Source organism: Sphingobium sp. AP49 (genome assembly GCF_000281715.2).
GTDB lineage: Bacteria > Pseudomonadota > Alphaproteobacteria > Sphingomonadales > Sphingomonadaceae > Sphingobium.
The window spans coordinates 3,755,001-3,870,343 of the sequence record NZ_CP124576.1; the positions used below are offsets into that span (position 1 = coordinate 3,755,001).

Annotated in this window: 90 protein-coding genes (2 of these 90 cut by a window edge); 44 read left to right on the forward strand and 46 right to left on the reverse strand. The window is 64.5% G+C overall.

What is annotated here, in order from left to right:
- The 12 genes from PMI04_RS17930 to PMI04_RS17985 form a co-directional block, all read right to left on the reverse strand.
- On the reverse strand, positions 1 to 222 hold the 5' portion of the coding sequence (locus PMI04_RS17930) for an FAD-dependent oxidoreductase (RefSeq protein WP_007707587.1). The gene continues 1,431 nt to the left of window position 1, outside the view; 222 of the gene's 1,653 nt are visible here — the first part of the coding sequence; the start codon lies at positions 220 to 222; its stop codon lies beyond the left edge, outside the window.
- A 39-nt stretch (positions 223 to 261) separates the two neighbouring features.
- Complete coding sequence (rutA, locus tag PMI04_RS17935) at positions 262 to 1,335, reverse strand: pyrimidine utilization protein A (RefSeq protein ID WP_007707590.1); 1,074 nt, start codon at positions 1,333 to 1,335, stop codon at positions 262 to 264.
- A 5-nt stretch (positions 1,336 to 1,340) separates the two neighbouring features.
- Complete coding sequence (gene rutD / locus PMI04_RS17940; RefSeq protein ID WP_007707594.1) at positions 1,341 to 2,120, reverse strand: pyrimidine utilization protein D; 780 nt, start codon at positions 2,118 to 2,120, stop codon at positions 1,341 to 1,343.
- Positions 2,120 to 2,503 (reverse strand): Rid family hydrolase, encoded by a 384-nt coding sequence (locus tag PMI04_RS17945; protein WP_007707597.1) that lies wholly within the window; start codon positions 2,501 to 2,503, stop codon positions 2,120 to 2,122. The genes rutD and PMI04_RS17945 overlap by 1 nt, the downstream gene beginning before the upstream one ends.
- On the reverse strand, positions 2,503 to 3,231 hold the full coding sequence (gene rutB, locus PMI04_RS17950; protein ID WP_007707600.1) for a pyrimidine utilization protein B: 729 nt from the start codon (positions 3,229 to 3,231) through the stop codon (positions 2,503 to 2,505). Before rutB ends, PMI04_RS17945 begins: the two co-directional genes overlap by 1 nt.
- 127 nt (positions 3,232 to 3,358) lie before the next feature.
- Entirely contained in the window at positions 3,359 to 4,549 is a 1,191-nt protein-coding gene (locus PMI04_RS17955; protein ID WP_007707604.1) for a dipeptidase, read from the reverse strand.
- Entirely contained in the window at positions 4,546 to 6,126 is a 1,581-nt protein-coding gene (locus tag PMI04_RS17960; protein WP_007707607.1) for a serine hydrolase, read from the reverse strand. The genes PMI04_RS17955 and PMI04_RS17960 overlap by 4 nt, the downstream gene beginning before the upstream one ends.
- Entirely contained in the window at positions 6,123 to 7,256 is a 1,134-nt protein-coding gene (locus PMI04_RS17965; RefSeq protein ID WP_007707611.1) for a hypothetical protein, read from the reverse strand. The genes PMI04_RS17960 and PMI04_RS17965 overlap by 4 nt, the downstream gene beginning before the upstream one ends.
- Positions 7,253 to 8,296, reverse strand: a complete 1,044-nt coding sequence (locus tag PMI04_RS17970; protein ID WP_007707614.1) for a DUF1611 domain-containing protein — start codon at positions 8,294 to 8,296, stop codon at positions 7,253 to 7,255. Before PMI04_RS17970 ends, PMI04_RS17965 begins: the two co-directional genes overlap by 4 nt.
- A 14-nt stretch (positions 8,297 to 8,310) precedes the next feature.
- A complete protein-coding gene (locus PMI04_RS17975) occupies positions 8,311 to 10,485 on the reverse strand; it encodes a TonB-dependent receptor (RefSeq protein WP_007707616.1) in 2,175 nt (724 codons plus the stop codon).
- Between the two features lie 173 nt (positions 10,486 to 10,658).
- Entirely contained in the window at positions 10,659 to 11,666 is a 1,008-nt protein-coding gene (locus PMI04_RS17980; RefSeq protein ID WP_007707619.1) for a dipeptide epimerase, read from the reverse strand.
- Positions 11,667 to 11,668: 2 nt separating this feature from the next.
- Entirely contained in the window at positions 11,669 to 13,651 is a 1,983-nt protein-coding gene (locus PMI04_RS17985; RefSeq protein ID WP_007707621.1) for a serine hydrolase domain-containing protein, read from the reverse strand.
- A gap of 172 nt (positions 13,652 to 13,823) precedes the next feature.
- Here PMI04_RS17985 and PMI04_RS17990 point away from each other — a divergent pair, with 172 nt between their 5' ends.
- Positions 13,824 to 14,471, forward strand: a complete 648-nt coding sequence (locus tag PMI04_RS17990) for an XRE family transcriptional regulator (protein WP_007707624.1) — start codon at positions 13,824 to 13,826, stop codon at positions 14,469 to 14,471.
- Positions 14,472 to 14,544: 73 nt separating this feature from the next.
- Here the strand turns inward: PMI04_RS17990 and PMI04_RS17995 are convergent, their stop codons facing one another.
- The 11 genes from PMI04_RS17995 to PMI04_RS18045 all read right to left on the reverse strand — a co-directional run bounded on the left by PMI04_RS17995 (position 14,545) and on the right by PMI04_RS18045 (position 29,108).
- Entirely contained in the window at positions 14,545 to 14,838 is a 294-nt protein-coding gene (locus tag PMI04_RS17995) for a DUF3325 domain-containing protein (RefSeq protein WP_007707627.1), read from the reverse strand.
- Positions 14,835 to 16,412 (reverse strand): PepSY-associated TM helix domain-containing protein, encoded by a 1,578-nt coding sequence (locus PMI04_RS18000; protein ID WP_007707631.1) that lies wholly within the window; start codon positions 16,410 to 16,412, stop codon positions 14,835 to 14,837. Before PMI04_RS18000 ends, PMI04_RS17995 begins: the two co-directional genes overlap by 4 nt.
- Entirely contained in the window at positions 16,409 to 16,717 is a 309-nt protein-coding gene (locus tag PMI04_RS18005) for a hypothetical protein (protein ID WP_007707634.1), read from the reverse strand. The genes PMI04_RS18000 and PMI04_RS18005 overlap by 4 nt, the downstream gene beginning before the upstream one ends.
- A gap of 232 nt (positions 16,718 to 16,949) precedes the next feature.
- A complete protein-coding gene (locus PMI04_RS18010) occupies positions 16,950 to 20,192 on the reverse strand; it encodes an amidohydrolase family protein (protein ID WP_283184815.1) in 3,243 nt (1,080 codons plus the stop codon).
- A 79-nt stretch (positions 20,193 to 20,271) separates the two neighbouring features.
- Complete coding sequence (locus tag PMI04_RS18015; protein ID WP_283184816.1) at positions 20,272 to 22,317, reverse strand: TonB-dependent receptor; 2,046 nt, start codon at positions 22,315 to 22,317, stop codon at positions 20,272 to 20,274.
- 261 nt (positions 22,318 to 22,578) lie between these two features.
- On the reverse strand, positions 22,579 to 24,264 hold the full coding sequence (locus tag PMI04_RS18020) for an amidohydrolase (protein ID WP_007705075.1): 1,686 nt from the start codon (positions 24,262 to 24,264) through the stop codon (positions 22,579 to 22,581).
- The gene (locus PMI04_RS18025; RefSeq protein WP_007705072.1) at positions 24,261 to 24,887 is read right to left on the reverse strand and encodes an FMN-binding negative transcriptional regulator; all 627 of its coding nucleotides are present in this window, start codon (positions 24,885 to 24,887) and stop codon (positions 24,261 to 24,263) included. Before PMI04_RS18025 ends, PMI04_RS18020 begins: the two co-directional genes overlap by 4 nt.
- A gap of 75 nt (positions 24,888 to 24,962) precedes the next feature.
- Positions 24,963 to 26,462 carry a PLP-dependent aminotransferase family protein gene (locus PMI04_RS18030; protein ID WP_007705068.1) on the reverse strand — a complete coding sequence of 500 codons (1,500 nt, stop codon included), beginning with the start codon at positions 26,460 to 26,462 and terminating at the stop codon, positions 24,963 to 24,965.
- A 38-nt stretch (positions 26,463 to 26,500) separates the two neighbouring features.
- A complete protein-coding gene (locus tag PMI04_RS18035; protein ID WP_037485242.1) occupies positions 26,501 to 27,268 on the reverse strand; it encodes a Crp/Fnr family transcriptional regulator in 768 nt (255 codons plus the stop codon).
- A 65-nt stretch (positions 27,269 to 27,333) separates the two neighbouring features.
- Positions 27,334 to 27,945 (reverse strand): response regulator, encoded by a 612-nt coding sequence (locus PMI04_RS18040; protein WP_007705060.1) that lies wholly within the window; start codon positions 27,943 to 27,945, stop codon positions 27,334 to 27,336.
- Complete coding sequence (locus PMI04_RS18045) at positions 27,942 to 29,108, reverse strand: PAS domain-containing sensor histidine kinase (RefSeq protein ID WP_007705057.1); 1,167 nt, start codon at positions 29,106 to 29,108, stop codon at positions 27,942 to 27,944. Before PMI04_RS18045 ends, PMI04_RS18040 begins: the two co-directional genes overlap by 4 nt.
- A gap of 155 nt (positions 29,109 to 29,263) precedes the next feature.
- On the opposite strand from PMI04_RS18045, the gene PMI04_RS18050 reads away from it, so the two are divergent.
- Complete coding sequence (locus tag PMI04_RS18050) at positions 29,264 to 29,626, forward strand: hypothetical protein (protein WP_007705054.1); 363 nt, start codon at positions 29,264 to 29,266, stop codon at positions 29,624 to 29,626.
- 16 nt (positions 29,627 to 29,642) lie between these two features.
- Positions 29,643 to 30,140 carry a GNAT family N-acetyltransferase gene (locus PMI04_RS18055; protein ID WP_007705053.1) on the forward strand — a complete coding sequence of 166 codons (498 nt, stop codon included), beginning with the start codon at positions 29,643 to 29,645 and terminating at the stop codon, positions 30,138 to 30,140.
- Positions 30,141 to 30,215: 75 nt separating this feature from the next.
- Here the strand turns inward: PMI04_RS18055 and PMI04_RS18060 are convergent, their stop codons facing one another.
- Complete coding sequence (locus PMI04_RS18060) at positions 30,216 to 30,878, reverse strand: OmpW family protein (RefSeq protein WP_007705052.1); 663 nt, start codon at positions 30,876 to 30,878, stop codon at positions 30,216 to 30,218.
- Between the two features lie 159 nt (positions 30,879 to 31,037).
- On the opposite strand from PMI04_RS18060, the gene hemN reads away from it, so the two are divergent.
- Positions 31,038 to 32,345 carry an oxygen-independent coproporphyrinogen III oxidase gene (gene hemN, locus PMI04_RS18065; RefSeq protein WP_007705050.1) on the forward strand — a complete coding sequence of 436 codons (1,308 nt, stop codon included), beginning with the start codon at positions 31,038 to 31,040 and terminating at the stop codon, positions 32,343 to 32,345.
- Here the strand turns inward: hemN and PMI04_RS18070 are convergent.
- Both PMI04_RS18070 and PMI04_RS18075 read right to left on the reverse strand, forming a co-directional pair.
- Positions 32,342 to 33,739, reverse strand: coding sequence for a sensor histidine kinase (locus tag PMI04_RS18070; RefSeq protein ID WP_007705047.1), 1,398 nt, complete (start codon positions 33,737 to 33,739; stop codon positions 32,342 to 32,344). The genes hemN and PMI04_RS18070 overlap by 4 nt on opposite strands.
- Entirely contained in the window at positions 33,729 to 34,394 is a 666-nt protein-coding gene (locus PMI04_RS18075) for a response regulator transcription factor (RefSeq protein ID WP_202947597.1), read from the reverse strand. Before PMI04_RS18075 ends, PMI04_RS18070 begins: the two co-directional genes overlap by 11 nt.
- A gap of 94 nt (positions 34,395 to 34,488) precedes the next feature.
- On the opposite strand from PMI04_RS18075, the gene PMI04_RS18080 reads away from it, so the two are divergent.
- Genes PMI04_RS18080 through PMI04_RS18095 form a run of 4 tightly spaced genes read left to right on the forward strand, consistent with a single transcriptional unit; the run spans position 34,489 to position 39,442 of the window.
- Entirely contained in the window at positions 34,489 to 35,562 is a 1,074-nt protein-coding gene (locus PMI04_RS18080; RefSeq protein ID WP_007705041.1) for an ABC transporter substrate-binding protein, read from the forward strand.
- 2 nt (positions 35,563 to 35,564) lie between these two features.
- The gene (locus tag PMI04_RS18085; RefSeq protein WP_007705038.1) at positions 35,565 to 37,058 is read left to right on the forward strand and encodes a porin; all 1,494 of its coding nucleotides are present in this window, start codon (positions 35,565 to 35,567) and stop codon (positions 37,056 to 37,058) included.
- Positions 37,059 to 37,092: 34 nt separating this feature from the next.
- The gene (locus PMI04_RS18090; RefSeq protein WP_007705035.1) at positions 37,093 to 38,394 is read left to right on the forward strand and encodes a CitMHS family transporter; all 1,302 of its coding nucleotides are present in this window, start codon (positions 37,093 to 37,095) and stop codon (positions 38,392 to 38,394) included.
- Positions 38,395 to 38,398: 4 nt separating this feature from the next.
- Positions 38,399 to 39,442, forward strand: a complete 1,044-nt coding sequence (locus PMI04_RS18095) for an AbrB family transcriptional regulator (RefSeq protein ID WP_007705033.1) — start codon at positions 38,399 to 38,401, stop codon at positions 39,440 to 39,442.
- Positions 39,443 to 39,463: 21 nt separating this feature from the next.
- On the opposite strand, the gene PMI04_RS18100 is transcribed toward PMI04_RS18095, so the two are convergent.
- Positions 39,464 to 40,117, reverse strand: a complete 654-nt coding sequence (locus PMI04_RS18100; RefSeq protein WP_007705030.1) for a YjbE family putative metal transport protein — start codon at positions 40,115 to 40,117, stop codon at positions 39,464 to 39,466.
- A 481-nt stretch (positions 40,118 to 40,598) separates the two neighbouring features.
- On the opposite strand from PMI04_RS18100, the gene PMI04_RS18105 reads away from it, so the two are divergent.
- From PMI04_RS18105 to PMI04_RS18125, 5 genes are all read left to right on the forward strand, one after another.
- On the forward strand, positions 40,599 to 41,543 hold the full coding sequence (locus tag PMI04_RS18105) for a PAS domain-containing protein (RefSeq protein ID WP_162129634.1): 945 nt from the start codon (positions 40,599 to 40,601) through the stop codon (positions 41,541 to 41,543).
- A 227-nt stretch (positions 41,544 to 41,770) separates the two neighbouring features.
- Positions 41,771 to 41,911: a hypothetical protein gene (locus PMI04_RS18110; RefSeq protein ID WP_007705026.1), complete on the forward strand. Its 141-nt coding sequence runs from the start codon at positions 41,771 to 41,773 to the stop codon at positions 41,909 to 41,911.
- An 84-nt stretch (positions 41,912 to 41,995) separates the two neighbouring features.
- The gene (locus tag PMI04_RS18115) at positions 41,996 to 43,234 is read left to right on the forward strand and encodes an HlyD family efflux transporter periplasmic adaptor subunit (RefSeq protein WP_007705024.1); all 1,239 of its coding nucleotides are present in this window, start codon (positions 41,996 to 41,998) and stop codon (positions 43,232 to 43,234) included.
- Positions 43,231 to 45,429, forward strand: coding sequence for a peptidase domain-containing ABC transporter (locus tag PMI04_RS18120; RefSeq protein WP_007705021.1), 2,199 nt, complete (start codon positions 43,231 to 43,233; stop codon positions 45,427 to 45,429). The genes PMI04_RS18115 and PMI04_RS18120 overlap by 4 nt, the downstream gene beginning before the upstream one ends.
- On the forward strand, positions 45,429 to 46,832 hold the full coding sequence (locus PMI04_RS18125) for an efflux transporter outer membrane subunit (protein ID WP_007705018.1): 1,404 nt from the start codon (positions 45,429 to 45,431) through the stop codon (positions 46,830 to 46,832). The genes PMI04_RS18120 and PMI04_RS18125 overlap by 1 nt, the downstream gene beginning before the upstream one ends.
- A gap of 103 nt (positions 46,833 to 46,935) precedes the next feature.
- On the opposite strand, the gene PMI04_RS18130 is transcribed toward PMI04_RS18125, so the two are convergent.
- Together PMI04_RS18130 and PMI04_RS18135 are read right to left on the reverse strand one after the other, a co-directional pair.
- A complete protein-coding gene (locus PMI04_RS18130; protein ID WP_007705013.1) occupies positions 46,936 to 49,629 on the reverse strand; it encodes a TonB-dependent receptor in 2,694 nt (897 codons plus the stop codon).
- A gap of 72 nt (positions 49,630 to 49,701) precedes the next feature.
- Complete coding sequence (locus PMI04_RS18135; protein WP_007705010.1) at positions 49,702 to 51,336, reverse strand: serine hydrolase domain-containing protein; 1,635 nt, start codon at positions 51,334 to 51,336, stop codon at positions 49,702 to 49,704.
- A gap of 293 nt (positions 51,337 to 51,629) precedes the next feature.
- Here PMI04_RS18135 and PMI04_RS18140 point away from each other — a divergent pair, with 293 nt between their 5' ends.
- The 4 genes from PMI04_RS18140 to PMI04_RS18155 all read left to right on the forward strand — a co-directional run bounded on the left by PMI04_RS18140 (position 51,630) and on the right by PMI04_RS18155 (position 57,030).
- Positions 51,630 to 52,295, forward strand: a complete 666-nt coding sequence (locus PMI04_RS18140) for a response regulator transcription factor (protein WP_007705006.1) — start codon at positions 51,630 to 51,632, stop codon at positions 52,293 to 52,295.
- 15 nt (positions 52,296 to 52,310) lie between these two features.
- The gene (locus PMI04_RS18145) at positions 52,311 to 53,801 is read left to right on the forward strand and encodes a HAMP domain-containing sensor histidine kinase (RefSeq protein ID WP_007705002.1); all 1,491 of its coding nucleotides are present in this window, start codon (positions 52,311 to 52,313) and stop codon (positions 53,799 to 53,801) included.
- A 92-nt stretch (positions 53,802 to 53,893) separates the two neighbouring features.
- Positions 53,894 to 55,315 (forward strand): CapA family protein, encoded by a 1,422-nt coding sequence (locus tag PMI04_RS18150; protein WP_007704999.1) that lies wholly within the window; start codon positions 53,894 to 53,896, stop codon positions 55,313 to 55,315.
- A 38-nt stretch (positions 55,316 to 55,353) separates the two neighbouring features.
- Positions 55,354 to 57,030 carry a M28 family metallopeptidase gene (locus tag PMI04_RS18155; protein WP_007704995.1) on the forward strand — a complete coding sequence of 559 codons (1,677 nt, stop codon included), beginning with the start codon at positions 55,354 to 55,356 and terminating at the stop codon, positions 57,028 to 57,030.
- Between the two features lie 44 nt (positions 57,031 to 57,074).
- Here the strand turns inward: PMI04_RS18155 and PMI04_RS18160 are convergent, their stop codons facing one another.
- On the reverse strand, positions 57,075 to 57,536 hold the full coding sequence (locus PMI04_RS18160) for an Lrp/AsnC family transcriptional regulator (RefSeq protein WP_037485251.1): 462 nt from the start codon (positions 57,534 to 57,536) through the stop codon (positions 57,075 to 57,077).
- A gap of 124 nt (positions 57,537 to 57,660) precedes the next feature.
- Between PMI04_RS18160 and PMI04_RS18165 the strand changes: the two genes are divergently transcribed.
- The 3 genes from PMI04_RS18165 to PMI04_RS18175 all read left to right on the forward strand — a co-directional run bounded on the left by PMI04_RS18165 (position 57,661) and on the right by PMI04_RS18175 (position 60,555).
- Positions 57,661 to 58,713 carry a Glu/Leu/Phe/Val dehydrogenase dimerization domain-containing protein gene (locus PMI04_RS18165; protein ID WP_007704988.1) on the forward strand — a complete coding sequence of 351 codons (1,053 nt, stop codon included), beginning with the start codon at positions 57,661 to 57,663 and terminating at the stop codon, positions 58,711 to 58,713.
- On the forward strand, positions 58,710 to 58,970 hold the full coding sequence (locus PMI04_RS18170) for a hypothetical protein (protein WP_007704985.1): 261 nt from the start codon (positions 58,710 to 58,712) through the stop codon (positions 58,968 to 58,970). Before PMI04_RS18165 ends, PMI04_RS18170 begins: the two co-directional genes overlap by 4 nt.
- Positions 58,971 to 59,040: 70 nt before the next feature.
- The gene (locus PMI04_RS18175; protein WP_007704981.1) at positions 59,041 to 60,555 is read left to right on the forward strand and encodes an oligopeptide:H+ symporter; all 1,515 of its coding nucleotides are present in this window, start codon (positions 59,041 to 59,043) and stop codon (positions 60,553 to 60,555) included.
- A gap of 4 nt (positions 60,556 to 60,559) precedes the next feature.
- Here the strand turns inward: PMI04_RS18175 and PMI04_RS18180 are convergent, their stop codons facing one another.
- Positions 60,560 to 61,642, reverse strand: a complete 1,083-nt coding sequence (locus PMI04_RS18180) for an alpha/beta fold hydrolase (RefSeq protein WP_007704979.1) — start codon at positions 61,640 to 61,642, stop codon at positions 60,560 to 60,562.
- 106 nt (positions 61,643 to 61,748) lie between these two features.
- Here PMI04_RS18180 and PMI04_RS18185 point away from each other — a divergent pair, with 106 nt between their 5' ends.
- Positions 61,749 to 63,302, forward strand: coding sequence for a peptidase S10 (locus PMI04_RS18185; RefSeq protein WP_283184817.1), 1,554 nt, complete (start codon positions 61,749 to 61,751; stop codon positions 63,300 to 63,302).
- 42 nt (positions 63,303 to 63,344) lie between these two features.
- Here PMI04_RS18185 and PMI04_RS18190 read toward each other — a convergent pair whose 3' ends face one another.
- A complete protein-coding gene (locus tag PMI04_RS18190; protein ID WP_238535925.1) occupies positions 63,345 to 64,709 on the reverse strand; it encodes an amidohydrolase family protein in 1,365 nt (454 codons plus the stop codon).
- Positions 64,710 to 65,115: 406 nt separating this feature from the next.
- Here PMI04_RS18190 and PMI04_RS18195 point away from each other — a divergent pair, with 406 nt between their 5' ends.
- Positions 65,116 to 68,034, forward strand: coding sequence for a TonB-dependent receptor (locus PMI04_RS18195; protein WP_007710865.1), 2,919 nt, complete (start codon positions 65,116 to 65,118; stop codon positions 68,032 to 68,034).
- Between the two features lie 74 nt (positions 68,035 to 68,108).
- Complete coding sequence (locus PMI04_RS18200) at positions 68,109 to 69,755, forward strand: amidohydrolase family protein (RefSeq protein ID WP_007710864.1); 1,647 nt, start codon at positions 68,109 to 68,111, stop codon at positions 69,753 to 69,755.
- Positions 69,756 to 70,100: 345 nt separating this feature from the next.
- Here PMI04_RS18200 and PMI04_RS18205 read toward each other — a convergent pair whose 3' ends face one another.
- The 4 genes from PMI04_RS18205 to PMI04_RS18220 all read right to left on the reverse strand — a co-directional run bounded on the left by PMI04_RS18205 (position 70,101) and on the right by PMI04_RS18220 (position 74,255).
- A complete protein-coding gene (locus PMI04_RS18205) occupies positions 70,101 to 71,546 on the reverse strand; it encodes an amino acid permease (RefSeq protein ID WP_007710863.1) in 1,446 nt (481 codons plus the stop codon).
- Between the two features lie 51 nt (positions 71,547 to 71,597).
- The gene (locus tag PMI04_RS18210; RefSeq protein ID WP_007710854.1) at positions 71,598 to 72,248 is read right to left on the reverse strand and encodes a GntR family transcriptional regulator; all 651 of its coding nucleotides are present in this window, start codon (positions 72,246 to 72,248) and stop codon (positions 71,598 to 71,600) included.
- 85 nt (positions 72,249 to 72,333) lie between these two features.
- The gene (locus PMI04_RS18215; RefSeq protein ID WP_007710852.1) at positions 72,334 to 73,341 is read right to left on the reverse strand and encodes a 4-hydroxyproline epimerase; all 1,008 of its coding nucleotides are present in this window, start codon (positions 73,339 to 73,341) and stop codon (positions 72,334 to 72,336) included.
- The gene (locus tag PMI04_RS18220; protein ID WP_007710850.1) at positions 73,341 to 74,255 is read right to left on the reverse strand and encodes a dihydrodipicolinate synthase family protein; all 915 of its coding nucleotides are present in this window, start codon (positions 74,253 to 74,255) and stop codon (positions 73,341 to 73,343) included. The genes PMI04_RS18215 and PMI04_RS18220 overlap by 1 nt, the downstream gene beginning before the upstream one ends.
- 69 nt (positions 74,256 to 74,324) lie before the next feature.
- Between PMI04_RS18220 and PMI04_RS18225 the strand changes: the two genes are divergently transcribed.
- Positions 74,325 to 75,575 (forward strand): FAD-dependent oxidoreductase, encoded by a 1,251-nt coding sequence (locus PMI04_RS18225; RefSeq protein WP_238535924.1) that lies wholly within the window; start codon positions 74,325 to 74,327, stop codon positions 75,573 to 75,575.
- Positions 75,576 to 75,579: 4 nt separating this feature from the next.
- Positions 75,580 to 76,782 (forward strand): Xaa-Pro peptidase family protein, encoded by a 1,203-nt coding sequence (locus tag PMI04_RS18230; protein WP_007710846.1) that lies wholly within the window; start codon positions 75,580 to 75,582, stop codon positions 76,780 to 76,782.
- Positions 76,783 to 76,797: 15 nt separating this feature from the next.
- Here the strand turns inward: PMI04_RS18230 and PMI04_RS18235 are convergent, their stop codons facing one another.
- Complete coding sequence (locus PMI04_RS18235; protein ID WP_007710844.1) at positions 76,798 to 77,814, reverse strand: Ldh family oxidoreductase; 1,017 nt, start codon at positions 77,812 to 77,814, stop codon at positions 76,798 to 76,800.
- 115 nt (positions 77,815 to 77,929) lie between these two features.
- Between PMI04_RS18235 and PMI04_RS18240 the strand changes: the two genes are divergently transcribed.
- The 4 genes from PMI04_RS18240 to PMI04_RS18255 all read left to right on the forward strand — a co-directional run bounded on the left by PMI04_RS18240 (position 77,930) and on the right by PMI04_RS18255 (position 85,655).
- Positions 77,930 to 80,338, forward strand: coding sequence for a glycoside hydrolase family 127 protein (locus tag PMI04_RS18240; RefSeq protein ID WP_007710840.1), 2,409 nt, complete (start codon positions 77,930 to 77,932; stop codon positions 80,336 to 80,338).
- Between the two features lie 84 nt (positions 80,339 to 80,422).
- The gene (locus tag PMI04_RS18245; protein WP_007710838.1) at positions 80,423 to 82,225 is read left to right on the forward strand and encodes a DUF885 family protein; all 1,803 of its coding nucleotides are present in this window, start codon (positions 80,423 to 80,425) and stop codon (positions 82,223 to 82,225) included.
- Positions 82,226 to 82,262: 37 nt separating this feature from the next.
- Positions 82,263 to 82,712: a nuclear transport factor 2 family protein gene (locus tag PMI04_RS18250; RefSeq protein ID WP_037486547.1), complete on the forward strand. Its 450-nt coding sequence runs from the start codon at positions 82,263 to 82,265 to the stop codon at positions 82,710 to 82,712.
- 165 nt (positions 82,713 to 82,877) lie between these two features.
- The gene (locus tag PMI04_RS18255) at positions 82,878 to 85,655 is read left to right on the forward strand and encodes a TonB-dependent receptor (protein ID WP_007710836.1); all 2,778 of its coding nucleotides are present in this window, start codon (positions 82,878 to 82,880) and stop codon (positions 85,653 to 85,655) included.
- 186 nt (positions 85,656 to 85,841) lie between these two features.
- Here the strand turns inward: PMI04_RS18255 and PMI04_RS18260 are convergent, their stop codons facing one another.
- Entirely contained in the window at positions 85,842 to 86,864 is a 1,023-nt protein-coding gene (locus tag PMI04_RS18260) for a LacI family DNA-binding transcriptional regulator (protein WP_007710833.1), read from the reverse strand.
- 147 nt (positions 86,865 to 87,011) lie between these two features.
- Between PMI04_RS18260 and PMI04_RS18265 the strand changes: the two genes are divergently transcribed.
- From PMI04_RS18265 to PMI04_RS18280, 4 genes are all read left to right on the forward strand, one after another.
- Positions 87,012 to 88,835, forward strand: a complete 1,824-nt coding sequence (locus tag PMI04_RS18265) for an alpha-amylase family glycosyl hydrolase (RefSeq protein ID WP_007710831.1) — start codon at positions 87,012 to 87,014, stop codon at positions 88,833 to 88,835.
- Positions 88,836 to 88,843: 8 nt separating this feature from the next.
- Complete coding sequence (locus tag PMI04_RS18270; protein WP_037486574.1) at positions 88,844 to 90,442, forward strand: alpha-glucosidase; 1,599 nt, start codon at positions 88,844 to 88,846, stop codon at positions 90,440 to 90,442.
- 10 nt (positions 90,443 to 90,452) lie between these two features.
- The gene (locus PMI04_RS18275; RefSeq protein WP_007710829.1) at positions 90,453 to 92,510 is read left to right on the forward strand and encodes a glycoside hydrolase family 97 protein; all 2,058 of its coding nucleotides are present in this window, start codon (positions 90,453 to 90,455) and stop codon (positions 92,508 to 92,510) included.
- 251 nt (positions 92,511 to 92,761) lie between these two features.
- Positions 92,762 to 94,282, forward strand: coding sequence for an MFS transporter (locus PMI04_RS18280; RefSeq protein ID WP_037486545.1), 1,521 nt, complete (start codon positions 92,762 to 92,764; stop codon positions 94,280 to 94,282).
- Between the two features lie 17 nt (positions 94,283 to 94,299).
- Here the strand turns inward: PMI04_RS18280 and PMI04_RS18285 are convergent, their stop codons facing one another.
- Positions 94,300 to 95,892, reverse strand: a complete 1,593-nt coding sequence (locus PMI04_RS18285; RefSeq protein WP_007710826.1) for a cytochrome P450 — start codon at positions 95,890 to 95,892, stop codon at positions 94,300 to 94,302.
- A gap of 94 nt (positions 95,893 to 95,986) precedes the next feature.
- Between PMI04_RS18285 and PMI04_RS18290 the strand changes: the two genes are divergently transcribed.
- Positions 95,987 to 96,772 carry a DUF4198 domain-containing protein gene (locus PMI04_RS18290; RefSeq protein ID WP_238535923.1) on the forward strand — a complete coding sequence of 262 codons (786 nt, stop codon included), beginning with the start codon at positions 95,987 to 95,989 and terminating at the stop codon, positions 96,770 to 96,772.
- Positions 96,773 to 96,793: 21 nt separating this feature from the next.
- Here the strand turns inward: PMI04_RS18290 and PMI04_RS18295 are convergent, their stop codons facing one another.
- The gene (locus tag PMI04_RS18295; protein ID WP_007710821.1) at positions 96,794 to 97,591 is read right to left on the reverse strand and encodes a YciC family protein; all 798 of its coding nucleotides are present in this window, start codon (positions 97,589 to 97,591) and stop codon (positions 96,794 to 96,796) included.
- A gap of 123 nt (positions 97,592 to 97,714) precedes the next feature.
- Between PMI04_RS18295 and PMI04_RS18300 the strand changes: the two genes are divergently transcribed.
- From PMI04_RS18300 to PMI04_RS18325, 6 genes are read left to right on the forward strand one after another with little or no spacing between them, the layout of a single operon-like run.
- Positions 97,715 to 98,410 carry a DUF4129 domain-containing protein gene (locus PMI04_RS18300; protein ID WP_007710819.1) on the forward strand — a complete coding sequence of 232 codons (696 nt, stop codon included), beginning with the start codon at positions 97,715 to 97,717 and terminating at the stop codon, positions 98,408 to 98,410.
- Entirely contained in the window at positions 98,407 to 99,648 is a 1,242-nt protein-coding gene (locus PMI04_RS18305; protein WP_007710818.1) for a DUF4350 domain-containing protein, read from the forward strand. The genes PMI04_RS18300 and PMI04_RS18305 overlap by 4 nt, the downstream gene beginning before the upstream one ends.
- Complete coding sequence (locus PMI04_RS18310; RefSeq protein WP_007710817.1) at positions 99,645 to 100,601, forward strand: MoxR family ATPase; 957 nt, start codon at positions 99,645 to 99,647, stop codon at positions 100,599 to 100,601. The genes PMI04_RS18305 and PMI04_RS18310 overlap by 4 nt, the downstream gene beginning before the upstream one ends.
- Positions 100,602 to 100,611: 10 nt before the next feature.
- The gene (locus PMI04_RS18315; RefSeq protein WP_007710816.1) at positions 100,612 to 101,922 is read left to right on the forward strand and encodes a DUF58 domain-containing protein; all 1,311 of its coding nucleotides are present in this window, start codon (positions 100,612 to 100,614) and stop codon (positions 101,920 to 101,922) included.
- Positions 101,919 to 102,953: a stage II sporulation protein M gene (locus PMI04_RS18320; RefSeq protein WP_007710815.1), complete on the forward strand. Its 1,035-nt coding sequence runs from the start codon at positions 101,919 to 101,921 to the stop codon at positions 102,951 to 102,953. Before PMI04_RS18315 ends, PMI04_RS18320 begins: the two co-directional genes overlap by 4 nt.
- Complete coding sequence (locus tag PMI04_RS18325; protein ID WP_007710814.1) at positions 102,937 to 103,812, forward strand: RDD family protein; 876 nt, start codon at positions 102,937 to 102,939, stop codon at positions 103,810 to 103,812. Before PMI04_RS18320 ends, PMI04_RS18325 begins: the two co-directional genes overlap by 17 nt.
- 125 nt (positions 103,813 to 103,937) lie before the next feature.
- Here PMI04_RS18325 and mmsB read toward each other — a convergent pair whose 3' ends face one another.
- The 4 genes from mmsB to PMI04_RS18345 all read right to left on the reverse strand — a co-directional run bounded on the left by mmsB (position 103,938) and on the right by PMI04_RS18345 (position 108,846).
- Positions 103,938 to 104,825, reverse strand: a complete 888-nt coding sequence (mmsB, locus tag PMI04_RS18330) for a 3-hydroxyisobutyrate dehydrogenase (protein ID WP_007710813.1) — start codon at positions 104,823 to 104,825, stop codon at positions 103,938 to 103,940.
- Between the two features lie 179 nt (positions 104,826 to 105,004).
- On the reverse strand, positions 105,005 to 106,069 hold the full coding sequence (locus PMI04_RS18335) for an enoyl-CoA hydratase/isomerase family protein (protein WP_193378303.1): 1,065 nt from the start codon (positions 106,067 to 106,069) through the stop codon (positions 105,005 to 105,007).
- A gap of 11 nt (positions 106,070 to 106,080) precedes the next feature.
- Entirely contained in the window at positions 106,081 to 107,223 is a 1,143-nt protein-coding gene (locus PMI04_RS18340; protein WP_007710809.1) for an acyl-CoA dehydrogenase family protein, read from the reverse strand.
- A gap of 126 nt (positions 107,224 to 107,349) precedes the next feature.
- Complete coding sequence (locus tag PMI04_RS18345; RefSeq protein WP_007710808.1) at positions 107,350 to 108,846, reverse strand: CoA-acylating methylmalonate-semialdehyde dehydrogenase; 1,497 nt, start codon at positions 108,844 to 108,846, stop codon at positions 107,350 to 107,352.
- A 203-nt stretch (positions 108,847 to 109,049) separates the two neighbouring features.
- Between PMI04_RS18345 and PMI04_RS18350 the strand changes: the two genes are divergently transcribed.
- From PMI04_RS18350 to PMI04_RS18365, 4 genes are all read left to right on the forward strand, one after another.
- Positions 109,050 to 109,952 carry a LysR family transcriptional regulator gene (locus tag PMI04_RS18350; protein WP_007710807.1) on the forward strand — a complete coding sequence of 301 codons (903 nt, stop codon included), beginning with the start codon at positions 109,050 to 109,052 and terminating at the stop codon, positions 109,950 to 109,952.
- Positions 109,953 to 110,212: 260 nt separating this feature from the next.
- Positions 110,213 to 112,264, forward strand: a complete 2,052-nt coding sequence (locus PMI04_RS18355; RefSeq protein WP_007710806.1) for a glycosyltransferase — start codon at positions 110,213 to 110,215, stop codon at positions 112,262 to 112,264.
- Positions 112,265 to 112,303: 39 nt separating this feature from the next.
- Positions 112,304 to 113,959, forward strand: coding sequence for a GMC family oxidoreductase (locus tag PMI04_RS18360; RefSeq protein ID WP_007710804.1), 1,656 nt, complete (start codon positions 112,304 to 112,306; stop codon positions 113,957 to 113,959).
- Positions 113,946 to 114,344, forward strand: a complete 399-nt coding sequence (locus PMI04_RS18365; protein WP_007710802.1) for a hypothetical protein — start codon at positions 113,946 to 113,948, stop codon at positions 114,342 to 114,344. The genes PMI04_RS18360 and PMI04_RS18365 overlap by 14 nt, the downstream gene beginning before the upstream one ends.
- Positions 114,345 to 114,489: 145 nt before the next feature.
- On the opposite strand, the gene PMI04_RS18370 is transcribed toward PMI04_RS18365, so the two are convergent.
- Together PMI04_RS18370 and PMI04_RS18375 are read right to left on the reverse strand one after the other, a co-directional pair.
- A complete protein-coding gene (locus PMI04_RS18370; protein WP_238535922.1) occupies positions 114,490 to 114,657 on the reverse strand; it encodes a LysR family transcriptional regulator in 168 nt (55 codons plus the stop codon).
- Between the two features lie 11 nt (positions 114,658 to 114,668).
- Positions 114,669 to 115,343, reverse strand: partial view of an FAD-dependent oxidoreductase gene (locus PMI04_RS18375; protein WP_037486540.1) — the 3' portion only. Its footprint extends 552 nt past the window's final position; 675 of the gene's 1,227 nt are visible here — the last part of the coding sequence; its start codon lies beyond the right edge, outside the window — the gene reads right to left on this strand; it ends in the stop codon at positions 114,669 to 114,671.

Here is a 115,343-nt window from a genome sequence, read left to right on the forward strand (position 1 = left end):
GGTGGTGACCGGTGCCTCATGATTGAGCCCATCGCGCCGCACGACATCGATCGCGCCTTCCAGCACCAGCCAGGCCGGGGCATCCCGTTCGCCGATCGCATATACCGTCTCGCCGGCCCCGAAATCCCGCACCGGCCCACTCGCGAAACGACGCGCCGTCGCTATCTGGGTCGTGGTCAGGACGGGAAACATCTGATGTTCGCGGGTGCTGGCGATGCTCATCGGCTACTCCGGTCTGTCGGTCGGGACATCTCAATCGCGTCAGCGGGCCGTAATGCCCTTCCGGCTCTGCATCAGTGGCTGGATCCGGGTACCGAAGGCATCCACGCCGGCGATGAAATCATCGAACGTCAGCAGCACGCCACCCGTATTGGGCACCTGCGCCATCTCGTCCAGCATCCGTGCGACACTGGCATAGGACCCTACCAGCGTCCCCATATTGATGTTGACGGCCCCCTCCGGCGCGGCAAGCTGACGGACATTGGTATCGCTGTTGACCTGGTCCTTAGCCCCCTGCGCAGCCAGCCACGCGATCGCCTCCAGATCGACCCCGGCATTGTAGTTCTGCCACCTCGCCATGGCTTCCTCGTCCGTTTCCGCCGCAATGATCATGACCAGCACGAAAATCTGCACATCGCGCCCGGTCTTCGCCGTCGCCAGGGCGAGGCGTTCATTATTGAAGGCAAAAGCGGTTGGCGTGTTGACGCCCTTGCCCAGGCAGAAGGCATAGTCCGCCCATTTGGCCGAAAAGGCGAGCCCGGCGTCGGACGAACCGGCGCAGATGATCTTCATGTCGCCGGTCGGCTGCGGCCAGACCCGGCAATCGTCCATCTGATAATAGCGGCCCTTGAAGTCGGACGTCCCGCTATCCCATAATTCGCGCAGGATGCGGGCATATTCGTCGAGCACATCATAGCGGTTGCGGAAATGCTCGTCGCCGGGCCACAGCCCCATCTGGGTATATTCCGGCGGCTGCCAGCCGGTGATCAGGTTCAGGCCAAAGCGGCCATGGCTGATCGAATCGATGGTGTTGCACATGCGCGCGGCAAAGGCGGGCGGAATGACCAGCGTCGGACAGGTGGCGAAGATCTTTATCCTCTCGGTAACCGCCGCCAGACCCGCCATCAGGGTAAAGCTTTCCAGCCCATAGTCCCAGAACTGGGTCTTGCCGCCGAACCCGCGCAGCTTGATCATCGACAGCAGGAAATCCAAGCCATGTTTCTCGGCCCGCAATGCAACCTCCTTATTGAGGTCGAAGCTGGGCATATATTGGGGGGCCGTCTCCGAAATCAGCCAGCCATTATTGTTGATGGGGATGAAAACGCCGACCTGCATGGCTGCTAGCTCCTGAGGAAGTCGAGGACGAGGGTGTCGAAGGTTTCGGGATCGGTCACATTGCAGGCATGGCCGCCCGCCATTTCCACCATCTTGACGCCGGCAACCGCGCGAAAGGCGTACGACGCGCTGGCAGGGACCAGCATATCGTCCCGGGCGGCGAGCACCAGGATGCGGGGCGGCAGTTCAGCCAGACGATCGGCAATATCGAAACCGGCCAGCGCCGCGATCCGCTTCTCCATCGTCGCGATGCCAGGAAAGCTCGCCAGTTGATGTGGCAATTCCGCGTCCAGCTCGCCGCTGTGCTGGCTGATCCAGTCCGCCGGGTAGAGGAAAATCGGCTGGGCACGCAAAAAGGCGTCCACGCCGGCATGGCGCAACAGGGCCAGACGCGCCGCGAAACAGCGCAGGAAATGGGGATCGGCGCGCGCCCAGCCATTGACCACGACCAGCCGGTCCAGCCGTTCGGGTGCCTTGAGCGCCAGCGCCAGCCCGGCGACACCGCCGGCCGCATGCCCCACGACATGCGCCCGTTCGATATCCAGCGCGTCCATCAGCATGATGATGTCATCGGCCAGATCCTCGACCCGGACATCGTCCGGCAGCAGCCGGTCGCTGCGCCCGGTGCCGCGATGATCATAGGCAATGACGCGATGCCGTGCGGACAGGGCAGACAGATTGGGCGACCAGTAGCTTGCCGATCCGCCAAGGCCCGACGAGAGGATCAAGGGCACGCCGGCCCGATATCCATGGTCTTCATAATAGAGGCCAGCGGCGACCGGCATCAGGCGAGATGCGCGACGCTGGCGATTTCCACCAGGCAATCGGGCTTCACCAGTTCCGCCTTGATGCAATAGCGCGCCGGCTTGGCGCCCGGGAAATATTCGGCATAGACCTGATTGAAGGCCGCATAGTCGCCCAGATCCTTCAGAAAAATATGGTTCATCGCGATGTCCGCCATGGTCGCGCCCGCAGCGTCCAGCGTTAGCCGGATCACGTCCAATATGTGCCGGGTCTGTGCGGCCGCGTCGCCGACATGCAGCACGACGCCGCCCTCGCCCAGCGCCAGGACACCCGAAACATAGATGATATTGCCAGCCCTGGCCGCCGCCGAATAGGGGGCGATCGGGGTCGGGAATTGCGGCGGGTTGATGGGGTCAAAGGGCATTATCGGCCTCCTTCGGGCGCTTGGCCGACACTGCCGCAGAAATCCGCGACGCAGCTGACCCAGCCAAAGAATTTCTCGACATTGTAGACCGTCGCCTGGCGGACGAAATCGGGACCCAGATGATGGGTGGCATCCTCCAGCATCACACTGAAATATTCGAGATGGAAAGCATCGCGGAGTGTCGATTCGACGCAGACATTGCTGGCGATGCCGACGAAGATCAGGGTCCGGATGCCCCGCGCGCGCAGGATGCTGTCGAGCTGACTGTTGAAGAAGGCGCTGTACCGCGTCTTGTGCACGCGAATGTCGCCGGGCTGGGGCGCAAGCGCATCGACCAGTTCATAATCCCATCCCCCGCGCGCCAATAGCTGGCCTGCCAGGTCGGGCCGCGCCCGCATTGTCTTGAGGGCGTTCGACTTGTGCCAGTTGGGCGAACCCGGGCCACCTGCCTCGACATAATCGGCATCCCAGCCATTTTGCAGCAATATGACCGGCATTCCTGCGGCCCGTGCGGTGTCCAGCACCCGGCCGATTCGACCGATCACCCCGGCCGCACCAGCAATGTCGAAGCCGGCCAGATCGACATAGCCCCCCTGGGAGGCATAGGCGTTTTGCATGTCGACAACGATGATCGCACTGCTCGCCGGATCAATCCCGATCGGCTCGGGACGGGCGGGCAATATGACCGACATGGGGCCGATCGAAGGCGGATGAACGACGCTCGCCATGGTGCGGCCCTTTCTCCAAAGGCCAAGCTTCCTCGAACCGCATGACAGATGCAAGCGGGCTGAATAGGGAACGGCAGGAGCGCGCCGTTCAAGGCCCGCCCCCGCCGTCGCGCCCTATCGCGTCGCCCTATCGCGTCGCCCTGTCGGCGGCGATGCGAACCAGGCGCAGCACATTGCCGCCCCACATCTTCCCCAGGTCCTGGTCGGAATAGCCGGCCTGCTTCAGCCGCTGGGTAATGCGGGGGAGCTGGGAAATATCGTTGAAGCCGGTGAAGCCGCCGCCGCCATCCCAATCGCCCGCAAAACAGACATGATCGACACCGGCAACCTCGATCACATGCAGGATCATCGCCATGTAACGCTCGAAATCGGTGTTCCAGAGCGGCTGGGTGCGGTCCAGTTCACGCCATTGCCGGGTCAGTTCGACCTGCTCGGCCGGGCTGAGATCCGAAATATGCTCATAACGCGCGAACAGCGCTGCCCGTGCGCCGGCCAGGTTCAGGTCCGAAAGGAAGATGGTGCTAATGCACATCGCCCCGCCGCTCGCCGCGAGCTTGCGGATACGGTCGTCGTCCAGGTTACGCGGATGGTCATAGGCCCAACGCGCGCTGGAATGGGACAGCAGGATCGGGGTCTTCGATTCCGCCAGCATCTGATCGAAGGCGGCGTCCGACGCATGGCTGGCATCGATCACCATTCCGAGCCGGTTCATTTCCTTTACCCAGCGATGGCCAAGCGGGCTGAGACCATCCCATTTCGGCTTGTCGGTAGCGGAATCGGCGAACTGGTTGTTGGCGCCATGGACTGGACCCGCGAGCCGCACGCCGCGCCGGTAAAATTCGTCGAGCAGGCCGATATCCTCGCCCAGCTCATAACTATTCTCCATGCTCTTGAAGGCGATCAGCTTGCCTTCGCGATGGAGCCGCTCGGCATCGTCGGCCGTGAGCGCCGGGGCGATCCGCCCCGGAAAGGTGGCGACGGTGCGGTCGATCAGGTCCGACCGGCCACGCGCATAGGCGAGCGCGGCGGCATAGCCCTCCGCCGTCAAAGGTCCCTGCTCGGTATAGATGGCGAAGAAGCCGCCGCTGAGCGCACCATCCTCCATCCGCTTCATGTCGACCTGGACCAGATCGGTGGCCGGATCATGCGGCTCGCCAAAGCTCCAGCCCGGTCGCGCAAAATGCATCGGCGTGTCGATATGGGTATCGAGCGAGAGCAGCCGGGCATGAAGCGCGGCGACATCATCCGGCCTGCGGTCCGGTCCGGTGGTCGCACAGGCGGTGAGCAGCAGCAGGGACAGGAGGGATGCGCGTTTCACTTGCCGGTCTCCACAGGCCGCAGGTCGAGATCCTGATAATCATAGCTGAAATCGGCGATCGGGCTTTCCGCCTTCATCGAGACGCGGGCGACCTTGCCGTCCGCGTCGAGCGCGAAGGTCACATAGGCCGGCTCGATCCCCTTGTCGTCGAAGCGGGTGACGAAGCTGTCATATTGCCAATGATCCAGCCGCCCCGCCATGCGCGGGGTGGTGGTGAAATTGATGCGCAGCCCCTTGCCCTCGCGGGTGACGACGACATCGCCATACCAGGGATCACGATAGGTCCCGACATAGCGGTCGAGCGGCAGCGACGGCCCGACCCTGGCCGGGGCCGCGCGCGCGCCGGCCAGCGCCGCCTTGCCGCCGGCGATGCGCTGTTCCATGAACTGGCCGAAGCGCGCCGGCCAGTCCTGATCGGGAAGCCCCAGATAATGGTCGACCAGCATATGGGCGACGCCGCGCAGCAGTGCCACATCCTCCGAATTGACGACGACGGCGATACCGACATCCTGGTCGGGCAGCAGGATGATATGGGTGATCGATCCGAACACCCCGCCGCCATGGGACAGGATGCGGGCGCCATGATAATCCGACACTTCCCAGCCGAGCGCATAGGTGGTGACATGGGAGGCAAGCGGCGCCAGACTGGGCGGATAGGCTTTGGCGGGCTCGATCGTCGCCGGCTTCCACATCTCGGCCGCCTGCGCTTCGCTAAACAACCGCCCGCCACCGGGCAGCGCGCCCCGGCCAAGCTGGATCTTGAGCCATTGGGCGAGATCGTTGGCGCTGAGCGCCAGACCACCGGCCGGCATCGCCGCCCGGCCCAGTTCCTCCCGCTCGTCGAGCAGGGAATTGGCGCCGTCGCCGCGCACCGCGCCACCGATCCGGGCATGGGGGAAGGCGCGATCGGGCGTCGCCCAACGCGCTTCATAGGTTGCCGTCGCGCTGGCCATGCCACCGCGTTTCAGCACCTCCTGCGTCATGAAATCTTCCCAGCTCCGCCCGCTGACCTCCTCGATCAACTGGCCGGCGACCATGTAGAGGATATTGTCATAGGCATAGCCTGAGCGAAAGCTGGTGGTCGGCTTGATATAGGCCAGGCGCTTGACCGTTTCCTTGCGCGACAGGCTGCCGCGCGGAACGAACAGCAGGTCGCCCGCTCCCAGGCCCAGGCCGCTGCGATGGACCAGCAGGTCGCGCACCGTAATCTCGCGCGTGACCCAGGGGTCATACATGCGGAACCAGGGCATGTGATCGATCACCCGGTCATCCCAGCCAAGCTGGCCCTGGTCGACCAGGATGGCAAGGGCAGCGGCGGTGAAAGCCTTGCCCGTGGAGCCGGTCTGGAAAATGGTATCGGCATCCACCTTTGCCGGGTCGCCCAATTTGCGCATGCCCCAGCCCTGGGCCAGGGTCGTCTGGCCCTTTTCCACAATGGCCACGGCAATCCCGGGTGCACCGACCTGCGCGCGCAACGCCTCGACCCGTTCGACCAGGCCTTTGGGCGGTTCGGCCAGGGCGGGACCGGCGAGGACGAGCAGCAGCGCAGGCAGGCCGCGAAGCAGACGCTGGGTCATGACAGCATTTCTCCGGCAAGCGGGGTGGACGGGCGCCGCAGCAGCCGGGCAAGCCCGATCGTCAGCAACGGCGCGACGAAGACGAGGAGGAACAGCCAGGCGAGGAAGCGATAGCCGCTGGCGATCAGGTCGATGAGGCCGATGCGGTTGGCAACGGCCATGCAGAGGGTCAGCAAAAGAATGCCGATAAGCGCGCGGGCACCCGGCCCCAGATCATGGCCGCGCCGCGCCTGGACGACGCCTGCGATACGCTCGTTGATGGCATGGACCGCGCCCGCGCCGCTTTCGAGCAGGGCGCCAAAGATCATCAGCTGGAACAGCCAGTGGAAGGCGGGAATGTCGAGCTGGCGCAGCAGGAAGTCGGACGGCAGCGTCTCCACGCCAATCGCCGGATAAAAGGCGACCATGCAGATGAAGAAAAGGATCGCGGGCAACATGGTGAGCGGGCCGGCGATGAGGCCAGCGATCACCGCATCGCGCTGGCTGGTGAGGTGGCGCAGGACCGGCAGGATCACCACGGCGCCGACGATATTATAGCTGGCATAGGTGGCGCCGCCGAGCAGCCAGCCGGTGGTCGGCACCGTCGTCGAAAAGCCGACGGCGATGCGGTCGCCAAACGTCCAGAGGCCGAGCAGCAGGAACAGCGCATAGACGGCGTAGAGCAGCAGCGAGACATATTTGAACATGCGCTCGACCGCGCCGGTGCCAAGCGCCGTGATGACGATGATGCCGATGGCGAGCAGCAGCGTGCCGACAAATGCAGGCATGCCGATCAGCGCATGGCCGATCGCCCCGGCGGTGGCGCCGAACACCGCCAATATGAGGACGACGAAGATGACATAGGCCGCCTCGAACGCGATCCAGCCGGGACCGAGCAGCGCGACGAAGAAGGCGCGATAATCATAGGCCTGGACCAGCCGTGCATAGGCAAAGGTGACGGCCGCGATCAGGCTCCAGAGCAGCGCGGCGAAAATCATGCCGAACAGGCCGCCCCACGGCCCGCTGGCCAGGAAATATTCGGCCAGCTCGCGGCCGGTGGCATAGCCGCCGCCAATGATCACCGCCTTGAGCGCGAACCCTGGCAGCAGGAAGCGCTGAAACCAGCTGGATCCTGCCGCCGCGCCGCTCATGCTGCTGCCAGACAATAATCGACCAGCGCGTCGAACGCCGGGCCGCCGCGCATCGGGTCGGCGACCGGCAGACCCAGCCGGGCGCTTTCGCTGGCAATCAGCGCATCGGCCTCCGCCGCGCTCAGCGCCGCGGTGTTGAGGCTGATGCCGCCGCAGCGGATCGCCGGGTTGGTGCGCTGGCCAAGCAGGGTCGTCAGCTCGACAATATGTTCGATGCTGGTCAGCATGTAGCCCGCTGTGCCCAGCATCTCGGTACGGCCCGGCTCATGGCAGACGACGAAGACATCCGGCTGGCTGCCGTGCAACAGGCCGAGCGACACGGCGGCATAGGCGGGATGGGTCAAGGCGCCCTGCCCTTCGATCACATCCCAATGATCGGGCGCGGCATCGGGCGACAGCAATTCCGCCGCGCCGGCCTCGAAATCGGAAACGACCGCGTCCATCGGGATGCCGCGCCCGGCGATCATGATGCCGGTCTGGCCGCTGGCACGGAAATCGCTGTCGATACCCCGCGCGGCGAAAGCCCGCGCGAACGCGAGCGCGGTATATTTCTTGCCCAACGCGCAGTCGGTGCCGACCGTCAGCAGCCGCTTGCCGCTGCGCCTGCGCCCGGTCGCCACCGGGATCTGCGCCGGCGGTACGCGCACGTCGATCAGGCGGCGGCCAAGCCGCTCGGCCACCTGCGCCAGTTCGGGAATGTCGGCGAGCTTCATGTGCATGCCGGCGATGATGTCGAGTCCGGCCTCCAGCGCTTCCACCAGCGACGCGCGCCACAGCGGCGGGATGACGCCGCCGGGATTGGCGACGCCAATCACCAACCCCCGCGCGCCCCTGGCCACGGCCTCCGCAGGGGTCAGGCTGGGCAGGCCGGTGCTGACGCTCGCGCCGCAGGCCAGTTCGCCCACGCATTTGTCCGCCGCCCAGTCGCGCAGGCCAAAGGCGGTCTTGGCAAAGCCCGCCTCGGTCGTGTCGCCCAGGAAGAGCAGATAGGGCTGGGGCAAGGCCAGCGCATCTGGGCGCAGGTCGAAGGGCGCGTTCATGATTGGGGCTCCGTTCAGAATGCCACGTCGATCGCCAGGCCCAGCGTGCGGGGCTGGAGCGGCACGGTCGACAGATAGCCAGGATTGGTGGTGGCGACGCTGGTGGTTATCCGCCCCTCCTCGTCCGTGAGGTTGCGGGCATAGAGGCGCAGCGTCCATTTGCTGTCAAAGGTGATGCCGGCGTTGAGGTCGAGCGTGGCATAGCCATCGACCGGCACCGACAAAGGCGAGCTTTCCACCGCCGAGACGCGATCCCCGACGATGCGCAAGGCACCGCCTAGCCGTGCCTGGACAGAGCTGCCGACCGCAAAGCGGTAATCGGCCGTCATCGCAGCCGACAGTTTGGGCACGTTGGGCAACCGATCGCCATCGGTGCAATTGTCGGTCGTCTGCGTGCAGCGCGCGTCGGTATAGGCGAAGTTGGCGCCGACGCTGAGGCCCCGGACCGGTTCGATCAGCAGCGAGGCCTCGGCCCCCTTGCTGCGCGCCTTGCCGGCGTTGACCAGGCCATTGATGCCGGCCGCGAAGGCGGCGGACACCTGCAGATCCTTCCAGTCGAGCAGGAATGCGGCCGCGTCGAAGGTCACCGCGCCGTCCAGGAACCGCGCCTTGATGCCGGCTTCGTAGCTGGTCACCCGTTCGGAATCGACGGTCGAGGGAAAACCGGGGAGTGCGATGTTCGGTCCGCCGGGACGATAGCCGCTGGCGACGCGAGCATAGAGCATCATGTCACGACCAAGATTGAGCTGGGGACTGATGCTATAGGTCAGGATCTCCTCGTGCGACTTGCCATCGCCGCTGCTGTCCAGCCCGGCCAACGGGATCTGCGTCACCTGGGTGAAGGTCTGATCGTTGCGCGCCCAGCGCAGACCGCCCGTCAGGTGAAACAGGTCGCTGAGCTTCCAGGTCGCATTTCCGAAAAAGGCATATTCCTTATAGGTGTTGGGCAGTGCGACCACCGCGAAAGGATCGATCCCCGGAATCGGATTGCCGTCGAGGTCGAGCGCGTTCACGAGCTGGTCGTGATGATTGTCCTCATCGGTGTAGAAGAAGCCCAGCATCCACTCCAACGTGTCGCTGGAGGCAGAGGTCAGCCGCAGTTCCTCGGTCCATTTCTTCTGGTGCAGCCGCGCCGGATAGATCGCATAGCCACCCCAGAGCACGCCATAGATGCGCGACGCATCGCTGGTCTCCAGAATCTTGAGCGCACTATAGGCGGTGGTGGAACTCAGCTCGGCAAAACCGAAATCATAGGCGATGCTGCCGGAATAATATTGGAAGTCGCTGCTGAAGGGTTCGTCGAGCTGGCTGTTGGTGCTGAGGAACTGGGCGCCCGGTGCCAGCGCACTATTGTTCATCCCTTCATAGACGATGCCGAAATTATCGGAATCGACCGACTGCCACAGGCCGCTGAGCTTGATCGTCAGCGCCGGGTCCGGCTGCCACAGCAGGGCGACACGGCCGCCCTCCTGCACCGCCTTGTTCACATCCTTCTTTCCGGTCAGGATATTGTCGATATAGCCAGGCGTCTCGCGCCGCGAATAGCTGCCGCTGATCGCGAGCTGGTCGGTGACGATCGGCACACTGATCATCGCGCCGCCCGCCCAGCCCATATCGCTGGCATGGGCAATGTCGAACAGCTCGGCACCACCCCGCACCGACAATTTCTGCAGGTCTGGCTGGACCGTCACATATTTGAGCAGGCCGCCGATCGAACTGGCACCATAGAGCGTGCCCTGCGGTCCGCGCAGCACTTCCAGCCGCTCGACATCATAGGGCAACAGATCAAGCGAGAAGCTCTGACCGCGATTATAGATGCCGCTCGACCCGATCGGTGCATCGTCGAGATAGACGCCGACCGTGGCGCTCGGCCCGATCGGCGCGACGCCGCGCAGCGACAGGGTCGACCGGCCCGGCGAACCGCCATTGTCGACCTGAAGGCCCGGCACATAAGCGGCATAGTCGAGCAGTTGGGAACCGCCGCTCTGCAGCATCTGCTCGCCGCCCACGACGCTAATCGAGATCGGGACGTCCTGCACCCTTTCGGCGCGCTTCTGCGCGGTGACGATGATCGCATCATCGCCGGCCATCGCCGCCTGCGGCGCGGCATCCTGCGCCAGCGCCAGCCCCGGCAGCAGAGCGCTGGCGGCTGCGGTCATCATCAGTGTCTGCATGATCCTGTGCGTCATCGTGGGTCTCCCCCCTGGAGGTCGATGGTCCCCGGCAGTCCGCGTGCATCGCGATCCCGTCCGGTCGTCACATTAATTTTCTAATTGGGATGATTTATCCTAATTAGAAAATTGTCAATCCTGATTTGAAAAATAACTGTCACACATCGGGCCAGCCGAAATCAGACCCGGCTTCAGGCAGCGAGATGGCCCCAGACGGCGTCGCTGCATTCGATGTCCCCGTCGCGATAGGCGATGCCGGGCTGGCGATCGGCGGCGAGGAAGGTCGGGCCGTCAAGATCGACGACGTCGCAATATTGGCCGACCAGATAGGCGGGCGCCGTGGCCAGGCTGGTGCCCATCATGTTGCCGACCATCACCCCCAGACCCAGCGCGCGGGCGCGTCGGGCCATGGCCAGCGCCTCGGTCAGGCCACCGCATTTGTCGAGCTTGATGTTCACCACGTCGAAGCGGCCGGGCATCGCCTCGATATCAGCGAGGCTCAATATGCTTTCGTCGGCGGCGATCGGGATCGGTGAGGCGAAGCCGTCCAGATCCGCCTCCCGCCCGCGCGCCAGCGGCTGCTCTATCAGGCGAATGTCCCATCGCTCCATCGCCCGGACCAACGCGGCCAGGTCGGCGATGGCATAGCCCTGATTGGCGTCCACGCCGATCCAGCAATCCGGCCGCGCCGCGCGTACCGCCTCCACACGGACGATGTCGAGATCGAGATCGCCGGTCAGCTTAAGCTTGAGCGCACGGGCATCGGGGAAGGTCTCGACCGCGCCGCGCGCCATCACCGCCGGGTCATCCGCACCCAGGGTGAAGGTGGTGCGCAGCGGTCGGGGCGGCGACAGACCGGCCAGTTTCCAGACCGGCACGCCGCTTGCCTTGGATTCCAATTCCCACAGCGCACAGTCGAGGGCGTTGCGGCCGCCGCCCGGCGGCAGGGCCTCTTGCAGGGCCGCGCGTGACAGGCCGCCCTCGATCGCCGCGCGCGCATGCTCGATCGCCGCCGTCATCGCGGCGACATCGTCGTTCAGATAGAAGACGCCGCCGCCCTCTCCTCGTCCGACATGGAGGCCGTCGGACAGACGGACCTCCACCACCGGGCTTTGCAGGAAGACATGGCCGGCAATGCGGAACGGCTTGGCATAGGCGAAATTTTCCGCCCGCACGTCTAGGGTAAGCCGGTGCACCATCGTCAGAAGGCCGTGCCAAAGCTGATCAGCTTGAACACCACAGCCACCCAGAGGATGAAGAAGGCGCCCAGCAGCAGCAACAGGCTCCACAACTTGCCGAACCAGCCGCGTTTGCCCTTCCATACCCGCCACATACTCCAGGCAGCGAGCGCAAACAGGCCGATGAAGCCGATCGTGCCGAGGATCTGGAGCAGCAGGATCGGCAGGTCGAGTGCGGCATGGGCATCGAAATTCTCGACGCTCATCACCACGGCGGCCCAGCCAACCAGCACGGCCATGACCAGCCAGGCAAAGCCGCGCACCAGTCGATAGGCGTGCCGATCCTGCCCTGTCAGCGCCAGCACCGCGCCATAACGCCGCCGCGCGAACCAGCCCACCGGCCAGGACAGCGCCGTCAGCAACACCACGCCGATGCCGAACAACAGGCCCGGGATCAGCCAGGCGCCGGTGGCGTACCAAGGCGTCCGGTCAAACACCATGAAGGGCGAGACCATGTTGAAGCTCCAGCGAACGACCTTGCCGTCGACCACCTGCGCCGCGACCCTTTCATGGCCATAGGCATCCTGCCAGACGAATGGCGCAACCTCGATCCATTTGCGCGGCGCCCCGCCCAGCGACGGTACGCTGGGAATCGACGGGCGGCCATCGGCATCCAGGCCGATCTTCGCCTCACCCAAAAGATAGACGATCGAGGCGAAGCTCGATTCCACCCGGCGACTGTTGCTCCAATTGCCGACCAGCAGCTTGGCATGCGCCTTGGCGGTCGACAGTTCGACCGGCACCGGACGCGGTCCAGGGCTGAGATAGCGATCCACAAATTCATCCATCAGCGTACCGCGGATCGCGCCTGCCGCCCCTTCCTTGCCGGGGCTGTTCATCGAGATGAAAATGCCGACCTTTTCCACCGGGAAGATCAGCAGATCGCTGTGAAAATAGACCGTGTCGCCACCATGGGCGAGCGCGCGATGCCCGTCGATCCACTGTTCGTAGAAGCCCAGCGCCATCTGGTTGAGGCCGGGCACGCTCTTGTTCTGCGCGGCCTGCATCAGCCTTTCGGTCTCGGGCTTGAGCAGCGGCGCGCCGCCATTGAGATGTGCGATCATGAATTTGGCCATGTCGGCGCCGCTCGCGGCCATGGCGCCGGCGGGTGCGAGACCGATCTCCTCATAGCGTTCGGCCTTGCCCGAGCCCAGTTCATAGCCCTGCGACATATAGGGCTTCAGATTGGCCGGCAGCGGCTGGCGGAAGCTGGCATGGCGCATGCCGATCCGCTGGAAGATGTTGCGCTCGACATAGTCATCGAACGGCACGCCCGACACCCGCTCGACGATATAGCCGGCCAGTGCCGTAGCATAATTGGAATAGGCCGGGGTCGATCCGGGCTCGAAAATCCGCTCGGGAATCCGATCCTTGAGCGTATCGCCCAAGGACTTCAACGGCTTGTCAAAGGTCAGGAGATTCTTGATGATCTCCTCGAAGCCGGCAGTGTGCGTCATGATCTGGCGCATCGTGATCGGCTTGCCCTTGTAGGGCGGCATCTTGAAGTCGAGATAGTTGTTCACATCGGCGTCGAGATCGATTTTGCCGGCCTCCACCTGCTGCATCACGGCGGTCCAGGTGAACAGCTTGGACGTCGAGCCGGGCCGGAACAGGGTCGTGGCGGGATCGACCGGCTTGCGCTTGGCGACATCGGCGTAGCCGAAGCCACGCTGGGTCAGCACCTGGCCATCCTTGACGACGACCACGACGGCGCCGGCGACGTCGCCGCGTCCCAAAGCATAGGGCATATAGCCATCAAGCCAGGTGTCGACGTCCGCCTTGGTCAGCACCCCGTCCCCGGCCTGAACCGGCGGGGTCGCGGATGCCTGCTCGGTCCTGGTCGCGGGCTGCGGCAGGAACGAGGATGTCTGTTGGGTCAATGCCGGGGCGGCGGCGGCAAGGCCGAGCAGCGTCGCCAGTCCCCATTTGAACGAGTGCTTCCACATGCGATTGCGAGCCCCTTTCCTACTTGGCCTCCCTGGCCATCGACCGATTGCGTCCCTTGGCGGATCAGTTTATTCTGTTGCCTGATATGAAACGAAACCGTCCTGATTGAGACATAATGATCCTAATAAGAGAATTGTCAAATTTGTTGCGCAATCGATCAGGAGACGCGGCATGACGCAGACGCAACCGACGCTTGGCACCCTGCTCAAGGCCATGCGGGCGCGTAACAACTGGACGCTCAAGGAAATGAGCGACCGCAGCGGCATTCCGGTGTCGACCCTGTCCAAGGTCGAGCATGACCGGCTGACGCTGACCTATGACAAGCTGCTGCAACTCAGCCAGCGCCTGAACATCCGCATGTCGGAACTATTCGCGGAAAATGACCCGACGCCCGAGGTTGCGGTCACTGCGCGCCGCAGCCTTGGCGATCTGGCCCGCGCGGTGCGGGTGAACACCGCCAATTACGATTATTTCTATCTCTGTACCGAATTGCGGCGGAAGCGGATGATCCCGGTGGTCACGCGGGTCCGCGCCAAGTCGGCCGAGGAATTTGGCGACCTCGTTCATCATCCTGGCGAAGAGTTCATCTTCGTGATTCAGGGCCGGATCGTCGTGCATACCGAATTCTACGATCCAGTGACGCTCGAGGAAGGCGAATCAATCTATATCGATTCGAACATGGGTCACGCCTATGTCGCGGGCGATGGCTGCGACGAGGCCGTGATCCTGGGCGTCTGCTCCAGCGCCGACGACGGACTGATGAACTCGCTGCTCAACCTGCACGGGGAAGAGAATGAGCGGGAGGCACTGCCAGGCTGACACCGCCCGCCATTAGGACGACAGCGCGGCAGGAGCGGGCAGCCGACACGCCCATACCTCGCGCTGTCGCCCCTCATTTCCTGGATCGGGGCGCCTGGCGCGATATTTTCAGATTGAGACCGGCCAGCACGCCAGCGGCGGCGACGGTCAGATGGCCGCACCACGCGACCGCGCCATAGCCGGCCCCAAGCCCCGCCAGGTCCATCGCCAACGCCACCAACAGAATGGCGGCGCCGGTCCTGCGCAGCCGTCGGCTCGCCACCGCGTCCAGCGACCGACCGACAAAGTCCTTCTGGTGGCGCGCCATCGCCGCGCACAGGCAGGCGAAGGCCAGGACGCAGGTGCCGATTGCGAGAATATGGATCATGCGGTGACCAGTTCTTCCTGCCGCTTGCGGCCGCGTCTTGGCGCGACGGCCTCCTTGGCTTGCCCAGCCTTGCGCGCGGCAAAACCAAAGCCCGTCGCCAGGACCAGCATGACAAGGTCAAATCCGACGAACAGCCCGTCGCCGGTGACCAGGCCCGCCACCAGATTGCGGGGCACGGTCAGGGCGTTGATGACCGGCACTGCGGCGAACAGCGTCGCGGCGATGCCCAGGCTTTCGGCCCAGGCCCGGCGTTCCGGGCGTGCGATAGCCCAGACCAGCGTCCCGCCCCACAGGATGAACAGGCAGTGGATCTCCCAATCCGCACGGCCTTCCATGCCCAGCGGCAACAGGCGATTGGCCAGGAAATAGGCGGCTATGCCTGCGGGCAGGCCGGCGATGGCGGCGATGTTCAGGCGACTGACGATCCGGAAGCCGGCATGCGGCCTTGCTGGATCAGGCAGCTTCGCCCGGCGCTTGACGGTCCACAGGACCAGCCCGCTGCCAACCATGACCGCTCCGCCTACCCCCGAGAGAAAATAGAGCCAGCGCAGTCCCCAGCCGGCAAAGCGTCCGGCATGCAGGCCGATCATGACGCTCTGCGTCGCCATCGCCGCGCCCTGCGGCGCGCTTGCATCCCGCAGCGCGCCGTCGCTCGCCGCAAAGACCAGGCTCTCTCCCCGCGATCCGATCGCGCCACTGGACGCACGGGTCAGGGTGATGGTCGCATCGCGGTCTCCGGGATGGACGACGCGCACCGATCCCACATCGGCCCCGCCCCAGCGCTGCGACGCGGTCGCCATCAACGGTCCGACGGGCACCAGCGGCGCGCCGAAACCCGTCCGCTCACGCTCGTCGCCGCCCGGGAAAACCTGTTCAAAGAAAGTGTCGGCAGAGGCGTAATTGGCGGCGATGCCCCAGGGCATATATTGGGTGGCGAGCGTGACCAGCCCGGTATAGGTGATCATCAGGTAGAAGGGCAGCGCGAACACCGCCGTCACATTATGCGCGTCCAGCCAGCTACGCTGGCCCTTGCCGAAACGCAGCATGAAGAAGTCGGCAAAAATCTTCTTGTGAGTGACGATGCCAGACAGGATGGCGATCAGCATGAACATCGCGGCGACCCCGACCAGGTAGCGCGCCCACATCACCGGCATATAGTGCAGGTCGAAATGGAAACGATACAGGAAGAAGCCGCCCCGCGTCTCGCGCGCAGTGACCGGCTGCCCCTGCCCGTCCAGCGTGGCACTGGTCTCGCTGCGCTTGCGGCGCTGGGGCGCCTGCCCCTCCACCTTGCGGGGCTGCCAGAATAGCTCGACCGTCGGGCTGCGCGCCGATGGCGGCGAAATGAACCAGCTTTCCGCGTCCGGCTGCGTCGCCTGCAGATAGCCGATCGCCGCCTGGGTCGCGGCGATCCGATCGGTCGTGCCATGAACCTCCGGCTTCATCCAGCGGCTGATCTCCTCCTGGAAATAGGCCGCCGTTCCGGTAACGAACATCGCGAACAACAGCCAGCCGAGCAGCAATCCCGTCCAGGTGTGCAACCAGGCCATCGACTGGCGAAGCCCGTCCTTCACAGCCGCCCTCCGATCGCGATCGACATGGCCAGCGCACCGCCCAGAACGGCGGTCGCACCGGTCATCCACACCCAGACCCGGATCGTCGAGCGCGCATGGAAAATGGTCATGGCGATCAGCGCGAAGATCGCGAAGGATGCCAGGGTCGCGGCGATGCTGGCCTCAGCCGCCGCCATCGGCAGGTGGCGCGCCAACAGGCCGGTGATGATCGCGGTCAGCCCGTAGTTTAGCGGGATCGCGGCCAGGACCCGGCTGGCAACAGCCAACCGGTATCCGGGCAAGGTGGCTACCTTTGCCGCACCCATCAGAACTTGCCCCGCACCGTCGCCAGCCCGGCGCGGTCACGCCCGCTCATTCTCCTGAACACAAATCCCTCGCCCATTAATGATAATGACTTGCAAGAGCGCAATATGAGACAGTGGCGGTGATGTCCATAGCTAAATGGCGATGTCATATCGTCATCACGGCGCCTTTCCGTACGCCGCCCTCCCGCGGCGGCGGCGGGGGATCAGGCGCCCGGATGCGAAACCGATGGCTTTACCGCGGAACCGCTGCGCTTCCCCGTTCGCTTGAAGGCAACAGGTCACCCCCGTCGAACCAGGATCGTTCCAGCTTGGTCGGCGTCGGCCAGATCTCGTCCAGCGTCGCCGGGTCATAGATGCGGCCATTCTTCATCACCGCCGCAATCTTCTGTGCATTGGCGATGTCGGCCAGCGGATCGGCATCCAGGATCAGCAGGTCGGCGAACTTGCCCGGCACCAGGCTGCCGACATCGTCGCTATGGCCGATGACTTCCGCCGACCCGATCGTCGCCGCCTTCAGCGCTTCCATCGGCGTGGCGCCGCCGGCGGCAAAGGCCTGCAATTCCCACTGATAGCCCAGCCCCTGCATCTCGCCATGGCTGCCGATGCCCACCAGCCCGCCCGCGCGCTGGATCGCCACCGCATCCGCCGCGATCAGCTGCCAGCTCTGCGCCTCGGGCGGCAGCCAGTGGCGGTTGCGCAATTTCTCGCTGACGATGCCGCCCGGCACGAAATGGGTCCATTTCGCGTCGTCCTGCGGCCGCTTGTTGATGATGAAGTCGAACAAAGCCGGGGTCGTGCCATAGGCGACCGAGATGGTCGGCGTGTAGCTGGTGCGGCTCTGCGCGAACAGGCGCACCACATCCGCGCGCAGTGGCGACACCGGGATGCTGTGCTCATTGCCCGAAAAGCCGTCGATCGCGTGCGTCAGGTTCAACACCATGTCGCTCGCGCCTTCGGTCGTGGGCATCATCCCCAGCTCGGCCGCCGCCTCGACCATATATTGGCGCTGGGCGCGGTCGCCGATCATATAGCTCTTGATGTTGCGCGTGCGATAATGGTCGCGATAGCGGGTGAGGACGTCGATCGCATCCTGCTTGCTGCGGATCTCGGCATTGACGAACACGCCCGGTCCGGTCGACCAGGCGCGCGGCCCGCGCATCATCCCCGCGTCGATCATGTCCTGATAGGCGAAGACGTCGGTGGTGAAGGGCTGGACGTCGAGCGCGGAGGTCACGCCAAAGGCCAGGTTGGCGGCAAAGTCCCAATGGCCGCGTTCCTGAATGCCGCGCCGGATCTCGAACCAATGGGCATGGGTGTCGACGAAGCCGGGGACGATGAACTTGCCGCCGACATCGCGGATCGTCGCGCCCTGCGGCACGGCGACCGATCCGCTGACGCCGACCGCGACGATGCGATTGTCGGTGATGACGATGTCGGCATTGCGGATCACATCCTGCCCGCCCGCCATCGGCATGACGGTCGCGCCGCGCAGCACGACGCTGCCCTGCGGCACATCGCGCGGCAGTTCGACCGGCAGGACAAAGCTTTGCGCCTGCGCCTCGGCTGCACCTGGCACCGCGCTCAGCGCCTGCGCGGTCGGCAGCCGGCGAAAGGTCGATCCCACCGACCAGCTGACGGTCGCGCCCTTGTCCGCCCAGTCGATGAAATCGGCACCGACCCGCGTCAGCTTCTGCCGCGCGACGGCCGGCATATCCAGATTGACCGTAGCCGGCTCGCTGCCATTGGCGGGCGGGATATCGACCAGATAGGCCTGGCTGAACGACTTGATCAGCGCATGGCGGCCGTCCGGGCTGATCCGCACATCCTCGACCGGCGCGGGGCCGGGGAAATATTGGCCCAGCCCATGGGCCAGCACGCGCAATTCCAGCTGCGGTTCGCCGCCGCCCAGCGGCACCGACGACAGGCCGGCCGGGCTATAGAAATAGAGCCGGCCCGCATCCTTGCCGAACTGCGGCTGGCGCGCACCCATGCCATGGGCGATCAGGCGGGCTGCGCCACCACCGGCGGGCATGGCGATAATGTCGGTCGGGCGCGACGGGTCGATTTCCGATATTGCGCGCAGCCGGTCATAATGGCTCGCGCGCAGCGCCACCACGCCGTTGCCGTCGGGGCTGAAGATCGGCTCGCTGTAGAAGGCGGGAAATTGCGTCAGCCGGCGCGGCGTACCGCCGGTCGCCGGGATGGTCCAGACATGGCCGCCATCCTTGGCGGTCCAGCTGACATAGACGATCGTCTTGCCGTCGGGCGACCAGCTGGGCTGGAACGCATCGGCCGCGACAATGCGTTTGGGTGTCATGTTCGCTGTCAGCTTCTGGACATAGAGGCCGCCCAGCGCGGTGAAGGCGACGCTCTTGCCGTTGGGTGACTGGCGCGGCGCCTGCACCACGCGGACACGGACCGGCCCCTCCTCTTCCTTCTGCCGCACCCGGGTCAGCGGGCCGAGGCCCAGCTGCACATTGGCGGTGAAGGGAATGTCGCTCAGCGTGCCCGATGCGATGTCCAGCCGCTTGATCCCGCCGCCCACGCTGATCAGGATCGCCTTGTCGCCCGGCATGAAGCTGAAGCGCGGCAACAGGTCGGCATAATAGCCGCCATCCTGGCCGTCGCGGTCGATCGGGAAGGCGATCCACTTGTCCTCGCCGGTCTCCAGGTTGCGCAGGCGCAGCCCGTCCTGCTGCCCGCCCCTGGCGGTGCTGCGGCTGGCATAGGCGATCAGCCTGCCGTCATGCGACAGCGCCGGGCGCATCGCCCCGCCGGCCGACTGGATGATCGTCTCGTCCTGCCCGTTCTTTAGGTCGCGGCGCGCGATCGACCAGTTGGGCAGGTCATTCTCGGTCCAGGTATGGCCGCGCTTGGTCGCATAATAGACATAGCGGCCGTCGGGCGCGGCGACCGCGCCCATCGCGTTCATCTTGGCGTCCCAATTGTCGGGCGATCCCGCCTTGGTGATCTGGACGCCGCTGCCGCCATCCTTGTCATACATGAACAGCTCGAACGCCAGAATCGCATGGACCGTGCGCGAGACATAGACATAGCGGCCGTCGGGCGACCAGGCAGGCGAGGCATAGATGGCGACCGACTGGTCCTGCGACAATTGCTTGAGGCCGGTGCCGTCGACATTGGCGATCCACAAATTGGTGACGCCCGACCGGTCGGAGAGGAAGGCGAACTGCTTGCCGTCGGGGGAAAAGACCGGGTTGCGCTCGAACGCCATGCCGGTCAGCAGCGGCCGGGCGGTACCGCCGCCTGCGTCCAGCGCATAGATGTCGCCCAGCAGGTCGAACAATATCGTCCGGCCATCCGGCGAAATATCCGGCTGCATCCAGGTCGCCTCATGCGCGTCATAGCGCAGCGTCCGGGTGGGCGTCAGGCTCAGTCCTTTGCTGTCCTGCGCCTGGGCAGGATAGGCACAGATCAGGGAAGCACCCAGCAACAGGGAGGCAAGAGAACGCATCGCGGCCTTTCGGTCAGGAACTAACGGGGCAGAAATGAAGGGGCCGCACCCTTGCGGATGCGGCCCCGGTCTTCAAGGCTTACAGGCTCCAGTCGGCACGCAGGCCGATGGTACGGGGCCGGATGATCGATCCCTGCGGCGTCGCCGCATCGTTCGCGAACGGGGCGTTCAGCACGCCATATTTGTCGAACACATTGTTGGCGAAGGCCATCAGCCGGACCTTTTCGCCCAGGCCGATCGAGGCGCGCAGGTCGAACACGTTGAAGTCGCCGCGCCGCGACACATCGTCGAAGCTGGTCGGCGCCGACGACAGGTAACGATGCGCGATGTCGAAGGTCGGGGCGCCCGACACATCGGCGAAGGTCAGCGTCAGGTTGTTGGCGATCGACCATTTGGACGAACCGGGCAGGGTCGTGCCCTTGGCATAGCCGCCCAGGCCCGCGACATCGAAGGGATAAGGCAGGAATTCGGTCAGCTTGGCATCCTGATAGGTGATGTTGCTGCTGAACCGGATCATCCGGTTGACATTGACCGTGCCGGAAAATTCCACGCCCTTGATGCGCGCGCCGCCGGCATTGACGACATAGGAATAATAGGACGGGCCGGGGCCGAATAGGCGTGCCTGAATATTGTTCCAGTCGATCTGGAATGCGGTCAGGTCCACGGCGAATCGGCCGTCGCCGGTCTGCGCCTTCACGCCGGCTTCGTAATTCTTGACCTCGTCACTGTCATAGGCCTGCGGAATGCTGGGCAGCAGCCCGGCATTGGGGTTGATGCCGCCGACCCGATAGCCTTCCGAATAGGTGGCATAGACCATCAGATTCTTCGACGGGCGATAGGCGATCGTCGCCTTGGGCAGGAAGCCGTCCTCCTTCTGGTTCACGCTGCCGCTCGCGTCATCGGGGGTGTAGCCGCCCGGATAGCCGCCCAGCGCACCGGCCTGGTTAAGCACGTCGGCCTTGGCAGTGGTGTCATAATAGCGGCCGCCCAGCGTGATCTCGATCTGCTCGATCGGCTTGTAGGACAGTTCGCCGAAGATGCCGAAATCTTCGTTCGTGCTCTTGGTAAGATAGCCATAGAGGCGATCGCCCGGGGTCAGCTGGCTGCCCGAATAGCCACCGAACAGGTCAGGGTTGGCGTCGATATAATTGGCCGCCCCGGCCTGGAATATCTGGTCATAGCTGTTCTTCTTGGCCTGCATGTAGCTGACGCCGATCAGCCATTTGAACGGCCCTTCGCCCGCCGAAGCCAGCCGCGCCTCGACCGTCTTGATGAGGGCGTCGGCGTCTCCCACCGAATAGGCCGCGCCGTCGCCGGTCGTCACCCCGGTGACATAGGCATAGGGGTAGGAGAAGATGGTGGTGTTGGTCTTCTTGGTGATCGATCCCAGCACCGTCAGATTGGCGATGTCGCCCACTTCCTGGTCCAGGCGCAGACTGTTCATCCAGAATTCCGTCTTCTGGGTTTCGGCACGCGGCAGGTCGCGAACATAGGGGTTGCCCAGGTCGAGATAGGTCTGGTCGTCCAGCTTGCTGTCCTGCCAGCTCGACAGATAGGTGACCTTGGTGGTCTCACCCAGATTGGCGACGATCGATCCGCGCAGGCCGCGCGTGCGATAGTCGTTGGAGCCGTTCACGCCGATCCCCGGATTGTCGAGATAGCCCGCGTCGAACCGCTGCAGCGCCATCAGGCGCACCGCCAGCTTGTCGGCCACCAGCGGCACGTTGACCATGCCCTTGACTGCATAGTTCAGCTCGCCCGATGCGTTCTTGGTGGTGCCGACCAGGCCCGATGCTGCGGCGTCAATCTTCGAGGGATCAGCGACATTGGCGACATAATTGACCAGGCCGCCCAGCGTCGAGGAGCCGAACAGCGTGCCCTGCGGCCCGCGCAGCACTTCGACGCGCTGCAGGTCGAACGTGTCGACGTCAGGGATGCCGATCGGGAAACCCGGCTCCACCACCGGCACTTCATTGAGATAATAGCCGACCGTGGTCTGGCCCTGCTCATGATAGGTGGTGGCGGCGACGCCGCGGATGACGACTTCGGAAATGCCGGGCTGATAATCGTTGAACACCACGCCGGGCAGTCGGACGATATAGTCCGACAGGCTGTTGGCGTTCATCTTCTTGAGCTGTTCGCCGGTGACGGCGCTGATCGGCAGCGCGACCTGGCGGATATCCTCGTCACGCTTGCCGGCGGTGACGATGATCGTCTCGCTGTCGCTGGCGGCCGGGCTTGGGCGAAGGCAGTGCCCGACAGCATGGTCGCGGCCGCCATGGCGGCCAGACTTGCCGTCTTGAGATGCGTCAATCTTCTCATTGTCATTCCCCTTTATGTTGCGAAAGGCGGCTGTTTTGAGCCGTTCCTCTCCCTTGCTCTGTTGTTAAATCTCGCTGCCCTCGCCAAAGCGCTGGCGGCCGCCCACGATCGTGCGCAGCACCCTGGTCGCGCCGGTCTTGGCCGGGTCGATCGCGAACAGGTCGGCATCCAACACCGCGAAATCGGCCAGCATGCCCGGTTTCAGCAGGCCCATCCGATCGTCGGAAAAGCCGGCAAAGGCGTTGGTTGCGGTGTAGGCGTGCAGCGCCTGCAGCATCGTCAGCTTCTGCTGCGGCAACCAGCCGCCTGGATTGGCGCCGTCGATCGTCTGGCGCAGCACGGCGGCGGCAACCCCGGTCAGCGGGTCGAGCGGCGCCACCGGCCAGTCCGATCCGAAGGCGACCTTCGCCCCGGCGTCGAGCAGCGAGCGGAAGGCATAGGTGCCCTTCAGTCGCTCCGCGCCGATCCGCTGGATCGCCCAGCGGCCGTCGTCGATCGCATGATAGGGCTGGACCGACGCGATCACCTGCTGCCGGGCAAAGCGCGGGATCGCCGTCTGCGTCAGATGCTGGGCATGTTCGATGCGGAAACGGCGGTCGCGCGCGCCATTTTTCGCGGCGGCGGCGGCGAAGATGTCCAGCGCTTCGTCATTCGCCTTGTCGCCGATGCCGTGGATGGTGATCTGCAGGCCAGCGGCATCCGCATCATTGGTCCATTGCTGCACGTCGGCGCGCTTGTGGATCGGGAAGCCGCTGGTGTCGGGCGCATCGTCATAGGGGCGATAGAACATCGCCGTGCGCGACCCCAGCGACCCGTCATATTGCAGCTTCAGCCCGCCCCAGCGGACCCAGTCGTCGCCGCGCCCTTCGGCCTCGATCAGCGCCTTGAGCTTCGCCCAGTCCTGCAGGGGCACGAAGGAATAGAAGCGCATGTCCGTCTCGCCCTTCGCACGCAGGCGGCGCAGCGTGTCATGGGTGATCCAGTCGAGTTCGGTGGTGTGGACCTGGACCACGCCCTTGGACAGGCCATGGGCGATGCCCTGGCGCGCGGCATCCTCCTTGTCGGCGTCGGTCGGCGCGGGGATGGCGCGCTTGACCAGGTCCATCGCCGCGTCCTTCAGGATTCCGGTCGGGTTGCCGGCCTTGTCGCGCACGATCATGCCGCCGGGCACGTCGGGCGTGTTGCGGTCGATCCCGGCCAGCTTCAGCGCCAGCGAATTGAGCGCCAGCATATGCAGGTCCAGCCGCTGCACCGCGACCGGGGTGTTGGGCGTCACCGGGTCCATCCAGCTGCGGTCGGGCAGGTCACCGCCCCACAATTCCGCGTCCCAGCTGCCGCCCTGCAGCCATTGGCCGGGCTTCAGCGCCTTGGCCGCCTCGCCGACGATGCGGGCAAATTCCTGCGGGCTCTTCGCCTCGCGCAGATTGGGCTGGCTCAGCAGATAGGAGCCGGTCAGGAAATGGGTGTGCGCGTCGGTGAAGCCGGGCATGACGAAGGCGCCGCCCAGATCGACGATGCGCGTGCCCTTGCCCGACTGCGCCTTGACCGCCGCCGCCCCGATCGCCGCGATCCGCCCGCCCACGACACCGATCGCCGATCGCTGCACGGGCATGCCCTCGCCGGTCCAGACCGTCGCGTTGACATAGGCGGTCTCCAGCGTCTGGCCCCTGGCCCACAAGCTGCTGCTCAGTGCCAGTCCGGCGAGGCCGGTCGCGCCCCCGGCCAGCATCTCGCGTCGACTGAACATCATGACTCTGCTCCCTCGTGGCTGGTCTCGTCCAGCCGGTCCTCATTGTAGATCCGCATCCAGTCGCGCAGGCCGCCGGGCGCCAGGCTGCCGACAATCTCGTTGATGCCCTGGCGGCTTTCGTCGCGACCCAGCTTGAACCGCCCGTCGATCGCGCGGACATGCGCGCGAAAGCCGATGATATGCTTCATCATCGGTTCCAGCCGCGCGCCGGCATCCTCGATATGCCAGGGGGCGACGCGGCCCGCCTCCATATGATCGGTCAGCGTCTCGATCGATTCGCGCGTCGCCTCGGGCAGCAGTTCGACATCGACGGTCAGCACCGCCATCGCATAGTTCCAGGTCGGCACCCAGTGCGGGTTCGACTGCATCTCGGGCGAGATATAGGCCTGCGGCCCATTGACCAGCACGGTGGCGCGCGGCGCCGCGCGCAGTTGCGCGACCTGCGGGTTGGACAAGGCGAAATGGCCGAGCAGCGAGACCAGCGCGCCGCCTTCATCGCATTCGGCCAGCAGCGGCAGCGGCGTGGCGCCGAAACCGGCCGCGCTATGGGAGACGATCCAGCACAGCGGATGGTCGCCGATCAGGGTGACAATGTCGTCCGGGGAACGGGGCGCATATTTCATATGCGTGACACTGCGCCGGCATTGGACCCTTCCGAAACATCCAATTCGGGAAAGTGAAGGGGTCCAAGCGACAGGTCAGGGTTCGGCGCAGCGGCGCAGCGCCTGCAACACCTCCTTGGCCTCATCTTCGGTCAGGCTGGCAAAGCCGATCCGCAGGCCCCGCTCGGTCCCTTCCGCCGCCGCATAGCTATGCGAGGAGGCAAAGCTGAGGCCGATCTCGGGCGCGCGCGCTTCCAGCCGGTCGAGCGCCGCCATATCCTTGAACTGCAACCAGAAGGCGAGGCCCCCATCGGGCAGGCGATAGTCGACCAGCCTGTCCATTTCGCTGTCAAGGTTGCGGGCGAAGGCGTCGCGCCGCCGGGCATAGATTTGCGCCGTCTTGCGCACATGGCGACGGACCTCCCCGCTCTCCAGCAGTTCGGCGGCGGCCTCCTCCGTCACGGTGTTGCCCATGCCGTCGATCAGCGAGATTTGATAGGCCAGCGCATCGACCAGCTTGGGCGCGGCGGCGATATAGCCGATGCGCAGCGCCGGCACGAGCAGCTTGGACATCGACCCGGCATAGATCACCCGCGCCGGGGCATAGCTGGCCATCGGCAGCAGCGGCTGGGCGCCGAAATGAAATTCATGGTCATAATCATCCTCGATGATCGCGAAGGCGAATTGCCGCGCCAGTTCCAGCAGGCGCAGCCGCCGCTCGGGCCGCATCGACACGGTGGTCGGGAACTGGTGGTGCGGCGTCACGAAGATGGCACGGACGCGATGCTTGCGACAGGCGCGCTCGACATCGGCGACATCGACCCCGTCCTCGTCCAGCCCGACGGTGACGATCTTCGCGCCGCAGGCGCGGAAGGCGGCGACCGCCGGCTCATAGGTCAGCCGTTCGACCAGCACTGCGTCGCCCGGCCGGATCAGGATGCGGGCGGTCAGGAACACGCCCATCTGGCTGCCCCTTGTGATGCAGATATTCTCCGCACCCACCATCAGCCCGCGCTGGCGCCGCAACATGCTGGCGATCTCCTGCCGCAGCCGGGGCGATCCGCGCGGGTCGCGATAGTGCAGCGCATTGGCGCGCGACGCGCCCTCCGCCGCCTTGCGATAGGCACGGGCCAACAGGTCGGCGGGGAAGAGGCGCCCGTCGGCGACGCCCTCGTCCAGCTTGCGCCATTTGCCCGCCGGAATCGCGATCAGCCGGTCGGGCGCCGCCAGGAACGGATATTCGGTCTCGTCTGCCTGACGTATGTCGGGCGCAATCGGCGGGGCGGGTGCATCATCACTACTGGGCAGGGACGTCGACACGATGGTGCCGCGCGTCCCCGCGCTCACCAGCCAGCCCTGTGCGATCAGTTCCTCATAGGCGGTGACGATGGTCTTGCGGTTGACCTCCAGCGCCACCGCCAGGTCCCGACTGCTCGGCAGGAACTCGCCAGGCAGCAGCCGGCCGCGCTCGATCTCGTGGATCAGCCCGTGGGCGATCTGCATGTAGCGCGGGCTGTCCGGCGCGATGCGTACACGTTCCTTGAGCGGCAGGGTCCAGGGGCGCAGCATCAGGCCCGGTACCAGAAATATCGGCACGGCAAAAGCGTCCCTCGGCCGGGCCAGAAACAGCCAAGCTATTCTCCTTCGGCAATGGCCTCCAGCGCCGCGATGTCGATCATGCGCACGCCACGACGCCCAGGCAGCGCGATCATGCCGAGCCGTTTCAATTCGGTCATCTGTCGCGACACTGTCTCGATTGTCAGCCCCAGAATATCGGCGATCTGCTGGCGCGACAAAGGCAACTCGATCACATTCTGGTCGTCAGCCCGCAGACGACGGCTCATGTCGATCAGGAATGTCGCTACCTTCTGGCGCGCATTCTTGCGGCCCAGCAGCAGCATCCAGGCCCGGGTGCGGTCCAGATCGTCGAGCGTCCGCTGCAGCAGGCGATGCTGCAATTCCCCATGCGCCAGCGCAAAGCTGTCGAAGGCGCGTCGTGGAAAAAGACAGAGCCGCGCATCGGTGAGTGCCGTGACATTATGCGGCGTCAGCGCGCCAAAGGGCCGACCGATAAAGTCGGAGGCGTAGACGACGCCCACGATCTGCTCGCGCCCATCGCCCGTACATGTCGCAAGCTTGAGCGTACCTGCAATGACATTGGCAACGACCATGCTGTCATCGCCTTCCCACATCACCGTCTGTCCGGCATGGACCGACACATGTCGCCCGATGCGATTGAGCGCCGCGCGATCCGCCTCCGAAAGATCGGCACAGATGGCGCGCGACCGCACCGCGCAATCATCGCATGAACGGCTGGGACAGTTGCGCAGCGTAGCAGCGGAAAGCGGCACGGCGCCGTCGTCGGATGACGGATTTTGCGCCAGATCAAATAGCATGTCCATGTGCCCTGCATGGCGCGGGCGTTAGCGCAGACCTATCCGTAAATATCCTTACGCGGCATGACGCGCTAGGCGATGCCGGCCTGAAACGCGATGCGCAACGCATCCGCCAGGCTTTTCACCTTCAGCTTCTCCATCATATGGGCACGGTGAATTTCGACGGTACGGGGGCTGATCCCCATGTCATGGGCCATCGTCTTGTTGGGAAGCCCCCGAACCAGGCCAATCAGCACCTCCCGCTCCCGATCGGTCAGGATGTTCAGCTGTGCCTGTGCATCCACAGCCTTCCCGCTCGCATCCCGATCGGCCAGAGACTGGCGCTTCGCGGCTTCGATACGGGCCAGCAGTGCGCCCTTCTCGAACGGCTTTGCGATGAAATCACTGGCGCCGGCCTTCATCGCCGACACGGCCATGTCGACATCGCCATGACCGGTCATGATGACGACCGGCAACATGATGCCGCGACCGCGCAATTCCCGCTGCACCTCCAGGCCGTCCATGTCCGGCATGCGCACGTCGAGCAGCACGCACCCCGCCGGCAAGCCCGCCGCTTCCTTCAGAAATTCCACGCCCCCCTCGAACAGGCGGACAGCATAGCCGCTGGTCCGCAGCAGGAAGGACAGCGAACGGCGGATCGCCTCGTCATCATCGACGACATAGACGGGATAGGATTGGGTCATGATTGCGTATCCGGTTTCTGGTCTGCACTATCCAGGGTGAAGTGAAACGCCGCGCCACCCCATGGCGAGCGGCCGGCCCAGATACGGCCGCCCTGCCCCTCTACGATGGTCTGGCTGATCGACAGGCCCAGCCCCATGCCCTGCGCCTTGGTCGTGGCAAAGGGCGTGAACAAGGTCCGCGACATGTCGGGGTCCAGGCCCGGCCCGCTGTCGGCGATCACTACCTCCACCCGGCCCGCGTCGTCGGTCGTCGCACTCAGATGCAGGATGCGGGCAGGCTGCGCACGCATCGCCTCGATCGCATTCTTGACCAGATTGATGATGACCTGCTGCAACTGGATGCGGTTGATCAACACCTTGTCGATATTCGGATCGACCCGGATGTCCATGTCGATCCCCCGGCTGTCCACCCCGATGAAGGCCAGCGCAGCGCCCTCCGCCAGCACATCGCGCAAAGTCTCAGGCTCGCGCAGCGCCTCGCCGCGCCGGATGAATTCCCGCAGCGAGCGGATGATCCCGCCCGCGCGCAACGCCTGCGCCGCGCTTTCGCTCATCGCCTCGCGCAGCATCTCGCGGTCGACCGGGCCGTCAGTGTCGAGCAGATCCCGCCCCGCCTCCATATAATTGGCGATCGCGGTCAGCGGCTGGTTCAGTTCGTGTGCCAGCGTCGTGGCCAGCGTCCCCATCGCCGTCACCCGGCTGGCATGGGCCAGTTCGACCTGCAGATCCGCCACCCGGCGCTCAGTCTGCTGCCGTTCGGTGAGATCACGGATGAACCCGGTGAACAATTGCCGCGCCTCATCGTCCACCACCCCGACCGACAATTCGATGGGAAATGTCGATCCGTCACGGCGGCGGGCGCTGGTCAGCCTGCCAGTGCCGATAATCCGCTTTTCCCGGGTTCGCAGATAATGATCGATGTAGCCGTCATGCCGTTCCCGATCCGGCGAGGGCATCAGCATCGAGACATTTTCGCCCAGTACATCGCTTTCGGCATATTGGAACATACGCTGGGCCGCCGCGCCAAAGGACACGATGCGCCCGCGTCCATCGATCACGATCAGGGCATCGGGTACCGTGGCCAGGATCGATCCCAGCAACGCCTGCTCCAGGCTGTGCGCCCGAGCGCTCAGGCCCTCGGTATCATCGTCAGCAACCGCCATGCTGCCTCCCTGCAGATCGTCATGGATCATAGGCCAAAAAAGCGCGCCCTGCCCTTCATGCACCGTGTAAACCAACCCTAGAAAGTCGCCATTGGCCCTCTCTATCAGGAATAGTCCTTATTTCTTCGCGCATCTGAAAAGAGAAGAAGCAAGGGATGAACTGGACAAGGATACGCCTCGAGCTGGCCCGCACCGACGATTTCCCCAGAGGATCGGCGGCGCGCAGCTATGTTCTGCGCCTCCCCCTCAAGGCTGATGGGCTGATCGACGAACAGGAATATCGGCGGCATCCCGAATTGGCGACCGTCGGCCGCTTCTGGTCCAATGAACCGGATCGGCACGGTTGCCTGCTGCACAGACGGGAAGGCTGGATATTCGCCTACCGCCCCGATGGGCAGAACAGCGAACGCATTGCCCATCTGACACAGGATGTCATCCGCGCGGGCCGCTTTCTGACCCTTACCGGGTCTGACGGCACCCAATTCCCATTGCTGATAAAATCCCTCGCCCCCGCCTGAACGAAAGGAATATGCGATGACATCTCTCGAAACCCGCACCGGCTTGCACTTTGATGTGCGTTCCGCAACGCCCGCCGATACCGATGCCGTCATCAGTTTCTTCGCCAGGGTATCGGACGAAGACCGGCGTTTTCGATTTCTCTCTTCGGTTCAGAACCTGAGCAAGGCGCATGCCCAGGTGATCACCGATTTCACCCCGCAGCGTCGCGAAACCTTTCTCGCCTTCCTGCCCGGGACCGATGCGATCATCGCCGCCGCCACGCTGGCCGCGGATTCGCAAGGGGACAGTGCCGAAGTCGCGATCTCGATCGACGCGGACTATAAGGGACGCGGCATCGGCTGGACCCTGCTCGACCATGCCGCCGCCGTCGCCCAACAATGGGGGGTGCGCAAACTGCGGTCGATCGAGAGTCGCGAAAATCATGCCGCGATCGCATTGGAGCGCGAACAGGGTTTTTCCGTCAGCGCGATCGAGGATGATCCCACATTGCTGCTGCTCGAACGCCAGTTCTAAAACCGCCTTCGGCACAGCGGCCCCATCACCATGCGATGGGGATGGCGCCTTTCGGTGCCACCCCCATCGCCCACATCAAAAGCGCATACCGACGCCAACGCCAAAGACCAGCGGATCGAGGTCGATCTTGACCTTCTGCACCCCGGCAGCGCTGGTCGACAGCCGCGCCGTCGTATCGATGTCGATATATTTGACGTCCAGGTTCAGGAACAGCTTGTCGGTCAGATCGATGTCGATGCCGGCCTGCGCCGCCCAACCGAAACTGTCGGACATATGGACTTTGGTCTTGCCGACCGCATCTTCCAGCGCGTTCGACGCATTCTCGTTGTAGAATAGCGTATAGTTGACGCCGGCGCCGACATAGGGACGCACCTTGCCTTCCGGCAGGAAATGATATTGCGCGGTCAGCGTCGGCGGCAGCACCCAGGTCGATGCCAGCTTGCCGATGCTTCCGGTCGTACCGCTCCGTCCGCTGGCGTTATGCTTGGTCGTCGCCGCGATCAGTTCAAACCCGATATGATCGGTTGCCATATAGGTGAAATCGATCTCGGGCATGACGGCATTGTCGACCCCGACCTTCTCGCCCGGAAAACCCGGCAGAACGCTGCCGCTCTTCTCATTGGGCGCAACGAGAATGCTGCGCAGACGGATCAGTACGTCGCCCTGCTTCGCCTGGGCCGGCGAAGCCAGCGCCGCGATCGCCACGGCGCCGCCGAGCAGGATGGTCTTCATGGTCATTGCGTGTCTCCTTCCCTTCCGGATGCCCCCGGGGGCGACGCCCTGGGGACTGGTGACGCGCTTTTGATGCGGGCTGCGGCATACGGCATTGATCCCGCGCAAGGTGGAATTTGACATGGCGCAATGCCACCCGCGATGCCAGCTGCGATCAGGACGGTCATGTGGACCTATTATCCCGATCTGCTCGCCCAGCCGGTGCCCCGCTATACCAGCTATCCCACAGCTGCGCAGTTCACTGCCGATGTCGGCGCGACCGACATGGCCAGCCGGCTTGACACATTGGATGCCGGGGCGTCCCTCTCCCTCTATGTCCACATTCCCTATTGCCATGACATCTGCTGGTATTGTGGCTGCAATACCGGCGCCGCGAACCGCAGCCACCGGCTGTCAGCCTATGTCGAGGCGCTGGAACAGGAGATCGCCCTGGTCGCAACACGGCTGGGCGGGCGTGGTCGGGCAAGACGCATCGCCTTTGGTGGCGGCAGCCCCAATTCGTTGCCGCTCGTGGATTTCATCCGCCTGCTGCAGCAACTGCTTTTGTGCTTCGACGTCCATGACGCGGAGATTTCGGTAGAGCTTGACCCGCGCAGGCTGGATCATCAGTGGATCGCGACTTTGGCGGCTATGGGCGTCGATCGCGTCAATCTGGGCGTGCAGACCTTCAGCCCCCATGTTCAGGCGCGCATCGGCCGCATTCAGCCGTTGGGCATGGTCGAACGCGCTGTCGACGGTCTGGCTCAGGCCGGTATCACGACCGGTTTTGACCTGATGTATGGGCTGCCGGGGCAAGGCATGGACGATCTGGCCGCCACGCTGGACATGGCGATCCGCATGGCGCCCGCCCGGATCGCGCTGTTCGGCTACGCCCATATGCCGCGCTTGCTGTCGCGCCAGCGCAGGATCCCGGCCAATGACCTGCCCGGCCAGGCCGCCCGCTTCGCCATGGCAGCCCATGGCTATCAGCGCCTGACCCGGGCCGGCTATCGCGCAATCGGCTTCGATCATTTCGCGCTGGCCGACGATTCCCTGGCTCAGGCGGCAGGCGAAGGTCGCCTTCATCGCAATTTCCAGGGCTTCACCGACGACGACGCCGATGCGCTGATCGGCCTGGGAGCGAGCGCCATCAGCCAGTTTCCCGACCTCATCGTGCAGAATGAAAAACAGTCCGGCCCCTACCGGACACTGGCAGTCGCCGGACATTTGCCCGCAGCGCGCGGCGCCGTGCGTACCCCACAGGACAGGCAGCGCGCCGATATCATCCAGTCTCTGCTGTGCACCGGCCAGGCTTCGATCGGCGCCACAACGGGCTGGCCGGATCTCGCCATGTTCGAGGCCCGTAATCTGGTGCATGTCGAGTCGGGCCAGATCAGGCTGACGGAACGCGCCTTGCCCTACGCAAGGGTCATCGCCGCTAGGTTCGACGCCTATCTGCAGCCGCAGGAAAAGCGGTTCAGCAATGCGATCTAGACGGCCTGTTTCTGCCGATCCGCGCCCTCGAACCGTACCGATATGCGTGTCCCCGGATTGCCCGGCGCAATGGCCAAGCTGGCGCCCATGCGCGATGCAGCCGACTGGACGATCGCCAGGCCAAGGCCGGTGCCATCCGGCCCGGACAGCCCTGCGGCCCTGAAAAAGCGCTCAAATACCCTGTCCTGATGTTCCGGGGCGATGCCCGGACCATCATCGCTGACGATCAACAACATGGCGTCCCCGTCCCGGGCAAGCGTGACCGCCACGGTACCACCCGGCTGATTGTAGCGAATGCCATTGTCGATCAGATTGGCCAATATCTCGAAGATCAGCGTGCGATGGGCCTCGACCCGATAATTCTCCTCCTCGGCCGCATCCAGAGTCAGTTCGACCTGCGCATGGATCGCCTGATTGATCAGCCGGCCGATCACCGCCCGGCTGACCTCCTTGAGGTCGACCATCTCGGTCGGTGGCGATACGCCGCTTTCCTCGGCCCGGGCGAGCGCCAGCAACTGGGTCACCAGCCGTTCCAGCCGCAGCACCGCGTCGGATATCTCGTCCATCGCCTGGGACGAACCCCGCCGTGCCAGCTCGATCTGGACCTTGAGCACCGACAAGGGCGTACGCATCTGGTGTGACGCATCCGCCGTGAAGCGCCGTACACCACCCGTCGCCCGATCAAGCTGCCCCAGCAACCGGTTGAATGCGCTGGCCAGCGGCTGCAGTTCGCTGGGCAATGGCCCGGTGTCGAGCGCGGAAAAATCGGGGCGTGCGCGGATGTCGCGGACTTCGACCGCGCGGCGCAGACGCACGAGCGGCCGCAGGCTCCATCCAAGCGCCGGGCGCAGCAACAAAATGGCCACGCCCACCAGGGTCAGTTCCCCGATCAACAGGCCGACCATCAACCGGTTGGCAAGCGCCCGACGGTTATCCAGCGTCTCGGCCACCTGCACGATGACCGGCTGGTTGATCCGCGGCAGGCTGCGCCGGACCTCACCGATCCGGATGTCCTGTTCACGATAGCGAGCAAAGCGGAAACGGGGCTGGTCGACCTGCAGCGTCACCGGATCGGGCGCGGGCAGGTCCGCATATCCGGTCAGCAGCGCGCTGCCAACCGCGACCCGATAATAGACATTGTCGCGCTCGCTATTCTCCAGCATGCCAAAGGCAGCGGGCGGAAGGTCGAGCGTCACCTCTCCCCGCTCCACCTGCACGGTTTCCGCGATCGCGCCCAGGGCGCCGCCCAGAACCCGGTCATTCGTCCGGCGGACCACATCGGAAATCAGCGTCGCGCCCCCGATGCCGATGATCGCCGCCGCCCCCAGCAATGGTCCCAGCATGGCCGCCAGCAAGCGGGTGCGCAGGGCAATGGCACGACCTTCACTTGGCATCGAGCATATAGCCCACGCCGCGCACCGTGCGAATGCCCGGACCATCAGGAGCCAGCTTGCCGCGCAGGCGGGTCACATGCACCTCGATCGCATTGCCGCCGACCGGTTCATCAAAGCCGAAGACCTCGCCGATCAACAATTCGCGCGGCACCACCTGCCCCGCCCGCGTGGCCAGCGCCTCCAGCACCGCCAGTTCGCGCCGCCGCAGATCAAGCGACCGCCCGGCCACATCGGCCGTGCCGGTAGAACGGTTGACGGTCAGGGTACCGACGATGATTTCCGGCGTCGGATCACCGCCGCGGCGACGACCAAGTGCCCGCACCCGCGCTTCCAGTTCCTCCGGCTCGAACGGCTTGCGCAGATAATCGTCGGCGCCCAGGTCCAGTCCGCGCACCCGGTCATCCAGCGCGTCGCGCGCCGTCAGCATCAGGACCGGTACCTTTTCCCCCCGCCGGCGCAGTTCCGCCAGCACGGTGAAACCATCGATATCGGGCAGACCGACATCCAGGATCACCAGCGCATAGGGTTCGCTGCCGACGATAGCCAGCGCATCCTCGCCGGTGACGACATGGTCAATCGCATGCCCTCCCGCTCGCAGAAGGGCTGCAATGCTGCGGGCAAGCGCCGCGTCATCCTCGATCATCAAAATCCGAATAGGGCACCCGATGCTGAAAGGTTGATGACAGCTTGGCTTCGTAACTGACGCTCCTAATCCGACGGAAGAACGGAACATGCGAGGAGCAGGGTCGATGCGAAGGGTTATTCAGATAGTGGCGGCGCTGGCAAGCCTGTCCGTCACCAGCGCGACAGCGGTGGCGCAAAGGCCGACCGGCTATCCGCGTTCCTATGACGATCTGGTCGCCGATGCCCGCGCTGAGCGGCAGGTGATCGTCTATGCCAATGCCGACACATCCGAAATGGCACCCGTCATCCTGGCGTTCCAGCGCCGCTATCCTGGTGTCACCGTCAGCTATTCCGATCTCGGGTCAAACGAGATGTTCCGCCGCTTCTCGACCGAGGCGCGCGGCGGCAGGATGTCGGCCGACCTGGTCTGGTCGTCGGCGATGGACCAGCAGGTCAAGCTGATCAACGATGGTTTCGCCCAGGCCTATGCCAGCCCTGAAAAGCCCGCTCTCCCACCATCGGCGGTCTGGAAGAATATGGGTTTCGGCGTCACCGCCGAGCCGATCGCCTATGTCTACAACAAGAAGGCGATACCCCACCCCCCACGCAGCCATGCCGCGCTGGAGGCGATGCTGCGCCAGGATCGCAAGGTGCTGACCGGCAAGGTCGCGACCTTCGATCCTGACAAGTCCAACACCGGCTATCTCTATTTGACCCAGGATTATGCCATTACCCGCGACACCCGCTCGCTGGTGGAGGCGATGGCTGCAACCCGGCCGCAATTGCACATCACCACCGAACCGATGCTGCGTGGTGTGGCCGAGGGCAAATATGCGATCGCTTATAATGTGATCGGTTCCTACGCGGTCGAACGCGCCCGGCGCGATCCGCGCATCGGCGTGGTGTTTCCCGAAGATTATACCATCGTGATGTCGCGCATCGCCTTCATCGCGCGTGAAGCGCGGCATCCTGCCGCCGCCAAGCTGTTTCTCGATTTCCTGCTGTCGCGCGAGGGGCAATCGCTGCTCGCCCAGCATAGCCTCTGGCCGGTGCGCACCGACATCAAGGGACGTCGCCTGCCCGCTGCCCAGGCCCGCGCGATCCGCGTCGGCCCGCAGCTTCTCGTCAATCTCGACCGCCTCACGCGCCAGCGCTTCCTGCGCGAATGGCAGGCGGCGCTTGTTTCAGGAGCCCGATAAGCATGTCCCACCTGATGTTGCGCAGCGGTTGCGCCGCGCTGGCGTTGATCATTGCCACCCCCGCGCTTGCCCAGACGCCCAGTCCCGACGAACTGGCCGCACTGGTCAAGGCCCAGGCCGTGGAGATCGCCACGCTCAAGGCCCGGCTCGACAAGCTGGAGGGCCAACAGGTCGCCGCACAGGCGGCAACGCAACAGGCGGCAACGCAGCAGCCTGCGCCGCAGATGGCGCAGCAGGACGCCACCCAGCCGCTGGTGATCACCCCCTTCGCGCCGCAGATCGTGCCGCCCGGCCCCGCTGACCTCGACGTGGCACAGGCCCGTGCGGTCGCCGCCAACCCGGCCGGGGTCACCACCGAATGGGGGGCGGGCCTGCCTGTCTTCCGTTCGGCCGACGGCGTCTTCACCTACAAGCCGCGTGGCCGCATCCTGGTCGATGTCAGCTCGACCATGGGCTCGAAATATAATGGCCGCAACACCACCACGACCGGCATGCGTGCGCTGCGCCTGGGTCTGGAAGGCGGCGTCGGCCCACATTTCTTCTACCAGTTTGAAAGCGATTTTTCGGAGAATGAGGTCGACATCGTCACCGCTTTTCTGGGCTATCGCAACAAGATCAGCAGCAAGATCGACTATGATGTGCGCGCCGGCCACCTGTTCAACGACCGTTCGTTCGAGGGCAGCACCGGATCTGATTCGACGCCCTTCCTGGAACGTACCGTGGTCGCGACAGCGATCATCCCGCAGCGCGGCTTCTATGGCATCGGCATCATGGGCCGCATGTTCGGACCCAATTGGCACGCCTCGCTCAGCGTGACCGGCGACCGGGTCGATGGCGACCAGACCACCAATGACAGCCGCACGCTGATGGCGCGCGCGCACTGGAACCCGATCAAGACCGATCGATCGCTGCTGCATGTCGGCGGCTGGTTCTTCGACGAGGCACTCTCTTCCGCCGCGACCACGCTGACCCGCAGCACCGTGATCGGTGGTCGCTTCAACGGCGCGGTGCGCGTGACGACCGGCGAACTGCTCGGCGGCAAGTCGGACACCGGCTATGGCGTCGAGTTGGGCGGCTATACCGGCGGCCTGTGGGTGATGGGCGAGGCCGGGCAGCGGATCGCACGGCTCGACGGCGGCCGCTCTGACTTCAAGAGCAAGGCGTGGAGCCTATCAACCGGCCTGTTCCTGACGGGTGAATTGCCGCCCTATAACCCCCGCCTCGGCAGTTTTGGCCAACCCAATGTACTCGACCCCGTTCTGGACGGCGGATCCGGCGCGATCGAACTCACCGCCCGCTACGAGAATCTCGATTATACCGACCTGCTGCTGGGTGGCGAAGGTTGGGCCGCGACGCTGGGCGTCAACTGGTACCTCAACAGCTTCACCCGCATCCAGCTGAACGGCATCCAGTGGCACAGCGACAATCGTACCGGCGCCTATACCGGCAGCGACGATGGCCAGACCATCAGCGCCCGTGTCGGCGTGACATTCTAATCTCTCAACCACCATCTCCTTCAAGGACGCAGCGATGAACCTTGCCCTGCTCGGCTTCCTGATGGTCGCCACCTTCATGACGCTGATCATGACCAAAAAGATGACACCGCTGGTCGCGCTGATCGTCATCCCTTCGCTGTTCGGCGTGATCGCCGGCCAGGCCGCCGGCCTTGGCGACATGATGATCGATGGCATCAAGAATCTGGCGCCCACCGGCGTCATGCTATTGTTTGCCATCCTCTTCTTCTCGACCATGACCGACACCGGCCTGTTCGATCCATTGGTCGGCCGCCTGGTGAAGCTGGTGCATGGCGATCCGCTGCTGATCCTCTTGGGAACGGTCGTGCTCTGCGCGGTCGTCAGCCTCGACGGCGACGGATCGACCACCTACATCATCACCATCGCCGCGCTGCTCCCCCTCTATAAAAGGTTCGACATGAACCGGCTCTATCTCGTCTGCCTGCTGATGGTGACGAGCGGGATCATGAACCTCACCCCCTGGGGCGGCCCCACCGCCCGCGCCGCCAGCGCGCTGAAGCTGGACCCGGCCACCCTTTTCCTGCCGCTCATCCCCGGCATGATCGGCGGCCTTGCCTTCCTGCTCGGCCTCGCCTTCTGGTTCGGCATCAAGGAACGCCGCCGCCTGGGCAAGGTCCATGCCCACCAGTCCGCCGCCCCGTCGGACCTGGGCGTGTCGCAATATCCCGAAGCCCGCCGGCCGCATCTGCGCTGGTTCAACGGCCTGCTGGTGGTAGCGCTGCTGGTGCTGTTGGTCTGGGGTGTGCTGCCGCTGTCGGTGCTGATGATGATCGCCTTCGCCATCGCCATGATCGTCAACTATCCCGGCGTCGCCCAGCAGAAGGAACGGATCGCTGCCCATGCCGGCAATGTCCTTGCCGTCGTGTCGCTGATCTTCGCGGCCGGCATCTTCACCGGTATCCTGGGCGGCACCGGCATGGTCGAGGCGATGAGCAAGGAAGTCGTCGGCGTCATCCCGCCCGCGCTTGGCCCCTATATGGCGCCGATCACCGCCCTGCTCTCCATGCCCTTCACCTTCTTCCTCTCCAACGACGCCTTCTATTTCGGCATGCTGCCGATCCTGGCCGAAGCCGGCGCCCATTATGGCGTCGAACCGATGGCGATCGCTCGTGCCTCGCTGATGGGCCAGCCGGTCCATCTGCTCAGCCCCCTGGTCCCCTCCACCTATCTGCTGGTCAGCCTGGCGGGCGTGGACCTGGCCGATCACCAGCGCTTCACCCTGTTGCCCGCCGCCGCCGTTGGCATCGTCATGACCCTGGTCGGCATGATCGCCCTGGCCTTCCCCTTTGTCGCCTAGGGGATTGGACACGCTCCTCCGCTTCCTGTCGGCGCTTGCCGTCGGGGCGGCCGGCGGCGCGCTTTTCTGGTCGATCCATGCGCCACTGCCCTGGGTGCTCGGATCGATGGCGGCCTGCGCGGTCGCCAGCGTCGCCGGTTTGCCGATCCAGGCCTCCGCCGCCACCCGCCGCCCGATGGCGGCGGTGATCGGCGTGGTGCTGGGCAGTAGCTTCGGCCCGCACCTCCTGCCGCAGGTGCGCGAATGGATCGTCCCGCTCGCCGCCCTGCCCTTCTTCCTCGCCACCGCCGCGCTGCTGTGCGTCACCTATTTCCGCAGGATTGCGAAATTCGATCCGGCCACCGCCTATTTCGCCGGCATGCCCGGCGGCATTGCCGAGATGGTGGTGATGGGGGCCGAACGCGGTGCTGACGAACGCGCCATCGGCCTGATCCACGGCGCGCGCATCTTCCTCGTCGTCTTCATCCTGCCCTTCCTGATCCGGCTCGATCATGTGCCGGTCGCGGCCAGCCGGATCGCCCCCGTGACGGGCGATATAGCCAGTTGGTCATTGCTCTTCTGGGGCCTGGGTTGCGCGGCGATCGGGCTCTTGATCGGCCGCCTGTTGCGCCTGCCGGCCTGGCATCTGGTCGGGCCACTCGCGGTCAGCGCGGCGGTGCATATGAGCGGGCTGGCCGATTTCCGCATTCCCGGCTGGGCGCTGGCGGCGGCACAGGTGGGGCTGGGCGCAACGATCGGCTGCCGCTTCGTCGGGCTGAGCCTGAAGGAATTGCTGCGCACGTTGGCGCTGGCGGCGGGATCGACAGCCATTTTGCTGGCCGTCACCTTCGCCTGGGCGGCGGGGATCGGCACGCTCGCCGGGGTCGATCCGGTGCTGCTGACGCTCGCCTATTCGCCGGGCGGCCTAGCGGAAATGAGCATGGTCGCGCTCAGCCTGGCGCTGGAGCCGGGCGTCGTCATCATCCACCATCTGACCCGCGTGATCCTGGTTCTGATCGGCGCGCCGATCGGCTTTGCCTCCATGGGACGGAAAGGCGGGGCCGACTGACCGGCCCCGCACTTCTTCGTTTTAGAACAGGGTGATAAGACCCGTCGCCGGGTCGATCGCGCCTTCATAGATCATCTTGGCGGCGACATAGAGGATCACGACGAGACCGAAATAGGCGATCGCACGATAGCGTTCGATCACGCGGGCCAACAGGTTCGCCGCCACGCCCATCAGCGCGACCGACAGGACAAGCCCGATCACCAGGATGCCGGGATGCGCGCGCGCCGCACCGGCCACCGCCAGCACATTGTCCAGGCTCATGCTGACATCGGCGATCGCGACCGCCCAGGCGGCCTGGGCGAAACCCTTGGGCGCGGCCTTGCCCGACATATGCTCGGCATTTTCAGGGTGGCCGTGCGCGCGCAGTTCGCGCCACATCTTCCAGGCGACCCAGACCAGCAGCAAGCCACCGGCAAAGACCAGGCCGACCAGTTGCATCAATTGTGTCACCAGCAGCGCGAAGGCGATGCGCAGCACCAGCGCCGCGATCACACCGATCGCGATCACCTTGCGGCGAGATGCAGGCGGCAGGCCGGCCGCCAGGGCGCCGACGACGATCGCATTGTCCGCCGCCAGCATGATGTCGATCAGCACGACCTGGCCAAAGGCGGCCAGCGCGGATGGAGAGCCGAGATTGGAGAAATCGGCGACTATGTGTGTCCAGATATCGTTCATAAATCCTCTCGCCGTCCCGCAAGGCAACGAGGTGAGAACATCACCGTCGCAGCGAGCAGCCTATTGGGTGTGAATTGGGCCGTCGCCGATTAGACCAGCAGCCTGTCATCAACCTTTCAGCACGCCTCCTCCGGACCGACGGCCGTGACCAGGGCTGACACGGTCCATAGGCCAGAAAATATGTAGAACACACGCCCCTTCGGATGCGTGCGGCGTGACAAAACGGGCGCAAACGATACTGGCAATATTCCGACCGCCCTATTCAATCACTTGATAAATTTGAATAATTATATTTCGATAAGCATCATCATTGCGCTCTGCCGCTAGGAAGCGCGTGCGACGGAAGAGGTGCGCAAATCTTGTAAAATGGCCGATTGCCCCATTTCATTCTTAATCGGACATTGTGCTTAATATCGGTCGGGCTGAAGATATGCCGTACCGGCCGAACCGATCGGCATGGCGGCGAGCAGAAGGAATGGCCGTGCCCGACGCCAATACCGATCGCGTATCCGCCGCCGAAATGGTGCGCCATTTCTCGTCCATCCGGAAGCGGGCAGCGCAGGCGCCCGTCTACATCACCCATCATGGCCGTGACACCCATGTCCTGTGTCCAGCACATCATTTCCATGCCCTTCACGATCTGGGGGGACAGGCCGAGCAATCCATCCTGCCGCTCGATGCACTACAATTGTCGGCCTGGATCGACCAGGGCATGATCCTGTTCGACCAGGATGGCATGGTGACCCATGCCAATGGCGCATTGCTGGCCATGATGCCGCACGATCCCAATGGCATGATCGGTACGCCGCTATTCACGGCTCTGCCAGAACTGTCGGGCAGCCTGGCGGAACCCTATGTGCGTCGTGCGATGCGGCATGCCGAACTGGCCTTGTTCGACATGCGCTCGCCCTTTCTGCCCGACCGTTGGCTACAATGCCGGATCGCACCGGTCGGCCGGCAGATCGTGTTGTTGATCCGCGATGTCACGCGCGACATGGATGCCCTGCGCCAGGGAGAGCAGCAGGATGAACTCATGCGGGCGATCGAGGCCAGCGGCCAGGTCGGCTATGTCCGACTGACGGCACGCGGCTATGTGCAGAGCGTCAACGACGCCTTTGCCGCGCTGATCGGCATGGCGGAACGACAGATGATCGACATGCATTTCTGTCGCCTGACTGAACCCAATGCGCGTATCGCACTCAGCGACGAATTGGAAATCGTGCTTGGCCAGGGAAAGGATCGCGCCGTGCGCGCCCGGTTGCTGCACGGGGAAGGTCGCTTGCTCGACGTCCAGATGGGCATGACCTGCATCCGCAGCGCCTATGGCCATGATGGGGCTGCCGTCATTGTCAGTCCCGCAGTCCATGTGCAGCAACCGACCGGCTTCACCGACAACATGAATGGGCACAATCTGCGAATCGCATAAGGTCAGTCAAATTATGTATTATTAGGTACGATAATACATATTACCGACATACTATTGCAGTTCGCTTCACCAAGGCACTAATTCCAATTACATTCTGTCTCCATCAAAGACACATAGCGCCATCGCTGCATATTGGTGAAATTTTTCTCACGCCATATCCATGTCGAGCCGCCTTCCTGTTCCACTCGGATGAAGGCCGGCATCGAGCAAATGAGAAAGGAACTGATATGCGTACTCTCGAAACGAAAGAGGTTGCCCAGGTTTCCGGTGGTCTTCTGGGCCTGAAGCTCAATGTCCTGAACCTCGTCAAGATCAGCGCTCGCGTCGATCTGGACGACAAGAAGGATCGTCGCGGCCGCTACTGCTAAGGCCCCGCCGCCCCGACCCGGACGGGGTGGCACCCGCAGCCGCCCCGTCCCTTTTCCGCCCGCTCTCGTCGCACAGGATCGACCATGCTGTTCCGCTCGGAAGTCGCCGACCAGAAACGCCTGCGATCGCTGGGCCGGACCGTCCCGCTCTACGCCTCGGAAACCCTGCCGGTCCTGACGCTCCTCCTCCTGGTGGTCGGTGCCATCGCCTTGTGGCTGGCGACCGGAAGCTATGCCCGGACCGAGATCGTGTCAGGCTGGGTCGTTCCTGCCGGCCCGACGGCCCGCATCCTGCCGGCGCAGACGGGCGTGTTGACCAGTCTGTCGGTCCATGAGGGGCAAAGCGTGCGGCGGGGCCAACGGCTCGCTACGGTCGAAATCCAGTCCGCCAACGATGCCAGCAATGATCCAGGGGGCCAGTCACTTTCGATCATGCAGCGACAGCGCGCTCGGCTGCTGGAGCAGCAACGCTTGTCGAAGCAGGCCAGTGCACAGGACAGGCAGCGCCTGAACGGAACAGTCGCACAGATGCGCATCCGCCTTGCCGCCATGGACAAGCAGATCGCCATTCAGGGCAAGCGCGTCGGATCGGCGCACGACAGCTTCCGCATTCTGAGCGATGCCAACCAGCGCAACTATATCTCGCGCATCGACTTTGAAGGCCAGCGGCGCCTCTATCTGGACGAACAGGCCCGGCTGCAGTCGCTGATCGCCGATCGCGCAGCGTTGCGCACCCAGTTCGAGGAAGCGCAGGTCCAGGCACTGCAACTGCCGATCGAGCTGGATCGTCGCATGGCCGAACTGGACGGCAGCGCCATGGTATTGGAACAGCAACAGATCGAAATCGAGAAGGGTCGGACCCAAGCCCTGACGGCTCCGATCAGCGGCACCGTCGCCGCGTTGCAACCCCGCGTTGGACAGTCCGTAACTCCTCGTATCCCCGTCCTCTACATTCTGGGCGAAGCGGCCCATCTGGAGGTCGAGCTCTATGCGCCCAGCCGCGCAATCGGCTTCGCGCATGTCGGCCAGGAAGTGCGCCTGATGTACGATGCTTTCCCCTATCAGCAGTTCGGCAGTTTCAGGGGCGTGGTCACGGCGATCGCCCGCAGCGCGCTGGCGCCCGACGAGATCGAAGGGCCGATCAAGCTGGACGAGCCAGCCTATCGCATTCGCGTTCGGCTCGACCGCCAGCGGATCGCCGCGTTCGGGGAGCAATATCCGATCCAGCCGGGAATGACCTTGCGCGCCAATGTCATCCTGGAACGACAGAGTTTCTTTGACTGGCTGCTGGAACCGATCAACGCGGTGAGGCGCCGGACATGAGCGCACAAGATACCGCCACGCCCCCCTTTGGCACGGGCATGAACCTGCTCAATTTCCGTAATCGCCCGATGCTCCCCCTGATCCGCCAGTCGGAAGCGGCCGAATGCGGGCTCGCTTGCCTGGCCATGATTGCCGCCTTCCACGGCCACCGCACGACGCTCAGCCATTTGCGGCGACGCTTCCCGGTATCGCTGCGCGGCCTGACGCTGGCGCAGTTGATGGAAATGGCCGAAGCGATCGGCCTTTCGGCGCGCGCGCTGCGCGGTGAGATGGCCGAACTGCCCGACGTTCGCCTGCCCGCCATATTGCATTGGGATCTCAACCATTTCGTCGTGCTCAAGGCAATTCGGCGCGGCCTGTCGGGCGTGCGCTATATCGTCCATGATCCCGCACGCGGCGCGGTGACGCTCGACATGGCGGAAATGTCTGCCCACTGGACCGGCGTGGTGCTCGAACTCGAGCCTACCGCGCAACTGACGAAGGTCAGTCATGGCGTGCGACTGCGCTTGTCCCGGCTGGGTATCAATCTTGTCGGGTTCAAGGGCGCCCTGGCGCAGGCCCTGCTCCTGTCGATGCTGCTCCAGCTTTTCGCCTTCCTCGCCCCCTTTTATCTGCAGCTTGCGATCGACAAGGCCGTACCGGCCTTCGACACGGCCTTTCTGGGCGCGCTCGCAGGCGGCTTTGCCGGGCTTGCCCTGCTCGGCCTGATCACACGCGCCCTGCGCGAGTTCATACTGCTCAAGCTGTCAAGTGCCGTGGGCTTCTCCATGGTCACCGACCTGTTCCGGCATTTGCTGAAACTGCCGGTCGCCTTCTTCGAGCGCCGCCATACCGGTGATGTGCTGAGCCGGTTCGATTCCACCGAACCGATCACCGACCTGATGAGCCATGGGCTGGTGGGGAGCGTGATCGACGGCTCGATGGCGCTGTTGACCCTCGCTTTCATGTATTTTTATTCCCCGCTGCTCGCCAGCGTGGCGCTCGCGACGCTGTGCCTCTTCGCGGTGATACGCGCCATCACCCTGCGCCAGCTGCACCGCATCACGATCGATGTCATCGCCGCCAAGGCGGAGGAAAGCAGCACGATGATCGAGACGGTGCGCGGCATCGCCACCATCAAGCTGTTCGGGCGGCAGGCGGACCGGCTGCGCCTGTGGCAGAATCGCCGGGCCGACACGATCAATGCCGACATCCGCCTCAACCGCATGCAGATCGGCTTCACCCTGCTCAGCGAAGGCCTGACCCGGCTGGAGCAGATATTGTTCGTCTTCCTGGCTGTCGCCATGGTGATCCGCAACGAGTTCACCATCGGCATGGTCTTCGCCTTCCAGGCCTACAAGTCGCAATTCATGGATGCCGGGCTGCGCTTCGTGGACATGATGAGCCAGTTGAAACTGCTCGACAGCCATGTCGATCGTATCGCCGACATTGCGCTGGAAGCGCCGGAACCGGCGCGCGGGATGACGGCGCGCACGGGCAAGCCGCCCTTTCGCGGCCGGATCGTCCTGGAGGGGCTACGCTTCGCCTATGGCCATGATGATCCCGAAGTGCTGCGGGGCGTCGACCTCGTCATCGAACCGGGCGAATCCCTTGCCATCACCGGCGCATCGGGCAGTGGGAAGTCGACCCTCGCCAAGCTGCTCCTGGGCTTTTATCCCCCATCAGCAGGCCGCATCCTGATCGACGGCGAACCGATGACGCAACTGGGCATCGACAATTTCCGTCGGCATGTCGGCGCGGTGCTGCAGGACGATGTGCTCTATGCCGGCAGCATCGCGGAAAATATCGCCTTCTTCGATCCGCAGCCAGACCTCAACCTCGTCCTCTATTGTGCCCAGCTCGCCTGTGTCCACGATGATATCGCCGCCTTGCCGATGGGCTATGACAGCCTGGTCGGCGACATGGGGTCTTCGCTGTCGGGTGGACAGAAGCAGCGCATCTTCCTGGCGCGCGCCTTGTATCAGCGTCCCCGCATCCTGCTGCTCGACGAAGGCACGGCCAATCTCGACGCCCTTTGCGAAGCGGCGGTCAACCGCAACCTGGCCGACCTGCTGATCACCCGCATCATGATCGCGCACCGGCCCGAAACCATTCGCAGCGCGCGCCGCGTCGTGCATATGACGGATGGACGGATTATCGATCCTGCCGCGGCAAACGATCGGCCACGCCATGGAAATGAAGGACCGGGCGAGTAATGCTCCCGGGTTCGACCAGGGTGGCGACGCTGCCTGCGGCGATCCTCGCCATCGCATCGCCCGCAGTCGCGCAGCCATCCTCTGCAAACCCGCCGATGCTGGCGGCGCAGCGACTCCCCCTGACCTATGCCGACATGCAGCCGTCTGATGGCGCGGCGCCACCGACTGACCTGGCGCGCTGGTGGCAGCGCTTCGACGATCCGGCCGTCACCGCTTTGGCCGAACAGGTCATCATCGCCAACCAGGACATTGCGCAGGCCGCCGCCCGGTTGACCCAGGCCCGCGCCCGCAGCCGGGGCGCTGCCGCAGCCCGGCTGCCGACGCTGGGCGTCACGCTCGACGCATCGCGCGCGGTCGCTCGCCCCAATGGTCTGACGGGTTCGCCTAACAGCTTTGTCGGCGCGGTCGCATTGGGCTGGGATCCCGACCTGTTCGGCGGCCTGGCGGACGGCGCCCGCGGGGCCAGGGCCGACCTGGCGGCGGCGGGCTATGATCTGGCGTCGGTCCAGCGCGCCGTCGTGGCGGAGGCGATCAATGCCCTCATCAGCTATCGCGGCCTGCAACAGCGCATCACCAATGTCCGCAAGGCGCTCGCCACTCAGAGGGAGATATTGGCGGTCATCGAACATCGCCAGCGCAGCGGCATCGCCACCGCCGTCGATGTCGAACAGGCGCGGTTGCAATTGCTTCAGGTCGAGGCGCTGGTGCCCCAACTGGAAAATGCCCGGGACCAGAATGCCAATCGGATTGCCATGCTGACCAATGAAGCGCCTGGCCTGCACCCGACATGGCTCGACGCCCGGGTGGCCATCCCGACTGCACCCGGGGCATCGCTGGGCGTACCCGCCGACCTTCTGCGCCGTCGGCCCGACGTTATGGCGGCGGAACAACGCCTGCTGGCGGCTGGTGCCGGCATCGGCGTCGCCCGCGCAACATTGCTGCCCAGCCTGTCGCTTGGCGGCCTGCTGACCGGGGGGGCGACATCGCTGGCCAGCATCGCCGATGGCCTGATCGCATCGGTGATCGGTCGGATCAGCCAGACCCTGTTCGATGGCGGCCGCAACCGGGCCATCCTCGCGGAGCGCAAGGGCGCCACCCAAGAGGCGCTTGCCGCCTATCGTACCGCGATCCTAACGGCGGTGGAGGATGTCGAAAATGCCCGCGCGGCCTTGCGGGCCAGCCAGGGGCGGGTCCGCATCGGCGAGGAGGCAGAGCGGGTCGCACAGAATAATGCGCGGCTGACCCGTGGCCAATATGATATCGGCCTGGTCGACTTCTTCATCCTGCTGGACGCGGAACAGCAATTGCTCGACCAGCGCGACGATCTTGCCGTTGCCCGCGTCGATCAGGCAACGGCAACGCTGCAACTGGCCGTCGCGCTGGGTGGCGGCTGGGCCGGCTAAAACCCCACCCTTCCCCTGGACGACGAACCGCCTCGGCGCGAAAAAGGGAAAAAGGCGAGCACCCGTGGGGCGCCCGCCTTTCCTGCCAACAATCCGGACGGGATCAGAAGCGGACCTTCGCCCCCATCGTCATGTAGCGGCCGATCGTGTCGTAATGGATCGCGCCATAGGTGGTCAGCGGCGGATCGCGATCGAACAGGTTGTTGACGTTGGCGAACAGGGTGAACTTGTCGATATTCACCTGAGCGCCAAGGTCGACATAGACGCGCGCGGCGATGTCGTTGTTGGCGATGTCCAGCGCGTGGTTGAACTTGCCGCCGCCGACATAGCGGACGCGGGCGTCGACCGAGACGTCCTGGCTGCTGTAGTTGATCGACCCGGTGGCGCGCCAGTGCGGCGTGCCGAAGCTGACATTGTCGCCCACGTCACCGGCGCGGTCGACGCTGGTCATGCCGTCGTTGATCAGCACCTTGTCGACATAGGTGGCGAGGCCCCGGAAACGCATCGTGCCGCCCAGGCCGCCGCTCACCTTGCTCAGCGGCAGGGTGTAGCTGGCCTCGATATCCACGCCGGCGGTCTTGTATTCGGCCAGGTTGATATAGGTGGTATAGATGGTGGTCGGCGCACCCGCACTATCACGCACGATCTGGCTGCAGAGGTCGGTATTGCCGTTGGCGCAACCGCTGATGACGTCCTGAGCGCCCAGCGAGGTGATCGCGTCCTTGAGCTTGATGTTGTAATAGTCGACCGACAGGTTGAAGCCCGGCAGGAAGGTCGGCGTGAAAACCGCGCCGGCGGTCAGCGTGCTGCCGATTTCGGGCTTCAGGTTCGCATTGCCGCCGCCATAGCGCGTGATCGAATAGGTGCTGCCATTTTCCGCGACCGTGGTGAAGCTGGTCGTGGTGGTGGTGTAGAGTTCCGCCAGGCTGCCCGAGCGGATGTCACGCGAACGCGACACGCGCAGCAGCAGATTGTCGAAGATGCGGTCGGTCACACCCAGCTTCCACGACCAGATGCCACCGCTGGTGCTGTAGCGGCTGTAGCGGGCCGCGCCGTTGACATCGAGCTTGCTGAACGGCTGGTCGAGCAGCGGGATGGCGACTTCGCCGAACGCTTCCTGGACGTTGAACCCGCCGTCGAGCGGCGAGAAGTTGAAGCGGCTGAAGCCCTTGGCCGCCGAGGTGGCGTCGAGGCTGTTGGTGACCTGTTCTTCCCAGCGGGCTTCCGCACCGAAGGCGACCGAAACCGGGCCGGCCCAGGTGGAGAAGGGATCGCCGCGCAGGCTGGCGCCGGCGCTGTCGAGCTTGGTCGTGTAGACGACGCGGGCGACATTGCCGAACACATAGTCGATCGCGGCCTGGCTGGCAGTGCCGGTGCCCAGGATGTTGAGCGGCGAACAGCCGGAATTGGCGTTGGTCAGAGTGACGCGGCAGACGATGTTGCCGCTCGAATCCGTCACCGCGTCGAGCGCGTTGGTCAGGTTCGTGCCGGTGATCTGGTTGTCATAGCTCTGCATGTTGCGGTTTTCGCCATGGCTGTAATAAGCCGAATAGCGCCACTTGCCGTCCGCGAAGCTGCCGTCGACGCCGATCGCGCCTTCCACATTCTGGCGATAATAGCCGAAGGTGCGATAGCCATAATCCTCGAACACGCGGCCGACCTTCACGCTGGTCTCGCCGGCGGCGGCGAGCTGGCTCTGGATCGTATCCGACAGATAGGGATTGGTCGCCGACAGCGTGTAGGTGCCGCTTTCCGCATAGAAGGGATATTTGGCCCAGATGCGGCTGTAGCTGCCGTCCGCCCAGAAGGTGGCGTCGCCCACTTCAAAGCTGGCGCGGGCATAGCTGTTGACGCGCTGATAGGGGTTGGTCAGCGCATATTCGTCGTTGGTGGCCACGCCTTCGCCGCCGACCATGGTCGTGCCGCTGATCTGGCTGCCATATTGGAAGGCCCGCAGCGTGCCGTCGCTGTTGAAGGTCTGGCCCTTGAGCGAACCCGCGTTGATAAGGCCACCCAGGCTGGTGTTGGACGCGTTGACGTCGCGCACCAGGATATAGTCATGATCGCCCGTGGTCGGCGAGAAGAGGTTGGCGCTGCCGACATTCTTGCGCGAGTTGCGGTCGAGAATGCCCTCGTCATTCTGATATTCGGCGCCGATCATGAAGTGGCCGCGGCCATCGGCGAAATGGGTGCCGAAAGTGCCGTCGAAGCTGTAGCGATAGCCGTCGCCGCGCGACGACACGCCATTCTGCGCGCCGATGGTCAGGCCTTCCAGATCATCGTCGAGCATGATGTTGACGACGCCGCCGATCGCGCCCGAGCCCCAGGCTGCGCTCGCGCCGCCGGTGACGATCTCGACCCGCTTCACCAGGCCCTGCGGCACGGTGTTGAGGTCCGACGAGCCGGTGAAGCGGCGGTTGTTGAGCAGGGTCAGGGTGCGGGTGACGCCCAGGCCGCGAAGGTCCATCGCCGACGAGGAGGAGTTGGTGTTGGCGACGGTGCTGGCCGGCGACTGGGTCGCACGGAACTGCGGCAGATCGTTCAGCACCTGTGCGATGCTGGGGCGGGCGCCCTGGCGCAGTTCGCTTTCGCCCACGACGGTGGTCGGGGTCGGCGCGTCGAAGCCCTTGCGGTCGATGCGCGAACCGGTGACGACGATCGAACCGGCGTCATCGTCGGCGGCAGGCGTGCTGTCCTGTGCCATGGCGAGCTGCGCCGTGGCGAGCGACAGGACCAGGGCGGCCCCGGCGCTGCCCGCCATCAGCAGGCGGCGAAATCCAGTGTCTTCAATACGCATTTCCAATAGTCCCCTTTTGCTCTTGCTTTGTTGTGGCCGCGACCCGAGCGGCTCTTGTGTGATGGCTGAAAATCAGTCGGCGACGCGGCGGAAGGCGACGTCGTAGGCACGCCCTTCGCCAAAGCGCAGCGCGGTGACCGCGCCCGATGCGTCGCGTTCGAACTTGACGGTGATGCGGCCGGCACCCGGCGCGGCCTCGCCGGTGAAGACGTCGGCATAGGCGGGGCTGAGCGGCGTGTTGTACCAGCGCGGGCCGCTATAGGTCAGCGTGTCGCCCTGCTGTTTGAAGCTGAGGCAGGCGAAGGTGTCGACGCCGCAGAAGCGGCCGACATAGGGCTTGGCATCGAAGGCGGTGACGGCATCGACCTTGCGATAGGCGATCTTCTCGCCCTCGCGATGTTCCAGCGTCAGGCCGGTCTTGCCGAAGGCGAAGATATCCTCGCGCTGCGCCCAGCGGCCCGGACCCACCGGCGTCAGTACCCGGCCGTCGGCGCGCAGATTGCCCTTGTCGTCGCTGTCGAAGCGGACCGGGAAGCCGGTCATGCCATCGGCATAGGTGCCCGAGGGCAGTGGCCCCTTGGGTGTATAGGCCTTGGCCTTGTAGGCGGGCAGGAAGATGTCGGCGACATCGCGGCCCAGCACCGGCGTATCGGCATTGCCGCTATTGCAGAGCAGCGATACGGCCAGCTTCTGCTGCGGATAGCGAGCCATCCAGGCGCGGTATCCGCCGGTCGAACCGCTATGGCTGACTTCCTGCTGGCCATGATGGTCGAGATTCACCAGCGCCAGCGCATAGGCGATCGGCGTGCCGTCATTGAGCTTGGTCGGCGTCTGCATCTGCGCGGTGAAGCCGGCGCCGAACATGTCGGCGTCGAGCGCCGCCTGCCACTTCACCAGATCGCCGACCGTGGTGAGCAGGCCGCCATTGCCATAGGCGTCCTCGATCACCTGGTCGTTGCGATAGACGCCATCGTCAAATTCATAGGCGCCGGTGCGGCCCGGCACGACATCGCCATGATCGTCGCGCCAGCGGGTGTGGGTCATGCCCAGCGGCTTGAAGATATGATCCTGGGTGAAGTCGGCGAGCGATTGGCCGCTGACCCGCGCGACGATGATGGCGAGCAGGTTGTAGTTGCTGTTGCTGTAGAGATAATGGCTGCCGGGCGCGAAGTTCAGTTCCTTCTGGCGCGTGAGGATGTTCAGCATGTCCTGATTGTCGGCGGTGCGGCTGTTGCGCGGCCAGCCCTCGATCGCGGCGACCGAGCCCCAGTCGCGCAGGCCGCTGGTGTGGTGCAGCAGGTGGCGGATCGTGACCGGGGTGCCGTAATCGGGCATTTCCGGCACGACCTTGCGGATATCGTCGTCCAGCGACAGCTTGCCATCATGCGCCAGCATCAGCGTGGCAGCCGCAGTGAACTGCTTGGAGTCGGACCCTGCCTCGAAGATGCTGTCGGGGGTAAGCGGCACGCCCAGCTCCAGGCTGGCCATGCCATAGGCGCGGGTGGCGATCGCCTGGCCATTGCGCGAGACGGCGACGGCGCAGCCGGGGGCGGTCTGGCTGTTCCAGCGTGCGAACAGCGCGTCGAGGCGGGCAAGCGATGCGGCGTCAGCCGGGGCCGGGCTGGCCGGTTGCGCCATGGCGGCGGCGGGCAGTGCCGCAGCCATGCAGATGAGCGCCCCCGCAAGCGAGGACCGAACGGTCGTCATATCTATTTCCCCTTTTTGCGCCCGAAAGGTGCGCCCGAAGCGCTCTTGCCGCGCTGCGATCTGTTTTTTTCCGGCGGCGCGTACGGCGGAAAATCCGTCGTCGTCCGTCTTTCCTGGCGAGTCCTAACCGGAGTCGCTGTCACGAACCTGACACAGAGAGGGGTGAGGCGGCCGATCTTGCAATCAACAGCAAGACAAGGGCTTTTTATTTGATATTTGCATTCCAGCTGCGGATGCGTATCGCAATTTAATGTCGATCGAGGGTGCCTGCCGGGATCGGTGGGAGTGCTGTAATGCGTTTGTTGCTGGTGGAAGATGATGAGCGTCTGGCGCGGGGGATCATGGCCTCGCTCGAAGGTGCGGGCTTTGCCGTCGATATATTGACCAGCGGCGAGGATGCGCTGCGGCTGGCCGACCAGGAGCCCTATAGCGCGATCATCCTGGACCTGGGCCTTCCCGATCTCGATGGCCTGGAAGTGCTGAGCCGCCTGCGACTGCGCGGCGCCCGGACACCGATCATCATCTTGACCGCGCGCGACATGATGGACGACCGAATCAACGGGCTGGACCGTGGCGCGGACGATTATATGGCCAAGCCCTTCGACCCGCGCGAACTGGAATCACGGGTGCGCGCGCTGGTGCGGCGCAGCCAGGGCACGCTCGATCCAGTGCTGCGCATCGGCACGCTCAGCTTCGATCGGTCCAGCCGCACCGTCTATCTGGACGGCAGCATGATCGACCTGCGCCGGCGCGAACTGGCGGTGCTGGAAACGCTGATGGGCCGGCCGGGCAAGGTAGTGGCCAAGGAAAGGCTGTCGGCCGAAGTGTTCAACTTCGACGATGCCGTCACGCCCAACGCGCTGGAGGTCTATGTCGGCCGCCTGCGCCGCAAGCTGCAGCCTTCAGGCCCGTCGATCCGCACGATCCGCGGCCTGGGCTACATGATCGAAGCGGCCTGATCGACAACCACGGACATGCGTAAATTGCCCCCTTCGCTGCGGCTGCGCCTGACCGGCGCGGTGATGATGCCGCTAGCCGCGCTGGTGCTGGTCTTTTCCATCATCACCGCGCTGGTCAATCACAATACCGAGGCGGACACGGTCGATCGCGTGCTGGTGGGGTCGGTCCGCACCCTGAGTCTGGCCTATAACAGCCCGCCAGCGGACCAGAAGCGGCTCGTGCCATTGGTCATCCACCTGTTGCAGCGACGCGCCCGGCCGGTGGTCCATTACAGCGTCTATCGCGGCACCACGCTGGTCGCCGGCGATCCCAGCCTGACGCCACCCGCCGACTATCGGGCGGCGTGGGATGGCGTGACCGATCGCCATTCGCCCGCCACCTTCAAGAACGCCTATCGCAAGACACCACTGGTGCGCGGCTATCTCGATCCGGCGGACGCCCATTATGTGACGCAGGCCGCCTATCTGCGCAGCGGTACGCTGCACGGCAAGCCGGCCCGGATCGCGACCGAAATGCGGCGCGCCTATGGCGACGACAGGCTGATCGCGATCCAGATCGCGGACTATGTCGATGATCGATCCGCCTATGAACGGCTGTTCCTGCGCCAGGTGCTGTTGGTCAGCGTCGCGGTGCTGTTGGTTACGGGGCTGCTCTTCTGGTGGGCGATCCGCTGGGGGCTGCGGCCGCTGTCGGACCTCACCGGGCAGGTGCAGGCGGCCAGGCGGGAAGCGTCGCCGGCCTTCCGCATGGAAATGGCACAAGCCACGCCGGTCGAGATCAGACCCTTCGTCGCCGCCTTCAACGGGTTGATGACGCGATTGGAGCGCGCAACCAATTCGCTACGCCAGTTCACCTCCAACGCCTCGCACCAGATGCGCACGCCGCTGGCGGTCGCGCGCGTTCATCTCGACGTGCTCGATCGCTATGGCGCGGCCTCGCCGCAGGGCAAGGCGGCGTTGCAGGATATTCCCCACGCCATCGACAGCCTCGAACAATTGCTGCGCCAGTTGATCGCGCTCGCCCGCAGCGAGGAGGATGGCGACATGCGCATGGTGCCGTTCGACCTGTCCGAAGTCGCCGCGGACGTGATCGCCGATCGCGCCGCCCAGGCGCCGGCCGATATCGAGATCGGCTATGACAAGGCGATGGTCGGTCCGGCCATCGCGGTCGGCCAGCCGGGGCTGGCGGCGGAACTGATCGGCAATCTGCTCGACAACGCGATCCGCTATAACCGGCCGGGTGGCACAGTGACCGTCCATCTCTATCGCCGCGAGGGGCAGGCGATGGTCGATGTCGACGATGATGGTCCGGGCATTCCCGAGGCGCAGCGCGAAAAGGTTTGGGATCGCTTCTATCGCCTGCCGGGCAACAGCGCGACGCCGGGCACCGGCCTTGGCCTGCCGATCGCGCGTGCATTGGCGGACCGGATGGGCGCGCAGATCAGCCTGGCCGACGGACGGACCGGCCGGGGACTGTGCGTCACCATCGCGTTTCGCGCCGAATAGGCCCACCGAACAGAAAAGCCTGTCCCGGCGACAGGTTCATGTCAGCCCCACCGGCTATCCCCGACACAAAGTTACAAAGGGGAAGTCCGTTGATGCTGTCCAAGATCCTTCGCCGCCGCGCGGTCCGCAGCCTGTCGCTGGCCGGCGCCGCGCTGATGCTGACCGCGCCGATCGCGGCCCATGCCGAGGAAGAGGAAAGCGGCGGCCAGCTGTCGACCAGCACCGTGCCGACCAGCCCGATCGCCGGTGATTTCAGCTTTGCCGCCGTCGGCGACCTCATCTATCTGCGGCCGATGCTGGCGACGATCGAGCAGCAGTCGCCCGACATGCTGCGCATCCTGCGCGGCGCGGACGTGACCTTCGGCAATTTCGAGACGACCGCGCTCGACCTCAAGACCTTCAAGGGCTCGCCCCAGGCGGAGTCGGGCGGCACCTGGATGCTGGCCGACCCCGCCGTCCCGGCCGATGTGGCGAAGATGGGCATCGACATTGTCGGTCATGCCAACAACCATGCCACCGACTGGGGCGTGGAAGGTCTGTATGACACGCTGGCGCTGCTGGACGGCGCCCATATCGTCCATGCCGGCACCGGCCGTTCGATGACCGCGGCCCGCGCGCCGGCCTATTATGACGGGCCGCATGGCCGCGTCGGGCTGGTGTCAGCTACCACGAGCTTCACACCGATGTCGCCAGCCTCCGATCCGCTGGGCCAGGTACCCGGCCGTGGCGGCGCCAATGCCATCCGCAGCATCGAGGTCGGCCTGGTCTCCGATGCCGATCTGGCGACGATCGCCCGGCTGGCGGGCACCAAGGCGGGGGCGCCGGTCAAGATGAAGGGGCGCGAATATCGGGCGACGACGACCCCGAGCGCACCGATGACGATCGAATATGATCTCAATGCCAGGGATGTCGCCGCCAACATGCTGGCCGTGCGCCAGGCCAAGCAGAATGGCAATTTCGCTGTCTTCTCGCTGCATAATCACGAGCCCGGCAATGCCAGCCAGACGCCCGCCAATTTCGCCCAGGGCCTGGCCCATCAGGCGATCGATGCCGGCGCGGACGCCTATGTCGGCCATGGCCCGCACCAGTTGCGCGGGATCGAGATCTACAAGGGCAAGCCGATCTTCTATTCGCTCGGCAACTTCGCGATGATGAACAACAGCCTGGATGACCTGCCGGCCGACATGTACGACCAGTTCGGCATCACGCCGGGCAGCGTGACCGCGCCCGAACTGCTGCAGGCGCGCGGCGCCAAGGAATTTGGCGATCCCAACCTCTATGAAACGGTGATCGCGGTCAGCCATTACAAGGATGGCCAGCTCAGCGAAATCCGCCTCTATCCCGTCGACCTGGGCGTCAACGCGACCGGTGCGGGCAAGGGTGTGCCGCACCTCGCCGATGCCACCATCGGCGCGCATATTCTGGAACGGCTGCAGCGCCTGTCGCAACCTTTTGGAACGCATATCGACATCGCGCGCGGGATCGGCATTATCCGGCTCGCCGCCGGTCGCTGATAGCCGCTGCATCGCCTAAAAGAATCAGGGAGTTACTCATGACAATGTCGCCACTTTTCCGCCCTTCCCGTTCCGTCTGGCGAATATTGGCCTGCGCTGGCCTCCTGTCCTCCTCGGCGCTCGCGCTGGCCGCATCGACGGCCCCGCAGTTCGACGTCGCACGCATCAGCAACGACATCAAAATTCTGTCGAGCGACGAATTTGAAGGTCGCGGCCCGGCGACTCGCGCCGAAACCAAGACGATCGACTATATTGCCAAGCAGATGGCAGCGGCCGGCTTGAAGCCCGCCGGCAACAAGGGCACATGGTTCCAGGACGTGCCGCTGCGCATGTCGAACATCACCGGTACGCCGACCCTGTCGATGACCATCGGCGGCACCCCGCAGACGCTGACCCAGGCCAATGAGATTGCGGTACGCGCAGCCGAAACCGGTCAATCAGCCGTGAAGTTCGCCAACCTGCCGCTGGTCTTCGTTGGCTATGGCGTCAAGGCCCCCGAGCGCGGCTGGGACGATTTCAAGGGCGTCGACCTCAAGGGCAAGATCATGGTCGTGCTGGTCAACGACCCCGATTTCGAGGGCGGCGAAGGCGATTTCGGCGGCAAGCTGATGACCTATTATGGCCGCTGGACCTACAAATATGAGGAAGCCGCGCGCCAGGGCGCGGCCGGCGTGCTGGTCGTCCACGAAAGCGAGCCAGCCTCCTATGGCTGGGCGACGGTCAAGAACAGCAACACCAACACCATGTTCGACATCGTCCGCGCCGATCCCAAGAGCGCCCACACCCAGATGGAAGGCTGGATCCAGAAGGATCTGGCCGCCAAGCTGCTGGCTGCATCGGGCGTCGATTTCGAGGCGGCCAAGGCGGCCGCGCGCAAGAAGGACTTCAAGCCCATTCCGCTCAAGGCGACGATGAGCGCCGATTATGCGGTGAAGTCGGAAATCATCACCTCGCACAATGTCGCGGGCATCCTGCCCGGGAGCAAATATCCCGACGAGACCGTGATCTATTCCGCGCACTGGGACCATCTGGGCATCGGCGCGCCGGACGCGAAGGGCGACACCATCTATAATGGCGCGCGCGACAATGCGTCGGGCACCGCCGCGCTGCTGGAACTGGCCCGCGCCTATGCCAAGGGGCCAAAACCCGAGCGCAGCGTCCTGTTCCTGGCGGTGACCGCCGAGGAAAAAGGCCTGCTGGGGTCGGAATATTATGCCGACAATCCGCTGCGTCCGCTGGCGACGACGGCCGGTGTCATCAACATGGATGGCCCCTTCGCCGCCGAAAAGACGGTCAATTTCTCCATCTCCGGCGCCGCGAAGCTCGACCTTCTGACGCTGTTGACGCAGGAAGGCGAGAAGCTCGGCCGCCACTATACGCCGGATGCGCGACCGGAAGCAGGCAGCTTCTACCGTTCCGACCATTTCCCGATGGCCAAGCGCGGCGTGCCCGCCATTTCGTTCAATCCCGGCCGCGAACTGGTGAATGGCGGCGCGGCGCGCGGCAAGGAACTGGGCGATATCTATACCCGCGATCGCTATCACCAGCCGGCCGACCAGTATGACGACAGCTGGAACACCAGCAGCTGGGAAGGCGACATGACCCTGCTCTACAATGTCGGCCGTCGCGTCGCCGACGGCCATGACTGGCCCAACTGGTCGAGCGACAGCGAATTCCGCGCGGCCCGCGACGCCAGCCAGGCGCAGCGCAAATAAGAGGTAAAGCGTGGCGGCCGGTCCCAACCGGCCGCCTTTTTTTTTCAGATCGGCAGTTCGTTGGTCGACTTGATTTCCGACAGGGCGACGGTCGAATTGATTTCCTGCACGCCTGGCAGCTTGCTCAGCCGCTCGAAGAAGAAGCGTTCATAGGCTTCGATATCCTTGGCCACGATACGCAGCATGAAATCCATCGTACCCATCAACACGAACGCCTCCAGCACTTCGGGGAAGTCGCCAATCGCAGCGCTGAATTCGTCCAGATTGGCGCGGCCATGGGCATTGAGCTTCACCTGGGCGAAGACCTGCGCATTGAGGCCGACCTTGCGCCGGTCGATAATCGCCACCCGCTTGCGGATCAGCCCTTCCTTTTCCAGCCGGTCGATGCGGCGCCAACAGGGCGACGGAGTCAACCCGACCTTGTCCGCGATCTCCGCCGTGGTCTGGCTGGCGTCGCGCTGCAATTCGCGGAGAATCTTCCGCTCGAAATGGTCGAGTTCGATCATATTTTCCTGAATATCGGAAATTACGGGATAATTCATCCCCATATTGGCGATATCAGGCATCAAATCAGGCAAGATTCTTCTCTCGCGACGGGTGATAAGGCGGCATCATCCCGAGGAGAAGTTTATGGTGTCCCGCCCTGCCCGCCTGAACCCGCCGATGCAGTCGGTGCGGCTGCTTGATCCTGCCAGCGGGCTGGACGGCGTGATTGCCATCCACAGCACTGCGATCGGGCCGGGCGCCGGCGGCTGCCGCTTCTGGCATTATGCCGATATCGGCGCGGCGCTGGACGATGCCTGCCGCCTGGCCGAGGGCATGAGCTACAAGAATGCCATGGCCGGCCTGCCCTTCGGCGGCGCCAAGGCGGTGCTGCGCCGACCCGAAGGCGATTTCGACCGGGTCGCGCTGTTCCAGGCGTTCGGCCGCGCGGTCGAGGAACTGGGCGGCACCTATGTCACGGCCGAGGATGTCGGCACCAGCGTCGCCGACATGCAGGCGGTGGCCAGCCAGACCCGTCATGTCGCGGGCCTGGATGTCGCCGAGGGTGCTGCCGGTGGCGATCCGTCGCCCTGGACCGCGCTGGGCGTGTTCGAGGCGATGCAGGCGGCGGCCCGCCAGTCGCTGGGCGCCGAACTGTCCGACCTGACGGTCGCGGTGCAGGGCACCGGCAATGTCGGCGCGGCGCTGTGCCGTCGCCTGGCCGATGCCGGCGCCCGACTGGTGATCGCCGACATCGATCCGCGCCGCCGCAACACGCTGGCCGCCGTGCTGAACGCGAATGTGGTGGACGTGGCCGACATCGCCGCGGTGAAGGCCGACATCTTTGCCCCTTGCGCCCTGGGTGGCGCGCTCGATCCGCAGAGCGTGGCGGCGATGCAGGCCCGCCTGGTCTGCGGCGCGGCCAACAACCAGTTGGCGACGCCCGATGTGGCGGAGTTGCTGCGGTCGCGCGGCATCGTCTATGTGCCCGACTATGTCGCCAATGCCGGCGGCATCGTCAGCGTGTCGGCCGAATATCTGGGCGAGGACCGCGCCAGCGTTGCGGCGCGGGTCGACCAGATCGGCGGCCGGGTGGTCCAGATCCTGGAACAGGCCCGACGGGAAGATCGCTCGCCGGCGCTGGTAGCCGACGAAATGGCCGAACATATCATTGCCGAGGCAGAGCGGCGCGCTGCATGACCTGGCACTTTTCCATCGATGCGTTGGCAGAGCCCCAGGCTCTGCCCCGCATCTTGGGACAGTTCGCCCAGCGCAGTCTGGTACCCACCGCGCTGCACCTCGCCACCGAGGCGGACGTGATGCGCATTGCGCTTTCGGTCGATGGCCTGGATGCGCGGCAGGCAATGGCAATCGCCGCCAAGCTGCAGGAAGCGATCCTCGTTCTCGCCGCCACAGCGCGGCTTGCCCAGGCAGCGACATCACCCGTGGCAGCATGATGACCGGCGCCTTTCCAAGAATCGTATATTTTATTTGACCAGGCAATTCCGTCTCCGCACAAAGGGGCGGATGGATGATATTGCCGCCAGCCCGCCGATCGCGCCCCATGCCGGCCCAGCCACGTTTCTGGGTCATCCCCATGGCCTGTTCGTGCTCTTCTTCGCCGAATTGTGGGAACGTTTTTCCTTCTACGGCATGCGGGCGCTCCTGATCTTCTATCTCACCAAACAGTTCCTCTTCTCCGACACGCGCGCGTCCATGCTCTATGGCGCCTATATCGCATTGGTGTTCGTCAGCCCCCTGGTCGGCGGTTATCTCGCCGACCGTTATCTGGGGGCACGCAAGGCGGTATTGTTCGGCGGGATCGTGATCGCCTGCGGTCATATCCTACTGGGGCTGGATGCCTTGGCCGGCGATCGTGCTGCCGCGACCTGGATATTCCTCGCCGGCATGGCGGTGATCGTCGTCGGCACCGGCTTCCTGAAGGCCAATGTCTCGGTGTTGGTGGGACAGCTCTATCCGCGCGACGACATCCGGCGCGATCCTGCCTATACCATCTTCTACATGGGCATTAACCTGGGCGGCGCGCTCGGCCCACTGGTCTGCGGGCTGCTGGGCGAAAGGATCGGCTGGTCCTGGGGCTTTGGCGCGGCGGCGCTGGGCATGATCCTGGGCGTCATCGTCTTCGTGGCCGGCAAACCGCTGCTGCAGGGACAGGGCGAGGCGCCCGATCCCGCCTGGCTCGCCAGTCCCCTTGTCGGCATCCGCCGCGAATATTGGCTCTATGCCAGCGCCCTGCCTTTCACCGCCGCGATGCTGGCCCTGCTCGCCAGCCCCGCGACGGTCGGCTATCTGCTGAGCGCCAGCGGCCTTGCCATGGGTGTGGGCCTGATCGCCTATGCCTGCCTGAAACTCGATCCTGCGGCGCGCGGACGATTGCTGGTGGCGCTCTTCCTGCTGGTGGTGCAACCCGTCTTCTGGGGTCTGTTCGAACAGACAGGCTCCTCGCTCAACCTGTTCATCGATCGGCATGTCGACCGCACCCTGTTCGGCATCACCGTGCCGGCCTCGCTGTTCCAGGCGGTCGGCCCCTTCTCCATCTTCCTGCTCGCGCCCGTCTTCGCCTGGCTATGGCTGAAGCTCGGCCGGCGCGGGCTGGAACCATCCGCCCCCGCCAAGTTCGGCCTCGCGATCATCCAGGTAGGGGCCGGCTTCCTGCTGCTGGTCGGCGCGGGCATGTTGCTGCCGGGCGCGCAGATGCCGATGCTCTTCATCCTGCTGCTCTACCTGCTCCACACCATGGGCGAATTGTGCCTGTCGCCGGTCGGGCTGGCAGCGATGTCGCGCCTGTCGCCGCCCCATATGCTGGGGCTGATGATGGGCACCTGGTTCCTGGCGACGGCGGGCGGCAATTTCATGTCGGGCGTGATCGCCGCCGCCATCGGCGCATCGGCCGGCGCGGACCAGGCGAGCACCGTGCTCGCCGCCTATGGCCGGATCGGCGGCCTTGCCATGCTGATCGGCCTTGCCGTCCTGGCACTTTCTCCATGGATCGGCCGCCTCATGAAACAAGGCGGCCGATAAAAGGTCAGTTGCTCCGCGCCAGCAGCGCGACCAGTTCATCCTTCCAGAATTTCGCCCAGGTGTGGGTGCTGTGTCCCCGCGTCTTGGGCGAATAGGGGATCAGCTTGTAGCGCGTGGTCTTCAGCCGCTTGGCCGCCGTTTCGGCCATGCCCATTTCCGGCGGATTGATGAAATCGTCGGAGGAGTTGATCCAGGTCATCGGCGCGCTGATCTTTTCCAGATCGGCAGACGGATCATAATCGCGCGAGGAATCGAGCTGATAGAGATAATCATTGGCGTCGCGGCTGGCGATGTCGCGATCGAACCGTTCCTTCCAATAGGCGTCGACCGCGTCGCGCGTGGGAAATTGCACCTGCATGTACCAGGCGGCGGCACCGGCGATCTGCGACAGGCTGGACGCGGTGCGCAGGCCCAGCAGCGGCTGCGCCTTGTAATTGCCGTCCTGCCAGGCGGGATCGGCGCGGATGCCGTCCATCGCCGCCTTGCGCCACATGCGGTTACGCCCCGCTATCGGCGCTGCCTGGCACGCCATCGGCATCAGCGCACTGGCAAAGCCGGGATGCTTTTCGCCCCAGACGAAGATGTGCATGCAGCCCATCGAGGTGCCGAAGGTCAGCCGCAGATGATCGATCTTCAGCCCATCGACCAGCATGCGGCGCTGCGCCTCGACCATGTCGTCATAATCATAATGGGGAAAGGCCATGCGCAGCCCGTCGCTGGGCTTGGAGGAATCGCCATGGCCGATATTGTCGGGCAGGATGATGAAATAGCGGCGGACGTCGAGCGGCTGGCCTGGGCCATATAGCTCGTCGGCAAATTGCGGCTGCAGGAATTGCGTGCCCGATCCGCCGGTGCCGTGCAGGATCATCACCGCATTGTCGATCCGCCCCTTCGCATCGCGATGCGGCGTGCCGATGGTGCGATAATGGATGCGCAGTTCAGGCAGCTTCTCGCCCGAGCGAAAGGCGAAGTCGCGGATGACATGGTCGCCCTGCTTGACCTGCGCGGCATCGAATCCCTGCGCCAGTGCCGGCGTGGCGAGCAGCAGTGCGGCAGCGGCGGCGAGCCGGGGCCATCGGTTTTTCATAGGTCTGGTCCTCCCTTGGAACTTTGCGAAGATGGCGCATATGCACATTTGACAGATTTGGTATACGATGTACGGTTCGCTGCAAATGAAGGCAACAGGCAGAGTCATGATCCCCAAAAACATCGCATATTCCGCCCTTCCCCTGCTGCTGACGGCGCTGGCCGCGCCGTCGATCGCCGCCGACAAGCCCGCCCCGGCGGACAAGGAAGAGACGAAGAAGGACGATAGCGCCGTCGCCCCGGTCGAGGAACAGGCGATGCCCAGCCGCGCGTCGGTGACGGTCGCCGGCAAACTGATCCACTACACCGCCACGCCCGGCACGCTGACGATCCGCAACGATGCCGGCGAACCGATCGCCAGCCTGTTCTACACCGCCTATGTCGCCGATCGGGCCAAGGGCGCCAGGGAACGGCCGATCACCTTCCTGTTCAACGGCGGTCCGGGTTCATCGAGCATGTGGCTGCACATGGGTTCCTTCGGCCCGGTGCGGGTCGACACCCCGACCGCCGATACCGCCCGCCCGGCGCCCTTTGCCATCGGGCCCAATCCCGACAGCCTGATCGACCGCAGCGACCTGGTCTTCATCGACGCGATCGGCACCGGCCTGTCGCGCCCGCTCGGCAAGGCGCAGGGCAAGGATTTCTGGGGTGTCGATCCCGACATCGACGCCTTTGCCAGCGCCATCCAGCGCTATCTGACGATCAACAATCGCTGGAATGCGCCCAAATTCCTGCTCGGCGAAAGCTATGGCACGCTGCGCGCGGCGGGCCTGGTCAACACGCTGCAGGAACGCGGCGTGCAGATGAACGGCGTGGTGCTGCTGTCGTCGATCCTGAACTATGGCATCCGCAATCCCGGTTACGACCAGATCAACGTCACCTATCTGCCCAGCTATGCGGCAACCGCCTGGTACCATAACCGCCTGCCCAACCGGCCGGCGACGCTGGAGCCATTCCTGAGCGAAGTACGCGCCTTTTCCCTAGGCCCCTATCTCACTGCGCTGGCGAAGGGCGACGACCTGCCCGATGGTGAGCGCGATGCGAGCGCGACCCAGTTGGCCGCCTATACCGGCCTGTCAAAGGGCTTCATTCTGCAGAACAAGCTGCGCATCGATCTTGGCCGGTTCCGCAAGGAACTGATGCGCGACAGCAGCCGCACCGTCGGCCGGCTGGATTCCCGCTTCGTGGGCATCGATGTCGACGACAGCGCCGCCGATCCGGAGTTCGACGCGGCCGATACCTCGATCAGCGGCGCCTATATCGCGGCGCTCAATTCCTATCTGTTCGGGACGCTCGGCTACAAGACTCCGCTCAGCTACCGCCCGAATTTCTACAAGGATATCAGCCCCGCCTGGGACCAGCGCCACCGCGCACCGGGCGGCGGCGGCCGGCCGATGCCGGCCGCCGATACCGCGCTGGACCTGGCCCGTGCGATGCGCACCAACAGCCATCTCAAGGTGCTGTCGCTCAACGGCTATTATGACATGGCGACGCCCTTCGCCGGCGCCGAATATGACCTGAAGCATATGCAGCTCGACAAGGGGCTGCAGGCCAATATCAGCTATCGCTATTATGAATCCGGGCACATGATCTACATCCACCCGGACTCCATGAAGGGCCTGCGCCGCGACCTGCTGGCCTTCTACGACAGCGCCATGTGAGCCATCGGCGCCGCGTCCATGAGGATGCGGCGCCGCTTGGGCTCAGCGCTTGTCCGCGACCATGAACAGCTGCGTCTGCGGCAGGGCCTCGAGATCGACCTCCTTGCCCGCGACGAACAGCCGGCCGAGGCGGCGGATATTATGGATGTCGGCCAGCGGATCGGCGTCCAACAATAGCAGGTCGGCGATCTTGCCCGGCTCCACCGTGCCCAGATCCTTGAGTTGCCCGGCCGCCCGCGCCCCGTTGCGGGTTGCCGCCACGATTGCCTGCATCGGCGTCATGCCCAGTTCCACCAGCCCCTCGATCGCCAGCAGGCTCCCCTCGCCCGGTTCCTGCTCCGGCGATTTGGGCGCACGGCGAAATTCGGGCGCATCACCCAGATAATTGTCGGTGGCGATCGTAACAGGGCATCCGGCCGCAATCAGTCGCTCGGCATTGCGCCGCTCGATCTCCGCATCATCGCCGCGCATCGCTGCCCGGCGTCGCAGTTCGGTGCTGGTCAACGCCGGCGGCATCTGCGCGATGTCCGCCACCGCCTTGGCACGCTTGGCGATCTGCTTCTGCCGCACCGCGCCGGTCACCATGTTGGACCGCATCGCACATAACGTCCCCTTCGACAGGATCAGCGCGATCAGATCGTCGGGATAATCGCGGCTCAATATCTCGGGATGCTGGATCAGGTCGATCCCAGCCTCGACCGCCAGACGCAGCCCTTCCGAACTGGTGGCATGGGTTTCGGCCATTTTGCCGCGCCGGTGCGCCTCCGCCACGATCACCGCCTGCTGGCGCGGCGAAAAGCCGATCAGCGAGGGCATCATGAAGTGACTGGTGCCGCCATATTTGAGGAAATCGACACCCCGGTCGAGATAGGCGCTGACGGCGGCGCGCAATTGCTCCGGCGTCATGTCCATCAATTCCTCCCCCATGCCCTGGGCCAGCATGTCGTTCCACTGTTCCTGAAACAGGGTCAGGTCGCGATCGCCGGTCAGCGAATAGGTCAACGAAAATGGGCCGCCCCAGCCCAATATATTGCCCGCCACCAGCATGCGCGCGCCGATCGCCTGTCCGCTGGCGATCCGGTCACGCACCGCCAGCAGCGGCGGCAGCACGCCATAGCTGTCGCGAATGGTGGTGACGCCCGCGCGCAACTGGCGCTGGGAAAATTCGAGCGCCAGTTCCTCGTTCCGATCGGCATAGCGCGATGATGTGTCACGCCGCGCCGGGTTGCCATAGACGGTGGCGTGGACGTTGGAGTCGATGAAGCCGGGCAGCAGATAGCGCCCGCGACCATCGACCTGCCGCGCCGAGGCCGGAACCTTCAGCTTTGCGCCGATCAAGGCAATCCGCCCGTCGGCCAACAGCACATCCTGACCCGTCCTGGGCGCGGCCCCCGTACCGTCGATCACGGTTACATCGCGTATCCATATTGTTTCAGCTGCAACATTCCCCGACCGAAACAACCCCGTAACGGCTACGGAAAGCAGCAAAGAGCGAACAATTTTTCCTTTTATTTTCATGATTCTAACCCCCGTCCAATGCTTTTTTTGCAGCGATCCAAGACTGACATTTAACTGCAATCTTGACAGCGCCATGCGGTCTCAGCATGATTAAAGTATACGATATTCAATATACATTGAAGCGGTCAAAGAGCTGCAAAAGCAAGAGAGAGGAGCTGAAAACCCGTCCGGGAGACCGTCATGCGGTCCGGCACGCAGGAGCCGACATCGGCGCAGCATTCCACGCTGCTGCGCACACAGAATGATAATCCGTGTCGAATGAATTGAATCCTAGCGATTACAAGGGGATATACAGATGCTGATGACCCGACCGGCTGGCCTGCATGGCCGCCGCAATGCCCGTCTGTTGCTGTCGACCATCCTGGCCGGCGCCGCCTTTGGGTCGGCCGCCCACGCCCAGGACGCCGTGCAGCCTCCCAGCGACATCGTCGTCACCGGTTCGCGCCTCGTCCGCACCGACCTGACCGCACCCAGCCCGATCTCGGTCATGGGCAGCGAGGATGTGAAGCTGTCGGGCAATGTCACGCTGGAAAAGACCCTGAACGAGATGCCGCAGCTGGCGTCGGGCAACACCTCCACCGTCAATAATGGCGGCGGGTCGGGCGTGCTGACCGCCAATCTGCGCGGCCTGGGCAACACCCGCACGCTGGTGCTGGTCAATGGCCGCCGCTTCATCCCCGCCGATTCCAACGGCAATGTCGACCTTGCCTCCATTCCCGACGCCCTGATCAAGCGGGTCGAGATCATCACCGGCGGCGCGTCGGCCGTCTATGGTTCCGACGCGATCGCCGGCGCGGTCAACTTCATCCTCGACGATAAGTTCGAGGGCGTGGAAGCCAGCGCCCAATATGGCATTTCCGATCGCGGCGACGCGGAATCGAAGAAGCTCGATCTGACCTTTGGCACCAGCACCGCCGATGGCCGGGGCAATATCACCCTGTCCGGCTCCTGGACCCGCCAGTCATCGATCACCCAGAATGACCGCGCCTTCAGCCGCACGCCGCTGGGCGAGGTGAACGGCCAGCTGGTCTATTCCGGCTCCGGCAGTATTCCCGGCACCCGCGTGCCACTCAGCACCGCGCAGCGCAACGCGCTGGTCGGCGTCGACCTGACGCCCGGCGGCAGCTGCACCTCGGTCACCGGCATCCGCTTCGGCACCAATGCCGAAGTGCTGCCCTATTGCCAGCCTGAAGACACCTACAACTACGCGCCCTACAATCTGCTGCAGCGCCCGCTGGACCGCATCAACGTCGCCGCCAACGCCCATTATGAGATCGCCGACCGGATCACCGCCTATGCCGAGGCCTATTTCGTCAACGCCAAGAATGACATGATCCTGGCACCCGACAGCTTCACCCCACTGACGCCCGGTGCGGCTTCCTCGACGCTGCTGATCCCCAATTATGCCAGCAACCCGGTGCTGCCGGAAAGCCTGCGCCAGTTCTTCACCGACAATGCCGCCATCTTCGACACCAATGGCGACGGCACGGCGGAAATCGTTGGCGGCGGCCGCCGCGCGGACGAACTGGGCACGCGCAACTATCGCTATGAACGGCAATCCTACCAGATCACCACCGGCCTGCGCGGCGACGTCGCGCTGCTGGGCAGCGACTGGAAGTGGGATACCTTCTACCAATATATGCGCAACCGCACCGACACCCGCAACGAGGGCCTGATCTCGCAGACCCGCCTATCGATGGGCCTCGACGCGGTCATCGATTCCTCGGGCAATGTCGTCTGCCGCAACCAGTCGCTGGGCTGCGTGCCGGTGTCGATCCTGGGCCTCGATTCGATCACGCCACAGGCCGGCACCTTCCTGACGCCGGTGCGCGAAAGCCACGACATCTTCACCCGCCAGGTCGCGGGCGCCAGCATCGCGGGCACTTTGTTCCAACTGCCGGCCGGCCCGGTCTCGGTCGCGCTCGGCGCCGAATATCGCAAGGACAAATATACGTTCAGCCCCAGCCCGCTCGACCTCGCCAATGAATATGGCGCGGTGTCGCAGAAGGCGCTGGCCGGCGCCTATGACGTCAAGGAACTGTTCGGCGAACTGCGCATCCCGATCCTGGCCGACATGCCCTTCGTAGACACTCTCGCGATCGAGGGTGCTGCCCGCTATTCGGATTACAGCTCGGTCGGCAAGGTCTTCACCTGGAAGCTGGGCGGCGAATATGCGCCGGTCAGCTGGATTCGCATCCGCGGCGCCTATAACAGCGCGATCCGCGCGCCCAATATCGCCGAGCTCTATACGGCGGTGACGCGCGGCTATTCCAGTGGCACCGATCCGTGCGCCATCCCGACTTCGGGCGGCGACAGCCGCAGCGACGCGCTCAAGAATTTCTGCGTCGCAACCGGTGTGCCGGCGGGCGAAATCAACGGGTTCCAGCAGGCGACGCTCGGCCTGAACCAGGACAGCGGCGGCAATCCCAACCTGCATGAGGAAAAGTCGAAGACCTATACGATCGGCGCCGTCATCTCGCCGCCCTTCATCCCGCGCCTCAACATCACGGTCGACTATTTCAACGTGAAGGTCGACGATGCGATCATGACTGTCAACGCGCAGCAGACGATGAACGACTGCTACACGATGATGGATGCCAGCAGCCCCACCTGCCGGGCGATCACCCGCCTTGGCAACGGTCAGCTCGACTATGTCAGCGTATCGAGCAACAATATCGGGGTGCTCAAGGTCAACGGCATCGATGCGCAGGTCGACTATCGCGTGCCGCTGCCCGCCGCCCTGTCACTGGGCGACGATGCCAGCCTGTCGTTGCAGGCGATCGCCAGTTGGCTGTTCGAGCGCACGACCCAGGTACTCGCCACCTCCGCTCCGCAGGATTGCGCCGGCTATTATGGCGCGGGCTGCTCGGTCGGCACCGGCGGCTTCATCACTCCGGACTTCAAGCTGAACCTGGGTGCCACCTATGCCAGCGGCCCCTTGAGCTTCCGCCTGCAGGGTCGGATGATCGGCGACCTGAAGCTTTATCCGACCGCGACCAATGTGGTGAAGTCGGTGGACCCGGTCTGGTATGTCGACACCAGCTTCTCGATCGACGCCAATGAGACCTTCTCCTTCTTCGGCGGCGTCAACAACCTGCTCGACAAGCAGCCGCCGATCCTGGGCACGACGCTGGTGGGCGACGCCAATACCGACGTGTCGCTCTATGACACGCTGGGTCGCCGCTACTTCGTCGGCGCACGGATGAAGTTCTGATCCGTTAGACGGGCGGGCCGGGGCGCTGACGTCCCGGCCCGCTCCCTTTCATGACAATAGCAGGAGAGCGTTGCATGGCCGTCCGGTCCCGTCCCCTTCTCGCCCTTGCGGCGCTGCTCCTGAGCGGCAGCGCGCTTGCGGCGCCCACCGCCCCGGCCGGTCCGGCGACACAGGCGGCCGATCCCATTCCCGCCCGCAACCAGGGCGTGGGGCCGTTCCAGCGCACCGTGCTGCGCCATGTCTACATGATCGACGGCACCGGCGCCCCGGCCCAGGGGCCGTTCGACATCGTCCTGTCGAACGATCGCATCGCCGAAATCAAATCGATCGGCGTACCCGGCGCGATCAATCCCGCGCTGCGCGCCGCGCCCGGCGACCATGAGATCGATCTGGCGGGCGCCTATGTGATGCCCGGCTTCGTCGACGCCCATGTCCATCTTCATTCGCTCAGCGACGCGCAGAAGGTGCCGTCCGACTATATCCTGAAACTCTGGATGGCGCATGGCATCACCTCCGTCCGCGATCTGGGCAGCGGCCATCCGATCGAATGGCTGGCCGATATCAAGGCCCGCAGTGCCCGCAACGAGATCGTCGCCCCGCGCATCGACATCTATCCGATGTTCCACCAGATACGCGGCCCCGTAAATGACGCCGCGACCGCCCGCGCGGTGATCCAGGAAGCCAAGAAGCGGGGTGCCGACGGCATCAAGTTCATCGGCGGCGCGCCGGAGGATGTGCTCTATGCCGCGCTCGATGAGACGAAGAAGCTCGGCCTGCACAGCACCATGCACCATGCCCAGCAACTGGTCGCCTATGCCAATGTGCTGGGCACGTCGGGCGCGGGCCTGGAAAGCATGGAACATTGGTATGGCCTGCCCGAAGCGATGTTCACCGACCAGCGTATCCAGGCCTTCCCCACCGACTTCATCAACAATGACGAACAGATGCGCTTCGGCGAGGCCGGGCGGCTGTGGGCGCAGACGGCCGAACCGGGGTCGGACCAGTGGAACAAGGTGATGGACACGCTGCTGGAGCGCGGCTTCACCCTGGATCCCACCTTCACCGCCTATCTCACCAGCCGCGACTTCATGCGGATGAGCCGGGCGCAATGGCATGCCGACTACACCATGCCGGCCTTGTGGGACTATTATCGCCCCAGCCGCACCAATCATGGGGCCTACTGGTTCGACTGGACCACCGAACATGAAATGGCATGGAAGGACAATTATCGTCGCTGGATGCGGTTCGTGAACGACTACAAGAACCGTGGCGGCCGCGTCACGGTAGGCAGCGATAGCGGCTATATCTACAATCTCTACGGCTTCGGCTATATCCAGGAGATGGAGTTGTTGCGCGAGGCTGGCTTCAGCCCGCTGGAGGTGATCCACGCCGCCACGCAGGAAGGCGCCCGACTGCTGGGCCACGAGGACCAGATCGGCACCATCCGGGTCGGCCGCAAGGCCGATCTGGTGGTCATCAAGGGCAATCCGCTGGCCAACATGAAACTGCTGTTTGGCACCGGATCGATCAAGCTCAACGACGCGACCGGCAAGGTCGAACGGGTCGGCGGCGTCGATTACACGATCAAGGACGGCATCATCTATGATGCAAAGGCATTGCGCGCCGAAGTGCGCGACATGGTCGCCCGGCAAAAGGCCGAACGCGGCCTGCAGCCGGGCATCATGACGATCGAGAATGCGGAGGCCTCAGCGCTACCATGAGGTTTTCGCAGCGTTGGGGGCAAGGCGGCCTTTAAGGCCTGACCGGACCCCATCGACCGGCCCCGTTTCCTGTCGCGCGACAGCCCAGTCGACGGCAGGAAACGGGGCCGATTTCCTATCGGCATCCCGCTCGACTGTCCTACAGCACCGCCATTCGCTATCCTGTCTCGACCATCGCCGGCATCGGCACTATCGAGACATGAAATTTCCTACTTTGATCATGTAATTTCAAAATGTGCGGGAAATGTGGGAAGTTAAGGGAAAATATCGCCTTCAACCGCCCATATGGAAAAGGGCTGGCGGATCGCTCCGCCAGCCCCTCCCGCGTCCCGAAGGCGCCCGGTCCTATTCCGGCAGGCCCTCTTCGTTAGCGGCATGGCCGGTGGTCCGCAGCAGGCTGCGGCCCCGGCTATAAGCGAAATAGAGCGCCAGACCGACGAGGTTCCATAGACCAAAGCGCAGCAGCGTCTTTTCCGGCAGGCTGATCAGCAGATAGATGCAGCCGACGATCGCCAGCGTGCCGACCAGATAGGGCTGCGGACAACGGAAGACGCGCTTCATCTCGGGCGCCTTGCGGCGCAACGCCATCATGCAGCCGGCGACCGCGATGAAGGCGATCAGCGTGCCGGCATTGGCCAGCTCCGCAATCTCGTCCAGGCGGAAGAAGCCGGCGACCGCCGCGACGAAGACGCCGGTGATCGCGGTGATGCGCGCGGGCGACCCGGTCTTTTCCGACACTTTGCTAAGCGAACGCGGCAACAGCCCATCGCGCGCCATGACGAAGAAGATACGGCTCTGGCCATACATCATGACCAGAATGACGGAGGGCAGCGCGACCAGCGCGGCGCCCGCCACCAGCCAGGCGGCCAGCGGATGCTCCAGCGTACGCAGGACCAGCGCTAGCGGCTCAGACGAACCGGCCAGCGCCCGGAAATCGAGCGCACCAATCGCGGCCACCGCAACGGCCATGTAGATGAGGGTGCAAACCGCCATCGACCCGATGATGCCAATGGTGAGGTCACGGCCCGGATTACGCGCTTCCTCGGCTGAGGTTGCGACCGCATCGAAGCCATAGAAGGCGAAGAAGACGATCGCCGCCGCCGCCATCACCCCGCGTGTCATGCCGCCCTCCACATGGCTGACGAAACCATAAGGCATGAAGGGTTGGAGATTATCCGCCTGGAAGGCGGGCAATGCCAGCGCGACGAAGGCGGCCAGCGCGGTCAGCTTGATGACCACCAGGACGATGTTGAGCGTCGCGCTTTCCCGTGTGCCCGCGATGAGCATGCCGGCGATCGCCAGCGCCACCAGCACGGCCGGCAGGTTGACGATACCGCCGCCATGCGGCCCCGCCAGCAGCATCGGCGGCAGGCTGATCCCTGCCTGCAGGATCCAGCCCACCAGATAGCCGGACCAGCCGACCGCCACGGTGCTGCACGCCAGCGAATATTCCAGGATCAGGCTCCACCCCACGACCCAGGCCAGCGTCTCGCCCAGCACCGAATAGGTGTAGGTATAGGCGCTGCCTGCGGTCGGGATCAGCGTGGCAAGCTCGGCATAGGCCAGCGCCGCGCAGGCGCACACGGCGCCCGCAATGGCGAAGGCCAGGATCACCGCCGGCCCCGCCCGGTCGGCGCCCACGCCGGTCAGCGTATAGATGCCGGTGCCCACGATCGCTCCCACCCCCAGCGCGATCAGATGCGGCCAGGACAATGTCTTGCGCAACTGCTGATGCTGCGCGTGATGGCCGGCGCCGATCGGCTTGATCGGTCCCCAAAATCCAGTGCTCAACCGAAATTTCCTTCCCTGTTCTTATGGACGTTCCGGTTGCACGGGAATGGCTCAGTCGTCGGCGTCGAGCTGAACCATGAGATCGTCCATGGTTTTGCGGATATGTGCGACCGTGAGTTCGCGGATCAGTTGGCCGTCGCGGGCGAGCCAGGCGTCGAGCATCTCGCGATGCTCGTCATTGGCGCGCTCGTCGCGGCCGAGCGGCTCCAGATGCTTGCGGACATAGCGTTCCGACAGGATGTGGAGCCGTTCGAGAATATTGACCGACAGCGGCTGGCTGCTCGGGCGCAGCAGCGCCATGTGGAAGGCGCGATTGAACGCGCCCACCCCGTCGCCGCCTGCATCGGTGACCTGGTAGAGGGTGGCGAGCGTATTGATCGCCGTTTGATGCTCCACCTCGTTCGCCCGTTCGGCGGCAAGCGCCATCACGTCGGGTTCCAGCTTCAGGCGCAGCGCATAGACTTCGTCCGCTTCCACCCGATTGAGGCTGCGCACGAAGAAACCGCGATTGGCCTGCGACTTGAGCAGCCCTTCCTGTTCCAGCCGGGCCAACGCCTCGCGCAGCGGAATCTTGCTGATCCCCAGTTCGGCGGCCAGCGCATCCTGACGGATCGGCCCGTCGGGCGGCACCCGGCCGGACAATATGCGCTCGCGGACAAGATCGACCAGCTGGTCGGACAGATTTCGGATGATGAGGCTCATGCAGCAAACATAGCACAGAGCGGGCGGCGGAATACAACTTCGTATATGATGAACGATCCCATCCGCCTGCTCTGCACGTGCCGCATCATACCACCGTGAAGCCGGCCCAGAACGGGTCTTCGCGATCGACCCAGATGGTGTTGAAGCCGGTGGCGATCGCCGATCCCTCGATCGAGGGGATGATCGCCTTCTGGTCGCCGATCATCGTCTCGGCCTCGACCCGACCGATAAAACGGCTGCAGATATAGCTTTCATGCACGAACCGGTCGCCGACCTTCAGCCTGCCCTTGGCCGCCAGATGTGCCAGCCGTGCCGATGTCCCAGTGCCACAGGGGCTGCGATCGATCGCCCGTTCGCCATAGAAGACGGCGTTGCGGCCGTCAGCGCCCTCGCCCTTGGGCTTGTCCGCCCACAGGACATGGCTCACCCCCTTGATGCTGGGTTCGAGCGGATGGACCGGCTGATATTTCTCACGCACCAGCTCGCGAATAGTGCGGCTGAGTTCGACGATGCGCGATGCGCCAAGATCGTCGAGGCCGGTATAGGCGCCCTGTGGTTCGACGATCGCATAATAATTGCCACCATAGGAGACATCGAGGCTGAGCGGGCCGAAGCCCGGCACATTGATCTCGATCCCCTCTGCCGCCAGATAGGCGGGAACGTTGCGGATCTTGACCGACGTCACGCGCTTGCCGTCGGTCGTATAATCAATATCGATCACGCCGGCGGGTACTTCCACCCGCAAATGGCCCGGCGTCGCTGGCTGGATCAGGCCATTTTCCAGACCGAACGTCACCATGCCGATGGTGCCATGGCCGCACATCGGCAGGCAGCCGCTGGTCTCGATGAAGAGGATGCCGATGTCGGCATCGTCTCGCGTCGGCGGATAGAGGAAACCGCCCGACATCATGTCATGGCCGCGCGGCTCGAAGCAGAGACTGGTGCGGATCCAGTCGAAACGGTCGAGAAAGTCCAGGCGGCGTTCCGCCATGGACTTTCCCTTGAGCAGCGGCGCGCCGCCCGCGACCAGACGGACGGGGTTGCCCGCCGTATGGCCGTCTATGCAGAAGAAGCTGTGGCGCACCGCGGACATCAGACCGCCGTCAGGCTGGGCTGGGTGGCGGCGCACTGCTCGACCCAGCGGATGACGTCGGCGCGGCGCTGGCCTTCCAGCGGCATGCGCGGCAGGCGGACATGCTCGGTGCCGCGTCCCATGATGCTTTCGGCCAGCTTGATCGACTGGACCAGATCATGATCGGCATCCAGATGCAGCAGCGGCATGAACCAGCGATAGATGCGCAGTGCTTCTTCCAGATCGCCCCGGTTGATCGCCGCGACCAGCGCCACGGATTCGCGCGGGAACGCGCTGGTGAGGCCGGAAATCCAGCCATGCGCGCCCAGCAACAGGCCCTCGAAGGCAACATCGTCCAGGCCCGCCATCAGGATATAGCGGTCGCCAAAGGCGTTGATGAGGTCGGTGAAGCGACGCGGATCGGGCGCGCTTTCCTTGACCGCGACGATATTGGGCGTGTCGGCGAGGCGGGTGAGCGCGTCGATGCCGATATTGACCCGATAGGCCGGCGGATTGTTGTAGAGCATGATCGGCAGCGACGTCGCCTTGGCCACCGTCTCGAAATGGGTGCAAAGTTCGCCCACGGTCGGCACATAGACCATGGCGGGCAGCAGCATCAGCCCGTCGACGCCGAGCTTTTCAGCGTCCTGCGCGAAGGCGACGGCGCGGCGGGTGGTGAATTCGGACACCCCGACCAGGATCGGCACGCGGCCATCCACGACCTCGACCGCCGCCTGGACGACAGCGCGCTTTTCTTCGGGTTCCAGCGAGTTGTTCTCACCGCAGGTGCCGGCGATGATGAGGCCGTCGACGCCATCCTTTACCAGCGCATCCAGGACAGCCTGGGTTGCGGCGATATCAACGTCCAGATCGGGGGTGAACTGGGTGGTGGCGGCAGGGTAGACACCACGCCACGTCAATTTTGAGGAATTCACATAAGCCTCCGTTGAAACTTAGGATCGTATACGGTATCTAATCGACAACGCCAAGTGAAAAGAAATCAATTGACCCAACAAGCCATCATCATCGGCGGCGGCATCGTCGGAATATCCTGCGCTATCCGATTACAGGAAAAGGGAATTTCAACGTTACTGATCGAACGGGAAAACCCGCTCCGCGGCGCGTCCTGGGGCAATGCCGGCCATGTCGCGGTGGAGCAGATCGATCCGCTCGCATCGATGGAAACGGTGAAGAGCTTTCCCCGGCGGCTGTTCTGGCGCGGCGGCGCGCTCGCCCTGCCCTGGCGCGACGTCGGCCGCTGGCTCCCCTTCTCGCTACGGCTGCTGAAAGCCGCGCGCCCGTCGCGCTTTGCCGCCGGACGCGTCGCGTTAAAGGCCATGCTTGCGCAAGCAATGCCGGCCTGGCGCCGGATCGATGCGCTGTGCGCCGGACCGAGCCGCCTGATCGAGGACGGGCATTTCATCGTCTGGGAAAGCGTGACGAGCGCACTGGCCGGGCGCCGCGCCTGGAGGGCGGCCGATTGCGGCACGGCGCGCTTCCGCGACGCGACGCCACGCGAACTCGCCCAGCTCGAAACCCTGTTCCCCCATCCGATCAGCGGCGCGATTCGTTGCGAAGGCAGCGGCCGCATCGCCGACCCGACCCGGCTGGCGCAGGATCTGAAGGATGCGCTGCTGGCGGCAGGCGGGCGGATCGAGCAGGCGGAGGTCGTTGCCCTGTCCTGCGTTGACGGAAAGGCGCAGGTACAATTGGCCGATGGCCGGACGCTGGACGCGGTCCATATCATCGTCGCGACCGGAGCCGCGTCGGACATCCTGCTGCGCCCGCTGGGCCACAAGGTGCCGATCATCGCCGAACGCGGCTATCATCTGCACACGCCGAGCCCGCCCGGAGGCTGGCCGATGGACATGCCGCCAGTGGTGTTCGAGGATCGATCGATGATCGTCACCCGGTTCGAGAGCGGATTGCGCGCGGCGAGCTTCGTCGAATTTTCCAGTCTCTCCTCCCCGCCCGACCCGCGCAAATGGCAGCGGCTGCGCACCCATGCCGCCGCGCTGGGCCTGCCGATCGAGGCGGATGCCAGGCCCTGGATCGGTGCCCGCCCGACCCTGCCCGATTATCTGCCCGCGATCGGCCGGAGTGACCGCGCGACCAACCTGCTCTATGCGTTCGGCCACCAGCATCTGGGGCTGACATTGGGACCGCTGACCGGAGAGATCATCGCCGCGCTTGCCACCGGCGCGACGCCGCCGGTCGACGCCACGCCCTTTTCGCTCCGCCGCTTTGAAGGATAGGATTATGACACAACAGATCGGCGGTTCGGACGCCGCCACCGAACTCGCCGCGCTTGCGCCCTGGCCAGATCGCGCACCGGCCATCGCCGCCGCCGAATATCAGGCGCGCATTGCCAAGGCCCGTACCCTAATGGCGCAGGAAGGGCTCGACGCGCTGCTGATCGATGCTGGGACGAGCCTCGCCTATTTCGCTGGCGTGCCCTGGGGCGCGAGCGAGCGACTGGTGGCGATGCTGTTGCCGCTCAGCGGCGAGCCGATCCTGATCTGCCCGCGCTTCGAGCGCGGATCGCTGGAAGCCGATCTCAAGATCGGTGCCGGTGATCTGCGCCTTTGGGAAGAGGATGAAAGCCCGTCCGTCCTCGTCGCCGATGCGCTGAAGTCACTGGGCGTCGTCCGGCTGGGGATCGACCCGGCCATGGCCTTCCTGTTCGTCGAGCGCATTCGGGCCGCCGCGCCGGGGGTGACGTTGATCGCCGCCTCGGTCGTGATCGACGGTTGCCGCAGCCGCAAGTCGGCCGCCGAACTGGCGCTGATGCAGCAGGCCAAGACGATGACGCTGGAGGTGCATCGCCGCGCCGCCCGCATCCTGCGCCCCGGCATCACCGCGACCGAGGTGCGCCGCTTCATCGAGGCCGCGCACCGGGCGCTGGGCGCATCGGGCAGCAGCTTCTGCATCGTCCAGTTCGGCCGATCCACCGCCTATCCCCACGGCCTGCCGGGCGAGAGCGTGCTGGCCGAAGGCGACATGGTGCTGATCGATACCGGCTGCACCATCGGCGGCTATCATAGCGACATCACCCGATCCTATGTCTATGGCGAGGCCGATGCCGAGCAGCGGCGCATCTGGGCCTTGGAGAAAGAAGCGCAGCAGGCCGCGTTCGACGCGGTCAAGCCCGGCGTCCCCTGTGGCCTGATCGACGCGGCGGCGCGGCGCGTGCTGGAAGAGGCGGGCCTTGGCCCCGACTATCGCCTGCCCGGTCTGCCCCATCGCACAGGCCATGGCATCGGCCTGTCGATCCATGAGGCGCCCTATCTGGTGCGCGGCGACATGACCCCGCTGGCGCCGGGCATGTGCTTTTCCAACGAGCCGATGATCGTCGTGCCGGATCGCTTCGGCGTGCGGCTGGAGGATCATTTCCATGTGACCGAAACCGGCGCGGCCTGGTTCACCCCACCCTCGGTCGCGATCGATCAGCCTTTTGCCTGAAATCGCTGGCGGCGCTCAGCTGAGCGCCGCCAGTTCCTCATAGAGAGCGCGGGGAATGCGGCAGCCCTGATCGGGGGTGCGACGACGCGCCGCGAAGCGCCGCTGCGATGGCAGGCGCGCACCCTGGCCGGTAATGCCGTCGAACAGCGCCTCGGCCCGCTGCATATGCTGGGCGGCCGTCGCGCCCAGGAAGCCGGCCGGATCGATGGCGATGATGAGTTCGCCGCCATAGGGCGATGCCTTGGCGCCATCGTCATATGCCAGCGATTCCGCACTGGTCATGTCGCCGATCAGCGGCCCCGCAATCAGCTCCACCATCGCCGACAGCGCCGATCCCTTGTGCCCGCCAAAAGTCAGCAGCGCGCCCGCAAGGCCAGCCTCCGCATCGGTGGTCGGATTACCCCGGGCATCGATCGTCCACCCTTCCGGAATCGGCTTGCCGGCGCGGCGATGCAGTTCGATCTCGCCGCGCGCAACCGCGCTGGTGGCGAAATCGAACACGAAAGGATCATTGTTCGGACGCGGCCAGCCAAAGGCGATGGGATTGGTGCCGAACAGCGGCGACGTGCCGCCGGCCGGCGCGACCCAGGCATGGCTGGGGGTGCAGGCGAAGGCGACCAGCCCCTGATCCGTCAGCGCCTCGATCTCCGGCCAGAGCGCGGCGAAATGGACACAGCGATTGATGCCCATGGCGGCGATGCCCATCGCCCGCGCCTTTTCCACCAGCAGCGGCAGACCCGTAGCGAAAGCCAATTGTGCAAAGCCGCCGGCCGCATCCACGCGCAACAGCGCGGGCGAGACGTGATCGACCACCGGCACCGCGTCGGCAACGACCTTACCGCTGTTCAGCGTATGGACGCAGTTGAGCAGGCGATAGACGCCGTGCGAGGCACATTCGTCGCGTTCGCCGGCGATGATCGTCGCGGCAACCGGGCCGACATGCGCCTCCGCCAGACCATGGCGGCGCAGCACGGCACGGGCCAGATCCGCGACCTGCTGTAGCGTCAGCGTGACGGTTTCACCATCGCTCATGCCGCCATTGCCCGTGCTGCGGCGTTGAAGATAGACATGCGTCCTCCGTCTTGATCCCGAACCATAATCGCAATATCGTATACGGTATAACGATTACAGACAAGCCGGAGCCGCCATGTCCCACCGTCACACGCCCCTCAGCCGCAGGGCCATGTTGCTGGCCGCGACCGCCGCCGCGACCGCACCCGCCTGGCAGGGATGGAGCGCCGTCGCCCATGCCGCGACCGGCAGTGCGCTGCCCGAATCGGCGCGCGCCTTGCCGCTACAGGCGACCCGGCTCCTCCCCTCCCCCTTTGCCGACGCGGTCGAGGGCAATCGCCTCTATCTGCTGCGGCTGGAGCCGGACCGGCTGCTGCACAATTTCCGCAAACATGCCGGCCTGACACCCAAGGGCGCCATCTATGGCGGCTGGGAAAATGATACCATCGCCGGCCATACGCTGGGCCATTATCTGACCGCGCTGGCGCTGATGCACGCCCAGACCGGCGACGCCGAATGCGCCCGCCGTGCCGCCTATATCATCGACGAATTGGCCGCCTGTCAGGCTGCGGCCGGCGATGGCTATGTCGCGGGCTTCACCCGCCGCCGCGATGACGTGATCGAGGATGGCAGGCTGATCTTCCCGGAGATCATGCGCGGCGACATCCGCTCGGCCGGGTTCGATCTCAATGGCTGCTGGGTGCCCTTCTATAATTGGCACAAGCTGTTCGCGGGCCTGTTCGATGCGGAAGCCCATCTGGGCAACAGCCAGGCGCGCGGCGTCGCACTCGCACTGGCCGCCTATATCGACGGCGTGTTCGCGAAGCTGGACGATGCGCAGGTGCAGCAGGTGCTCGACTGCGAACATGGCGGCATCAATGAGAGCTTCGCCGAACTCCATGCCCGCACCGGCGATCCGCGCTGGCTGGCGCTGGCGACGCGGCTGCGCCATCGCAAGGTGCTCGATCCGCTGGCGCAGCGGCAGAACAGCCTCCCCTGGATCCACGCCAATACCCAGATCCCCAAGCTGATCGGCCTTGCGCGCCTGCACGAGATTACCGGCAATGCCGCCGATGCGATCGCCGCCAACTTTTTCTGGGAAACCGTCGTCGGCCAGTATAGCTATGTCATCGGCGGCAATGCCGACCGGGAATATTTCCCCGATCCCGGCACCATTTCCAAACATATCACCGAACAGACCTGCGAAAGCTGCAACAGCTACAATATGCTGAAGCTGACCCGGCATCTCTATGCCTGGAAGCCCGAAGCCCGCCTGTTCGACTATTATGAGCGCGCCCATATCAACCATATCCTGGCACACCAGAACCCGGCCACCGGCATGTTCGCCTATATGGTGCCGCTGATGTCGGGGTCGCACCGCGTCTGGTCGGAACCATTCGACGATTTCTGGTGCTGCGTGGGCAGTGGCATGGAAAGCCATGCCAAGCATGGCGAATCCATCTGGTGGGAAGATACCGATCGGCCGGCCGACATGCTGATCGCCAATCTCTATATCCCCAGCGAAGCCGACTGGGCGGCGCGCGGCGCGAAGTTGCGGATCGAGACCGGCTATCCCTTCGACGGCCACATCGCCCTGTCGATCCCGACACTGGCACGCGCGGGTCGCTTCACCCTGGCGCTGCGCATTCCCGGCTGGTGCCAGGGCGCGCGCGTCGCCGTCAACGGCACGCCCCTGCCCACGCCGCGCATCGTCGATGGCTATGCCCTGATCGATCGCAAGTGGAAGGCCGGCGATCAAGTGACGCTGGACCTGCCGATGGCACTGCGTGTCGAGGCGACGCCGGATGATGCTCGCACCATTGCCCTGCTGCACGGCCCGGTCGTGCTGGCCGCCGATCTGGGCGCGGCAAACCAGCCCTTCGACGGTCCCGCCCCGGCGCTGGTCGCCGCCGACGTAACGCAGGGCTTTGCCGCCAACCCCGGCGCCATCCCCACTTATCGCACCGCTGGCATCGGCAAGCCCGCCGACCTCCGCTTCGCGCCCTTCTTCCAGCAGCGCGACCGCCGCACCGCCGTCTATTTCAAGCGCTTCACCCAGGAAGAATGGGGCATCGAGCAGCAGGCCTTTGCCGTCGAACAGGCGCGGCTTCGCGATCTGGAGCGGCGCTCTGTCGACGTCATGCACCTGGGCGAGATGCAGCCCGAGCGCGACCATGGGCTGGAGGCGAAACTCTCCTACACCACCACCTATCGCGGACGGCATGGGCGCGACGCGCGCACCGACGGCCATTTCCAGTTCCGCATGAAGGTGAAGCCCGGCCCGTTGATCCTGCAGACCACCTATTGGGGCGAGGAGCGCAACCGGCTGTTCGACATATTGGTCGACGGCCAGAAGATCGCGACGCAGAAACTGGATGCCGACCGGCCCGGCGAATTTTTCGACGTCACCTACGCCATTCCCGAGGCGCTGACGCGCGGCAAGAGCGAGGTGATGATCCGCGTCCAGCCGGCACCCGGCATGACCCGGGCCGGACCGATGTTCGGCGCGCGCATTTTCACGCCTGCGGCCGACACACGCACTTGACCCATGCCAACCAAAGTATATCGTATACACTGTTAGCAGAGCGGGGCGCCGGGTCGCGTCGCCGAACAGGGAAGAGAGACATTCATGAAAATGCCCCACGCCGCATCCTTGCTCGCCATCGCCTGGCTCGCCGCCACGGCCCCGATTGCCGTCGCCCAGACAGCGCCGACCGCCGACGCCCCGGCCGCACAACCGACTGCCGCCGACCTGAAGCTCAAGGCGCTCTATGACGCCGAATGGACCTGGCGCCAGAAGGAATTTGCCCGCCTGCCCGGCAGCGGCCGGACCGAGGGCGGCGCCGACGATCATCTGCCCAGCGTGACGGCCGCCACCCAGCAGCGCCGCTATGCCTATTGGAGCGATATCCTGAGGCAGCTCGACCAGATCCCCGACGCCCAGCTGTCGCATGAGGAGTATATCAACAAGGCGGTGTTCAAGACCTCGGTCTGGGAGAATGCGACCAAGATCAAGTACAAGACCTATGAGGCGCCGTTCAACAGCGACACCTTCTTCTGGACCGGCCTCAACCCGCGCACGCCCTTTTCCACTGCCGACAATTATCGCCGCTATCTCGGTCGGATGAAGGATATCCCGCGCTATTTCGACGAGCAGATCGCCAACATGCAGGCCGGCCTGAAGCGCGGCTATACCGTGCCGCGGGTGTCGATCGAGGGGCGTGACAAGACGATCGAGCCGTTCCTGGCCGCCGGCACCGACAATCCCTTTTACAAGTCGTTCGCCGCCATGCCGGACACCATCCCGGCCGACCAGCGCCAGGCGATGCAGGCCCAGGCCCAGGCATTGATCCGCGACGCCATCGCGCCCAGCTACCAGAAGTTGCTGACCTTCATGCGCGGCGAATATATGCCCAAGGCGCGCAAGACGATCGACGCCTACTCGCTGCCCGACGGCAAGGCTTTCTACCAGGACCAGATACGCGAATATACGACGCTGGACCTGACGCCCCAGCAGATCCACGAGATCGGCCTCAAAGAAGTCGCGCGCATCGATGCGGACATGAAGAAGACGATGGCCGACGCCAAGTTCCAGGGCAGCTTTGCCGAGTTCCTGGAGTTCATGCGCACCGATCCGCAATTCTATGCCAAGACCCCGCGCGAGCTGCTGTCCTATTCCGCCTATGTCACCAAAAAGATGGACGGCAAGCTCAAGGACACGTTCAACAACCTGCCACGCTATCGCTTCACCATCCTGCCGGTGCCGGACGAGATCGCGCCCATCTACACCTCGGGTCGCGGCGGGCTCGAATCCTGCCTGATGAACACCTATGACCTGCCCTCGCGCCCGCTCTACAATCTGACGGCGCTGACGCTGCACGAATGCAATCCGGGCCACAGCTTCCAGGCAGCCTATGCGCTGGAAGCCCCCAACCGCCCGGCCTTCCGCGGCCAGACCTATTTCTCTGGCTATGGCGAGGGCTGGGGCCTCTATACCGAATGGCTGGGCACGAAACTGGGCATGTATGAAACGCCCTATGAGGAGTTTGGCCGCGAGACGTTCGAGATGTGGCGTGCGGTACGCCTGGTGATCGACACCGGCATGCACTCCATGGGTTGGACGCGGCAGCAGGCGATCGACTATATGGCGAGCCACACCGCGCTCGCGAAGCTCGACATCACCAATGAGGTCGATCGCTATATCGCCTGGCCCGCGCAGGCGCTGGCCTACAAGCTGGGCGAATTGTCGATCCGCAAGATGCGCGCCAAGGCGGAAGCGGAACTGGGCGACAAGTTCGACCAGCGCCCGTTCCACGACACGCTGCTGACCATGGGATCGGTGCCGTTGCCGGTAATGGAGGCGGAACTCGACCGCTTCATCCAGACGGAAAAGGCCAAGGCAACATCCGGGGCGTCCGGTGCGGCGCAGTAAGCGCATTCTCCTCCCCCTGATCGGCGCGGCGCTCTGCATGGGCGCCGCGCCGGCACCCCATTCGACGAAGCAGGAGAAGGCGGCGATCCGGCAGGTGATTGCCGACATGGAAGCCGCCTGGAACCGGGGCGATTTTCGCGGCTATATGGCCGGCTTCCTCAACCCCGGCATCATCTTCGTGTCGCGCGGCCAGTTCCAGCGCGACTGGCAGGGGACGCTCGACCATTATGTCCGCGACTATGGCGCCTCGCCCGAAACGCGCGGCACGCTCCATTTCTGCGATATCCAGATCGAGATGCTGGCGCCCGATGCAGCGCAACTCATCAGCCGCTTCCACCTCGCCGCAAAACCCGGCCAGTCGGGGATCAACACGCGACTGATGCGCAAGGTGAAGGGCCATTGGGTCATCGCCCTCAATCATGTTTCCGCGTTTGAACCTGACGCGATGCACCCCGCTTATTGCCAGGCCCCTGCTTCGGATCGTTGACGCTCCACGACATCCATCCGGCCGGGCATGAATGCACCGGTCGCCCTCCATTCGATTGAATACGTATGTGGGATTCTGTGCAGATGGCACGGCCCGCGACTATTTCAGGCGAACCGGTCATGCCGGCAATAACGCTAAAGATGCGTCCTGGGGAGGATTTCTGTTATGCACCATTTCCGTCAATCCATTGTGCGCGCCGCATTGCTGGCAGGCGCCTCTCTGTCCGTCGTGACGGCAGCCCATGCCCAGGAAACGGCGACCGCCACCCCCGCCGATGAGCAGGGCGACGCAATCGTCGTCACCGGCATCCGCGCCTCGCTGGCCTCAGCCGCGAAGATCAAGCGCGATTCCGTCCTGATCGTCGATTCCATCTCGTCCGAAGATGTCGGCAAGCTGCCCGACGTGTCGATCGCGGACTCGCTTGCCCGCCTGCCCGGCGTTACCGCCCAGCGTCTTGAGGGCCGCGACCAGCGCCTGTCGATCCGTGGCATGGGTCCCGATTTCTCGACCACCCTGCTCAACGGCCGCGAACAGGTCACCGTCGGCGACAATCGCGGCGTCGAATATGATCAATATCCGTCGGAATTCTTCCAGAACGTCAATGTCTACAAGAGCGCCGACGCGGCCCTGATCGCGGCCGGCATCTCGGGCACGGTCGACCTGCGCATGCTGCGCCCGCTCGACCGCAACGATCGCCTCGTCTCGGTCTCGCTCCGCGGCCAGATGAACGGCATGGACAAGCTCAACCCCGACGGCGATCGCTATGGCTATCGCGCTTCGGCCACCTATATCGACCAGTTCGCCGACGATACGCTGGGCCTGTCGCTGGGCTTCTCCGCCTCGCAGACGCCTTCGCAGAATGAACGCTTCAACAGCTGGGGTTATCCTGAAGACGCCGACGGCAACCTGATCATTGGCGGCGCCAAGCCCTATGTCCAGTCGAACACGCTCAAGCGCTATGGCATGGTGGGCACGCTGGAATGGCAGCCGAGCGACAATTTCCATTCGACCTTCGATGTCCTCGCCTCGCATTTCGAGGAAGTACAGCGGCTGCGCGGCATCGAATTCCCGCTGGTCTGGGGTACGAATGTGGGCGTCAGCGACGTCACGGTCGAAAATGGCTTCGTGACCGCCGCCACCTTCTCCAACGTCTATGGCGTCCAGCGCAACGACTATAACAAGCGCAAGGCCGACACCATCTCGCTCGGCTGGAACAACGATATCCAGCTCAATGATCGGCTGAAACTGAATGTCGATGCCAGCTGGTCGAACGCCAAGCGCACCGACTTCCTGCTCGAAACCTATTCGGGCACCGGCTATCTGCGCTCGGGCGTACCCGACACCGTGCGCGTGGAGCGCCAGTCGAACGGCCTGTTCAGCATCGTGCCGACGCTCGACTATACCGACACCAGCATCATCAGCCTGACCGATCCCAATGGCTGGGGCTATAACGGCACAACCGCCGTGGTGCAGGCCGGCTTCCTCAACAAGCCCAAGTTCGAGGACGACATGAAGTCGTTCCGCGCCAACCTGGTCGGCGACATTTCCGGCAGCATCTTCAGCAACTGGGAAGTCGGCGGCAATTACAGCCGGCGCAAGAAGACCAGTTCCTATACCAGCTATTTCCTCTGCCCGACCGGCGGTACGGACTGCACCATCGCCGGCGGCACGCCCGGTTCCGCGCCGGTGCCGCAGGAAGCGCTGCTCGGCTCGAACGTTTCGCTCGACTATCTGGGCGTGCCGGCGATGCTGACGCTCGATCCGCTCTATCTCTACAACAACACGCTCGACGCGGTGTATGACAACCGGCCCTCGTCGCTGGTGCGCGACAATCGGGTGAAGGAAGATGTCTTCACCGGCTATGCCAAGCTGACGCTCGATGGCGATCTGGGCGGCAAGGCCTTGAAGGGCGCAATCGGCGTGCAGGTGATCCACACCCGCCAGTCGTCGGACGGCACCATCTCCAACTTCTCCAACGGCGTCGTCACCGTCGTCCCCGCCTCGGGCAAGGACAGCTATACCAATGTGCTGCCCAGCGCGCAGTTGTCGGTCGAGCTCAACCAGGGCCTGTTCGTGAAGCTCGGCGCGGCCCAGACCATGGTCCGCCCGCGCATGGATCAGGAACGGGTCAACCAGGAATATAGCTTCGATCCGTCCAAGATCGGCCAGGGTTCCGACCCGCAATATAGCCCGTTCAGTTCGAACGGCGGCAACGTCAATCTGCGTCCCTATCAGTCGACCAATGTCGATCTGTCGGTCGAGAAATATTTCGACAAGGGCGGCTATGTCTCGATTGCGGGCTATTTCAAGAATCTGACCGACTTCGTCGATCCGAACAACAATATCCCCTATGATTTCTCGGCGGTCCTGCCCTCGCTGCCGGCCGCCATCCGCGACCAGATCATTGCCGATGGCAGCTATATCGGTCTGCTGAAGGCGCCCGCCAATACCGGCAAGGGCACGATCATGGGGGCCGAGGCGACGGCGTCGCTGCCCTTCAAGCTGTTCAGCGATGCACTTGACGGCTTCGGCATCTTCGCCAGCGGGTCCTACACCCACAGCGAGATCAAATATGCCAGCAATCCGGGCGACAGCATCACCCTGCCGGGCCTGTCGAAATGGGTTGCCAGCGGCACCGCCTATTTCGAGAAGAACGGCTTCCAGGCGCGCGTCAACTATCGCTACCGCTCGTCCTTCCTGGGCGAAGTGGCCGGCCTGTCGGCGGCGCCGACCTTCCGCACCGCCAAGGCGGAGGGCATTCTCGACGCCCAGATCGGCTATGAATTCCAGTCGGGTCCGCTCACCGGCCTGTCGATCCTGCTGCAGGGCAAGAACCTGACCGACCAGCCTTTCGTCACCTATCAGAATGACGATCCGCGCCAGGTCATCGACTATCAGCGTTACGGCCGCGACTATTATCTGGGCGTGACCTACAAATTCTGATCGGCCTTCGGCCGACCGGGCAAATTCCAATTCCTCCCCGGACTGCCCGACTGCACGCGGGCAATCCCCCTCCCCGGACCGCCACCCCTTTCAGGGGAAGGCGGTCCGTTTTTCTTTGGGGGAGAGGAGGCCATGGACTCAGCCCTTCTTCTTCCTCCCCTCCCTTCTAGGCAGAGGAGGAAGATTCTAAGCCGTCATTCGCGTTATCAGCCGGGGCGCCAGCAGTGTTGGCGTCACCGGCTTGCGGTCGATCTGGCCGATCAGCGCGTCGACCAGCACCTCGCCCGCGCGCAGATAGTCCTGCGCCACGGTGGTCAGCGGCTGCCGCGTCAGGCTGGCGGCGGGGATGTCGTCGAAGCCGATCAGGGCGACGTCGCCGGGCACCGACAGCCCATGTTCGTCCAGCGCCCGCATCGCGCCGATCGCGATCAGGTCGGACCCGGCAAAGATCGCGTCGAATGTCACGCCGCGCGCGATCAGCCGGCTCGCCGCCTCATAGCCCGACTGCTCGGTCGACAGCGCATCGACATGCAGGCCAGGGTCGACCGCAAGCCCCGCCTCGCGCAGCACGTCGGACAGGCCGGCATAGCGATCGCGAAATTCGGGATAATGGCTCGATGCGTCGCCCAGGAAAGCGATCCGGCTGCATCCGCGCGCGATCAGATGCGCGCCCGCATCGCGCCCGCCGCGCCGATTGTCGCAGCCGATGGTCATCCCCAGCGCATGTTGGTCAACCGATCCCCAGCGCACGAAATGTGTGCCCTGCGCCACCAGTTGCTCCAGCCGGGTGCGATAGATTTCATAATCGCCATAGCCCAGCAGGATGATGCCATCGGCCTTGCGGCTATCCTCATAGTCGACATGCCAGTCGGTCGAGAGCTGCTGGAAACTGGTGAGCAGGTCATAGCCGCGCTTGGCGCAGGTCTGCAGGATCGGCCCCAGCATCGACAGGAAGAAGGGGTTGATCCAGCTTTCGTCGGGCAGCAGATCCTCGAAGAACAGCAGCGCGAGCGTGTTGCTTTTCCCCCGCCGCAGCGACGACGCATTCTTGTCCACCGTGTAATTGAGCTGCCGCGCGATTGCCTCGATCCGCAGCCGCGTCCCCTCGCTCACCGTCTTGTCGCCGCGCAGCGCGCGCGACACGGTGGGCTGGGACACGCCGGCCAGCGTAGCGATGTCGAAAGATGTGACTTTGTCGTTGGCGCCCATCGCCGGACCCTACGCCCCCGCGTTCGGCTTGGGAAGGTGGCGGCTCTGAATACGTATGCCGCTCCCTTGGCCCGGCCTGTCCCCGCCGACTAAGAAGGGGCCAAGCTGCGGCAATCGGGCACAAGCGGCAATGGGAGGATGAAGGCGATGCGCGGACGAACGGCACTGCTGCTGGCTGCACTCTGCGCGCTTCCCGCCCCGGCTTTCGCACAGGATCAGGGTTTCCGCGCCCGCCTGCCCGAAGATGAAGTCATCTATTTCATCCTGCCCGACCGGTTCGACAATGGTGACAGCGAAAATGACAGGGGCAGGCTTAATGGCGATCGACTAAAAACCGGATATGATCCTGTTTCTAAAGGGTTTTATCATGGAGGCGATCTTCGGGGGCTGATCCGCCGGCTCGACTATATTCAGGGGCTGGGCGCCACCGCCATCTGGGTCGGTCCGATCTTCCGCAACAAGCCGGTGCAAGGCCCCAAGGGTCAGGAGAGCGCCGGCTATCACGGCTATTGGATCACCGATTTCGAACATGTCGATCCGCATTTCGGCACCGACGCGGATTTCGCCGTGCTGGTGAAGGCCGCCCATGGCCGGGGGATGAAGGTCTATATGGACATCATCGCCAACCATACGGCCGACGTCATCAAATATCGCGAATGCGCCGACCGGCCCTGCCCCTATCGTTCGCGCGCCGACTATCCCTATCAGCGCCGTGGCGGCGTGGCCGGCGCGGCGATCAATCCGGGATTCGCCGGCGACGCCGATCATGGCGACGCCAATTTCGGCAAGCTCACCGACCCGGCCTATGCCTATACCCCCTTCGTGCCGAAGGGCGAGCAGGCGTTGAAGAACCCGGCCTGGCTCAACGATGTGCGCTATTATCATAATCGTGGCGAGACGAGCTATTCGGGCGAGAGCGCGACCATGGGCGACTTTGCCGGGCTCGACGATCTGATGACCGAACATCCGCGCGTGATCGCCGGCATGATCGACATTTTCGGCGGCTGGATCGACCGCTTCGGCATTGACGGCTTCCGCATCGACACCGCCCGCCATGTCGATCCGCATTTCTGGCAGCAGTTCGTCCCCGCCATGCAGGCACGGGCCAAAGCGCGCGGCATCCCCAATTTCCATGTCTTCGGCGAAGTCTATGTCGAGACGGTCGATGCCGGCCCGCTCGCCTGGCACACCCGCGAAGGCGGCTTCCCTGCCGTGCTCGACTTCGCCTTCCGCCAGGCCGCGCTGGAAACCGTCGCGGGCAAGGCGGCGACCGCCACCTGGGAACGCATGCTGACCGGCGACGCCCTCTATCAGGGCGGTGCCGCCACCGCGCGCCAGTTGCCCACCTTCGTCAGCAATCATGACGCCGGGCGGTTCGCCACCTTCGTCCGCCGCGCCTTCCCGCAGGCAGGCGAGGACGAAGTGCTGCGCCGGGTGATGCTCGCCAACGCCATGCTGCTGACGCTGCGCGGCGTACCGACCATCTATTATGGCGATGAACAGGGTTTCGTCGGTGACGGCGGCGATCAGGACGCGCGCGAGGATATGTTCGGCAGCCAGGTGGCGAGCTATAACGACAATCGCCTGCTTGGCAGCGATGCGACCACCGCCACCGCGCGCTTCGACCCCGCCCATCCGCTCTATCGCGAGATCGCGGCGCTCGCCCGGCTGCGCACCGGCCATGCCGCGCTGCGCCGGGGCAGCGAGACGATCCGCGCGCGCGGCGACGAGCCGGGCCTGTTCGCCGTCTCCCGCTTCGATCCCGACACGGGCGCGGAATATCTGATCGCCTTCAACACATCGACCGCGCCGATCAGGGCGCAGGTCCAGGTGGATACCGCCTCCACCGCTTTCGACACCCTAGCCGGCGCGGCCTGTGCCCCGCGCGCCGTCGCGCCCGGCAGCCTCACCCTCGACCTTCCTCCCCTTGGCTACAGCGTCTGCGCTGTACGGAGCGCCAATCCGCAATGACCGACGCAATGACTGACACGGCGCCCTGGTGGCGCGGCGCCACCATCTACCAGATCTATCCGCGCAGCTTCGCCGACTCCAATGGCGACGGCGTCGGCGATCTGGCCGGCATCACCGCCCATCTGCCCTATGTCGCCTCGCTCGGCGTCGACGCCATCTGGCTCTCGCCCTTCTTCAAGAGCCCGATGCGCGACTTCGGCTATGACGTGTCGGATTATTGCGATGTCGATCCGATCTTCGGCACGCTCGCCGATTTCGACGCGCTGATCGCCCGCGCCCATGAACTGGGCCTGCGCATCATCGTCGATCAGGTCTGGGCGCATACCTCCGACGAACATCCCTGGTTCATCGAAAGCCGCTCCAGCCGCCAGAACGACCATGCCGACTGGTATGTCTGGGCCGATGCGAAGCCCGACGGCACGCCGCCCAACAACTGGCAGTCGGTGTTCGGCGGCCCGGCCTGGACCTGGGACGCGCGGCGCGGCCAATATTATATGCACAATTTCCTGAAGGAGCAGCCGCAGATCAACCTGCACAATGGAAAGGTGCAGGCGGCGGTGCTGGATATCGTGCGCTTCTGGCTCGACCGCGGCGTCGACGGCTTCCGCATCGATGCGATCAACCATTCGATGCCCGACCCGCAACTGCGCGACAATCCGCCCGCACCCGAAGACGGCCGCATCCGCACGCGCCCCTATGATTTCCAGATCAAGCGCTATAGCCAGAGCCACCCGGACATTCCGCTGTTCCTGGAAAAGGTGCGTTCGGTGTTCGACGAATATCCCGATCGCTTCACCGTCGCCGAAGTCGGCGGGGATGACAGCGATGCGGAAATGAAGGCCTTCACCCAGGGCGATCATCGCCTCAACACCGCCTATGGCTTCGACTTCCTCTACGCCCCCAAATTGACCGCGCCGTTCCTCAAAGCCGCGCTGTCGCGCTGGCCCGCGGAGCAGGGGATTGGCTGGCCGAGCTGGGCGTTCGAAAATCATGACGCGCCGCGCGCCGTCTCGCGCTGGGCCGGCGACATCGACGCCCATGCCTATTGCCGGATGAAGATGCTGCTGCTCGCCTGCCTGCGCGGCAATATCTTCCTCTATTATGGCGAGGAACTGGGCCTGCCGCAGGTCGATATCGCGTTCGAGGATCTGCAGGATCCCGAAGCGATCGCCAACTGGCCGCTGACCCTGTCGCGCGATGGCGCCCGCACGCCCATGCCCTGGACCGGGGCAGCGCCCTGGCTCGGCTTCTCCGATGCCAAGCCATGGCTGCCGGTGGGGGAGGCGCACCGCCCGCTCGCCGTCGACGCGCAGGAAGCCGATCCTGCTTCGCTGCTTCACTGGACGCGCGAGGTGTTGGCCCTGCGCAACGCCACCCCGGCGCTGCGCAACGGCACGATCACCTTTCTCGATACGCCGGATGATCTGCTCGCCTTTGAACGGACGCAGGACGGGCAGCAGCGCCTGTGCGTCTTCAACCTCGGCACCAGCCCCGTCGCCTGGCACCCCGCCGATGCGGACCGTTGGCAGGTCGAACTGTCGACCGGCCGCATCGCCGACTGGAATTTCGCCCCCGCATCCGGCCTCGTCGCCGCCTTCCAAGTTTAAGGACAAGAATATGTCGCGACTGCCCGCGCTCACCCTGCCCCTCATTGCCCTGGCGCTCGCGCCCACCGCCGCGCGCGCCGATGTGGTGGCCAAGGCATCGTCGCCCGACGGCCATATCACCCTCACCATCAGCCTCGATGGCGAGGGGCGTCCCAGCTATGCCGTGCAGCGCAATGGCAAGCCGCTGATCGCCGACAGCCGCCTGGGCTTCATGTTCACCGACGCACCCAAGATCGAGCGCAATCTGACGCTGGCCGATGCCAAGCAGGCGAGCAGCGACACCAGCTGGACCCAGCCCTGGGGCGAATGGACCACGATCCGCGACCATCATAATGAGCTGAAGCTGGTCTTCCGCGAGAAGGGCGATCTCCAGCGCGAGATGGATATGACCTTCCGCCTGTTCGATGACGGCGTCGCCTTCCGCTACAGCCTGCCCGATCAGGCCAATCTCCATCACGCCAACATTGCCGAGGAACTGACCCAGTTCGCCTTCGCGCAAGGCGGCACGGCCTGGTGGAAGCCCGCCTATGAATGGAATCGCGAGGAATATCTCTACAACCGCACCCCGCTCGACGCGGTCGGCACCGCCCAGACGGTGATGACGGTGAAGCTGGCTGACGGCACCCATGTCGCCCTGCATGAGGCCGCGCTGGTCGATTATGCGGGCATGAATCTCGCCCGTGCCGAGGGCAACACCTTCCGCGCCGATCTGACGCCGGGGGCGGGCGCCCCCAAAGTGTCGCGCGACGCCGGCTTCTCCACCCCCTGGCGCACCATTGCCGTCGCCGACGATGCCGCCGGCCTCTACATGAACCACATGATCCTGAACTTGAACGAGCCCAACAAGCTCGGCGACGTTTCAAGCTGGATCAAGCCGGGCAAGTTCGTCGGCGTCTGGTGGAACATGATCAAGGGCGACTGGACCTGGGCGCGCGGCCCCAAACATGGCGCCACCACCGCCAATGTCCGCCGCTATATCGATTTCGCCGCTGCCAGCGGCATCCCCGCCGTGCTGGTCGAGGGCTGGAATGTCGGCTGGGACGGTAACTGGTTCGGCAACGGCAATGAGATGAACTTTGCGCAGCCGACCGAGGATTTCGATGCCGATGGCCTTGCCGCCTATGCCAGGTCCAAGGGCGTCACCCTGATCGGCCATCATGAAACCGGCGGATCGGCCAGCCATTATGACGGCCAGCTCGACACCGCCTTCAAATGGGCGGCCGACCATGGCGAGCAGGTGGTGAAGACCGGCTATGTCACCGATGCCGGCCAGATCGAGCGGGTCGACGCCGATGGCGCCAAGCTTCGCGAATGGCATGAAGGCCAGTGGATGGTGAACCATTATCTGCGCGTCGTGCAGACCGCCGCCAAATATCATGTCAGCATCGACAGCCATGAACCGGTCAAGGATACCGGCCTGCGCCGCACCTATCCCAACTGGGTGGCGCGCGAAGGCGGCCGGGGCATGGAATATAATGCCTGGGTCGGCGGCAAGAACCCGCCCGAGCATGAGGCGAACCTGGTCTTCACCCAGTTGCTGGGCGGCCCGATGGACTTCACCCCCGGCGTGCTCAGCCTGTCGGGTTCGGAGGGCAGTAGCATCCACTCGACCATCGCCAAGCAGCTCGCCCTCTATGTCGTCCTCTATTCGCCGGTGGTGATGGCGGCCGACACGCCGGAAAATTACGCCAAATATCCCGGCCCCTTCCAGTTCATCAAGGATGTGCCGACCGACTGGTCCGACACCCGCGCCTTGAATGGCGAGGTTGGCGACTATGTCACCATCGCGCGCAAGGCGAAGGGCAGCGACGACTGGTATCTGGGCGCGGTCGGCGACGAACAGGCGCGCTCCAGCAAGGTGACGCTCGACTTCCTCGATGCCGGCCGCAGCTACACCGCCGAAATCTACCGCGACGGCCCCGGCGCCGACTATCGCACAGAGGCACGCCACGCGATCGTGATCGAGAAGAAGCCGGTGAAGAAGGGCGACGTCCTCAGTATCGACCTTGCGCCCGGCGGCGGTCAGGCGATCCGCTTCGTCGCCAGCGGCGGCAAGCGCAAGCGGTGACAGTCCAGTGAACCTCGTCATTGCGAGGGCCGCAGGCCCGCGGCAATCCAGTGGATTGCTTCACCCGGCTATCGCCGGGTTCGCAATGACGAAGCGGCTATGGCCTGTCCTACAGGAAGGTGCTCCTCTATGCTGCGGATTGCAAAGGCCCGGCAGAAGGCAGGCTTTCCGATAGGATCAGGCGCTCGCAACTAAATGTCAAAATGTGCGGGAAATGTGCGAAGTTAAGGCGAAGGATGGGGATGGCCGGAATGAATGAGATGGGGCTGGAACCGGGCGCGACGACGTCCGACGGTCGGCCGCGCCAGGGCTTCCGGGGGCTGTGGAATATCAGCTTCGGCTTCTTCGGCATCCAGATCGGCTTTGCGCTGCAAAACGCCAACATGTCGCGCATCTTCCAGTCGCTGGGGGAAAATCTCGACAATCTCGCCTTGCTGTGGATCGCCGCGCCGTTGACCGGCCTGCTGGTGCAGCCGGTGATCGGCCATTATAGCGACCGCACCTGGTGCCGCCTCGGCCGGCGCCGGCCCTATTTCTTCGCCGGTGCGCTGTTCGCGGCACTTGCCCTGTTCGGCATGCCCAATGCGCCCGGCCTGATGGCCGCCGCGCTGATGCTCTGGATACTCGACGCCTCGCTCAACGTCTCGATGGAGCCGTTCCGCGCCTTTGTCGGCGACATGCTGGCGAAGGAACAGCATATGGCCGGCTATGCGATCCAGACCGCCTTCATCGGCACCGGTGCGGTGATCGGTTCCTCCACCCCCTGGCTGCTCGACCAGATGGGCGTCTCCAATGTCGCGCCCGCCGGCATGATCCCCGACACGGTGCGCATCAGCTTCTATATCGGCGGCGGTGCGCTGTTCCTCGCCGTGCTCTGGACCGTGCTCACCACCCGCGAATATTCGCCCGAGCAGATGGCCGGCTTTGCCCAGGCCAGCGAGGCGGCAAGCCGGCAGGAGGCACCGCCGGTCCCGGCCGGCGGTCCGCTCTGGATCGTCGCGGGCCTTGCCATCATCGCCGCCGTCTGGGGCTGGGCGCTGGAAAAGGAACTCTATCTGCTGGGCGGGCTCCTTGCTGCCTATGGCATCGCCCGCATCGTCGCGCGCGGCCTTCATGCGCAGGGGCGGACCGACAATCTGCTCAGCCATGTGGTCGGCAATTTCGCGACCATGCCGGCGATGATGAAGAAGCTGGCGCTGGTCCAGTTCTTCACCTGGTCGGCGCTGTTCATCATGTGGATCTATACCACGCCGGTGGTCGCCCAATATGTCTTCGGATCAGCCGATCCGACCAGCGCCGCCTATAATGAAGGGGGCAATTGGGTCGGCATCCTGTTCGCCACCTATAATGGCGTCGCCGCCTTCGCCGCGCCCTTCCTGCTCCAGCCGCTTGCCCGCCGCATCGGCCAGGCACAGACGCACGCGCTGGCGCTCACGCTCGGCGCAATCGGCTTCCTGTCCTTCCTGGTCCTGCGCGATGCACAGGCGCTGCTATTGTCGGAAGTGGCGATCGGCATCGCCTGGGCCTCGACCCTCGCCATGCCCTATGCGATGCTCGCCTCCAGCGTGCCGCAGGCCAAGCTCGGCATCTATATGGGGTTGTTCAACGCCTTCGTCGTCATCCCGCAATTGCTGGTGGCGACGGTGATGGGCACGATCATGCGCCATTTCTTCCCGACCGAACCGATCTGGACCATGGCCTTTGCCGGCGCCGTCATGCTGCTGGCTGCGCTCGCCACCCTGCGCTGCCGGGAGGCTGGTGCCGGGCGATAGCCCGGCAGCGACAGGCTTTATTCGAGCATCAACGTCGCCAGTTCGACATCCAGTGCATCAAGAGCCGTGTCGGGGAACTGCGCCGGGGCGAAGGACTGGATCGATCGCAGCGTCAAACCCCGTGCCATCGCAATGCGCTGATCGGTAGCGATCCCGGGGAAATGCCGGTCCAGCATCGCCCGCGCATCGTCATGGGCAAGCAGCACACCGATTTTGGTGACGGCGGTGGACGGCACCGAGCGCCCTCCCCCGCTCTTCGGCGCGTCATGGGACGCCTCACCCGCGATAGGGAATTGCTCATCGCGGCTCCCCATGGGGGATGCCTGTACATCGGCCGACGGAACCAGCTTCAGATGCAGGTCGGCCAGGCCACGGATGATGAAGCTCGGCTCATAATGCAGCACCCGGTCGCCACGCGGTCCATGAAAGGCCTCGTCCAGCTCGATCGACTGGGTATGCGCCAGGAATTTCTCGAGGATGATCCGAACCTCCACCCGGGCCAAAGGCGCCCCCGCGCAGACATGTTTACCACGACCGAAGGCGACATGTTCCCTGATCCCCGGTCGGGCAAGCTGCAACGCGCCAGGATCATCCCAGCGGCGCGGATCACGGTTGGCCGCCGCCAGCGCAAGCAATATCGGCGTTCCAGCCGGCACCATCCAGTCGCCGATACGCGTATCGCGGCGCGCCAGTCGCGCCGTTTGTTTGCTGGACCCTTCCAGGCGTAACACCTCCTCGATCAGATGCGGGATCAGGCTTGGATCAGCCCGCAGACGATCCTGGAGGTCCGGCTGCTCGGCAATGTAACGCATGGCGTTGCCCAGCAGCTTGGCGCTTGTGTCCTGTCCCGCACCGAACAGGAAGGTTGCCAGATTGACGATGTCGGCCAGGCTGGGAGTCGACCCGTCCGCATAGGTCGCGCATGCCAGTTCGGTCAGTATGTCCCCCCGCGGATTGCGCCGCCGATCCTCCACATAAGCCGCGAAATAGGAGCCCATTACGATCAGCGGATGACTCTCCCCCGAATAGTCATTGTCGTTGCTGTCCAGGCTGCCCGGCGGTGGCGCCCCATCGATGACGTCCATGAAACGCTGGCGATCGTCCGCCGGAACCCCCAGCAGGTCGGCAATCACCAATGTAACGAAGGGGGTCGATATTTCGCGGATCAGTTCGCTACTGCCCCGCGCCACCGCCGTCCGTACCAGATGGTCGGAATAGGCCGATATAAACTGCTCGTTCGCCTTCAACCGGGATGGCGTGAACAGCCGATTGACCAGCCCGCGCAACGCGGCATGCGCCGCATCATCCAGCCCGACCAGCATCTCCCCGCCAGGAAAGTCCGACCGATGGGCTTCGACCTGCGCCGTGATATCGCTCCCCCGGGGCGTGAAGGGCAAAGGGGCCGCTGCCCCCTGCAATGCGTTGATCGCGGAAAAATCGCGCGCATTTGCCAGAACCTCCAATGTCTCCTCGAACCCGGTGACGATCAGATAATCCCGGCCTTGTGGACGATAGATCGGCCCATGAGCGCGCACGGCCTCGAAGAAGCCATAGGGATCCTTCAGTATCTCATAGTCGGTGAAGTAATCGCGTTCCTCGAGGGCCGGCATTCTGCTCTCCCTTGTTCATGCCGACCGGCAATCGGCATATATTGGTCACCGCATGCGTTTGCATCATTTGTGATCTATAATGTATCATATCTGCGTGGCGGCGATCGTCAAGCCCGCGCTGCTCGCCGCTAATCGACCACACGGATATCAAGGACAACGGTTTCAGGCGCGCATGACTGTCGCGCAACATTTGCGATTGAATATCAATATCCCTATGCCAAATGGGCGAATCACCACAGGGGACATCATGAAGAAGCAGTTTTTCGCCATGCTCGCGCTGTGCGGCCTATCGTCATTGGCCCAGGCTCATGAAGTGTGGGTCGAACGCGATGCGTCCGGTCCCGCCCGCATCTACCTCGGCGAACCCGCCGACCCGATGCCGGCCGGCGGCGACCCCGAGTTCGAGAAGCTGAAGACGCCACGCCTGGTGCCTGCATCACAGGCACCGCAGATCCGAAAGGCCGGCTATATCGAGGTCGCGGCGCCCGCTGGCGATGTCCGCGTCATCGACGACAGCGTGTTTGAACCCTGGGGCGAAGAAGGCAAGAAGGAGGGCGTGGTCTATTATGCCCGCGCTGGCCGCAACGAAACCAAAGCCCTGATGCCGCTTGAAATCGTGCCGACCGCGACGAGCGCAGACAGTTTCAGCCTGGTTCGTGACGGCAAGCCGCTGGCTGGGATCAAGGTCACCGCCATCTCCCCGGATAAATGGTCCAAGAGCTTCCTCACCGATGCGCAGGGCCGCGTGACCCTCCCGATCCGGGAGAAGGGCCGCTATATTCTGACGGCAACACAGGAGCAGAAGGGCGACCTCAGCCTGCGCGGCGCCAAGGTGGCTACGCTCTACCACATCGCGACGCTGACCTTCGTCAACAATTGACGAAGGTCAGCTTGCGGGGCGTCAGGCGAAGATATCTTCGAGGCTGGCGCCCTGCGGGCCGTCCTTCCAGTCGCTGAGCGAGACATAGAGGCTGGCCTGGGTCACGCTCCAGAAGGCCATGACCAGGGTACCCGCCAGCGTCGAAACCACGAGCGAGGTGGGACTGAGCGTTCCGCTGCTGGCTTCCACCGCGAACGCCGCGATCCCGCCCGCTGCCACGAGGGCGAAGATCACGGCATAGAGTATCCAGACCAGAATCGTCATCAGCACGAAAAGGCCGAAGATCTTCCAGCGCGCGCCCTTGGTCAGCGCGCGGCTGCGACCGAAGGCCGCGAAGATGCCGATCCGTTCGGTCACCAATACCGGCACGCTGACCGACCACATGATGAACAGGATGATGCCCGGCACCAGCAGCAGCGCAAAGCCGATCATCAGCCCGATCGTCGTCAATATCGCAAGGCCGATCAGGGGAACCGCAACCGAGAGGCCCGTGCCGATACAGTCGGCGATGCTCGCCCGCTGCCCATCGGCATGCGCCACCGTTGCCCGCACCAGCCCGCCCTGCACCAGCATCGAGAGGATGAGCGAGAGGGCGTAGGAGCCAAGCGATACGACGATCACCGCAAGGGTGTTGCCCGCACCCGCATTGGCCAGATCCGCCCGCACAAAATAGCTGAACAGCAGTTGTGGCAATGCGCCGAACAGGAAGGCGGTGCCGAAGGTCGCCACCGGATTGCTGCCCAAGGTCCCGAAAGCGCGGCTCAGAACCGTGCCGATTGAAAAATTCCGCCGTTCGACGGAAGCCGCTGATGTCGCCATAAAGGCCCCCTGTAAGTCTGTCCCCAAATTGCGATTGTGTCGCAACATGATCGCTTTGTCATCCTGTTTGAATGACTTGCGCTTTCGCTGGCGGGCACTAGTTTCCGCCGGTCAGGGGTGCAGATGGCGGCAACGGATTCAGTGTCGGACGATCGTCTGGCCGCAGCGCATAAGGCGTTGCGGGCGGGCGGCGACGTGCAGTTCGACATGCTGCCCGCCGATCCGCCCAAGCCACCGCCGGCCTGGCTCAAGGCGTTCGGCGAATGGCTGGAGAAAGTGCTGGAGCCGGTCGGGCATTTCCTGCGCTGGATCGGCAGTTTCATGCCCGACGCCCCCTATGCCCGCATCTTCCTGTGGACCGTGATCGGCGCGCTGGCGCTGCTGATCGTCTGGATGATCGTCGACCGGGTGCGCCATGGCGTCTGGCGCCTGCCGAACTGGCGCCGCCGGACGCTGGCGGAAGCGGCCGATTATCAGGAAGATCAATGGGCGCCCGACGCCGCCCCAGCCCGCGCCTGGCTGGAGGAGGCCGATGCGCTGGCCGGCAGGGGCCGCTATGCCGAGGCGGTGCATCATCTGTTGCTGCGCAGCGTCGAGGATATGGCCCGGCGTCGGCCACAGATCGTGCGCCCGGCCCTCACCAGCCGCGACCTTGCCGATGCGCCCGGCATCCCCGCCGCGCCGCGCCGGCTGTTCGGCGAGATTGCCGGGGCGGTCGAACGCAGCCTGTTCGGTGGGCGCGCCATCAATGCAGAGGAATGGGGTCGCTGCCGCGCCGCCTATGCCGATTTCGCCCAGACCAGGACCTGGGCGGCATGAGCGATATCGCGATCGGCAAGGCATCAGCCGACAATGGCATCTTCCGGGGCGTCACCATCATCCTGATGCTGGTGATCGGTCTGATGGGCTTTGCCGGCATGATCCTGCTGGGCGCCTATGCGCCGGACCTGCGATCGGGCCGCAATGGCGGCGCCCATGCGCTGTCCAACGCGGTCACGGGCTATAGCGGTCTGGTCCAGCTGGCCGAGGCGACGGGGCGCCATCCCCGTATCCTGCGAAGCACCCATGATTTCGATACCGAGGATCTGCTGATCGTGACGCCCGAAAGCGGCGCGACCGATATCAGTGCCGCGCTGAACGGGCGGGAGACGAAACCCACCCTGTTCGTGCTGCCCAAATGGCAGACCATGCCCGACGAGACGCATCCCGGCTGGGCGCGCTTTACCGGCCTGATACCGCTCCATGAGCCGATTGGCGTGCTGTCGCCCGGCGTCCGCTTCACCATGCAGCGCTATCGCACCGGCGGCGGCTGGCTGACATCGCATGATCCCGACGTCCGCTTCTGGGCGCCGCGCCCGATCCAGGTGATCACCGGCATTGAGCAGGACAACAAGAATCAGGATGACGCCTGGCGCAGGCTGACACCGATATTGACAGATGAACGCGGCAATATGGTGCTGGTCCGGGTCGGTGATGGCCCGCTCTATGTGCTGGCCGACCCGGACCTGCTGAACAATCGCGGCATGAAGGATGAGGGACAGGCAGCCGCTGCGCTGGGCCTGCTCGACTGGATGAACAGCACCGGCGCGCAGAGTGTCGCTTTCGATGTCTCGATGAACGGCTTCGGCCATTCGAAAAGCCCGCTCAAATTGCTGTTCGATCCCCCCTTCCTGGCGATGACGCTGGCGATCGTCGCCGCGCTGGCGCTGGCGGGCGTCCATGCCTTTGGTCGGTTCGGGCCACCCCGCGCGCGGCAGCGGGCGCTGGCCTTCGGCAAGGCGGCGCTGATCGACAATAGCGCGCTGCTGATCCGCAAGGCCGGGCGCGAAGCGCGACTAGGCGGCCGCTATGCCGCCGCGATCCGCGACCGGGCCGCACGCATCTTCGCCGTGCCCGCGCGGCTGCGCGACGGCGAGATCGACGATTATCTCGACAGTTTGAAGGGTCAGCGCCGCTTCACCGACCTGGCGCAGGCGGCAGAAGCGGCGACGGACCGCCATGGCCTGCTCGAAGCCGCGCAGGCGCTGCATGATTGGCAGGAGGAGAAGAACAGGTGACAGTGGAACAAGTCCAGGCGCTGGCGACCAGCATCCGGCAGACCGTCGCGCGTGCGGTCGTGGGCCAGGAAGCGACGGTCGACCTGATGCTCGTCGCCCTGTTTTCCGGCGGCCATATCCTGCTGGAAGGCCCGCCGGGGACCGCCAAGACGCTGGTCGCGCACAGCTTCGCCCGCGCGCTGGGGCTGGACTTTGGCCGCATCCAGTTCACCCCGGACCTGATGCCGGGCGACATCATCGGCGCCAATCTGTTCAATTTCCAGACCAGCCAGTTCAGCCTGACGCGCGGGCCGATCTTCACCGAATTGCTGCTGGCCGACGAGATCAACCGGACCCCGCCCAAGACGCAGGCGGCGCTGCTGGAGGCAATGCAGGAACGCACCGTCACCATCGACGGCGAGACGCTGGCGCTGAGCGACCGCTTCATGGTGGTGGCGACCCAGAACCCGATCGAGCAGCAGGGCGTCTATCCCCTGCCCGAAGCGCAGCTCGACCGTTTCCTGTTCAAGCAGGTGGTGGATTATCCGAGCGCGACCGAGGAACGGCGGATCATCGCCACCCATGGCGCGCGCAACGACGCAATGGCGCCCGAGACATGGGGCGTGGCGCCGGTCGCCGACGCTGCGCAGATCAGCGCCGCGATCGAGACAGTGATGGCGGTGCGGCTGGCCGACGAGGTGGTCGACTATATCCTGGCGCTGATCCGGGGAACGCGCGATGTCGCCGATCTGGAAAGCGGCGCATCGCCGCGCGCCGGCGCGATGCTGGCGGGTGCGGCCCGGGCACGGGCGGCGATCGACGGGCGCGATTTCGTCATTCCCGACGACGTCAAGGCGCTGGCCCCGGCGCTGCTGCGCCATCGCCTGATCCTGTCGCCCGCTGCCGAGATCGATGGCCGGCGGATCGAGGATGTCGTCACCGGCATCATCGAGACGATCGAGGCGCCGCGCTGAGCCACCGGCGATGATCTACCCCACCCGCACCGCCATATTGACCGCCGCCGCCGGCGTGCCGCTGACCCTGGTCGTGGCGCTGCTGGTGCCTGGCCGCTGGTATGCGGCGCTGGCCTGGCCGGTCGCGGTCCTGGTGCTGACGCTGGTCGACGGATTGCGCGGCGCCGGCCCGGCCCGCGGCCGCGCCCTGCTGGCGCTGCCCAACACAGCGAGCGTCGGTGCGCCAATCGAGGCAGTGGTGCAGGTGGAAATTGGCGGCACGGCGCCGCGCCGGGTTCAGGTCGCGCTCGACTACAGCCCGCTGGTCGAGCAGGCGCAGGAGAGCGACTGGATCGCGCTCGAGAGCGGCAAGGGGGCCGGCCGCTTTGCGATGCAGGCGGTGCGACGCGGCACGGTGCGGATCGACCGGCTGTGGCTGCGCTGGAAAGGGACGCTGGGCCTCGCCTGGAAGCAGCGGATCGTGCCGGTCGACGCGCAGATGGCGATCCTGCCCGACATTCGCCCGGTCCATGAACGCGGCGCGCAGATCTTCCAGCGGCACGCGCTGCAAGGGCTGATGGCGCAGGTCGATCGTGGCGACGGCGCCGATTTCGACGCACTGGTCGAGTTCCGCACCGGCATGGACCGGCGCGCGATCGACTGGAAGCAGTCCGCCCGTCATGCGAAGCTGCATGCCAAGGAATTTCGGACCGAGCGCAACAACCAGATCGTCTTCGCGATCGACAGCGGACGGCAGATGAGCGAGCCGGTTGCGGGCCTCAGCCGGCTCGACCGGGTGGTGTCGGCTATGCTGCTGACCGCCTGGGTAGCGCTCAAGCTGGGCGACCGGGTCGCGCTCAACGCCTTTGACAGCCGGCCGCGCATCGCCAGCGGCCTGGTCTCGGGCGTCGCCGCCTTCGGTGAATTGCAGCGGCTGGCGGCGCAGATCGACTATAGCGGCGAGGAGAGCAACTACAGCTTCGCCCTCACCAACCTGTCGGCGCGGCTGAGCCGGCGGTCGATGATCATATTGTTCACCGAATTCACCGACCTGACCTCCGCCGAATTCCTGGTCCGCGCCGCCGCCCGGCTGGTCGAGACGCATCTGCTGATGGTCGTGGTACTGCGCGACGAGGAACTGGAGGATTTCGTTGCCCGCCGGCCCGAGAGCGCCGACGACGTGACCCGGGCCGTCACCGCCGCCGCGCTGCTGAAGGACCGGTTGATGGTGCTGACCCGGCTACGCCATCTGGGCGCCCATGTGATCGAAAGCGAGCATGACCGGGTCGCCGACCGGCTGGTCCAGGCCTATGTCGACATGAAGCGGAGGAACCTGATTTGAGCGCGCTGGTCGACAGTCGCGGCGCCGCGCCGCTGGTCAACGCCACCCGCTTCCGCGCCGCGCATGAAGCGGACTGGGAACGGCTGGACCAGTTGCTGACGCGGATGGAGAAGCGATCGATCCGCGCCCTGTCCGAAGAGGATATATTGGCGCTGCCTTTGCTCTATCGCGCCACCCTCTCCTCCCTGTCGGTCGCGCGCGAGACGTCGCTCGACCGGTCGCTCATCACCTATCTGGAGCAGTTGAGCACCCGCGCCTATTTCCAGCTTTATGGCGTGCCCGATACGCTGGGACGGCAGGTCGGCCGGTTCCTGGCGCGCGACTGGCCGCTGGCGGTGCAATCGCTGTGGCGCGAGACGCTGGTCGCGCTGCTGCTGACGATCGCCGGGGCGGTCGCGGGCTATTGGCTGGTCGCAACCGACGCATCCTGGTTCTACGGCATCATCCCCGATGCGATGGCAAGCGGGCGCGATCCGTCCGCCAGCGCGGCGAGCTTGCGCGAAACCATCTATGGCGCGCCCGACCAGAAGATGCTGGCGACCTTTGCCGCCTATCTCTTCACCCACAACAGCCAGGTGGCGATCTTCGCCTTTGCGCTGGGCTTTGCCTTCACCGTGCCGACGGTGCTGCTGCTGGTCTATAATGGCCTGACCCTGGGCGCGATGATCTGCCTGTTCGCCAAGAAAGGGCTGGCGCTCGGCTTTGTCGGCTGGCTGACCATCCATGGTTCGACCGAGATGTTCGCGATCATCCTGGCCGGCGCGGCAGGGATGCGGATCGGCACCGCCATCGCCTTTCCCGGCCGCGACGCACGGATGGAGGCAGCGGTGAAGGCCGGGCGCCGGGCGGCGGTCGCGATGGCTGGCGTGGTTATCATGCTGCTGGTCGCCGGCCTGCTGGAAGGGATCGGCCGGCAGACGGTGCAGAGCGATGCGATGCGCTACGCCATCGGCGGCGCGGCGCTGCTGGGCTGGCTGGCCTATTATTATCTGCCGCGCCGCAAGGGGGACCATGATGCGCTGGCGGCGTAACCGGACGACCAAGGCGCCGGCTTCGCTGCGTCGCAGCTTCGTGACGCCCGAGGGGGTCGACCTGCGGCTGGAACTGGCGAGCGCGGGGACGCGGGCAGCGGCCTTCGCGCTCGACATGCTGATCCTGATCGTGACCCTGATCGTCGTGACCATCTGCATCGGCCTGCTGGTGACGGCGGGCATCCGGTCCGAACTGTTCATGATCCTGTGGCTGGTCGGCGCCTTCCTGCTGCGCAATTTCTGGTTCACCCTGTTCGAGATGGGCGGGCGCGGCGCAACGCCGGGCAAGCGGCTGCTCGGCCTGCGGGTCGTGGCGCGCGATGGCGGGCGACTGACCGGCGGCGCGGTGATCGCCCGCAATGCGCTGCGCGAGATCGAGATTTTCCTGCCCCTTTCCTTCCTGGGACAGCAGGCGGCGGCCGATGTGGCGGACGGTTTCCTGACCATCTTCGCCCTGCTGTGGACCGGCATCTTCCTGTTCTTCCCGCTGTTCAACCGCGACCGGCTGCGCGTCGGCGACCTGCTGGCGGGGACATGGGTGGTCAATAATGTGCGGGCCAGCCTGGGCGCGGACCTGGGCGTGGCGCAGAGCGAACAACCGCGCCGCCAGTTCAGCGATGCCGCGCTCGACCTCTACGGCATCTTTGAATTGCAGACGCTGGAGGATGTGCTGCGGCGCGGACAAGGCGAGGCGATCGCCACCGTGGCGGCGACGATCCGGCGGAAGGGCGGGATCGCCGACGATGGCGACGACTATGGTTTCCTGTCGGATTATTATGCCGCGCTATGCGCCCGGCTGGAGCGTGGCATGCTGGTCGGCCGCCGCCGCGCGGACAAGCATAGCCGCGCGGGGCGGTAAGAAACCTCCGTTCGCCCTGAGCGAAGTCGAAGGGCCAGCCCGACCGCAAGGAGGGCACTTCGCTCCGCTCAGTGGAAGGCTTCGACTTCGCTCAGCCCGAACGGATTAGATGGACGAGCGATGCTCTATGCCGCCGCACCCTTGAGGAAGCGGATCATGGACGAGAAATCCTTGGCCCCGGCGCCCGTGTTGACCAGCGCCTGATACAGGGACTCCGCCGCCGCGCCCATCGGCACGCTGGCGTCGACGCCATGGGCGGCTTCCACCGCGAGCTTCAGATCCTTGAGCATCAGCGCATTGGCGAAGCCGCCCTCATAGTCGCGGTCGGCCGGCGTTTCCGGGCCGACGCCGGGCACCGGGCAATAGCTGGTCATCGACCAGCTCTGCCCCGATGCCTTGGACGAGATGTCGAAGAAGGTCTGGAGATCGAGGCCGAGCTTTTCGGCGAGGGCGAAGGCCTCGCAGGTAGCGACCATCGTGGCGCCCAGCAGCATGTTGTTGACGATCTTCGCCGCCTGCCCCGCACCCGCTGCGCCGGCATGGATCACCGCCTTGCCCATCGCCTGCAATATCGGCTCGGCGCGGGCAAAGGCGGCATCCTCGCCGCCGACCATGAAGGTCAGCATGCCGCCATTGGCTGCGGCGATGCCGCCCGAGACCGGCGCATCGACCATGGCGAGGCCATGCTCGGCCGCCTGTTCGATGACGGCGCGGGCGGAGGCGACGTCGATAGTCGAACAGTCGATCAGCAGCGTGCCCGGCCCGACCGCGTCCAGCAATTGCTCGCCATAGACGGCGCGGACATGCTTGCCGGCGGGCAGCATGGTGACAACGATGTTGACAGCTTGAACGGCTTCCGCCGCCGATGCCGCACGGGTGCATCCGGCCGCCTCGGCGCGGACCAGCGCGGCTTCGGACAGGTCGAAGGCGGTGACGATATGGCCCGCCTTCACCAGATTGGCGGCCATGCCGCCGCCCATATTGCCAAGGCCGATGAAGCCGATGCTGCTCATGTCCGTCCTCTCTTTTTATCGTGTCAGAACCTGTTTGGAAAATGCGCGGAAGAGCGCATTTCCGATGCGGCACCAGGCCGCACCCCCACCCGACCGCCCAGACATGGTACCCTGATGGGTGGTCGGGTGGGGGTGCGGCCTGGTGCGGATGCGCCAGCGGCGCATTTCCAAATACACTCTCAGGCGTCGACCGCCGCCTGGGGCAGCGGGGTCCAGCGCTCGCCTTCCGGCAGCGGCGCGAAGATCGCATCGACCAGCTGGTCGGTGACCGCCTCCACCGTCGGCGGGTTCCAGCGCGGCTGATTATCCTTGTCGACGATCAGCGCGCGCACGCCTTCGACAATGTCGGGCCGGGCGATGACGCGGCAGGCCAGGTCATATTCCATCGCCATATTGTCGACGAAGCGGGTCAGGCGGCTGGCCTGCGCCAATTGCCGCAGCGCGACCTTCATCGTCTGGGGCGACTTGGTGTCGAGTGCGGTCAGCTGCGCTAGCGCCCAGTCCGATCCGTCGGCGCGCAAGGCGGCATAGATATCCTCCAGCCGGTCGCTGGCGAACAGCCGGTCGATATCCGGCAGGCGGGCGGCGAAATTACTGTCGGGCGGGGTGGCGGCGAAGCACGCCAGCACGGCGCCTATATCGGACGGGTCGGCGATGATCGCCGCCTTCGCCTCTTCCAGCCGCTCGCTCGGCAGATAGTCGGTGGCAAGGCCAAGCGCGATCGCGTCCGCCCCGTCGATCCGTGCGCCGGTGACGGCGAGATAGCGGCCCGACCGACCCGGCAGGCGGGAAAGATACCAGCCGCCGCCGACATCGGGAAACAGGCCGATGCCGGTTTCCGGCATGGCATAAACGGTGCGCTCAGTCGCGACGCGATAGCGCGCCGGCCGAGCGATGCCGACGCCGCCGCCCATGGTGATACCGTCCATGAAGGCGACCACCGGCTTCCCATAGGTGAAGAGCAGGTGGTTCAGGCGATATTCGGTCGCGAAGAAATCGCGCGCGGCGAGATTGTCGCCGGCCGCGCTTTCCGCGATCAGGCGGATGTCGCCGCCGGCACAGAAGCCGCGCCCTTCGGCATGGTCGATCATCACCGCACGGATCGCCGGATCATCCTGCCAGTCGAGCAGCGCGTCGGTCATGGTCGCGCACATGGCGCGGGTCAGCGCATGGATCGCCTTGGGCCGGTTCAGCCGCAGGCGGCCGACGCCGCCCTCCACCGCAATCAGCACATCGTCGGTCATGGTCATTCCCTTCAGGCCTTGAGCAGTTCGCGGGCGGTAATCATGCGCATGATCTCGTTCGTGCCCTCCAGGATGCGGTGGACGCGCAGGTCGCGCCAGATGCGCTCGACCGGATAGTCCATCAGATAGCCATAGCCACCATGCAGCTGCAGCGCGCGATCGGCCACGGCCGAACCGGTGTCGGTCGCGAAACGCTTGGCCATGGCGGCGAATTTGGTCTTGTCGGGCGCGCCCTCGCTCACCTTGGCGGCAGCAAGATAGAGCAGCGCGCGGGCGGCCTGAAGCTCGGTCTCCATATCGGCCAGGGTGAACTGGGTATTCTGGAAATCGGCAATGGCGCGATCGAACTGGCGCCGGTCGCGGGTATAGCCGACCGCCTCGTCCAGCGCACGCTGGGCGCCGCCAAGCGAGCAGGCGCCGATATTGAGCCGGCCGCCGTCGAGCCCAGCCATGGCGATGGCGAAGCCCTGCCCCTCCGCCCCAACGCGGTTGGCGACTGGCACGCGGACACCGTCGAAATTGACCTGGGCCGTCGGCTGCGAATGCCAGCCGAGCTTGCGCTCCTGCGCGCCGAAGCTGACGCCTTCCATGTCCTTTTCGATCACCAGGCAGCTGATGCCCTTGGGGCCATCCTCGCCGGTGCGGACCATCACGACATAGATGTCATTCTCGCCGCCGCCCGAAATGAACGCCTTGGAACCGGTGACGACATAATGATCGCCGTCCCGCACCGCGCGGGTGCGCAGCGACGCCGCGTCGGAGCCGGCGGACGGTTCGGTCAGGCAGTAGGAGGCGATCGTCTCGCAGGTGACGAGCGACGGGAGATAGCGCTGCTTCACCGCATCGTCGCCGAAGCTGTCGATCATCCAGGCGGCCATATTGTGGATCGAGATGAAGGCCGAGGTGGAGGGGCAGCCATAGGCCATCGCTTCCATGATGAGCGCGGATTCAAGCCGGCCAAGCCCGATGCCGCCGCTGTCTTCCGACACATAGATGGCACCAAAGCCCAGTTCGGCGGCCTGGCGGATGGTGTCGCGGGGAAAATGATGATCCTCGTCCCACTTGGCCGCATGGGGCGTGATCGCATCGGCGGTGAAGCGCTGCGCCAGTTCCTGCACGGCGCGCTGCTCGTCGGTGAGGTCGAACTGGGTCATGGGGCTTGTCTTTTCCTTATTGGCGTCATGCCGGACTTGATCCGGCATCCATTAGCGCGACGGGGATATGCAGCGTCAACCTGCCGCGTCCTGTCCGGGGAGGCTTCATCGCCTCCCCGCTTCCCCTCACCCCATGGTCGGGATGACGAAGGCGCTGTCGCCGGTGGCGCCGCCGTCGGGCCAGCGCTGGGTGACGGTCTTCACCTTGGTGAAGAATTTCACCCCTTCCATGCCGTGCTGATTGGTGTCGCCAAAGGCGCTGCGCTTCCAGCCGCCAAAGCTGTGATAGGCGACCGGCACCGGGATCGGCACATTGATGCCGACCATGCCGACATTGACCCGCGCGGCAAATTCGCGCGCGGCATGGCCGTTGCGGGTGAAGATGGCGACGCCGTTGCCATATTGGTGGTCGCTCGGCAGGCGCAGCGCATCCTCGAAACTGTCGGCGCGGACCATCTGGAGCACGGGGCCGAAAATCTCCTCCTGATAGCTGCGCATCTGCGGCGTCACCCGGTCAAACAGGGTTGGGCCGACGAAGAATCCCTGTTCATGGCCCTGCAGCGTGAAGCCGCGGCCGTCGACCACCAGTTCGGCGCCTTCGTCGACGCCCATCTGGATATAGGATTCAATCTTCGCCTTGTGCGCGGCGGTGACGACCGGGCCATAATGGGCGTCGGCATCGGTCGAGACGCCGACCCGCAGCGCGTCGATCGCCGGGATCAGCTTCTCGCGCAGGGCGATCGCCGTCGCCTCGCCCACCGGCACAACGACCGGCAGCGCCATGCAGCGCTCGCCGGCCGAACCGAAGGCCGCGCCGGCGAGGTCATTCACCACCTGATCGAGATCGGCGTCGGGCATGACGATGCCGTGATTCTTGGCCCCGCCCATCGCCTGGACGCGCTTGCCCGCCTCGACGCCGCGCCGATAGACATAGTGGGCGATGTCGGACGAGCCGACGAAGCTGACCGCCCGGATCTCCGGATGATCGAGGATCGCGTCGACCATTTCCTTGTCGCCATGGACGACCTGCAGCACGCCGTCGGGCAGGCCGGCCTCCCGCATCAGTTCGGCGAGGCGCACGGGCACACTGGGGTCGCGCTCGCTGGGCTTCAGAATGAAGGCATTGCCGCAGGCGATGGCGACGCCGAACATCCACATCGGGATCATCGCCGGGAAGTTGAACGGGGTGATGCCGGCGACCACGCCGAGCGGCTGGCGCATCGAATAGACGTCGATGCCGGGGCCGGCGCCCTGGGTATATTCGCCCTTGAGCACATGGGGGATGCCGCAGGCGAACTCGATCACCTCCAGCCCCCGCTGGATATCGCCCTTTGAATCGGCAATCACCTTGCCATGTTCAGAACTGAGCAGATGGGCAAGCTCGTCCATATTCTGTTCGACCAGCGTCTTGAAGGCGAACATGACGCGCGCGCGGCGCTGCGGGTTGGTCGCGGCCCAGGCCGGCTGGGCGGCAAGTGCGGCGGCCATGGCAACATCGAGATCGGCCTGGGTGCCGAGGCGCAGCTGCGCCTGTACGCCGCCATTATTGGGGTCGAAGACGTCGCTGGTGCGGCCGCCGTCACCTGCCGAATGACCGCTTATGACATGATCGATGATACGCATGGTCCATCCTCTCCACTATGCTTTGGCGCGCGCTGCGATCCCTCTGACGCAAGTCGCGCACTCCAAGTTCTTTTGCCGCATCGTTTGAAGCGGAAAACCGGTTCCCACTTTTCCGCACGATGCTTTCACCCCGCCTTGCAGGATATCAGAAATGCAGGCAAGCTGACGGATATGCATGTCCACCCTGCAAAAATGCCGCACACATGAACTGGGACGATCTGCGCCTGTTCCTGGCGGTGGCGCGCACCGAGCGATTGAGCGCGGCGGCGGCCATGACCAGGATGGATGCCACCACCATATCGCGGCGGATCAAGCGGCTGGAACAGGCGCTGGAGCAGAGATTGTTCGAGCATACGCCGGCCGGCCATGTGCTGACCGACCATGGCACGCGCCTGCTGGAACAGGCCGAGCGGATGGAAGCGGCGGCGCTGGGCGTGCAGCGGAGTGGCAGCGCGGCCGGCGCACAGATGGCCGGGACGATCCGCCTGAGCGCCTCGGAAGGCTTTGGCAGCCGGGTGATCGCGCCCCATCTGCGCAGCTTTACCGCCGACCATCCCCGGATCGAGATCGACCTGGTGGCGTCGAGCGGCTTCCTCAACCCCTCGCGGCGCGAGGCGGACATTGCGGTGATGCTGGCCCGGCCCAAGACCGGCCCGCTGATCACCCGCAAGCTGACCGACTATCATCTGGGGCTTTATGCCACGCCCGCCTATCTGGAGGGCGCGCCGCCGTTGAAGGCCAGGGGCGACCTGCTGCGCCATGTGCTGGTCGGCTATGTCCCCGATCAGATCTACGCGCCCGAACTGCGCTATCTGGCGGAAGTCGACGCCCGGCTGGAACCGGCGATCCGATCAAGCAGTATCAATGCCCAGGCGGAGATCATCGCCAGCGGTGCGGGATGCGGCATATTGCCCTGCTTCATTGGCGACGCCATGCAGGCTCCGGGACTTGTCCGCGTCCTGCCTGAGGTAATCGACATCCAGCGCAGTTTCTGGCTAGTGGTCCCCCGCGACCTGCGCGGTATCGCCCGAATAGATCAGTTTGTCGGCTGGCTGATCAATATGATCGAGGGACTGCGCCCAGTGATGGCAGGCAAGATGCGCTGATTCGATTCCGGACCATTAATCGGTCCCCGAAGGAAATCCGGGGGCGTTATTGTGGTAATACCGCAAGAAATTGCAATTGGATATTGCGCTGCAATATGCCCTATCTGTCTCAATGTTCGACAAAAAATCGTTTGCCAATGCGCTTCCGAATCTGGAGAATGCGCGCTACAAAATCACATTGGGCCGCCTAGACCAACGAGCGAAACATAATTCGCCGCCTGTTTTCACATGACTGATCTTCTGTTTGCGGGGCTAAAAGAATGAGCGTCAATGGTGATGGACTTAAAGGGGCATCGTCGAGCAAGCCGAACCCGGATGACGACGGCACTGCTTCCGGCACCGCTAAAACGACCGCCGCAACCGGCAGTGCAAAGACGGTGAAGGCCAGCAGTTCAGCTGCAAGCGCCACCAAATCGACCAAGGCCAAGGCCAGCGGCGCGAAATCGGCCGATGCCAGCCCCAGCAAGACTACCGCCGCACCGGCCGCACCGGCCGAAGATCTTGGCGCGTTCTGGGATGCGGACCTTGGCCGCTACACGCTCCAACCCGTCATGATCCGCAGCGTCGCCGAAACATTTGCGCCGCACATCTTCTACCGCACGCTGGAAGGCGCTACCAAACGCAGCGATAACGGGATCAAGATGTCCGCCGGCGCGAAGGTCGGCTTCAACAATTATGTGAACAGTTTCTATGCCGCCTATTGGCTGAAACACACCACCGTCAGTGCAATCAGCCTGTCCGGCGTCCTGACCGGCAATGCTCTGCTGCATCTGTTCAAGTCGACTCCCTCGGGCCAGACCATCCATATCGGATCCTATCCGGTCGGCGTCGCCGACGAACGCGAAGTCTTCCATATCCATTTCGACCTCTACGGCTTCCTGCCGACCGATGGCGGACCGGGTCGCTATTTCTTCGACCTGGAGGCGGTCAACGACCTGGAGGTGGAGAAGATCAGCTTCACCACCTTCGTACCCCCCGCTCGTGAAGCTTCCTTCTCGCTGGGCATATGCACCTATCAGAAGGAGGATTATGTCACGAACATCGGCATGATGCTCGAAAAGTACATGGCCACGCAGCCCACGGTGGTGCGCGATGTCTATATCGTCAACAACGACAAAACGTTCGACAAATTGCCGGCGCTCAGCGACCTTGGTAAACGCGATCCGCGCTTCCATATGATCGCGCAGGGCAATGTCGGTGGTGCAGGCGGCTTTTCGCGCACCCTGCAGGAGAGCCTGAGCGGCAGCGGTTCGACCCATCATATCTTCATGGATGATGATGCGTTCATTGATCCCAATGTCCTGGACCGCCTGCACGCCTTCGTTTCCTATGCCCGCGAAGAGATTATCGTGGGCGGCCACATGATGGACATGAAACGCCCTCACATGGTCTATGAGGGCGGCGCAAAACTGGATTATTGGGGCTTCCTGCAGAAGGTCGGCGACAATCTCGACGCCTCCTCGCACCTCGACGCCACTTTCTACGACAAGCTGCGCGAGGTCGATTATAATGCCTGGTGGTTTGCCTGCGTACCCAAGTCTGTGGCAATGGAAATCGGCCTGCCCCTCAACATCTTCATCCGCGGCGACGATTTCGAATATGGCCTGCGCATGCGTGCGAAGAAGGGCATCAAGACCGTGTCCCTGCCCGGCCTGTTCGTCTGGCACGAACCGTTCGAGGGCAAGACGGCTTCGTGGCTGGAATATTATAACTGGCGCAACCGCTTCATGATCTGTTCGCTTTATGCGGACCCGAAATCGCTGACCATTCAGCCGGTCGAGATGCTGCGCGACATCATTGTCGACCATCTGGAGGGGCAGCGCGATGAAATTGCGTTCGTGATGTGCCTGGCGATCGTCGATTTCCTATCCGGCCCGGAAGCGATCCTGCAAAGCGATGCGGAAGCCTTCCACACCAATTTGCGCGCGATACTGGCCACGCTCAAGGTTCGCCCGTCGGCCTTTGCCGAGTTGCTGTCCGCCCGACTGGAGGTCCATGGGCCAATAGAACAGGGTTCGCAGGTGGTCGATCTGCGCCGTTCGCCGCGACTGGGCGGCAAGAAGCGCGCGGTGGACGAAATACGCTGGATCGAGAGCGATCTTGTGCCCGTCATCGATGCCGTTCTTGGCCGGTACGAGGCCAATGTCGAAGCGCTATGTGCCGAATGGAAGGAAAAGGCACATAAGCTTTCGTCGCGCGAGGCATGGACGGCGCTCTACTGGAGCGACACCAAAAAGGCCGACGCGACCGATGCGACGTCGACCAGCAGCATAAATGAGGCAGCCGATTCCACGACAGTCACGACGGCATAGTCAACGGGCAGGCATGACAGATAAAATGAAAGCAGAAGCATGGCGGTAACTGAACGTTACGACGTATGTATCGTGGGCGGTGGTTTAACGGGGCTGATGACTGCAAAAGCGGCCTTGGCCCAGGGCAAGTCGGTCGTCGTTATCGAGCGTGGTGGCGAATATCTGCCCGACGAACTCGACCGTCGGACCTGGTGGAAGGAATCCGTCCGTTCCAAGCCGATGGACGAGAATTATCGCCACTATAAAAATGAATTTGAAGACGACGCAAAATATTTTGACGACCTCGTCCAGAACGAGTCCGGGAATCCACCCTGGAGCTTCAAATATAATATGTGGTACGGCATCGGTGGCGCTTCGCAGATGTGGAGCGGCATGGCATGGCGCCTGGCACCAGAGGATTTTCGTACCAAGACCGACTATGGCTATGGGTTCGACTGGCCCATATCCTATCAGGATATTGCGCCTTACTATGACAAGGCCGAGCAATTTCTGGAGGTGTCCGGCCCGGCCGCCGAAGTCCGCAAGGACTATAAATATTGGCCGTGGGACAATGACTATGTCTATCCCCACTTCCCGCTCAGCTATCTGGACAACAAGTTCCAGGACGTCATCGGCGACCTGGCCGAGTTGGTGCCGCAACCGCATGCGGTGCGTAACAAGCCGGTCGAGGAGGGTGGCTGCGTCGGTGCGAAGACATGCGTCAGCTATTGCGCGTCCAAGGCCATTTTCAAGGGCAATGAACGCATCCTGCCCGAGATCATGTTCGACGACAATCTGACGATCCTGTTCAAGACGGCGGTCACCCGTATCGATTGGAGCAATGAGACCGGTCAGATCAACTATGTCGTGGGTCACAGCGAAGGCGAGGAAGAGCCCCGGCATATCGAGGCAGAATCCTATTTCCTGTGTGGCAATGCGTTCGAGAATATCCGCCTGATCCAATATTCCGAGCAGCAGAACGGCATTCCATTTGGCAAGTCGTCGCCGCTGGTGGGCCGCTATTTCTCGTCGCACGCGGCGGTCACCTACACGGTCGTAATGAACGAGAATGTCTTTCCCGTTCGCGGCCGACCGACCCATGCCAGCGTGATCGAATGGGTCAAGCGCGAGCCGCAGGCCAAGATCGGCGGCATCACGCTCGAAATCTGGGATAATGACTTTACCATGGGCTATGGCCCATGGCGCCATTTCGATACCCATGTGTCCAAAGGCCATTGGGGTGGCCATTTGTTCAACCTGCTCCAGTCATTCGAGCGCCGTTTCTGCATCTCGATGATCTTCGAGACCGAAATGACGGATTCCAAATGCTTCACGCTCAGCCCGACCAATAAGGACAAGTTCGGCATTCCGGTCGGGCGCATCGACCTGGGCCTGTCGGAACTGGACGAAGAAACGCTGCGCCGGACCGAAGCGCTGGCACACCAGATCGGCGAAAAACCGGGCATCGCGAGCTTTGCGGAAAATGGGCGCGGCATCAACGGCAACCATCCTCTAGGTGGCTTGCGCATGTCGGAAACGGCCGAAACGGGCGTTCTCAACGATCGGTGCCGCGCGCATGATTTCAAGAATCTCTATGTTCTGGGTGGCAGTGCCTTCTGTTCGACGGGCAGCTTCAACCCGACGCTGACAATCGCCGCCCTCGCCATGCGCGCCTATGAAGATCCCGAACTAGGATGGACCAATGCCGCCTATTGATGCCGATCCCGCGATCGAAGCCACCATGCTGCATGATTTCCAGTTGCTCGTGCTGGAAACGCTGGTCCCGCTCGGCACCCAGCGCAGGATGCCTGCGGTGCGTGACATCTGGGACAAGGTGATCGCGTCGAAGCCCGGTCAGAAGGCGATGGGCAATTTCTACAGGAATGTGATGCGCTCGAACCGCAGCGTGTTCGACAGCGTCCGCGTCGGATTGCAGGAGGGCGATCCGGACGTGCTGCTGCTCAAGAACACGTTCTACCGCCAGATCGGGCGCGCCCACAGCCTGTTCGACACATTCTTCGGCCGCACCATCACCAACGGCAATGAGCAGTGCCCCTATTGGGACAAGTCCGCCTATACCGTGCCGCCCAAGAGAAACTAGAATGAGATGTGGCGCCTGCAGCGGCGCCACATCCCTGCCCGTGAGAGGCGCATCATCGATCCCGCAGCGCGGCATCCCCCACCTCAAGCCAGCCGGAAGATGCGTGCCGGCCGCGCCTTGCCATCCCTTCCCGGCGCCAGTTCGGTCAGTGCCGCGCGCCCGTGCCCATTGCCACCTTGCGGTCGAGGGAACTGCGGATCAGCGGCGCCATCTCGTAAAGCTTGTCCTCCAGCATCGCAATCGCGCAGGTGATGGCCGGCGGGCTCATGTGCGACTGCCGTGCGGCCTCGGCGAAACCACCCGCCTCCGCCACCCGGACGATAATCAGACCAGTTCTTTCAAGGGCAGATCGACGTCCGCAAGCAGGTGCGGTTCCAGCATGGCGCCTGCCTCGACCAGTTTGCGGCCCTGCACATAGTCCTTCACCCTGTTCACGCAATCGAGCGCGAGAATGCGGCCCTGCTTGAGGTAGATGATGGAGAAGGAGCGGTCCGAGGGGTCACCGCGAATGATAGCCTGGTCGAAACCGACGTTGATCCCCGCCGTCTGCAGCTTGAGATCAAACTGGTTCGACCAGAACCAGGGGAAGGCCCTGTAGGGCTGCTCATCGCCACAGATCGCCTTGGCCACGCATGTCGCCATATCATTCGCATTCTGCACCGATTCGACGCGCATGATTTGCCTGCCCGCATAGTCGCAGGCAAAGGCGGCACAATCGCCGATGGCGTAGATGTCTGGCAACGACGTCCGGCAATGCGCATCGACATCCACGCCGTTGACGCCACCTGCCCCCGCTTGGAGCAGCGGCCCGACCGCCGGCACGATGCCAATGCCCACGATCACGGCATCTGCGGCAAGGACTTCGCCATCCGCCAATTTCACCCCAATGACGCGCCCGTCCTTCCCTTCCAGACTGTCTACCGCGACGCCGAGGCGCAGATCGACGCCATGACGGCGATGCTCCTGTTGATAAAAGGCAGACAGTTCCTCACCCGCAAC

Coding starts and splice junctions, on each gene's coding strand:
- rutA (WP_007707590.1), bottom strand. CDS start 1,335: ATGCAGGTCGGCGTTTTCATCCCCATCAACAATAATGGCTGGCTGATT.
- rutD (WP_007707594.1), bottom strand. CDS start 2,120: ATGCCGGTCGCCGCTGGCCTCTATTATGAAGACCATGGATATCGGGCC.
- PMI04_RS17945 (WP_007707597.1), bottom strand. CDS start 2,503: ATGCCCTTTGACCCCATCAACCCGCCGCAATTCCCGACCCCGATCGCC.
- rutB (WP_007707600.1), bottom strand. CDS start 3,231: ATGGCGAGCGTCGTTCATCCGCCTTCGATCGGCCCCATGTCGGTCATA.
- PMI04_RS17960 (WP_007707607.1), bottom strand. CDS start 6,126: ATGACCCAGCGTCTGCTTCGCGGCCTGCCTGCGCTGCTGCTCGTCCTC.
- PMI04_RS17965 (WP_007707611.1), bottom strand. CDS start 7,256: ATGAGCGGCGCGGCGGCAGGATCCAGCTGGTTTCAGCGCTTCCTGCTG.
- PMI04_RS17970 (WP_007707614.1), bottom strand. CDS start 8,296: ATGAACGCGCCCTTCGACCTGCGCCCAGATGCGCTGGCCTTGCCCCAG.
- PMI04_RS17975 (WP_007707616.1), bottom strand. CDS start 10,485: ATGACGCACAGGATCATGCAGACACTGATGATGACCGCAGCCGCCAGC.
- PMI04_RS17980 (WP_007707619.1), bottom strand. CDS start 11,666: ATGGTGCACCGGCTTACCCTAGACGTGCGGGCGGAAAATTTCGCCTAT.
- PMI04_RS17985 (WP_007707621.1), bottom strand. CDS start 13,651: ATGTGGAAGCACTCGTTCAAATGGGGACTGGCGACGCTGCTCGGCCTT.
- PMI04_RS17990 (WP_007707624.1), top strand. CDS start 13,824: ATGACGCAGACGCAACCGACGCTTGGCACCCTGCTCAAGGCCATGCGG.
- PMI04_RS17995 (WP_007707627.1), bottom strand. CDS start 14,838: ATGATCCATATTCTCGCAATCGGCACCTGCGTCCTGGCCTTCGCCTGC.
- PMI04_RS18005 (WP_007707634.1), bottom strand. CDS start 16,717: ATGGGTGCGGCAAAGGTAGCCACCTTGCCCGGATACCGGTTGGCTGTT.
- PMI04_RS18010 (WP_283184815.1), bottom strand. CDS start 20,192: ATGCGTTCTCTTGCCTCCCTGTTGCTGGGTGCTTCCCTGATCTGTGCC.
- PMI04_RS18015 (WP_283184816.1), bottom strand. CDS start 22,317: ATGAACGCCAACAGCCTGTCGGACTATATCGTCCGACTGCCCGGCGTG.
- PMI04_RS18020 (WP_007705075.1), bottom strand. CDS start 24,264: ATGATGTTCAGTCGACGCGAGATGCTGGCCGGGGGCGCGACCGGCCTC.
- PMI04_RS18025 (WP_007705072.1), bottom strand. CDS start 24,887: ATGAAATATGCGCCCCGTTCCCCGGACGACATTGTCACCCTGATCGGC.
- PMI04_RS18035 (WP_037485242.1), bottom strand. CDS start 27,268: ATGGACATGCTATTTGATCTGGCGCAAAATCCGTCATCCGACGACGGC.
- PMI04_RS18040 (WP_007705060.1), bottom strand. CDS start 27,945: ATGACCCAATCCTATCCCGTCTATGTCGTCGATGATGACGAGGCGATC.
- PMI04_RS18045 (WP_007705057.1), bottom strand. CDS start 29,108: ATGGCGGTTGCTGACGATGATACCGAGGGCCTGAGCGCTCGGGCGCAC.
- PMI04_RS18050 (WP_007705054.1), top strand. CDS start 29,264: ATGAACTGGACAAGGATACGCCTCGAGCTGGCCCGCACCGACGATTTC.
- PMI04_RS18055 (WP_007705053.1), top strand. CDS start 29,643: ATGACATCTCTCGAAACCCGCACCGGCTTGCACTTTGATGTGCGTTCC.
- PMI04_RS18060 (WP_007705052.1), bottom strand. CDS start 30,878: ATGACCATGAAGACCATCCTGCTCGGCGGCGCCGTGGCGATCGCGGCG.
- hemN (WP_007705050.1), top strand. CDS start 31,038: ATGTGGACCTATTATCCCGATCTGCTCGCCCAGCCGGTGCCCCGCTAT.
- PMI04_RS18070 (WP_007705047.1), bottom strand. CDS start 33,739: ATGCCAAGTGAAGGTCGTGCCATTGCCCTGCGCACCCGCTTGCTGGCG.
- PMI04_RS18080 (WP_007705041.1), top strand. CDS start 34,489: ATGCGAAGGGTTATTCAGATAGTGGCGGCGCTGGCAAGCCTGTCCGTC.
- PMI04_RS18085 (WP_007705038.1), top strand. CDS start 35,565: ATGTCCCACCTGATGTTGCGCAGCGGTTGCGCCGCGCTGGCGTTGATC.
- PMI04_RS18090 (WP_007705035.1), top strand. CDS start 37,093: ATGAACCTTGCCCTGCTCGGCTTCCTGATGGTCGCCACCTTCATGACG.
- PMI04_RS18100 (WP_007705030.1), bottom strand. CDS start 40,117: ATGAACGATATCTGGACACACATAGTCGCCGATTTCTCCAATCTCGGC.
- PMI04_RS18110 (WP_007705026.1), top strand. CDS start 41,771: ATGCGTACTCTCGAAACGAAAGAGGTTGCCCAGGTTTCCGGTGGTCTT.
- PMI04_RS18115 (WP_007705024.1), top strand. CDS start 41,996: ATGCTGTTCCGCTCGGAAGTCGCCGACCAGAAACGCCTGCGATCGCTG.
- PMI04_RS18120 (WP_007705021.1), top strand. CDS start 43,231: ATGAGCGCACAAGATACCGCCACGCCCCCCTTTGGCACGGGCATGAAC.
- PMI04_RS18125 (WP_007705018.1), top strand. CDS start 45,429: ATGCTCCCGGGTTCGACCAGGGTGGCGACGCTGCCTGCGGCGATCCTC.
- PMI04_RS18130 (WP_007705013.1), bottom strand. CDS start 49,629: ATGCGTATTGAAGACACTGGATTTCGCCGCCTGCTGATGGCGGGCAGC.
- PMI04_RS18135 (WP_007705010.1), bottom strand. CDS start 51,336: ATGACGACCGTTCGGTCCTCGCTTGCGGGGGCGCTCATCTGCATGGCT.
- PMI04_RS18140 (WP_007705006.1), top strand. CDS start 51,630: ATGCGTTTGTTGCTGGTGGAAGATGATGAGCGTCTGGCGCGGGGGATC.
- PMI04_RS18145 (WP_007705002.1), top strand. CDS start 52,311: ATGCGTAAATTGCCCCCTTCGCTGCGGCTGCGCCTGACCGGCGCGGTG.
- PMI04_RS18150 (WP_007704999.1), top strand. CDS start 53,894: ATGCTGTCCAAGATCCTTCGCCGCCGCGCGGTCCGCAGCCTGTCGCTG.
- PMI04_RS18155 (WP_007704995.1), top strand. CDS start 55,354: ATGACAATGTCGCCACTTTTCCGCCCTTCCCGTTCCGTCTGGCGAATA.
- PMI04_RS18160 (WP_037485251.1), bottom strand. CDS start 57,536: ATGATCGAACTCGACCATTTCGAGCGGAAGATTCTCCGCGAATTGCAG.
- PMI04_RS18165 (WP_007704988.1), top strand. CDS start 57,661: ATGGTGTCCCGCCCTGCCCGCCTGAACCCGCCGATGCAGTCGGTGCGG.
- PMI04_RS18170 (WP_007704985.1), top strand. CDS start 58,710: ATGACCTGGCACTTTTCCATCGATGCGTTGGCAGAGCCCCAGGCTCTG.
- PMI04_RS18175 (WP_007704981.1), top strand. CDS start 59,041: ATGGATGATATTGCCGCCAGCCCGCCGATCGCGCCCCATGCCGGCCCA.
- PMI04_RS18180 (WP_007704979.1), bottom strand. CDS start 61,642: ATGAAAAACCGATGGCCCCGGCTCGCCGCCGCTGCCGCACTGCTGCTC.
- PMI04_RS18185 (WP_283184817.1), top strand. CDS start 61,749: ATGATCCCCAAAAACATCGCATATTCCGCCCTTCCCCTGCTGCTGACG.
- PMI04_RS18195 (WP_007710865.1), top strand. CDS start 65,116: ATGCTGATGACCCGACCGGCTGGCCTGCATGGCCGCCGCAATGCCCGT.
- PMI04_RS18200 (WP_007710864.1), top strand. CDS start 68,109: ATGGCCGTCCGGTCCCGTCCCCTTCTCGCCCTTGCGGCGCTGCTCCTG.
- PMI04_RS18210 (WP_007710854.1), bottom strand. CDS start 72,248: ATGAGCCTCATCATCCGAAATCTGTCCGACCAGCTGGTCGATCTTGTC.
- PMI04_RS18215 (WP_007710852.1), bottom strand. CDS start 73,341: ATGTCCGCGGTGCGCCACAGCTTCTTCTGCATAGACGGCCATACGGCG.
- PMI04_RS18230 (WP_007710846.1), top strand. CDS start 75,580: ATGACACAACAGATCGGCGGTTCGGACGCCGCCACCGAACTCGCCGCG.
- PMI04_RS18235 (WP_007710844.1), bottom strand. CDS start 77,814: ATGAGCGATGGTGAAACCGTCACGCTGACGCTACAGCAGGTCGCGGAT.
- PMI04_RS18240 (WP_007710840.1), top strand. CDS start 77,930: ATGTCCCACCGTCACACGCCCCTCAGCCGCAGGGCCATGTTGCTGGCC.
- PMI04_RS18245 (WP_007710838.1), top strand. CDS start 80,423: ATGAAAATGCCCCACGCCGCATCCTTGCTCGCCATCGCCTGGCTCGCC.
- PMI04_RS18250 (WP_037486547.1), top strand. CDS start 82,263: ATGGGCGCCGCGCCGGCACCCCATTCGACGAAGCAGGAGAAGGCGGCG.
- PMI04_RS18255 (WP_007710836.1), top strand. CDS start 82,878: ATGCACCATTTCCGTCAATCCATTGTGCGCGCCGCATTGCTGGCAGGC.
- PMI04_RS18260 (WP_007710833.1), bottom strand. CDS start 86,864: ATGGGCGCCAACGACAAAGTCACATCTTTCGACATCGCTACGCTGGCC.
- PMI04_RS18265 (WP_007710831.1), top strand. CDS start 87,012: ATGCGCGGACGAACGGCACTGCTGCTGGCTGCACTCTGCGCGCTTCCC.
- PMI04_RS18270 (WP_037486574.1), top strand. CDS start 88,844: ATGACTGACACGGCGCCCTGGTGGCGCGGCGCCACCATCTACCAGATC.
- PMI04_RS18275 (WP_007710829.1), top strand. CDS start 90,453: ATGTCGCGACTGCCCGCGCTCACCCTGCCCCTCATTGCCCTGGCGCTC.
- PMI04_RS18280 (WP_037486545.1), top strand. CDS start 92,762: ATGAATGAGATGGGGCTGGAACCGGGCGCGACGACGTCCGACGGTCGG.
- PMI04_RS18285 (WP_007710826.1), bottom strand. CDS start 95,892: ATGCCGGCCCTCGAGGAACGCGATTACTTCACCGACTATGAGATACTG.
- PMI04_RS18295 (WP_007710821.1), bottom strand. CDS start 97,591: ATGGCGACATCAGCGGCTTCCGTCGAACGGCGGAATTTTTCAATCGGC.
- PMI04_RS18300 (WP_007710819.1), top strand. CDS start 97,715: ATGGCGGCAACGGATTCAGTGTCGGACGATCGTCTGGCCGCAGCGCAT.
- PMI04_RS18305 (WP_007710818.1), top strand. CDS start 98,407: ATGAGCGATATCGCGATCGGCAAGGCATCAGCCGACAATGGCATCTTC.
- PMI04_RS18315 (WP_007710816.1), top strand. CDS start 100,612: ATGATCTACCCCACCCGCACCGCCATATTGACCGCCGCCGCCGGCGTG.
- PMI04_RS18325 (WP_007710814.1), top strand. CDS start 102,937: ATGCGCTGGCGGCGTAACCGGACGACCAAGGCGCCGGCTTCGCTGCGT.
- mmsB (WP_007710813.1), bottom strand. CDS start 104,825: ATGAGCAGCATCGGCTTCATCGGCCTTGGCAATATGGGCGGCGGCATG.
- PMI04_RS18335 (WP_193378303.1), bottom strand. CDS start 106,069: ATGACCGACGATGTGCTGATTGCGGTGGAGGGCGGCGTCGGCCGCCTG.
- PMI04_RS18340 (WP_007710809.1), bottom strand. CDS start 107,223: ATGACCCAGTTCGACCTCACCGACGAGCAGCGCGCCGTGCAGGAACTG.
- PMI04_RS18345 (WP_007710808.1), bottom strand. CDS start 108,846: ATGCGTATCATCGATCATGTCATAAGCGGTCATTCGGCAGGTGACGGC.
- PMI04_RS18350 (WP_007710807.1), top strand. CDS start 109,050: ATGAACTGGGACGATCTGCGCCTGTTCCTGGCGGTGGCGCGCACCGAG.
- PMI04_RS18355 (WP_007710806.1), top strand. CDS start 110,213: ATGAGCGTCAATGGTGATGGACTTAAAGGGGCATCGTCGAGCAAGCCG.
- PMI04_RS18360 (WP_007710804.1), top strand. CDS start 112,304: ATGGCGGTAACTGAACGTTACGACGTATGTATCGTGGGCGGTGGTTTA.
- PMI04_RS18365 (WP_007710802.1), top strand. CDS start 113,946: ATGCCGCCTATTGATGCCGATCCCGCGATCGAAGCCACCATGCTGCAT.